The organism is Methylocella sp. CPCC 101449, from assembly GCF_031921685.1.
Lineage (GTDB): Bacteria > Pseudomonadota > Alphaproteobacteria > Rhizobiales > Beijerinckiaceae > Terripilifer.
Genome location: NZ_JAPDHU010000001.1, coordinates 920,800 through 1,032,385 on the forward strand (window position 1 = coordinate 920,800; position 111,586 = coordinate 1,032,385).

At 61.9% G+C, this 111,586-nt stretch carries 110 protein-coding genes and 1 tRNA gene (2 of these 111 running past the window's edge); 44 read left to right on the forward strand and 67 right to left on the reverse strand.

Annotated features, from left to right (window positions below; all coding sequences use genetic code 11):
* The 4 genes in view from OIM99_RS04075 to OIM99_RS04090 are tightly spaced (at most 2 nt apart) and all read right to left on the reverse strand, a layout consistent with a single transcriptional unit that may run on beyond the window.
* Window positions 1-780, reverse strand: the 5' portion of a protein-coding gene (locus OIM99_RS04075) for an ABC transporter permease (protein ID WP_311849051.1). 204 nt of this gene lie to the left of the window's left edge; the window shows 780 of its 984 coding nt (coding positions 1-780); the start codon lies at window positions 778-780; its stop codon lies beyond the left edge, outside the window.
* Window positions 777-1,754, reverse strand: a complete 978-nt coding sequence (locus OIM99_RS04080; protein ID WP_311849052.1) for an ABC transporter permease — start codon at window positions 1,752-1,754, stop codon at window positions 777-779. Before OIM99_RS04080 ends, OIM99_RS04075 begins: the two co-directional genes overlap by 4 nt.
* Entirely contained in the window at window positions 1,751-3,265 is a 1,515-nt protein-coding gene (locus OIM99_RS04085) for a sugar ABC transporter ATP-binding protein (RefSeq protein ID WP_311849053.1), read from the reverse strand. Before OIM99_RS04085 ends, OIM99_RS04080 begins: the two co-directional genes overlap by 4 nt.
* 2 nt (window positions 3,266-3,267) lie before the next feature.
* Entirely contained in the window at window positions 3,268-3,732 is a 465-nt protein-coding gene (locus OIM99_RS04090; RefSeq protein ID WP_311849054.1) for a RidA family protein, read from the reverse strand.
* Between the two features lie 247 nt (window positions 3,733-3,979).
* Here OIM99_RS04090 and OIM99_RS04095 point away from each other — a divergent pair, with 247 nt between their 5' ends.
* The 3 genes from OIM99_RS04095 (at window position 3,980) to OIM99_RS04105 (ending at window position 7,289) form a co-directional block, all read left to right on the forward strand.
* A complete protein-coding gene (locus OIM99_RS04095) occupies window positions 3,980-4,519 on the forward strand; it encodes a MarR family winged helix-turn-helix transcriptional regulator (RefSeq protein ID WP_311849055.1) in 540 nt (179 codons plus the stop codon).
* A gap of 168 nt (window positions 4,520-4,687) precedes the next feature.
* A complete protein-coding gene (locus OIM99_RS04100; protein WP_409371466.1) occupies window positions 4,688-6,226 on the forward strand; it encodes an acyl--CoA ligase in 1,539 nt (512 codons plus the stop codon).
* Between the two features lie 16 nt (window positions 6,227-6,242).
* Complete coding sequence (locus OIM99_RS04105) at window positions 6,243-7,289, forward strand: 2-dehydropantoate 2-reductase (protein ID WP_311849057.1); 1,047 nt, start codon at window positions 6,243-6,245, stop codon at window positions 7,287-7,289.
* Between the two features lie 68 nt (window positions 7,290-7,357).
* Here OIM99_RS04105 and msrA read toward each other — a convergent pair whose 3' ends face one another.
* Both msrA and OIM99_RS04115 read right to left on the reverse strand, forming a co-directional pair.
* Window positions 7,358-8,014 (reverse strand): peptide-methionine (S)-S-oxide reductase MsrA, encoded by a 657-nt coding sequence (gene msrA / locus OIM99_RS04110; RefSeq protein ID WP_311849058.1) that lies wholly within the window; start codon window positions 8,012-8,014, stop codon window positions 7,358-7,360.
* Window positions 8,015-8,115: 101 nt separating this feature from the next.
* A complete protein-coding gene (locus OIM99_RS04115; RefSeq protein ID WP_311849059.1) occupies window positions 8,116-8,439 on the reverse strand; it encodes a hypothetical protein in 324 nt (107 codons plus the stop codon).
* Window positions 8,440-8,683: 244 nt separating this feature from the next.
* Here OIM99_RS04115 and OIM99_RS04120 point away from each other — a divergent pair.
* Window positions 8,684-8,773 (forward strand) — tRNA-Ser (locus tag OIM99_RS04120).
* A gap of 284 nt (window positions 8,774-9,057) precedes the next feature.
* Here the strand turns inward: OIM99_RS04120 and OIM99_RS04125 are convergent.
* Window positions 9,058-9,642: a TetR/AcrR family transcriptional regulator gene (locus OIM99_RS04125; RefSeq protein WP_311849060.1), complete on the reverse strand. Its 585-nt coding sequence runs from the start codon at window positions 9,640-9,642 to the stop codon at window positions 9,058-9,060.
* A gap of 84 nt (window positions 9,643-9,726) precedes the next feature.
* On the opposite strand from OIM99_RS04125, the gene OIM99_RS04130 reads away from it, so the two are divergent.
* Window positions 9,727-10,794 carry an aldo/keto reductase gene (locus OIM99_RS04130; RefSeq protein WP_311849061.1) on the forward strand — a complete coding sequence of 356 codons (1,068 nt, stop codon included), beginning with the start codon at window positions 9,727-9,729 and terminating at the stop codon, window positions 10,792-10,794.
* A gap of 165 nt (window positions 10,795-10,959) precedes the next feature.
* Here OIM99_RS04130 and OIM99_RS04135 read toward each other — a convergent pair whose 3' ends face one another.
* The gene (locus tag OIM99_RS04135) at window positions 10,960-11,796 is read right to left on the reverse strand and encodes an alpha/beta hydrolase (RefSeq protein WP_311849062.1); all 837 of its coding nucleotides are present in this window, start codon (window positions 11,794-11,796) and stop codon (window positions 10,960-10,962) included.
* A 179-nt stretch (window positions 11,797-11,975) separates the two neighbouring features.
* Entirely contained in the window at window positions 11,976-12,620 is a 645-nt protein-coding gene (locus tag OIM99_RS04140; RefSeq protein ID WP_311849063.1) for a hydrolase, read from the reverse strand.
* 156 nt (window positions 12,621-12,776) lie between these two features.
* Here OIM99_RS04140 and OIM99_RS04145 point away from each other — a divergent pair, with 156 nt between their 5' ends.
* Entirely contained in the window at window positions 12,777-13,700 is a 924-nt protein-coding gene (locus OIM99_RS04145; protein WP_311849064.1) for a LysR family transcriptional regulator, read from the forward strand.
* Window positions 13,701-13,791: 91 nt separating this feature from the next.
* The gene (gene arr, locus OIM99_RS04150) at window positions 13,792-14,214 is read left to right on the forward strand and encodes an NAD(+)--rifampin ADP-ribosyltransferase (protein WP_311849065.1); all 423 of its coding nucleotides are present in this window, start codon (window positions 13,792-13,794) and stop codon (window positions 14,212-14,214) included.
* Between the two features lie 45 nt (window positions 14,215-14,259).
* Here arr and OIM99_RS04155 read toward each other — a convergent pair whose 3' ends face one another.
* Entirely contained in the window at window positions 14,260-14,730 is a 471-nt protein-coding gene (locus OIM99_RS04155; RefSeq protein WP_311849066.1) for a DUF6636 domain-containing protein, read from the reverse strand.
* A gap of 175 nt (window positions 14,731-14,905) precedes the next feature.
* On the opposite strand from OIM99_RS04155, the gene OIM99_RS04160 reads away from it, so the two are divergent.
* A complete protein-coding gene (locus tag OIM99_RS04160) occupies window positions 14,906-15,196 on the forward strand; it encodes a hypothetical protein (RefSeq protein ID WP_311849067.1) in 291 nt (96 codons plus the stop codon).
* Window positions 15,197-15,232: 36 nt separating this feature from the next.
* Here OIM99_RS04160 and OIM99_RS04165 read toward each other — a convergent pair whose 3' ends face one another.
* The 8 genes from OIM99_RS04165 to OIM99_RS04200 all read right to left on the reverse strand — a co-directional run bounded on the left by OIM99_RS04165 (window position 15,233) and on the right by OIM99_RS04200 (window position 21,971).
* Window positions 15,233-15,763: a dihydrofolate reductase family protein gene (locus tag OIM99_RS04165; protein ID WP_311849068.1), complete on the reverse strand. Its 531-nt coding sequence runs from the start codon at window positions 15,761-15,763 to the stop codon at window positions 15,233-15,235.
* 89 nt (window positions 15,764-15,852) lie between these two features.
* Window positions 15,853-16,824, reverse strand: a complete 972-nt coding sequence (locus OIM99_RS04170; RefSeq protein WP_311849069.1) for a tripartite tricarboxylate transporter substrate binding protein — start codon at window positions 16,822-16,824, stop codon at window positions 15,853-15,855.
* Between the two features lie 41 nt (window positions 16,825-16,865).
* Window positions 16,866-17,306, reverse strand: coding sequence for a rhodanese-like domain-containing protein (locus tag OIM99_RS04175; protein ID WP_311849070.1), 441 nt, complete (start codon window positions 17,304-17,306; stop codon window positions 16,866-16,868).
* A gap of 16 nt (window positions 17,307-17,322) precedes the next feature.
* Window positions 17,323-17,829 carry an aromatic-ring-hydroxylating dioxygenase subunit beta gene (locus tag OIM99_RS04180; RefSeq protein ID WP_311849071.1) on the reverse strand — a complete coding sequence of 169 codons (507 nt, stop codon included), beginning with the start codon at window positions 17,827-17,829 and terminating at the stop codon, window positions 17,323-17,325.
* Between the two features lie 11 nt (window positions 17,830-17,840).
* Entirely contained in the window at window positions 17,841-19,112 is a 1,272-nt protein-coding gene (locus tag OIM99_RS04185) for a Rieske 2Fe-2S domain-containing protein (protein ID WP_311849072.1), read from the reverse strand.
* Window positions 19,113-19,232: 120 nt separating this feature from the next.
* A complete protein-coding gene (locus OIM99_RS04190; protein ID WP_311849073.1) occupies window positions 19,233-20,129 on the reverse strand; it encodes a LysR substrate-binding domain-containing protein in 897 nt (298 codons plus the stop codon).
* An 82-nt stretch (window positions 20,130-20,211) separates the two neighbouring features.
* Window positions 20,212-20,982, reverse strand: coding sequence for an alpha/beta hydrolase (locus OIM99_RS04195; protein ID WP_311849074.1), 771 nt, complete (start codon window positions 20,980-20,982; stop codon window positions 20,212-20,214).
* 17 nt (window positions 20,983-20,999) lie between these two features.
* Window positions 21,000-21,971 (reverse strand): tripartite tricarboxylate transporter substrate-binding protein, encoded by a 972-nt coding sequence (locus OIM99_RS04200; RefSeq protein WP_311849075.1) that lies wholly within the window; start codon window positions 21,969-21,971, stop codon window positions 21,000-21,002.
* Window positions 21,972-22,233: 262 nt separating this feature from the next.
* On the opposite strand from OIM99_RS04200, the gene OIM99_RS04205 reads away from it, so the two are divergent.
* Entirely contained in the window at window positions 22,234-23,358 is a 1,125-nt protein-coding gene (locus tag OIM99_RS04205; protein ID WP_311849076.1) for a hypothetical protein, read from the forward strand.
* Between the two features lie 7 nt (window positions 23,359-23,365).
* On the opposite strand, the gene OIM99_RS04210 is transcribed toward OIM99_RS04205, so the two are convergent.
* From OIM99_RS04210 to OIM99_RS04245, 8 genes are all read right to left on the reverse strand, one after another.
* A complete protein-coding gene (locus OIM99_RS04210) occupies window positions 23,366-24,004 on the reverse strand; it encodes an alpha/beta family hydrolase (RefSeq protein ID WP_311849077.1) in 639 nt (212 codons plus the stop codon).
* A gap of 133 nt (window positions 24,005-24,137) precedes the next feature.
* Complete coding sequence (locus OIM99_RS04215) at window positions 24,138-24,407, reverse strand: hypothetical protein (protein WP_311849078.1); 270 nt, start codon at window positions 24,405-24,407, stop codon at window positions 24,138-24,140.
* A 19-nt stretch (window positions 24,408-24,426) separates the two neighbouring features.
* Window positions 24,427-24,726 (reverse strand): hypothetical protein, encoded by a 300-nt coding sequence (locus tag OIM99_RS04220; protein ID WP_311849079.1) that lies wholly within the window; start codon window positions 24,724-24,726, stop codon window positions 24,427-24,429.
* Window positions 24,727-24,869: 143 nt separating this feature from the next.
* Entirely contained in the window at window positions 24,870-25,847 is a 978-nt protein-coding gene (locus tag OIM99_RS04225; protein WP_311849080.1) for a tripartite tricarboxylate transporter substrate binding protein, read from the reverse strand.
* A 114-nt stretch (window positions 25,848-25,961) separates the two neighbouring features.
* Entirely contained in the window at window positions 25,962-26,801 is an 840-nt protein-coding gene (locus OIM99_RS04230) for an amidohydrolase family protein (protein ID WP_311849081.1), read from the reverse strand.
* A 151-nt stretch (window positions 26,802-26,952) separates the two neighbouring features.
* Window positions 26,953-27,939, reverse strand: coding sequence for a D-2-hydroxyacid dehydrogenase (locus OIM99_RS04235; RefSeq protein ID WP_311849082.1), 987 nt, complete (start codon window positions 27,937-27,939; stop codon window positions 26,953-26,955).
* Window positions 27,940-27,944: 5 nt separating this feature from the next.
* Entirely contained in the window at window positions 27,945-28,970 is a 1,026-nt protein-coding gene (locus OIM99_RS04240; protein WP_311849083.1) for a tripartite tricarboxylate transporter substrate binding protein, read from the reverse strand.
* Between the two features lie 56 nt (window positions 28,971-29,026).
* Complete coding sequence (locus tag OIM99_RS04245) at window positions 29,027-29,164, reverse strand: hypothetical protein (protein ID WP_311849084.1); 138 nt, start codon at window positions 29,162-29,164, stop codon at window positions 29,027-29,029.
* A gap of 30 nt (window positions 29,165-29,194) precedes the next feature.
* On the opposite strand from OIM99_RS04245, the gene OIM99_RS04250 reads away from it, so the two are divergent.
* Complete coding sequence (locus OIM99_RS04250; RefSeq protein WP_311849085.1) at window positions 29,195-30,217, forward strand: NAD(P)-dependent oxidoreductase; 1,023 nt, start codon at window positions 29,195-29,197, stop codon at window positions 30,215-30,217.
* Between the two features lie 16 nt (window positions 30,218-30,233).
* On the opposite strand, the gene OIM99_RS04255 is transcribed toward OIM99_RS04250, so the two are convergent.
* The 5 genes from OIM99_RS04255 to OIM99_RS04275 form a co-directional block, all read right to left on the reverse strand.
* Window positions 30,234-31,082 (reverse strand): DNA-binding transcriptional regulator, encoded by an 849-nt coding sequence (locus OIM99_RS04255; protein ID WP_311849086.1) that lies wholly within the window; start codon window positions 31,080-31,082, stop codon window positions 30,234-30,236.
* A 109-nt stretch (window positions 31,083-31,191) separates the two neighbouring features.
* Window positions 31,192-32,028: a hypothetical protein gene (locus tag OIM99_RS04260; RefSeq protein WP_311849087.1), complete on the reverse strand. Its 837-nt coding sequence runs from the start codon at window positions 32,026-32,028 to the stop codon at window positions 31,192-31,194.
* Window positions 32,025-32,672, reverse strand: coding sequence for a flavin reductase family protein (locus tag OIM99_RS04265; protein WP_311849088.1), 648 nt, complete (start codon window positions 32,670-32,672; stop codon window positions 32,025-32,027). The genes OIM99_RS04260 and OIM99_RS04265 overlap by 4 nt, the downstream gene beginning before the upstream one ends.
* A 29-nt stretch (window positions 32,673-32,701) precedes the next feature.
* On the reverse strand, window positions 32,702-33,142 hold the full coding sequence (locus OIM99_RS04270) for a nuclear transport factor 2 family protein (protein ID WP_311849089.1): 441 nt from the start codon (window positions 33,140-33,142) through the stop codon (window positions 32,702-32,704).
* A 190-nt stretch (window positions 33,143-33,332) separates the two neighbouring features.
* The gene (locus tag OIM99_RS04275; RefSeq protein ID WP_311849090.1) at window positions 33,333-34,193 is read right to left on the reverse strand and encodes a 3-hydroxybutyryl-CoA dehydrogenase; all 861 of its coding nucleotides are present in this window, start codon (window positions 34,191-34,193) and stop codon (window positions 33,333-33,335) included.
* Window positions 34,194-34,447: 254 nt separating this feature from the next.
* On the opposite strand from OIM99_RS04275, the gene OIM99_RS04280 reads away from it, so the two are divergent.
* From OIM99_RS04280 to ppk2, 4 genes are read left to right on the forward strand one after another with little or no spacing between them, the layout of a single operon-like run.
* A complete protein-coding gene (locus tag OIM99_RS04280; protein ID WP_311849091.1) occupies window positions 34,448-36,721 on the forward strand; it encodes a DUF3141 domain-containing protein in 2,274 nt (757 codons plus the stop codon).
* A 29-nt stretch (window positions 36,722-36,750) separates the two neighbouring features.
* Window positions 36,751-38,175 (forward strand): bifunctional enoyl-CoA hydratase/phosphate acetyltransferase, encoded by a 1,425-nt coding sequence (locus OIM99_RS04285; RefSeq protein ID WP_311849092.1) that lies wholly within the window; start codon window positions 36,751-36,753, stop codon window positions 38,173-38,175.
* 7 nt (window positions 38,176-38,182) lie between these two features.
* The gene (locus OIM99_RS04290) at window positions 38,183-39,397 is read left to right on the forward strand and encodes an acetate kinase (RefSeq protein WP_311849093.1); all 1,215 of its coding nucleotides are present in this window, start codon (window positions 38,183-38,185) and stop codon (window positions 39,395-39,397) included.
* 34 nt (window positions 39,398-39,431) lie between these two features.
* Window positions 39,432-40,337, forward strand: coding sequence for a polyphosphate kinase 2 (gene ppk2 / locus OIM99_RS04295; protein WP_311849094.1), 906 nt, complete (start codon window positions 39,432-39,434; stop codon window positions 40,335-40,337).
* A gap of 12 nt (window positions 40,338-40,349) precedes the next feature.
* On the opposite strand, the gene OIM99_RS04300 is transcribed toward ppk2, so the two are convergent.
* A complete protein-coding gene (locus tag OIM99_RS04300; protein ID WP_311849095.1) occupies window positions 40,350-41,099 on the reverse strand; it encodes a sulfite exporter TauE/SafE family protein in 750 nt (249 codons plus the stop codon).
* A gap of 97 nt (window positions 41,100-41,196) precedes the next feature.
* On the opposite strand from OIM99_RS04300, the gene OIM99_RS04305 reads away from it, so the two are divergent.
* Window positions 41,197-42,081 carry a LysR family transcriptional regulator gene (locus tag OIM99_RS04305; RefSeq protein ID WP_311849096.1) on the forward strand — a complete coding sequence of 295 codons (885 nt, stop codon included), beginning with the start codon at window positions 41,197-41,199 and terminating at the stop codon, window positions 42,079-42,081.
* Between the two features lie 26 nt (window positions 42,082-42,107).
* Here the strand turns inward: OIM99_RS04305 and OIM99_RS04310 are convergent, their stop codons facing one another.
* From OIM99_RS04310 to OIM99_RS04320, 3 genes are all read right to left on the reverse strand, one after another.
* Window positions 42,108-43,148: a DUF1176 domain-containing protein gene (locus tag OIM99_RS04310; protein WP_311849097.1), complete on the reverse strand. Its 1,041-nt coding sequence runs from the start codon at window positions 43,146-43,148 to the stop codon at window positions 42,108-42,110.
* Between the two features lie 71 nt (window positions 43,149-43,219).
* Window positions 43,220-43,852 carry a glutathione S-transferase N-terminal domain-containing protein gene (locus tag OIM99_RS04315; protein ID WP_311849098.1) on the reverse strand — a complete coding sequence of 211 codons (633 nt, stop codon included), beginning with the start codon at window positions 43,850-43,852 and terminating at the stop codon, window positions 43,220-43,222.
* On the reverse strand, window positions 43,853-44,218 hold the full coding sequence (locus OIM99_RS04320; RefSeq protein WP_311849099.1) for a metalloregulator ArsR/SmtB family transcription factor: 366 nt from the start codon (window positions 44,216-44,218) through the stop codon (window positions 43,853-43,855).
* A gap of 232 nt (window positions 44,219-44,450) precedes the next feature.
* Between OIM99_RS04320 and OIM99_RS04325 the strand changes: the two genes are divergently transcribed.
* The 4 genes from OIM99_RS04325 (at window position 44,451) to OIM99_RS04340 (ending at window position 49,338) form a co-directional block, all read left to right on the forward strand.
* Window positions 44,451-45,293 (forward strand): ABC transporter substrate-binding protein, encoded by an 843-nt coding sequence (locus OIM99_RS04325; RefSeq protein WP_311849100.1) that lies wholly within the window; start codon window positions 44,451-44,453, stop codon window positions 45,291-45,293.
* A 14-nt stretch (window positions 45,294-45,307) separates the two neighbouring features.
* Window positions 45,308-46,465, forward strand: a complete 1,158-nt coding sequence (locus OIM99_RS04330) for an LLM class flavin-dependent oxidoreductase (RefSeq protein ID WP_311849101.1) — start codon at window positions 45,308-45,310, stop codon at window positions 46,463-46,465.
* A 148-nt stretch (window positions 46,466-46,613) separates the two neighbouring features.
* On the forward strand, window positions 46,614-48,326 hold the full coding sequence (locus OIM99_RS04335) for a TRAP transporter large permease subunit (RefSeq protein WP_311850344.1): 1,713 nt from the start codon (window positions 46,614-46,616) through the stop codon (window positions 48,324-48,326).
* 16 nt (window positions 48,327-48,342) lie between these two features.
* Window positions 48,343-49,338 carry a TRAP transporter substrate-binding protein gene (locus tag OIM99_RS04340; RefSeq protein WP_409371467.1) on the forward strand — a complete coding sequence of 332 codons (996 nt, stop codon included), beginning with the start codon at window positions 48,343-48,345 and terminating at the stop codon, window positions 49,336-49,338.
* A 52-nt stretch (window positions 49,339-49,390) separates the two neighbouring features.
* Here OIM99_RS04340 and OIM99_RS04345 read toward each other — a convergent pair whose 3' ends face one another.
* The 5 genes from OIM99_RS04345 to OIM99_RS04365 form a co-directional block, all read right to left on the reverse strand.
* On the reverse strand, window positions 49,391-50,101 hold the full coding sequence (locus OIM99_RS04345) for a cysteine hydrolase (RefSeq protein WP_311849102.1): 711 nt from the start codon (window positions 50,099-50,101) through the stop codon (window positions 49,391-49,393).
* Between the two features lie 48 nt (window positions 50,102-50,149).
* Window positions 50,150-51,166, reverse strand: coding sequence for an ABC transporter ATP-binding protein (locus OIM99_RS04350; RefSeq protein ID WP_311849103.1), 1,017 nt, complete (start codon window positions 51,164-51,166; stop codon window positions 50,150-50,152).
* Window positions 51,167-51,177: 11 nt separating this feature from the next.
* Window positions 51,178-52,164 (reverse strand): ABC transporter ATP-binding protein, encoded by a 987-nt coding sequence (locus tag OIM99_RS04355; RefSeq protein ID WP_311850346.1) that lies wholly within the window; start codon window positions 52,162-52,164, stop codon window positions 51,178-51,180.
* Between the two features lie 95 nt (window positions 52,165-52,259).
* On the reverse strand, window positions 52,260-53,159 hold the full coding sequence (locus tag OIM99_RS04360) for an ABC transporter permease (RefSeq protein WP_311849104.1): 900 nt from the start codon (window positions 53,157-53,159) through the stop codon (window positions 52,260-52,262).
* A 24-nt stretch (window positions 53,160-53,183) separates the two neighbouring features.
* Window positions 53,184-54,140, reverse strand: a complete 957-nt coding sequence (locus tag OIM99_RS04365) for an ABC transporter permease (RefSeq protein WP_311849105.1) — start codon at window positions 54,138-54,140, stop codon at window positions 53,184-53,186.
* A 331-nt stretch (window positions 54,141-54,471) separates the two neighbouring features.
* On the opposite strand from OIM99_RS04365, the gene OIM99_RS04370 reads away from it, so the two are divergent.
* Complete coding sequence (locus tag OIM99_RS04370; protein ID WP_311849106.1) at window positions 54,472-55,203, forward strand: GntR family transcriptional regulator; 732 nt, start codon at window positions 54,472-54,474, stop codon at window positions 55,201-55,203.
* A 97-nt stretch (window positions 55,204-55,300) separates the two neighbouring features.
* Here OIM99_RS04370 and OIM99_RS04375 read toward each other — a convergent pair whose 3' ends face one another.
* From OIM99_RS04375 to OIM99_RS04385, 3 genes are read right to left on the reverse strand one after another with little or no spacing between them, the layout of a single operon-like run.
* Complete coding sequence (locus tag OIM99_RS04375) at window positions 55,301-56,710, reverse strand: amidase (protein ID WP_311849107.1); 1,410 nt, start codon at window positions 56,708-56,710, stop codon at window positions 55,301-55,303.
* Entirely contained in the window at window positions 56,707-56,910 is a 204-nt protein-coding gene (locus tag OIM99_RS04380) for a hypothetical protein (protein ID WP_311849108.1), read from the reverse strand. The genes OIM99_RS04375 and OIM99_RS04380 overlap by 4 nt, the downstream gene beginning before the upstream one ends.
* 50 nt (window positions 56,911-56,960) lie before the next feature.
* On the reverse strand, window positions 56,961-58,538 hold the full coding sequence (locus tag OIM99_RS04385) for an ABC transporter substrate-binding protein (protein ID WP_311849109.1): 1,578 nt from the start codon (window positions 58,536-58,538) through the stop codon (window positions 56,961-56,963).
* A gap of 402 nt (window positions 58,539-58,940) precedes the next feature.
* Here OIM99_RS04385 and OIM99_RS04390 point away from each other — a divergent pair, with 402 nt between their 5' ends.
* Window positions 58,941-59,900, forward strand: coding sequence for an acetamidase/formamidase family protein (locus OIM99_RS04390; protein ID WP_311849110.1), 960 nt, complete (start codon window positions 58,941-58,943; stop codon window positions 59,898-59,900).
* Window positions 59,901-59,916: 16 nt separating this feature from the next.
* On the forward strand, window positions 59,917-61,605 hold the full coding sequence (locus tag OIM99_RS04395) for an asparaginase domain-containing protein (protein WP_311849111.1): 1,689 nt from the start codon (window positions 59,917-59,919) through the stop codon (window positions 61,603-61,605).
* Window positions 61,606-61,622: 17 nt separating this feature from the next.
* Here the strand turns inward: OIM99_RS04395 and OIM99_RS04400 are convergent, their stop codons facing one another.
* From OIM99_RS04400 to OIM99_RS04415, 4 genes are all read right to left on the reverse strand, one after another.
* Window positions 61,623-63,176: an indolepyruvate oxidoreductase subunit beta family protein gene (locus OIM99_RS04400; RefSeq protein ID WP_311849112.1), complete on the reverse strand. Its 1,554-nt coding sequence runs from the start codon at window positions 63,174-63,176 to the stop codon at window positions 61,623-61,625.
* A gap of 37 nt (window positions 63,177-63,213) precedes the next feature.
* Window positions 63,214-65,364 (reverse strand): indolepyruvate ferredoxin oxidoreductase subunit alpha, encoded by a 2,151-nt coding sequence (locus tag OIM99_RS04405; protein ID WP_311849113.1) that lies wholly within the window; start codon window positions 65,362-65,364, stop codon window positions 63,214-63,216.
* A gap of 183 nt (window positions 65,365-65,547) precedes the next feature.
* Window positions 65,548-66,711: an ABC transporter substrate-binding protein gene (locus OIM99_RS04410; RefSeq protein ID WP_311849114.1), complete on the reverse strand. Its 1,164-nt coding sequence runs from the start codon at window positions 66,709-66,711 to the stop codon at window positions 65,548-65,550.
* 51 nt (window positions 66,712-66,762) lie between these two features.
* The gene (locus OIM99_RS04415) at window positions 66,763-67,251 is read right to left on the reverse strand and encodes a thioesterase family protein (protein WP_311849115.1); all 489 of its coding nucleotides are present in this window, start codon (window positions 67,249-67,251) and stop codon (window positions 66,763-66,765) included.
* 332 nt (window positions 67,252-67,583) lie between these two features.
* On the opposite strand from OIM99_RS04415, the gene OIM99_RS04420 reads away from it, so the two are divergent.
* On the forward strand, window positions 67,584-68,099 hold the full coding sequence (locus tag OIM99_RS04420; RefSeq protein WP_311849116.1) for a MarR family transcriptional regulator: 516 nt from the start codon (window positions 67,584-67,586) through the stop codon (window positions 68,097-68,099).
* A 12-nt stretch (window positions 68,100-68,111) separates the two neighbouring features.
* Here the strand turns inward: OIM99_RS04420 and OIM99_RS04425 are convergent, their stop codons facing one another.
* Window positions 68,112-69,749: an ATP-dependent acyl-CoA ligase gene (locus OIM99_RS04425; protein WP_311849117.1), complete on the reverse strand. Its 1,638-nt coding sequence runs from the start codon at window positions 69,747-69,749 to the stop codon at window positions 68,112-68,114.
* Between the two features lie 111 nt (window positions 69,750-69,860).
* Here OIM99_RS04425 and OIM99_RS04430 point away from each other — a divergent pair, with 111 nt between their 5' ends.
* A complete protein-coding gene (locus OIM99_RS04430; protein ID WP_311849118.1) occupies window positions 69,861-71,510 on the forward strand; it encodes an AMP-binding protein in 1,650 nt (549 codons plus the stop codon).
* Window positions 71,511-71,796: 286 nt separating this feature from the next.
* Here OIM99_RS04430 and OIM99_RS04435 read toward each other — a convergent pair whose 3' ends face one another.
* The 7 genes from OIM99_RS04435 to OIM99_RS04465 form a co-directional block, all read right to left on the reverse strand.
* Window positions 71,797-72,576 (reverse strand): cyclase family protein, encoded by a 780-nt coding sequence (locus tag OIM99_RS04435; protein WP_311849119.1) that lies wholly within the window; start codon window positions 72,574-72,576, stop codon window positions 71,797-71,799.
* 28 nt (window positions 72,577-72,604) lie between these two features.
* Entirely contained in the window at window positions 72,605-73,846 is a 1,242-nt protein-coding gene (locus OIM99_RS04440) for an SDR family NAD(P)-dependent oxidoreductase (RefSeq protein WP_311849120.1), read from the reverse strand.
* A complete protein-coding gene (locus tag OIM99_RS04445) occupies window positions 73,843-75,021 on the reverse strand; it encodes a thiolase family protein (RefSeq protein ID WP_311849121.1) in 1,179 nt (392 codons plus the stop codon). Before OIM99_RS04445 ends, OIM99_RS04440 begins: the two co-directional genes overlap by 4 nt.
* A 26-nt stretch (window positions 75,022-75,047) precedes the next feature.
* Window positions 75,048-75,779 (reverse strand): SDR family oxidoreductase, encoded by a 732-nt coding sequence (locus OIM99_RS04450; protein WP_311849122.1) that lies wholly within the window; start codon window positions 75,777-75,779, stop codon window positions 75,048-75,050.
* 10 nt (window positions 75,780-75,789) lie between these two features.
* Window positions 75,790-76,272, reverse strand: coding sequence for an aromatic-ring-hydroxylating dioxygenase subunit beta (locus OIM99_RS04455; protein WP_311849123.1), 483 nt, complete (start codon window positions 76,270-76,272; stop codon window positions 75,790-75,792).
* 17 nt (window positions 76,273-76,289) lie between these two features.
* Entirely contained in the window at window positions 76,290-77,603 is a 1,314-nt protein-coding gene (locus tag OIM99_RS04460; RefSeq protein ID WP_311849124.1) for an aromatic ring-hydroxylating dioxygenase subunit alpha, read from the reverse strand.
* A 743-nt stretch (window positions 77,604-78,346) separates the two neighbouring features.
* Window positions 78,347-79,102, reverse strand: a complete 756-nt coding sequence (locus tag OIM99_RS04465; protein ID WP_311849125.1) for an alpha/beta hydrolase — start codon at window positions 79,100-79,102, stop codon at window positions 78,347-78,349.
* A 203-nt stretch (window positions 79,103-79,305) separates the two neighbouring features.
* Between OIM99_RS04465 and OIM99_RS04470 the strand changes: the two genes are divergently transcribed.
* From OIM99_RS04470 to OIM99_RS04485, 4 genes are read left to right on the forward strand one after another with little or no spacing between them, the layout of a single operon-like run.
* Window positions 79,306-80,451: an ABC transporter substrate-binding protein gene (locus OIM99_RS04470; RefSeq protein ID WP_311849126.1), complete on the forward strand. Its 1,146-nt coding sequence runs from the start codon at window positions 79,306-79,308 to the stop codon at window positions 80,449-80,451.
* 56 nt (window positions 80,452-80,507) lie between these two features.
* A complete protein-coding gene (locus tag OIM99_RS04475; protein WP_311849127.1) occupies window positions 80,508-81,551 on the forward strand; it encodes a branched-chain amino acid ABC transporter permease in 1,044 nt (347 codons plus the stop codon).
* Window positions 81,548-83,317 carry a branched-chain amino acid ABC transporter ATP-binding protein/permease gene (locus OIM99_RS04480; protein ID WP_311849128.1) on the forward strand — a complete coding sequence of 590 codons (1,770 nt, stop codon included), beginning with the start codon at window positions 81,548-81,550 and terminating at the stop codon, window positions 83,315-83,317. The genes OIM99_RS04475 and OIM99_RS04480 overlap by 4 nt, the downstream gene beginning before the upstream one ends.
* Window positions 83,317-84,027 carry an ABC transporter ATP-binding protein gene (locus OIM99_RS04485; RefSeq protein WP_409371468.1) on the forward strand — a complete coding sequence of 237 codons (711 nt, stop codon included), beginning with the start codon at window positions 83,317-83,319 and terminating at the stop codon, window positions 84,025-84,027. The genes OIM99_RS04480 and OIM99_RS04485 overlap by 1 nt, the downstream gene beginning before the upstream one ends.
* 12 nt (window positions 84,028-84,039) lie before the next feature.
* Here the strand turns inward: OIM99_RS04485 and OIM99_RS04490 are convergent, their stop codons facing one another.
* The 3 genes from OIM99_RS04490 to OIM99_RS04500 form a co-directional block, all read right to left on the reverse strand.
* Window positions 84,040-84,252: a DUF4287 domain-containing protein gene (locus tag OIM99_RS04490; RefSeq protein ID WP_311849129.1), complete on the reverse strand. Its 213-nt coding sequence runs from the start codon at window positions 84,250-84,252 to the stop codon at window positions 84,040-84,042.
* 64 nt (window positions 84,253-84,316) lie between these two features.
* Window positions 84,317-85,756, reverse strand: coding sequence for a sulfatase-like hydrolase/transferase (locus tag OIM99_RS04495; protein WP_311849130.1), 1,440 nt, complete (start codon window positions 85,754-85,756; stop codon window positions 84,317-84,319).
* 1 nt (window position 85,757) lies between these two features.
* The gene (locus tag OIM99_RS04500) at window positions 85,758-86,729 is read right to left on the reverse strand and encodes a tripartite tricarboxylate transporter substrate-binding protein (RefSeq protein ID WP_311849131.1); all 972 of its coding nucleotides are present in this window, start codon (window positions 86,727-86,729) and stop codon (window positions 85,758-85,760) included.
* Window positions 86,730-86,840: 111 nt separating this feature from the next.
* Between OIM99_RS04500 and OIM99_RS04505 the strand changes: the two genes are divergently transcribed.
* From OIM99_RS04505 to OIM99_RS04535, 7 genes are all read left to right on the forward strand, one after another.
* Window positions 86,841-87,782, forward strand: coding sequence for a LysR family transcriptional regulator (locus OIM99_RS04505; protein WP_311849132.1), 942 nt, complete (start codon window positions 86,841-86,843; stop codon window positions 87,780-87,782).
* A gap of 95 nt (window positions 87,783-87,877) precedes the next feature.
* Window positions 87,878-88,060, forward strand: a complete 183-nt coding sequence (locus OIM99_RS04510) for a hypothetical protein (protein WP_311849133.1) — start codon at window positions 87,878-87,880, stop codon at window positions 88,058-88,060.
* Window positions 88,061-88,071: 11 nt separating this feature from the next.
* Window positions 88,072-89,700 carry a DUF4173 domain-containing protein gene (locus OIM99_RS04515; RefSeq protein ID WP_311849134.1) on the forward strand — a complete coding sequence of 543 codons (1,629 nt, stop codon included), beginning with the start codon at window positions 88,072-88,074 and terminating at the stop codon, window positions 89,698-89,700.
* A 2-nt stretch (window positions 89,701-89,702) separates the two neighbouring features.
* Window positions 89,703-90,401 carry a response regulator transcription factor gene (locus OIM99_RS04520; protein ID WP_311849135.1) on the forward strand — a complete coding sequence of 233 codons (699 nt, stop codon included), beginning with the start codon at window positions 89,703-89,705 and terminating at the stop codon, window positions 90,399-90,401.
* Entirely contained in the window at window positions 90,398-92,008 is a 1,611-nt protein-coding gene (locus tag OIM99_RS04525; protein WP_311849136.1) for a HAMP domain-containing sensor histidine kinase, read from the forward strand. Before OIM99_RS04520 ends, OIM99_RS04525 begins: the two co-directional genes overlap by 4 nt.
* Before the next feature lie 143 nt (window positions 92,009-92,151).
* The gene (locus tag OIM99_RS04530) at window positions 92,152-92,391 is read left to right on the forward strand and encodes a hypothetical protein (protein ID WP_311849137.1); all 240 of its coding nucleotides are present in this window, start codon (window positions 92,152-92,154) and stop codon (window positions 92,389-92,391) included.
* A gap of 2 nt (window positions 92,392-92,393) precedes the next feature.
* Window positions 92,394-92,696, forward strand: coding sequence for a hypothetical protein (locus OIM99_RS04535; RefSeq protein WP_311849138.1), 303 nt, complete (start codon window positions 92,394-92,396; stop codon window positions 92,694-92,696).
* A gap of 65 nt (window positions 92,697-92,761) precedes the next feature.
* Here OIM99_RS04535 and OIM99_RS04540 read toward each other — a convergent pair whose 3' ends face one another.
* The 4 genes from OIM99_RS04540 to OIM99_RS04555 all read right to left on the reverse strand — a co-directional run bounded on the left by OIM99_RS04540 (window position 92,762) and on the right by OIM99_RS04555 (window position 96,525).
* On the reverse strand, window positions 92,762-93,397 hold the full coding sequence (locus OIM99_RS04540) for a hypothetical protein (RefSeq protein ID WP_311849139.1): 636 nt from the start codon (window positions 93,395-93,397) through the stop codon (window positions 92,762-92,764).
* A gap of 34 nt (window positions 93,398-93,431) precedes the next feature.
* A complete protein-coding gene (locus OIM99_RS04545; protein WP_311849140.1) occupies window positions 93,432-94,079 on the reverse strand; it encodes a LysE family translocator in 648 nt (215 codons plus the stop codon).
* A 72-nt stretch (window positions 94,080-94,151) separates the two neighbouring features.
* On the reverse strand, window positions 94,152-94,616 hold the full coding sequence (locus OIM99_RS04550) for a cupin domain-containing protein (RefSeq protein ID WP_311849141.1): 465 nt from the start codon (window positions 94,614-94,616) through the stop codon (window positions 94,152-94,154).
* Window positions 94,617-94,902: 286 nt separating this feature from the next.
* On the reverse strand, window positions 94,903-96,525 hold the full coding sequence (locus OIM99_RS04555) for an ABC-F family ATP-binding cassette domain-containing protein (RefSeq protein ID WP_311849142.1): 1,623 nt from the start codon (window positions 96,523-96,525) through the stop codon (window positions 94,903-94,905).
* A gap of 217 nt (window positions 96,526-96,742) precedes the next feature.
* Between OIM99_RS04555 and OIM99_RS04560 the strand changes: the two genes are divergently transcribed.
* Window positions 96,743-97,966 (forward strand): tlde1 domain-containing protein, encoded by a 1,224-nt coding sequence (locus OIM99_RS04560; protein WP_311849143.1) that lies wholly within the window; start codon window positions 96,743-96,745, stop codon window positions 97,964-97,966.
* On the opposite strand, the gene OIM99_RS04565 is transcribed toward OIM99_RS04560, so the two are convergent.
* The 3 genes from OIM99_RS04565 to OIM99_RS04575 all read right to left on the reverse strand — a co-directional run bounded on the left by OIM99_RS04565 (window position 97,967) and on the right by OIM99_RS04575 (window position 99,865).
* Window positions 97,967-98,863 (reverse strand): NAD(P)/FAD-dependent oxidoreductase, encoded by an 897-nt coding sequence (locus tag OIM99_RS04565; protein ID WP_311849144.1) that lies wholly within the window; start codon window positions 98,861-98,863, stop codon window positions 97,967-97,969.
* Window positions 98,853-99,314 carry an Rrf2 family transcriptional regulator gene (locus OIM99_RS04570; protein WP_311849145.1) on the reverse strand — a complete coding sequence of 154 codons (462 nt, stop codon included), beginning with the start codon at window positions 99,312-99,314 and terminating at the stop codon, window positions 98,853-98,855. Before OIM99_RS04570 ends, OIM99_RS04565 begins: the two co-directional genes overlap by 11 nt.
* A gap of 107 nt (window positions 99,315-99,421) precedes the next feature.
* Window positions 99,422-99,865 carry a hypothetical protein gene (locus tag OIM99_RS04575; protein ID WP_311849146.1) on the reverse strand — a complete coding sequence of 148 codons (444 nt, stop codon included), beginning with the start codon at window positions 99,863-99,865 and terminating at the stop codon, window positions 99,422-99,424.
* A gap of 228 nt (window positions 99,866-100,093) precedes the next feature.
* Here OIM99_RS04575 and OIM99_RS04580 point away from each other — a divergent pair, with 228 nt between their 5' ends.
* The 6 genes from OIM99_RS04580 to OIM99_RS04605 all read left to right on the forward strand — a co-directional run bounded on the left by OIM99_RS04580 (window position 100,094) and on the right by OIM99_RS04605 (window position 107,809).
* Window positions 100,094-100,981 carry an oxaloacetate decarboxylase gene (locus OIM99_RS04580; protein WP_409371469.1) on the forward strand — a complete coding sequence of 296 codons (888 nt, stop codon included), beginning with the start codon at window positions 100,094-100,096 and terminating at the stop codon, window positions 100,979-100,981.
* A 276-nt stretch (window positions 100,982-101,257) separates the two neighbouring features.
* On the forward strand, window positions 101,258-102,136 hold the full coding sequence (locus tag OIM99_RS04585; protein WP_311849147.1) for an alpha/beta hydrolase: 879 nt from the start codon (window positions 101,258-101,260) through the stop codon (window positions 102,134-102,136).
* An 18-nt stretch (window positions 102,137-102,154) separates the two neighbouring features.
* Window positions 102,155-102,574: a RidA family protein gene (locus tag OIM99_RS04590; protein ID WP_311849148.1), complete on the forward strand. Its 420-nt coding sequence runs from the start codon at window positions 102,155-102,157 to the stop codon at window positions 102,572-102,574.
* Window positions 102,575-102,684: 110 nt separating this feature from the next.
* Window positions 102,685-104,775, forward strand: a complete 2,091-nt coding sequence (locus OIM99_RS04595) for a hydantoinase/oxoprolinase family protein (RefSeq protein WP_311849149.1) — start codon at window positions 102,685-102,687, stop codon at window positions 104,773-104,775.
* 4 nt (window positions 104,776-104,779) lie between these two features.
* Entirely contained in the window at window positions 104,780-106,999 is a 2,220-nt protein-coding gene (locus OIM99_RS04600; protein WP_311849150.1) for a hydantoinase B/oxoprolinase family protein, read from the forward strand.
* Between the two features lie 9 nt (window positions 107,000-107,008).
* The gene (locus tag OIM99_RS04605) at window positions 107,009-107,809 is read left to right on the forward strand and encodes a dienelactone hydrolase family protein (protein ID WP_311849151.1); all 801 of its coding nucleotides are present in this window, start codon (window positions 107,009-107,011) and stop codon (window positions 107,807-107,809) included.
* A gap of 162 nt (window positions 107,810-107,971) precedes the next feature.
* Here the strand turns inward: OIM99_RS04605 and OIM99_RS04610 are convergent, their stop codons facing one another.
* Both OIM99_RS04610 and OIM99_RS04615 read right to left on the reverse strand, forming a co-directional pair.
* Window positions 107,972-109,285 carry a TRAP transporter large permease gene (locus tag OIM99_RS04610; RefSeq protein ID WP_311849152.1) on the reverse strand — a complete coding sequence of 438 codons (1,314 nt, stop codon included), beginning with the start codon at window positions 109,283-109,285 and terminating at the stop codon, window positions 107,972-107,974.
* A gap of 13 nt (window positions 109,286-109,298) precedes the next feature.
* Window positions 109,299-109,808 (reverse strand): TRAP transporter small permease, encoded by a 510-nt coding sequence (locus tag OIM99_RS04615; protein WP_311849153.1) that lies wholly within the window; start codon window positions 109,806-109,808, stop codon window positions 109,299-109,301.
* Between the two features lie 158 nt (window positions 109,809-109,966).
* On the opposite strand from OIM99_RS04615, the gene OIM99_RS04620 reads away from it, so the two are divergent.
* Window positions 109,967-110,743 carry a GntR family transcriptional regulator gene (locus OIM99_RS04620; RefSeq protein WP_311849154.1) on the forward strand — a complete coding sequence of 259 codons (777 nt, stop codon included), beginning with the start codon at window positions 109,967-109,969 and terminating at the stop codon, window positions 110,741-110,743.
* A gap of 179 nt (window positions 110,744-110,922) precedes the next feature.
* Window positions 110,923-111,586 carry the 5' portion of a TRAP transporter substrate-binding protein DctP gene (dctP, locus tag OIM99_RS04625; protein ID WP_311849155.1) on the forward strand. The gene runs 443 nt beyond the window's last position, so only the first 664 of its 1,107 coding nucleotides appear in the window; the start codon lies at window positions 110,923-110,925; its stop codon lies off the right edge, out of view.

Below are 111,586 nucleotides of genomic sequence, written 5' to 3' on the forward strand. Positions count from 1 at the left end.
GGCGATGGCCGGCAGCAAGAGAGGTTCGCCGATGCCGGGCTCGGCTGCATTGAGGCGCGCGATATAGACGAGCGCCGACAGGCCGGCCATGGCGCCGCTCAGCGCATAGAGGAGCGTGCGGCGCCGTCCGACCGGAATGCCCGACAGCACTGCCGCCGTCTCGTTGGCGCCCATGAAATAGACTTCACGGCCGAGCGTGCTGCGCGCCAGGAAGATCAGACCACAGAGGCCAACCGCCAGCGCGATCCAGATCGGCACCGGCACGCCAAGGAAAAAGCCAATGCCCCAAGTGCGGAAGCCCGGTGGAAAACCATAGATGGTCTGGCCGGCCATGAAGCGATAGGCCAGCCCCTGCGCCACCCACAGCATGCCGAAGGTGGCAAGAAACGCCGGCAGTTTGAGACGATTGATCAACACGCCATTGGTCAGGCCGACCAAGGTGCCGCAGCCAAGCGCCACGGCAGCGCCTGCCATCGGCTGGCCTGTCGCCTTGATCGTCGCCGCGGCGAGACAGGCGCAGAGCGTGAGATTGGCGCCGATCGACAGATCGAGACCGCCGCCGATGATCACCAGGGTCAGGCCCGAGGCGATGAGAAACAACAGGCTCGCCTGACGCAGAATGTTGAGGAGATTGTCGGTGGTGGCGAAGCCTTCGCTGACGAAGGTGAGAAAGATGCAGATCGCGGCAATCAATCCGAGCCGCACCAAGAGGCCGATGCTGTCAGGACTGAGAGCGCGGCTCACGGCTGCGGTGGGCGAATGATGTGTCACGCTGGTCATCCGGCCGCCCCCGCCATCTCGCCCTTGCGGCCACGATCGATCAACAAAGCGACGATCAGCATCAAGCCGACGCAGAGCACCTGCAACGACGGTTCGACCGAGAGCACATTGAGACCATTGCGCAGCACCGTGATGGCGAGCACACCAAGAACTGTGCCGAGCAGCCAGCCCTGCCCCTTCTCGAACGACGTCCCGCCCAGCACGACGGCGGCGATCGCCTCGAATTCCATGCCGACGGCCACCGAGGGATGGGCGGAATTGGTGCGGCCGAGCAGCAGCAGGGCCGAGAGCGCGACCGACAGGCTGCACAGGACGTAGACGGCCATGTGAACCAGATTGGCTTTCACGCCCGCCAGATGCAGCGCTTCCTTGTTGCCGCCGATGGCGAAGATGTAATTGCCGAAGCGCGTGCGATAGAGAATGAGCCAGAGCAGGCCGCAGAACAAAGCCGCCGCGATGACCGGTGTCGGCACGCCCCCGACGGTCGAGCGATAGAAGGCTTCGATCGACGGCGTGAAACCACCGATCGGATCGCCGTGGCTGATAGCCAGCGCCAGCCCCTCGCTGATGCCCAAAGTGCCCAAGGTAACGACGAAGGCCGGCAGCGACAGATAGCTGACGAGATAGCCATTGATCAGGCCGATGATGAGCCCGACCGCCAAAGCGGCACCGACGGCAACAATCAGGCTCCAGCCGGCGACGAGCAGCGCGGCGATGACGACACCGCAAAGGCCGAGCAGCGCACCAACCGACAAATCGAGACCGGCGGTGAGAATGATCAGGGTCATCGGCAAAGCCAGCATCAGGAGAAGCGAGGCCTGCAAACCGAGATTGGCGAGATTGTCGCCCGACAGAAAACGTGGATTGCCGATGGCGAACCAGGCGACCATCGCGATGAGGATCAAGACGACGCCGGGAATACGCCGCCAGAGGGCTTCGTGCCGTAAGGCATTGTCGGCGGTGTGATCGGTCATGGATGCACCGCCAGATCGAGGATGGCCTTTTCCGACAGAGTGCCGTGGTCGAGATGGCCGACGATGGCGTAATCGCGCATCACGTAAGCGCGGTCGCAGAGATGAACGAGTTCCGGGAATTCGGAACTGATCACCAGAACGGCGGCACCGTCCTTCGCCAGACCGTCGATCAAGCGATAGATCTCGGCTTTGGCGCCGACATCGACGCCACGCGTCGGCTCATCGAGCAGGAAGAGGCGTGCGCCGGCCGCGAGCCATTTGCCGAGCACGATCTTTTGCTGATTGCCGCCACTGAGATCATGTACCTGCTGGCCCGGTCCGCGCGTCGCGATATTCAGCCTTGCGATCAGGTCGTCGCAAACCTGCCGCGCGGTTGTCGGGATGAAGCGGAAATAGCGAAACAGGCGCCAGAGCGAGGCGGCGACCGTATTGTCGCCGACCGTCAGCGGCAGCGCGAGGCCCTGGCGCTTGCGATCTTCCGGCAACAACGCAATGCCGGCGCGGATGCTCGCATCGGGACGCAAGGTGAAAGGCGCGCCATCCAGATGGATATTTCCGCCTGTCAGCGGATCGACGCCGAAGATCGCCCGCACCACTTCGGTGCGGCCGGAGCCGACCAAGCCCGCGAGGCCAACGACCTCGCCGGCGCGAACGTCGAGGGAAATGTCCTGGAGTTTTGCCGTGCGCAGTCTGTCGGCGGACAGAACGCAATGGCCGGCGCCGACCGGCGCGCGACGCGTCATACCGTCCAGCGAGCGGCCGATCATCAGGCGAACCAATTCTCCGGCGGCCGCTTCACCGCGCAGGAAACTGCCGACCACGGCGCCGTCGCGCATCACGGTGATGCGATCGCCCAGCGCCATGATCTCCTTCATGCGATGGGAAATATAGACGATCGCCACGCCACGCTGCTTCAGCCGGTCGATGACCTCGAACAGGCGGTCGGATTCGCGCTCGGAAATCGCCGCCGTCGGCTCGTCCATCACCAGAATACGCGCGTTCTGGGACAAAGCCTTGGCGATTTCGACCATCTGCTGATGGGCGACGCCAAGATCGTGGACATAAGTATGCGTGTCATAGGTCAGGCCGAGTTGCTGCAACACCTGACGCGCCGCCGCATGCATCGCCGCCTTGTCGATCAAGCCGGCCTTGGCGAAAGCGCCTTCGCGGCCGAGAAAAATATTCTGGGCAATGTCGAGATAGGGAACGAGCGAGAATTCCTGATAGATGACGGCAATGCCCAAGGCATTGGCATCGGCTGGGCCGCGGATCGCAACGGGCCGTCCGTCCACCTCCATCTCGCCGCCATCGGCGAGATAGGCGCCGCACAACACTTTGATGAGCGAGGATTTGCCGGCGCCATTCTGGCCGAGAATGACGTGAACTTCCCCCGCGCTGATTTCGAACGACACGCTTTTCAGCGCGTCGACGCCGGGAAAGGATTTCTTGATATTGCTCAGCCGCAGCAAAGGTGCTGCCTGCCGACCATCGATGGCCGGTGCCGGGCCCATGGTCATTTGCCGACGGGGAAGGCGGCGATCATATCGAGTTCGATCCGCGCCCCTTGCGTAGAAAGCTGATTGACGCAGACCGTGGTGCTGGCCGGCGTCCAGTCGCCGAAATATTCCTTCAGCACGCTCACCATGCCGTCCTGATCGCGAATGTCGGTGAGATATTTCGTGACCTTGACGATGTCGGTCCAGGTCAGCCCCTCATGTTCGAGGATGGATTTGATCGTCTCCATCGCGCGGCGCGTCTGGTCCTCGATCGCATTGGGATGGACGTGTTCGGAAATGTCGTGCGGGTGCTTGTGATAGAGCGGCGACGGCGTCGCGCCAGAAATGAACAGGAGACCGCAAGGGCTTTCGATGCGCATGGCCGGCGCATAGGGCATGTCAGGCTTGCGCTTGGGTTCCGTTTGAATCTCCTTGAGAGCCGGATTGGACGGCGAAACGGCAAACGCGGGCTTGCGTGTCATCGTAATGCTCCCTGTCCACGCGGCGAAGTCTTCAACGGAAGCCGGCCGGTCAGAACCCCATGAGCGAAGCCGAGATCCCGCGCCCGCCTCCCGGACGCGCTCCCTCACCCTCGCTTGGCCATCCGCTCTTTTAATGCAGCAGATTAACCCTGGTACAGAGGATCATCTCGATTTATCTTTGTGTCAAGATAAATGCTCGATGAAAATTTTTGCACTTCCTGCCTCGCGAAGTGCCAGGAATAAGCTTATGAATAGGCATATGACCGACGTGAAGAATGATCTGAGAGATTCCATCGACGAGATCGTTGCCGGCTGGGAAGTGTGCCGGCCCGATCTTGATGCCCATCATCTGGAAACGGTCGGACGCATCGTCCGGCTGTCGCTGTTGATGCGCGATCGCATCGAGAAATCCTTGGCGGACCATGGCCTCGCCTGGGACATGTTCGATCTTCTGCTCACCGTCTATCGCTGGGAGGGCACGGGCGCGCCCGGCGTACGGCCGACCGATCTTTACAGCGAGTGCCTTTTATCATCAGGCGGCCTGACGGCGCGCCTGCGCCGCGCCGAAGAGGAAGGCTATATTTTGCGCCGCCGCGATCCGAGCGACGGGCGCGGCGCGCGGATCACCTTGACGGCCAAAGGCCGCAATACGGTGAAGAAAGTGGTGCCGGGCCATTTCGCCACCTCGCATCAGCTCGTCGGCGCGCTGGGCGCCAGCGACAGAGACCGGCTGGCCGATCTGCTGCAACGCCTCGTCATCTCGCTCGAAGGTCCGCGCGCGGATTAGTCGGGTTCCGCCAAGGCAACCGGTGCGCAAGCCAGCCGGTGCGCCCGCACCTATCCTTCCAGCGCATAACCGATCCGCTCGAAAATCCCGCCGTCCCGGCGTTGCGGCCTCTGCCCATCTGCTGCATCCTGCAAGCGTGGGCATGGCACGCGAGGGATGAGGCTGACCATGCCGCACACGCCAGGGAGGGTTTTTGAGTTGAACACGACTGTTTTGACTCTGCTGCAAGCGGCGCCGGATACCGCAACCGCACTGACGGCGCCCGGACGTCCGCCGATGACCTATGGCGCCTTGCGCGCCTTCATCAGGCAAATTCATCGGCAATTGGCGGCAAAAGGCATCGGCCCTGGCGACCGCGTCGCCATCGTGCTGCCCAACGGCCCGGAAATGGCCTCGTCCTTCCTGGCGGTGGCCTCCGCGCTATCGGCCGCGCCGCTCAACCCGGCTTATAAGCAGGCCGAATATGAGTTCTATCTTTCCGATCTGACGCCGAAACTGGTTCTGGTGGAACCGGGGTCCGACAATCCGGTTCGGGCGGCTGCCGCCGGTCTCAACATTCCCGTGGCTGAACTACAGATCGCTGCTGACGTGCCGGCCGGCGCCTTCACGCTCTGGGCCGAAGAGGCCGACAGCACGCCGCCGACGGCCAACCATGAAGCGCTCGTACTGCACACATCGGGCACCACGTCGCGACCCAAGGTCGTGCCGTTGTCGCAGGCCAATCTGTTTGCATCCGCCAACAATATCGCCAAGACCCTGCGGCTTTCAGCGCAGGATCATTGCCTCAACGTCATGCCGCTCTTTCACATCCACGGATTGATGGCGGTCGTGCTGGCGTCGATGACATCAGGCGCATCGGTGTGCTGCACGCCGGGCTTCAATGCCCTGCGCTTCTTCGGCTGGGCGACGGAAGAAAAGCCGACTTGGTATTCGGCCGTGCCGACCATGCATCAGGCGATCCTGCAACGGGCCGAGCGCAACAGCGAAGCGGTGAATGCGATGAAGCTGCGCTTCGTGCGTTCGTCCTCTGCCTCGCTGCCGCCGCCGGTGTTCAAGGAATTGCAGGAGACGTTCCGCTGCCCGGTCATCGAAGCCTATGGCATGACGGAAGCGGCGCATCAGATGGCCTCCAATCCGCTGCCGCCGGGCGAACAGAAGCCGGGCTTCGTCGGCATGGCGGCTGGCCCCGAGATCTGCATTCTCGACGCGCAGGGCACCACCCAGCCCTCGGGCACGGAAGGCGAGGTGTGCATTCGCGGCGCCAATGTGACACTCGGCTATGAGAACAATCCGTCGGCCAATGCGTCGAGTTTCACCAGCGGCTGGTTCCGCACCGGCGACCAGGGCTATCTCGATGCGTCCGGCTATCTGAAGATCACCGGGCGCATCAAGGAGATCATCAATCGCGGCGGCGAAAAGGTGTCGCCGCTCGAAGTCGACGACGTGCTGCTCGAACATCCGGCCGTCGGCCAATGCGTCACCTTCGGCATGCCACATAAAGCGCTGGGCGAGGAAGTCGCCGCCGCCATCGTTTTGGTTGAAGGCGCCAGCCTGACCCAATCGGAACTGCAGGCCTTTGCCGGACAGACCTTGGCGCCCTACAAGGTGCCGAAGAAAATCATCATCCTCGACGAAGTGCCAAAGGGCGCCACCGGCAAGGTGCAGCGCATCGGCCTGGCGAAACTGCTGGGCTTGGGCGAGGCGTGATTGGGAGACGCATGACATGGTAAAAATCTGCGTATTCGGCGCCGGCGCCATCGGTGGCTATATGGCGGCGGCGCTGGCGGAAGCGGGCGCGGATATTTCGCTCGTCGCGCGCGGCCCGCATCTCAACGCCATCAAGGCTTCGGGCCTGAAGCTGCATAAGGATGGCGAAGAGAAAACCTATCGCATCAAGGCTTCCGACGACCCGCGTGATCTCGGCGAACAGGATTATGTGATCGTCGGCATGAAGGCGCATTCGGTGCCGCCGGTGGTCGAGCGTTTCGCGCCTTTGCTTAACGCCAAGACGGCGATCGTGCCCGCCGTCAACGGCCTGCCCTGGTGGTATTTCCATGGCATCAAGACCGGCACGGCGCTCGATGGCACATGGCTTGAGAGCGTTGACCCCGGCGGCGCGCAATGGAAGTTCTTCGGGCCGGAACGGGCCATCGGCTGCGTCGTCTATCCGGCCTGCGATGTGCCTGAGCCCGGCGTCATCCATCATACGAGCGGCGATCGCTTCACCCTCGGCGAGCCGGATGGTTCCGACAGCGAGCGCCTGCGCGTCCTATCGGAACTGCTGATCGCCGGTGGTCTGCGCGCGCCGCGCAAGTCGCGGTTGCGCGACGAGATCTGGATCAAGCTGTGGGGCAATTGCTCGTTCAATCCGGTTTCGGCTTTGACCGGCGCGAGCCTCGACGTGATCGGCGCCGATCAGGCCAGCTATCGGCTGATCCACGCCATGATGGCCGAATGCAAGACGGTGGGCGAAGCGATCGGCGCGCGTTTCTCGGTGAGCATCGAACAGCGCATCAAGGGCGGCACCGATATCGTCGGCCATAAACCCTCGACCCGGCACGATGTCGAACTTGGCCGGCCGATGGAAATCGATCCCCTGGTGTCATCGGTACTGGAGCTGGCGCGGCGCTTGAACATCGCCACGCCGATGCTCGACTCCGTAGCGACCTTGGTGCGCTTGCAGGGCCAGGTGCTCCATCTCTACGAGCGCCGGCCGGCGCTGGAAGCGGCGATCCTGCCGGCGATCAAGGAGAACGAGGCCGCCGCTTAAGGCTCGCCCCAATCTGGCTGAAAGCAGTGAAGGCAAAAATCGCGTTTCTCCCGAAACGCGATTTTCTGTTAAGCCGCGACGCCCGTGCCGATCTGGCAGGCGACGCCCGTACCACCAAGGCCGCAATAGCCGCCGGGATTCTTCGCCAGATATTGCTGGTGGTAGTCCTCGGCGTAATAGAACGGCCCGGCGTCTAATATCTCGGTGGTGATCGCACCATAGCCGCCGCCGGCCAGCGCCTTGGCATAGGCATTCTTGCTCGCCTCAGCCGCCGCGCGCTGCGCGGGATCGGTGAGATAGATGCCGGAGCGATATTGCGTCCCGATATCATTGCCCTGGCGCATGCCCTGGGTCGGGTCGTGATTTTCCCAGAATGCCTTGAGCAGCGCGTCATAGGAAATCTTCGCCGGATCATAGGCGACCAGAACCACTTCGTTATGGCCGGTCATGCCGGAGCAAACCTCTTCATAGGTCGGATTGGGCGTCGAGCCGCCGAGATAGCCGACCGCCGTGGCGTAGACGCCATCGCCCAACTGCCAGAACTTGCGTTCGGCGCCCCAGAAACAGCCCATGCCGAAAATCGCCGTCTTGATGCCCTCCGGCCACGGCCCTTTCAGCGGATGGCCGTTGACGAAATGGGTGGTAGCCGTCGGGATCGGCGTCGGCCGGCCGGGCAGCGCCTGGTCCTTGGTGGGGATGGTGAGAGGTTTGCGGGAAAAGAGCATCGGCGACCTCCTTTGCATAGGGTTTCTGCATGGCGTTTCGCAGTTTGGCTTCGCCAAACGCCACGAAGACGCGTCAAACTGTTGGTTCGCAGCTTATATAGTTACGGCCGGCTCGAAAACCCAATGGCCTCAGCGCGACGGCGCGCCACCCAGAAGAACAATAGGCCGAATAGGCTGAGCGCCAGCCAGGTCGGCATCAGAAAAAAGCCCAGAAGGAACGGGTCCCAGACCAGGGGATGGATATTGCGCTCCACCGCCGGCTGCAGCAGCGGAAAGATGGTCGGAAACAGCTTGAAACAGGTTTCTCCCAGCGGCGTCATCTTGAGCTGCGAGGCGGCGATCGACTGGGTGCCGTCGATGATGAGCATGGCGCAGCCGCCAGCCAGCAACAGGACGCCGATCGTGCGCAGGAAGAAGCGAAACATGGCCGGACCAACAGTTTTCGTTGCTACCGTGATTAACCACGCCAGCCGGCCTTGTCCATGACAGGGACTGCGGCGGAAAGCCCGAGGGCGTCTTTCCCCGCCAGAGCCCTGATTTTGAGGCAAAAAAGCCACTGGCCGTGGCCGCCCGGGCGACTTTTCCCGGCCGGCTGGGCAAAGCCCAGGATTTTTTGTCATTTGGGGTTGTCCCGCCGCCCGACTGGCCATATGCAGGCGCCACAGTTCCGGAGGGGTGGCCGAGTGGTTGAAGGCGCACGCCTGGAAAGTGTGTATACGGGAAACCGTATCGCGGGTTCGAATCCCGCTCCCTCCGCCACCCTACGCCTTCGGCTTCGGGTGGCATGCCATCCAAAGCCGAAGGCGTAGGGTGATCTTCCGAAGCTGCGAAGCAGCTTAGGGAGACCGCCTATTTGCCCTCCGTGGCGCGATATCGCCGCCGATCACCGCATTGCCACCAAGCGACGCTGGCTTCTGCCGTTAGTCACCTAAACGAAGGCGTGAAAGCAGGCACTATGGACCCGCACCACAACTTTACGCTCGCGACATGCGGACCCCGACGAACCGGTCACTCCCGATAAGAGCCCAACACAAAAACGAGCTTCATGATCCTGCAAGGCCGCCTCGCTCGTCTTTGGCTCCCAACCCCCTGAAGATGAGCGCGATTATCCTCGCCGCCTGAGCATCCCTCCCGGGGTGGGATGGAATTTGCCACAGTACGCCGAGAAGCATCAAAACATCGTCGGCATTTGCGCCGCGATCAATCGCCCCCGCGGCCTGACATGCAGCGATGAGTGAACGCACCGCCAACACCATTTGCTGATAGGCCTCGCGCTCGTCATCCTCGGAAGTGGCCCCTTGCAGAAGTTTTGCCACGCCGCGTTTCATCGCACTGGATTCTGCCAACTGGGCACACCATAGACGAAACGCCTCAAGCGGAGGATGCGCTTTCAAAAGTGTGGATGCGAGAGCCGCAACGGCGCTGATCTCCTTGCGATAAATGGCCAAGGCCAGAGCTTCCCGCGTCGGGAAGTGGCGATAGAGCGTGCCTTGCCCAACGCCGGCTGCCTTGCTGATCGCGCTGAGCGGCGTTTCGGGATCGGCGGTTAGCGCAGCCCGTGCCACCTCAAGTATGCGATCACGGTTGGCGCGGGCGTCCGCTCGCAATCCATCCTCTTCCACAGCCATATCGCCTCTTGACTAAACGGACAATTGTCCGCTACGTAACGCTAAACGGACAGTTGTCCGAATTTAGCGTAGGTGGAGATGGATATGCAATATGCCAAGCTCGGCCGGACGGGCCTCGATATTTCGCCTCTCTGTATTGGTTGTATGGGGTTCGGGGACCCGGCGCGAGGTTACCCTTCTTGGTCACGTGATGAGGAAGCAAGTCGACGCCTCATTCGCCACGCACTTGAAGCGGGCATCAATTTCTTTGACACCGCCAATCTGTATTCAAATGGCTCCAGCGAGGAGATCCTCGGGCGGTCACTGAAGGACTTTGCACACCGCGAAAACGTTGTGATCGCCACCAAAATCAGCGCACCAATGCGCGACGGACCTAACAGCATAGGGCTATCGCGCAAGGCAATCATGACCGAAGTCGATATGAGCCTCAAGCGCCTAGGCACGGACTATATCGACCTCTACCAAATCCATCGTCGTGACCGGACCACCCCTTGGGAAGAAACGCTCGAAGCCCTGAACGATGTCGTCAAGGCCGGCAAGGTCCGGTACCTCGGTGCATCGTCGATGATGGCTTGGGAATTCGGCAAAGCGCTACACCTGCAGAAATCCAACGGCTGGGCCCGCTTCGTGTCGATGCAGGATACCTACAATCTCCTCGACCGCGAGGAAGAACGCGAGATGCATGCGCTTTGCATCGATGAAGGGGTGCAGACCATTGTCTATAGCCCTCTCAACCGTGGTCGGCTGGCCCGACCGTGGGGAGCGATCACGGCAAGAGCGGAAACTGAAGCGGTCTACAAACTGGGTGCAGCTACTGCCGGCAGCGACAAGCTGATTATCGATGCGGTGGGGGCCATTGCGGAAGAACGGGGCGTCGGCCGGTCCATGATCGCGCTTGCCTGGTTGCGTCGCAATCCAGTGGTGGCGGCTCCGATCGTGGGTGCGCTGAAAGCAGAGCATATCGACGACGCCGTGGCCTCCCTATCGATCAGCCTCACCGGCGACGAGGCAGCACGGCTGGAGGCAGCATATACGCCGCGGCGCGACCATCAGGGCGTGTCAGACCCGGCCATGCTGCGCCGCGCAGCCGAAGCCGCCACGGGACACAGCATCAGCCGCCTCCCCGTCCGTGAACTGAGCAAGGTGACATGAACTTTCGAGGACTGATCTGCTTTCTGCATTTCACGCGCTGGCTGGAAAGCCGCCCGCAACCGCTTTATAGCGTTTTGCAGTTTGACGGAATCGTCAAACGTCACAAAGACGCGTCCAAACAAAGATCCTAGGCAAAATTGCGTTTCTGTCGAAACGCAATTTGCTCTAGTTCGTGACAAAATCCAGAAGGTCGGCGTTTAGCACATCGGCATTCACAGTCAGCATCCCGTGCGAGAAACCGGGATAGGTTTTCAGCGTGCGCCTCGACAGCAGATCGACCGCCTTCAAAGCCGAGGCGGCGATCGGAACGACTTGGTCGTCCTCGCCGTGCAGCACCAGCGTCGGCACGGTGATCGCCTTGAGGTCATCCGTCTGGTCGGTTTCCGAGAAGGCCTTGATGCCGTCGTAGTGCGCCTTGGCGCTCCCCATCATGCCCTGCCGCCACCAGTTCTGGATCACGCCTTCATGGATCGTCGCGCCCGCTCGGTTGAAGCCATAGAACGGGCCCGACGGAACGTCGCGGAAGAACTGGGCACGGTTGCCGGCCAGCGCCGTCCGAAAGCCGTCGAAGACCTCCATCGGCGTGCCTTCGGGGTTGTCGCTGGTCTTCAGCATCAGCGGCGGAATGGCGGCGACGAGAACGGCCTTGGCCACCCGGCCCGCAGGTTCGCCATGTCGCGCGACATAGCGCGCGACTTCGCCGCCACCGGTGGAATGGCCAATATGGACTGCGTTCTTCAGGTCCAGCGCCTTGACGACGGCAAATGCGTCGGCGGCGTAATGATCGATGTCGTGGCCGTCGGCGACCTGCTCCGAGCGCCCGTGGCCGCGCCGGTCATGGGCGACGACGCGATAACCTTTCGACAGGAAGAAAAGCATCTGCGCGTCCCAGTCGTCGGAGCTGAGCGGCCAGCCATGATGAAAGACGATCGGCTGGGCGTCCTTGGGACCCCAGTCCTTGTAGAAAATCTGTACGCCGTCGTCGGTCGTGACAAAACCCATGTGCATTCTCCTTCTGGAGTCTCGCGGGTGGCAAGCCCCGCGGCATGCGCAGTACCCAATGGAAAGGCGAAACGTACGGTAGACGTCAAGACCGAGATCAGGACATCGCGGCGGTTGAGCGAGGGTCGGCAGACGAATTGCTTCCAACCCTCGCCGAAATGCTCGCGATGCGGCTGGGATCAGCCGGCTACTGGCGTGTTGAGAAGCTGCTGCTCCCAAAGATACGCGATGCCGCTGCCGCCGAAGTGCTGGATGAGAATCTCGGTCAGTTCCTCGACATGTTCGGTGCGCGCCCAATCGCGTTGCCATTCGCCAGCGAGCGCCATCACGGTCATCACGTTGGCCCCGGCCGCGATCATGCGCTGGATGGCAACTTCGTGAGATTCTTTCGAAATGCCGCCCGACGCGTCGGTAATCACGGTCACGTCCCAGCCTTCGCCGGCGGCCTGGATGACAGGCATTGCGACGCAGACCTCGGTCCACAGGCCGGCGATGATCAACTGTTTGCGGCCGGTCGCCTTGACGACGTTGACCACATTCTCGTCCTGCCAGGTGTTCACCCAGGTGCGATCGATGACGTCCTGGCCCGGAAATACGTCGGTGATCTGCTTAAAGAGAAATCCACCGCGCGCCGCGATCACGCTGGTAAGAATGGTCGGAACATTGAAGGCTTTTGCCAGCTTCGCCAGCGCGGTCGTGTTGTTGACCACCATGTGGGGATCGTGGCTGTTCAGGTTTGCGAGCTGATAAGGTTGGTGATCGATCAGAACGAGGACCGAGTTTTCAGGACTAAGAAGCGAATCGAGACCGTTGCGAGGAGTCATCAAGACTTCCTTTCTCTGCCGCCATGGACGGCGATGGGTTCAAGAGAGAGGCACGCGTCAGCAGGCGACGTTGCCGGAACGCAATTTGCCGTTCCTTTGGATACTGCAATAGTGTCAAAGACTGACAAGCTGTGTCGCGGATCGAGGAACGCCGGAATGGACATCGAAGACCTGCAGACATTCGTCGCAGTGGCCGATGCAGGGGGCGTATCGGCGGCCGCGCGCCGGCTCGGCGTCTCCAAGTCAATCGTCAGCCGTCGGCTCTTCAGGATCGAAGCCGAGCTTGGCGTCCAGCTCCTTGCGCGGACGACGCGCGGCGCCGCGCTCACGGAAGCAGGAATCACGTTCCGGGACCATGCGGCCCGGGCCAGCGCCGAGATCGATACCGCCAGGGAAACGATCCTCCCCACCGGCGAGCTACGCGGTCGTTTGAGGGTCGCAATGCCGCTTACTTTCGGGGCGACCCACTTCGCCCCCGTGCTTGCGGAAATGGCGCGTCTGCACCCAAAACTTCACATCCATACCTCCTACAGCGATCGCTTCGTCGATCTCATCACGGAGGGTTTCGATTGTGCGATCCGCAGCGCCTATCTTCAGGACTCCAACCTGATCGCGAAACGCGTCGGGCCGATCCATGGAAAGCTTGTCGCAAGCCCGGACTACATCGAGGCGCACGGGTCACCCGAGACCCCGGATGAACTCATCGCCCATCAAGCCCTCATGCAAGGAACGGAGGCCTGGCAGTTCATGGATGGCGGCAAGATCGTCGCGGTTCAACCGCAGGGCAGGTTCAAGGCCGACAGCGCCACGGCGCTTGCCGCCGCGGCGGCGGCAGGTCTCGGCATCGCCTGGCTCCCCGATTGCATCACATACGACTATGTGGCCTCGGGCGCGCTGGTCCCGATCATGACGCGCTATCCGATACCTCCGGGGGCCGTCTATGTCGTGCGCCCGCCGGGTCAGCATTCGACGCGGAAAGTGCGGGTGCTCACCGAAATGCTGACCGAGTATTTCAAACGAAACCCGGATCTTTGGGGGTTCGACGACCATAGCGTTTCACAGCAAGACACATCCAAATAAGAGGATCTCGGCAACATCACGTTTCCACCGAAACGTGATGTTGTTCCAGCTCACTGACTCAAAGCCGACACACAAGATAAGGACGATGACGATGACCGAAGTGCTGGACGAGGGACCGTTCTTTCACGGCACGATCGCGGATTTGCGCGTCGGTGATTTCCTCACCGCAGGTTATCGGTCGAACTATCGTCCTGAAGTGGTGATGAACCACATCTACTTCACTGCCATTGTGGACGGTGCCGGGCTTGCCGCTGAAATCGCGGCGGAACTCGCCAAAGGCGGCGCAGTCCCGCGTGTTTATGCCGTGGAGCCGACCGGGACATTCGAGAACGACCCGAACGTGACCGACAAGAAATTTCCCGGCAACCCCACTCGGTCGTATCGCAGCAGCGCACCGCTCAAGGTCACCGGCGAAATCACGCATTGGACCAGATTGACGCCCGACGCACTACAGATGTGGAGGGAGCGACTGACCGCACTGCGCTCAGACAAGCGCGGCGAAATCATCAACTGAAGCGCGGCGACACGCAGCCCCGTTTCTTCGGCTCGCCAGACCATCTCAATATCGCTTTATCCCGGCACGGCTTACGGAAAATCCGTGACCGTCGTCGCGCCGGCATGTGAGCCCCGTTTTCTCCGAAGTGCAGGAGAAGGGTGCGACGCGCCAGGTCTCTCCATAGTTGAGGACTGGCCCGACGCTGCAGCAAGGCTGGTCGCCGGGATTCGGGATTTGCTGCACGGCGCCCCGCGCACTCATCTGGACGCGCACATAGTTCGGCGTGGCACGATCGCAGGACAGCTCGGCCATATTGCCCGGCGGCTTGTAGACCGGCGATCCCCCCGCCGGGACATAAATGCATTCGATGTTGTTCGAAGGTGTCGTGAACTGAACGACGCCATTTTGGTCAGCCTTGATGGCCGTGGCCTGCGATTGGGCACCCGCTGAAACCGACGCGCCGACAGTGAGGTTCAAAACGAGGACCGCTACGCCATATCGGGCGCACGGTGTCTTTGGCAGGAACGTCATCATTCGTTATCCGATATAGTTGCGATGGCGATCGTCGCTGGAACCTACGACGACGCGCCGCGCGCTGGAAAGCACCCAGCGTCGACTTTCGCCCATCCTTGAACATTGTCCTGTGCGGCTTGGCACAGTCCCCTCGCCGTTTATGAGGCAATCAGGTCCTCATCGCTTGGAGGCCAAGATGCAGATCGCCACACTGACAAAGCTCTCGCTTTTGACACTCGTCGTTTCAACCGCGATCGCGGAGGCGGCGCCCGCCGGCCTCTGTCAAAAATACGCGAATGACGCGGCTTATCAGTACCACAAGATGATGGCGACCCCCGCGTGCAAACGCCCGCCGAGCAACCTGTGGCACAACGATAAGGGCTTGCACTATTCCTGGTGCTTAACTGCACCCATAGGCGCGGTTAAATCGCAGGTGACCTTGAGAGATCATCTGCTCGCAAAATGCGATCCAAGCTATGGTGATTGAGCCGCAGCTCCGACGACAGGCGAACCCGGCACACGATCAAGCTGGAACGTAGGTCAGCCTCAGCGTGTCCTCGTCCATCAAATCGCTGCTTACAAGGCGAAGCCGCGGCCTTGGGCCGGCAAAGAAGGGCTTGCCACGGCCGAGCACAACGGGGTGCAGATAGATTTGATATTCATCGATCAGACCGAGATCGGTCAGGCTTTTCGCCAGGTCCGGTCCACAAACGGCCACTTCGCCCGCAAGCCTCGCCTTCAGCTCGCGTATCGCCGTCTCGACATCATCCCCGACAAGCGTCGCATTGGGACCGACCGCTTTCAGCGAGCGCGACACGACCCACTTCGGCTGGCTCCGCCAGGCCACCGCGAAGTCGCGCTCGTCGGCGCTCCATTCCGGATGGTCTTCGTCCCAATAACGCATGATCTCGTAGATGCGGCGACCGTACAGGCTGCCGCTCAAACCGCGCACCTGCGCGATGAAGTGGCGAAAGAGCACGGGGCCCGGGGCGAATCCATCGTGGTCGACATAGCCGTCCAAGGACTGGTTCATTCCGAAGACGAATTTCGCCATGCTGCAAAACCTCCCTCGCAGGTTTTGCAGAATAGCTCGCCATCCGGCGTAAGTGAAACGGGGTAAGGCGCGCGCCGCTTACACCACCGTCACTCGGCCACACTCGCCCCTGATATCCTGACGACTTCCGCCCATTTCTCGGCTTCCTTCTTCACAAAGCTCGCGAAGGCCGCGTCGGTGAGCGTGCCGACGCGTTCGCCCATGTCCTCGAAAGTCTTGCGGACGTCGGGACGCGCCAATGTCTTTTGCACGTCGGCCGTGACTTTGGCGACGATATCGGCCGGCGTTCCCGACGGCGCGAAGAGACCGAACCAGGATGAGGCTTCGAAATCCGGCATGCCGGCTTCGGCGAACGTGGGGATGCCGGGAAGAGACGGCAGCCGCTCCGGGCTGGCGACCGCAATGGCGCGGGCCGTTCCCGATTGCACATGCGGAATGACGGTCGGCAGATTGTCGAACAGGATCGGCACGTGGCCGGCGATCAAATCGTTCATGGCCGGCGCGGCGCCGCGATAAGGCACATGCTGAAGACGGATGTTCGCCATTTTGCTGAACAGCACCGCCGCCAGATGATGGGTCGATCCGACGCCGGATGAGGCGAAGTTCATCGCGCCATTCTGCTCTCTCGCCAAAGCCACCAACTCCCGCAGGTTCGACGCCGGCACTTTGGGATTGATGATCAGCACGATCGGCACCGTGGCCAGCAAAGCGATGGGCACGAAATCCTTCTGCGGATCGAAAGACAATTTCTTATGCAGGGACGGATTGATGGTCATCGGCCCAGGCGGCGTGAGAAGATAGGTGTAGCCATCCGGTGTCGCTGTAGCAGCGGCTTGGGTGCCGATATTGCCGCCGGCTCCCCCTCGATTGTCGATGACGATGCCGTGCGGCCAGATTTCCGAGAGCGCCTGTGCCAAGGCTCGCGCTGTAGCATCGTTGGAGCCGCCGGGCGGATTGGGCACGATGAAGCGGACCGGCCGCTCCGGAAAAGTCTGCGCCGCCGCGCCTCCCGCCACCAGCGCGCAGGCAAGCGTACACCATCTGAGAATTGTCCCGATCATCGTCCCCTCCCTCGTCTCGTTACGTCTTATCGTTGAACGCTCTAAGGCTGCCTCCAGGGTAGGCCGGCAAATTTCCAGCCTTCGCGCGTTCCCCGATGCCCTTGATCGTCGGCCAGCCCCTCGAACCCGCCGGCAATCGAATAGGCCTGTTGAAATCCGATCGAAGCGGCGGCGCGCGCGGCTTCCAAACTGCGGCCACCGCTCCGGCACAGAAAGTAGAGGCTGTCATCGCGGGAAACCTGCGCACGCAACTGATCGAGAAAGCTTTCGCTGATCGCCATCGCCGGAAACAGACGCCACGAAAGCTTGAGAAGCGGCTTGCCGGCGCGGGCAAGATCGGGCTCGCCGACATAGAGCCATTCCGGCTCGGTGCGGACGTCCACCAGCCGCGCCGTCGGCTGCGCGAGCAAAGCCTGCCAGGCTTGCACGGGCGTCACCTCCAAAGACGTCAATTCAACGGGCGTCGCTTCAACGACCTGCATGTCACCGCTCCGCCAGCTAGATCGGCATCACCACCAGGATATCCACCTGCCGGGAATCCAGGACGACGATGCGCTCCTGAAACCGGGCCGCGTCTTTCTCGATGACCATGCTGTCGAGATATTTGCCCGTTGCGAACAGTTCCGTTCTGCCGTCCTGCATGGTGCGGATGACCTGGAAATTGCTGCGCGCGACATAGCTATCCTGACGCGGGCCGCGCCCGATCAGCGGCCGGCTCACCATGTGGCTGTAGCTGTGCGGCTCAAAGATATTGGCGGTGTGAAAGGCCTTCACCCGATCCGACATCATGCCACGGCCGATGCAGCGGATGATACCGATGGGCAGTCCGGCGTCGTGATTTTCCTTGGTGGTCAGGACATAGACGCCCGACTCCGTGAAGAAGTACGGCCAGCGGTCGATATCCTCGTCGTCGAGCGCAAAAGCATATGCGCAGATGAGGTCTTCCACCATGTCCCGAACACTCGGGTCCAGGCGCTCTTGGCTGAAATGCGCGATCTCGTTCATATGCCACCCCATCAAAAGCCCATGATCTCGCGATAGCCATGCCAGAATCCGCGAACCGCGGTTTCGGTGGCACGCGACTGCTTTTCCGAGGCCACCTGGCGACCGCCCATTTCCATGAACGAGGCGTGTTGCGGGCTCGTGCGGGTGCCGCGCTGGACGAATTCGTTGATGCAGCCGTCTTCAAGCGAAACGAGACCCGCGGCGCCGGTGAGATTGCTCTGCATGACACGCATGTCGGCTTGTTCCGGCGTGTCGCGTTCGTAACCGAGATAGATCCAGAACAGTTCGGTCTTATCGACGCCGCGCGGCGCGAAGAAGCGGATGGCCAGAGAATTGAGCGTGAATTGTACGCAGAGATTCGGGAAGACGGTCTGAATGCTGTGCGTGATGCCGTCGTCGAATTCATCCCAGGCTTCCAACAGACCCGGCCCCGCCAGGGCCGAATCGTAATTCGCCGAATGGACGTTCGATGTCGTGTATTCCTCCGCCTCGGTCATCTTGGCGCGGCGCGCGAAGCTGATGTGGTGCCATTTGCGGTCCGACAGAATGATGCCGCCGTCCATGTCGAGACGGTTGACCTTGAACGTCGTGTAAAAGGTATGCAGCAAGGTCGCGTGATAGGAATCGCGCAGATTTTCCGCATAGAGCTTCCAGTTGTTGTGAATGATCTGGCTGTGCGTGCCGAGAATACGCAAGGGACGACCGAGATTGCGCTTGAGAAATGTCGACATGTCCGCGCCGAGATAATGTTCGACGCTGTCGATCTCATCGGCGAAGGTGCCGAACACCATGCCGCAGAAGCTTTCCACCTTCAGCGGTTGCAACCGGTGATCCTCGGTCTTGAAATCGGCGGGCATGCCGCCGTGGCCGCGAATGCCGTTGCGGAAAGCCACGCCTTTCAGACGGCCGTCGAGTTCATAGTTCCAGGCGTGATAGACGCAGGTAAGACTGGCGACATTGTCCTTCTTCTTCAGACAGACCAAGGCGCCCTTGTGCGCGCAGCGATTGACCAGAGCATGTATCTGGCCCTCGCGGTCCCGCGTCACGACAACAGGCGTTTCGCCGACAGTCGTGGTCCGGTAATCGCCGGGCTTGGGAATCTCGACCTCGAGACAGAGAAAGCTCCACACCGGGCCACGGAAAATCCGCTTCTGCTCCAAAGCGTAGATGTCCGCATCGGAGAACAGCCGATAGGGCGCGCGCGTCACCCCTTCGGATGGCCATTCAAACGGCTCCGATGTGGGGCTTTCCAGAACATCGGAGGGCATCGAGGCGCCAGTCATAGCGTTTCCTTCCCATAGGCAGCGAGGCATGCTCGCTCATTCGCCGGAAACGCTAACAACGGTGAAACGATCGCGCCAATAATGGCTTAGGGCGAATAAATAAGTAAAACTTATTACAATTCAGCGGCTGCGCAGCGTGCGCCGGACTTTCTCGATAAAGAAGGCGACGGCCGGTGCCGGCTCGGACTTGCGGAAGACGAGCGCGAGGCTGGAAATCTCCCGCACATTCGTCAGCGGGCGATAGACGACGCCGGCGATTTGCAGTTTGACGAGCGATTTCGGCACGAAGGCGACACCCAACCCCGCGCCGACGAGGCTCGCCAGCGCCGCCAATTGCTGCGCATGCTGGGTGATGCGGGGCACGAATTGATGCGCCCGGCAGATATCGGCGATCTGCGCATGGAAGCCGACGCCCTCCATATAACGCATGGCGATGAACGATTCATCGGCCAGGGCCTCGATGGGTATGGCGCGCCGATTGGCCAAAGGGTGCCCGGTCGGCAGCGCGATGATGATGGGTTCGCTCAATAGCGTCAGCGACGTCAGGCCCACGGGCCAATGCCTGACCGGCAGCCGTAAAAAAGCGACGTCGAGATGGCCATTCTGCAAATCGTCGAGCTGCTGGCGAATGCCCAGCTCGTGCAGGTTCAGTTCCACATCGGGATAGGTCTTGCGATAGGCGGAGATCATCCGGCTCAGAATGCCGGAAAATGCGGCCGAACCGACATAGCCGATTTCAATCAACCCCTTTTCGCCCCGGCCGGCCTGGCGCGCGACCAAGGCGGTACGTTCCGCCTGCTGCAGGGTGCGCAAGGCTTGTTCCAGGGTCAGACTGCCGGCGACCGTGAGTTCGACGGAACGCTTGGTACGGTGGAACAGTTTGACGCCGAGTTCGCGCTCCAAGGTTTGGATATGCTGCGTCAAGGCCGGCTGGGCAATGCCAAGGCGTTCAGCCGCTCGGCCGAAATGCAGTTCTTCGGCCAGAACGGCCAGACATTTGAGGTGACGCAGTTCCACGATGGCGACCGGAAAACGAGAACGGTGGCCGCATCATGACAGCAACGCCGCATCGATGAGAAGCCCCGGGGCGAGCGCTTTCCTAAGCCCCGGCCGCTTCGCCCAAGAACCTCTCGATCCGCGTCGTCAGATAGACGGGGATTTCGTCCATCGGATAGTGGCCGCTGTTGGCGAGCACTTCGATCGTCAGCGCGGCTTTCGGAAAGATCTGCGGGAAGACCGCCTGCACGACTTCGGCGCGCACGCCGTTGTCGTGTTCGCCGGCTAGAGCCAGGATCGGGATCGTGACCTTGTCGGCACCGGCCGAGAGATCGTCGCGTATGAAGGATTGCATATAACCGCGAAAGGCTTCCGGCTTCGCCGTCGCGCGGGCGCCGGCGAGAAGATGTTTCATCCAGACCTTGGACAGGCGATCACCGACCGAGCCGCCGATCAAAGCCAATGCGGTTTCATCGCTGTCGCAGACGCCCGAGAAGAAGCCGAAGGTGGCATCGTCGACCGGCATGGCGGGTGCTGGAACCGGCGTGATCGCGATCAGGGATTTGACGCGCGAGCCACCGTCGATCGCGACTTTCTGCGCCGCCTTGCCGCCCATCGAATGACCGATGACGTGGAACCTGTTCCAACCCAGCGACTCGGCGAGCGCCAGCGCGTCCTGCGCCACCTCGCCGATCGTGTAGAGGCCCGCGAGATCGCGGGAATGGCCATAGCCGCGATAGTCGACGAAGGCGTAGGTGAAACGTTGCCTATCCAGCATGTCGAAGAGGCCGGCATAGGCGCGATGATCGCCGAACCAGCCGTGCAGAGCGATCACCCGTTCGGGACCCTCACCGATCGTCTTGTGCCAGAGCATGGATGCGTGTTTCCCCGTTATTGCTTTGGACTCGCGGCGAGGATCGCCCGCCACTTCTCGATATCGGCCACGATGAACGCGCTGAACTCGGCAGGCGACGCTCCGATCGGATCGATGCCCTGCGTCTTGAGCGCGGTCTCCACAGCTTCCGTCTTCAAGGCGCCATTGGCACCCTGCGCCAGCTTATCGACAATCGCGGCCGGCGTCCCGGCCGGCGCGAGCAGACCGATCCAGATGCCGACATCGAAGCCGGGAATACCCTGTTCTTCCATGGTCGGCACATCAGGCAGAATGGTCGCCCGTTTCGGCTGTCCGACAGCCAGCGCAACCAGCGCGCCCGAGGCCACATGGGGCGCCAGCGCGACGCCGACGTTGAACATGACGTTGATGCGACCGGTGAGCAGATCGGACATGCCCTGGTTGGCGCCGCCCTGGTAGGGAACGGACACCACGTTCGAGCCGGCCTTGATGTTGAACAGGCGCGTCGCCAGATCGCTTGCCGTGCCGGCGCCGGAGGTGCCGAAGGTCAGCGTATCGGGCTTGTTCTTGGCGATCGCCATCAGATCCTTGACGGTGCGGGCTTGGACCGAAGGATGCACGACCAAAACATTGGGGCTGATGCCGAGCAGAGCCACGGGCGCCATGTCCTTGCCCAGGTTGAACGGCGAGCCGGCCTGCACCGGATTCAGCGTATTGGCGACCGTGGCCATGAACAGGGTTTGCCCGTCCTTGGGCGCGCGGGCCACCGTTTCGGCGGCAACCATGCTGCTATTGCCCGGGCGATTTTCGACGATGACCGGCTGCCCCAGCACGGTTTCCATATGGCGGCCGACCAGCCGCGCCAGAATGTCGGCGGTCGAACCGGCGCCAAAGCCGACGATGATGCGAACCGGGCCCGAGGGGAAGGTTTCCGCCAGCAGCGGTGCGGTCGAGACGAACAAGGCACAGGCGGCCAGAAGCGCGCGGACCTTGGGCACGGCAATGATCATGGCGCTGGCTCCCTCTCTCAGCTTGTCGCCTGCGGACGCTGCCCGTTCGACGGACATTTTTTACCGATCCATGGGATGTCCCATGTGCGATTTCTTGGCGCCCCCTTGGCCTGAGTAAGCGATCACGCGAGAAAGCACAGTCACATGAAGAGGTGACAGCCTTCCCGCCTTTCGCATCGTAAAGGCCGAGGGCATGTCAGAGAAATGTATCGAGAAATCAGTCCGGCCTGAAGGCCGGCCAACAAGATGAGGAAACGAACCTATGGCCATTTGCAAGGGCGTGCGGGAAGTCGGGCATCTGGAGTGTTCCGGCGGCGGCCAGATCGTCGTCGACGGCAACTATGGCTATATCGGCCACATGGCCGCCCCCAGCGGCACCTCGATCGTCGATCTGAGCGATCCCAGCCGGCCGAAGGTGGTCGCGCATCTCACCGTGCCGTGGGGCGTGCATTCCCACAAGGTGCAGGTGGCCAACGGCCTCATGCTGGTCAATCACGAGATCGTTTCACCAGAGATCGCCGCGCGAGACGGCATCAAGGGCGGTCTCGGCATTTATGACGTGAGCAATCCGCAAACGCCGCGCGAGATCACCCGCTGGACCTGCGGCGGCACGGGCGTGCATCGCTTCACCTTCGATGGACGCTACGCCTACATTTCCCCCGAGCTCGATGGCTATATCGGCAATATCGTCATGATCCTCGATCTGGCCGATCCGGCGCGGCCGCGCGAGGTGGGGCGCTGGTGGATGCCGGGACAATGGACGGCCGGCGGCGAAGTGCCGTCCTGGCCGGGACGCCAGCATCGCTGCCATCATGCGATCCGCCGCGACGACAGATTATACGTGAGCTATTGGCATGGTGGTGGCGTGCTGCTCGACATCAGTGACATGAGCCGGCCGAAGCAAATCTCCGGCTTCGATTGGAGCCCACCTTTTCCCTGGCCGACCCATTCGCTGGTGCCCGTGCCCTTCGCGATCAATGGGCGCCGCTATCTGATCGTCGCCGACGAGGACGTGAATCCGCTCGATCCGGCGATGGCGCCCGAACTTGCCGCCTTCATCTGGGTGGTCGACGCCACCGATGAAACACGACCGGTGCCCGTGGCGACGTTTCAGGTGGAAGGCATCCATGGCAAGTCCAATCCGTCGATGACCGGCTGCCACCAGCCGGTCGAACATATTCGCGGCACGGAGATTCCCGTCGCCTGGTTCGCGCAAGGATTGCGCTTCCTCGACATTTCGAACCCGATGCAACCGCGTGAAACCGCCCATTACATTCCCGACGCACCGGGACGGCGCGTTTCCAGCAATGACGTGTTCATGGATGATCGCGGTCTGGTCTATCTGCTGGACCGCGTCTCGGGTCTGTCCATCGTCGAACGGGTGTAGTCGACGGCTAGTGTTGCAGTTCTTTCGACCAAGCTGCAACACGGTCGGCCATGGTGCGCAGATGATCGGCTGCGCTAAAGCCAGAGATGGCTTTGCGCGGTTTCAGATCGTGATCGCCATCTTCGAGCCACAGGATCTCGATGGACTTTGAAAGCCGATAGGTCGCGACCTCTTCGCGGGTGCCGAAGGGGTCGCGCGTGCCCTGGACGATCAGGGCCGGCGTATTGAGATCGGCAAGATGGGCGGTTCGCAATTGCTGCGGCTTGCCGGTCGGATGAAACGGATAGCCGAGGCACAGCAGGCCCGCTATGCGCTGCGAGGCATGGAGAGGATCGGCGATCATACTGGCGACGCGGCCGCCCATCGACTTGCCGCCAATGATCAACGGTCCGCGTGCGGCCAGCGCATCGATGGCCGCGATATATTCGGGCATCAAGGTTTCGGCGCGCGGCGGCGGACGCCTTTCGCCCGAGGTGCGGCGCGCGGCCATATAGCCAAACTCAAAACGTGCCACACGCAAGCCCGCCGTTGCCAGCACAGCCGCTATTGCGTTGAGGGCGGCGGAATCCATCGGAGCCCCAGCGCCATGGGCGAGAAGAAGCGTCACCGGCGCATTTTCAGGACCGTCGAACAGAAACTGCGTCATCGCTCTATCCTTCGGGCCAAGCCCTGCAACGGGCTTGTGCCGGGAACTTTCGGTATCCCAGCTTATGGCGCGAGACAGATGTCAGTGCAATTGCGCAGCGCGAAGACGGAAAGGCCCAGTATCAATCGAAAATTCAAGCCGTTGCCGGAACTTGCCCGCTGAGGCAGGCGCAAGCGGTGGCGACGAGATGGCCTTCCGTTGCGCAGTCTTTCGTCAACCATTCGGCGAAGGGTTCGAGATATTCGCCGAGGGAACGATCCTCGATACCCGCTTCCAGCTCGTCCGCTGCCTTCTGCACGAAGTGGGCATAATGTTTTTCGTAAGTTCCACCGCCCAACAATGCGAGAGACAACTCACGCAGCTCAGTGACAAGGAGGGGCATCGACGTCCTCTTCTGGAGCATGATCCGTGCTCCTACCGGGCTAATGTGTCAGTTCTGTTGCGCCCTTCTTCTCTTGGCCAAACGCTTGACCAAACACTTGGTGCAGCGTTCTGAAATTGACCGAGAAAATGGAAAGCAAACGATCTGCGCACAGCCAGCCGATCCTGGAAAGCCCGTCAGCCTGTGACACAAACTGACGGGAAAAGTTGGAACGGGAAGACTTTCCTGGGGTGTTGAAAGCTTCCACCGTAAGAATGCCGCGTTGCGACATTGGTTCCGTCTCGTCGCGATATTTTTGGTGGTCGATGGTGAGCGGCTGTTCATCTCGTTGATGGAACAACGACGCATGCGCGTTCGAACGTGCTCATGCGCCTGAAGCTTATGCAAAGCCACGATATAAATTGTTACTTTCGTATCACTTTGAACGGTCCATAGCCAATGTGCGAAAGAAGCGAGCGAAGGATCACAGGCGCAACGGCGCGCTCAGTTCCCCAAAGAAATATTGGCGGCTTTCACCACAGGCGCCCATTTCTCGATCTCGGCGCGAACCCGCTCCTTCAACATCGCCGGCGTGCCGCTGAGCGCGCGCAAGGTCTGTGCTTCCAAAGCCTTCTTGGCGCCGTCGGTCTTAAGCCATGCGTCGGCTGCCGCGTTCAGCTTCGTGACGATGCCTTCAGGCAGATTGGCCGGCCCCATCAAGGCAATGAAAGAAGAGGCTTCATAACCGGCGATCCCCTGCTCATGGACCGTCGGTATCTGCGGAAGTTCCGGCATCCGGCGCGAGGTCGTTACCGCTATGGCGCGCAGCGTTCCCTGCTCGATAAACGGCATGTAGGTGGGCGCCAGATCGACCGCCACATCGACCACGCCTGCGACGATATCGTTGGTGACGGGTGTCGAGCCCTGATAAGCCACATTGGTGAACTTACGGCCCGCCGTCATGGCCAGCAGTTCGCTTGCCATATGCCCCATGCCGCCTGTTCCCGCATGGCCGAAATTCAATTTCCCCGGATTGGCTTTGTCATAGTCGAGAAGCTCTTGCAGGGAGCGGATGGGCAGTTTGGCATTGACCACGATGATCAACGGCACTTCAGCCAGAATGGCGATGGGCGTCAGATCGGTCAGTGGATTGACCGGAAGCTTCTTGAACAACAGCACATTGGTGGCGATGGGTCCCGATGTGGAGAGCAGCAAGGTGTAACCATCGGGCTCGGCTTTGGCCGCGGCGGCGACACCGATGTTGCCGGTGGCGCCGGGCCGGTTCTCTACGACGAACGAGCCTTTGAAGGTCATCCGGAACTGTTCCGCCAACAGCCGCGCCACGATGTCGGTGCTGCCGCCGGCGGCGAAGGGGACGACGATGGTGACGGGACGCGACGGCCAGTCGCTGGCGCGCGCGGGCATCAGCCCACCGATCATCATCAAAGCGATCCAGAGCGCCACATGGAAGGGGCGAGACATCCTGTTTCCTCCGCTCGTCATCATTGTCGCGACGCAGCTTAATCAGCGGCCGACTACCTTCGAGACATCAGTTGCGAAATTTCGCCGGGCGAAAAACCGATGGCCCGACGATCGCTATTGGAATCCGAAAAGGCGCGCCGGATTGCTCCAGAGAATGCGCTGTTGATCGGCCGCGTTCGGCACAAGCCGGCGGAAATAGGCGAGCAACGGCCCGTAATCGACGCGATATTTCGGTCTGACGAAGGGCCAATCCGAGCCCCAGATGCAGCGGTCGAGACCGAACGCCTCGATCAAGGCCTGCATATAGGGATCGCAATCCTCGAACGGCCAGCCAGTGCGGGACATGCGGAACGCCCCCGATAGTTTGATAATGCCCCGCCCTTCCCGTCCGAACGCAAGAAGCGCGCGGAAGCTCGGCTGATCCAATCCGGCCGCGATCGACGGCCGGCCGGAGTGATCGATGATCACCGGGCAGCCACTGCGGCGCAGCACGGGCAGCGCCTCGAGAATCGTATCGCCCTCATAATGGACCAGCACGACCCAGCCGTTTTCGCGGGCGATGGCCAGGGCGCGCTCACCGGCCGGTCCGTACAAAGATGGACTCGACGGAAAATTGAGGTTGAAGCGCAAGCCGACGATCCCGCCATCGACCATGGCTTTCACCTGGGCGTCGGTCACATCCTCGGCCAAGAGCACAATGCCCTTGAACCGCCCCTGGCTGCCGGCGATCGCTTCGAGCAGATAACGATTGTCCGTCCCGTACCCGCCGAGGGGATTGATGAGGACCGCGTGGCTGACGCCATGAGCATCGAGAACGCCTTGATACTGGCGGGAGCTGCCGATGGCATTGGCCTCCAGCGCGAACCCCGATGTCTCGCTGAAGTGATAGCGATCCAGATCATAGCAATGGGCATGACAGTCGATCAGGCCGGTGACTTGCTCTGCTTGATTCATGGAAAGACCTGAAGCCTATCGACGCGAAATATGATTGGAAATCATCGTAAGAGGCTTACCCATGGCCCGCAGCCAGCCTCTTTTTGTGTTTCGCTGTACGAAAAGTCGCCCTTCGCCCATGGGGCGGGCGCCCTGCGCTCGCGTCAGCACCTCAATACCAAAGCGCTTTGTTCACCACATTGAGCAACGGACGACCATCGAGAAAGCGGCGGCAGTTTTCTTCCAATATCTGGTAGCGCCGCTCGTTGTAATAAGGCCCCCAGAGCGCCACGTGAGGGGTGATGAAGACGCCCGGCTGCACCCATAGAGGATGTTCCGGCGGTAACGGCTCCTGCTCGAAGACATCGAGCCCGGCGCCGCCGAGCTGGCCTTCTCGGAGTGCCACCAGCAAGTCATCCAGGCTCGTGGTGGCGCCACGGCCAATATTGATGAAGAAGGCGCCGCGCTTCATGCGACCGAAACGCTCCCGATTGAACATGCGCTCGGTCTGCGGCGTATGGGGCACGGTGACGATGACGAAATCGGCACGCGGCAGCAGCTCGTCGAGCGCATCCACCGAATGGATTTGCTTCATGCCCTCCGGCGGCTCGGTGCGCTGCGGATCGACGCCGATGCATTCGACGCTAAAAGCGCTGAGCAAGCGCGCCGTTTCGGCGCCGATGCCGCCGACACCGACGATCAGGGCGACCGCCTCGGGCAGATGCACCGTTCCCTCGTAACGGGGAAGCTGCTGCCATACCCGCTGCTGCTGTAGCGGGACATAGTGATGAAGCGCGCGAGCGAAAGCGAGCACGAAGGAGAGGATGTGGGCGCTGATGTGATCGTTGAAAATGCCGCGCACATTCGTCACCGTCAGCGGGTGTGCGATCAGCTCCGGCGAGAAATATCCAGCTGGCGGCGCCGCCAACGGCGAATGCAGCCACCGCAGTCGATCAGCCTGCGCCAGCAGTTCGGGTGTCAATGTCCCGCAGGCCGCGTCGGCCGTGCTCATGAGGCTTTGGACCTCATGATCGGTTTCGACCTCGATGACATCCAGCTCATGCGGGAATTTATCGCGCAAGCGCCGGGCCCATTCGCGATGCACCGGCAGGAGCGCCGGCAGCATCAGCAAACGCTTCGTGCTGGATTGGCTATTCATGGGTTTCAATCCAGTTTGATGCCGGCTTGCTGCACCACCTTGTCCCACTTGGCCGTTTCGGCTTGCAGGAATTTGGCGTAGTCATCGACCGAACCGCCTTGAGGCGTCGCGCCGCCGAGAGCGAACTTTTCCCTCAATTCCACGCTCTGCAAGGCTTTGTTCATCGCTCCATTGATCACTTCGATCCGATCTCTCGGTGTTCCCTTGGAGGCATGCAGGCCGATTTGCGTCGTCGCATCGAAGCCCGGATAGCCCGACTCGGCGATGGTGGGAATATTGGCATTGTTGGGCCAGCGGCTCGGGCCTGTCAGGGCCAGAACTTGCAGCTCGCCGGCGCGCGAGTAGGGCTCGGCGAACGACATGGATGCGACCATATAATCGAGCTGGCCGCTGAGCAGATCGAGTACGGCCGCGGACTCGCCGCGATAATGCACAGCGCGGACATCGATCTTCGCGGCGATCTTCAGCAATTCGCCGGCGAGATGATTGGACGTGCCGAGGCCCGGCGTTGCGTAGAACATCGCGCCCGGATTGGCCCTCGCTTTGGCGACCAGCCCCGCCAGATCGTTCGGACCCTTCTTGGTATTCACGATGATGGTCTGTTCGATACGCAGGACATGCCCCACGGGCGGCAGATCCTCGGGAATTTTATAGGAGACTTTCGAATCCATCAGCGGCAGCAGCATCGTGCTGCCGGAGGCGCAGAAACAAAGTGAATAACCGTCCGGTGCGGCGCGCGACACGTTGGTGGTGCCGATCACACCGCCAGCGCCGGGGATGTTTTCGACGACGACGCTTTGGCCGAGGGACTTACCCATCTCGGTGGCGACCAGGCGCGCGAACAGATCGACCGTACCGCCCGCCGCGAACGGCACCACGAGACGAATATTCCGCGACGGAAAGACCTCCGCCCGGGCAGCCAGGGTGGCGGATGCCAAGGCTGCCGCCACGGCTAAGCCGCGCAGCCCATATTTCGCCCATCGTTCGGAAAGTCTTGGCAGCCCGCGCTGCGCTTTTTCGGATATGTTCATGTCTGTCTCCCCCATACCTTCATGGGGATGCTAACGGCAGGGAAATGCCCTGTCGGTCAACGCCACAGCCCGGCCTTTCCACCCTTCGGAATTTCGTCTGACGGAATGAACAGGGAGGGCCGTTGCACGAAGCCGAGCGTCCGGGCGAGGTGGATCGTCAGATTCCGGCCGGGAATCGGCGCTTCGACCATCATGTTATTGGGCTTACATCCTTTTTAGATGCCATGAACGATACACATCATTCAAAGCCGATCGCCGTTCTCTGGGAGCGCGTCGTCGCTGGCGATACATCGGCCGCTTTCCTGGAAGCCCAAGGCATCGAGGTTCGCCTTGGCCGTCCCAATCTGGATCCGGCCTATCGTACCCATCGCGCCCAGGACTTTATCGAGGATCTGCAAGGCGCGCACGGCGTCTTGATCTCGGGCGGAATCCGCGTGAGTGCCGACGTCATCCACGCCCTGCCCGATCTGCGCGTGATCAGCAAGATCGGCATCGGTGTCGACACCGTCGATATCGATGCGGCGACGGCGGCGGATATCGCGGTCTGCAATACGCCGCATGGCAATGACACGGTTTACGTGGCAGAGCATGCGATGACGCTGCTCCTCGCCCTCATGAAACAGCTCCACGTTTGGACGCGCCCCTATATGACGGGCGGTGGATGGCGCAGCCCCGCGACATTCGCGAGCAGTCTCGACGAGCGCACGGTCGGCATCGTCGGCTTTGGCCGCATAGGGCGCGAATTCGCCCGGCGCCTGTCGGGCTGGAACGTTCGGATTCTCGTTCACGATCCCTATGCCGATGACGTGCCTGCGGGCGTGGAGCGCGTGAGCTTGGAAGAGCTGCTGGCTTCGAGCGATGCCATCAGTCTACATTGTCCGCCGCTGCCCGACGGTAGCCCCTTATTGGACGCGAGCGCCTTGGCGCGCCTGCGGAAAGGCGCTCTGTTGGTCAATACCGCCCGCGCCGCTCTCGTCGACCGCCAGGCGCTTCTCGCCGCCCTTGACGCAGGACAGATCGCCGGCGCGGCGATCGACGTCTTCGACCCGGAGCCGCCGGCATCGAACGATCCGCTGCTGACACATCCGAAAATCCTGAGCACGCCTCATGTCGCGTCATGGACGCACGAAGCTTTCTTCGGCCGGAGGCGACAGGCGGCCGAGAATCTCGCGCATGTCCTGCTGGGACGAACCGGCGCTTCCGTGGTCAATGCCAATCGATTGAAGATGCACGACCGAAAGGCGTGAGCCAAGAGGTCCGCGTCTAGTGCCGCAGACCGCTCGCCGATTGCGCCTGCGCCAGGCCGGCTGACGCCGCACCTTCGGTGATCTGTTTCAATCGCTCCGATATCTCGTCGCCGATCTCTTTGACCTGGCCCAGATAATCCTTCACCGCTTGCTCGGGCCGCAAGGCCGAGGAAATGAAGGTCAGACCGACACTCGCCACGACGCGACCATTCTCATAGACCGGAACGGCAATCGTGTTGGACACGGGGCGCACCCTGGGATCGCGCATGGCAAAGCCGCAGGCGCGGATATCCGACAAGAGGCGGCGGATATCGGAAACGTTCTTGGCCGAGGCGTCTTCCGGCTCCGTGGACACGCTGAGAGCCTGCAAAATGTGATCCTGCTCATCCTCGTCGCAAAAGGCGAGGACGGCGCGGCCGAGCGCCCGCGTCACCAGGCTCAGCCGCATATTGATCGACGAATGCAGCAGCGCCAGCGGCGAATGGGGCACCGTGCTATAGCGAATGATCGCCGCATTGTTTTCGGGAACGGCGATGGCCAGTGGCCATTTGACCCGGCTCGTCATGGCATCGAGCAAAGGCGCCGCCGCCTCGACGATCTTGGGTACGCTGTGATAACCAACCGACAATGACTGCACCTGGGACGTCAGGTAATAGGCGCCATGTTTGGGCGCGTGGCACACGAGCCCTTTCGCCGCCAAGGTCCGCAAAAGCCGCACGATCGTGGGCTTTGGAATGCCTGTCTGGCCATGCAGCATGTCCACCGTCGAGATGGGTTGCCGGTTCAGCGCCTGCAACAAGTCGATGGCGCGGCTCACCGCACGAATAGATGATGCTTCCGCTGACGTTTCAGATGACGTTCCCATAACCCCTCGCAGGAGCGCCCTGCTTTACCGTCCCGCGCTCCTACTTCGCAGATTAGCGTGGAATAATGGCCGTGGCCAGCAAGCTCGGCCGTTACGCGAACGCGGCCGATCACGGCTGCGCCGGAGGCGCCTCATATTCGGCCGAATTGGCAACCCAGTTCTTGGCGATGAAATCCGCCCGTGGCGGCGAAAAAATATCGATCAACAGATGGCGCTCGTCATTGACGCCTTCGGTCGTGTGGATGATCTGCGGCGGAATGACGAGCAAGGACGGCGACGGCGCCACCACATGCCGATCCTCCTGCCAGACCTCGGCATTCTTGCCCCATTCGACCCGCAAATGATGGCGGAATTCCCCGGCCAGCGCCAAGGATCCCTGTTCGAAACTCTTGTGCGCATGCGGGCTCAGCGCTTTGCGATCACGCGGGCCGGCATATTCGACCCAGTTGATGCTCAGCGTCGCACTCTGAAACATTTTCAAACGCGGATTGTCGTGCGGCGCGTCGATCGCGTCGATCTCGAGAACACGGATCGCATCGGGCGCGGATCGCCGTTGATACGTGCCGAAAGCGACGACGCGCTCGTCACGCGTGGCATAGGTCGCGGCGTTCTCGACTTTGCCGCTCACCGGCTCGCCGGCATTGGACGTCAATATGCAGCAGGTTCCAGCACCCGCCAATTGAACGGATGCTTTGCCTGCCGGCAGAATGACGAGTGAGCGGGCTTTGACGGCGACCGTTTCGTTCGCACCGACGATCTGCGCGCCGACGTCCGGCAACAGCACCATGGCCTCGTAGGCGCTTTCAATTGCAAACGCAGCGGAAGCGGCATCCGCTTTGATGAACTCGACGATGAAGTTCTGGCCACGTGCCTGGCTGCGATGCAGTCCGTCCTTGGCCGCCGTCTCGACGGTTTGGAAATCGATCAATTCGCCGTTGCGGATCATGAGGCCTCCCGTTTCGTTTCAGCGGCGCGCTTGAAGGGCTGCGGCATTTCGACAATGGGTCCGGGCGGCGCATATTGAATACCGCCCAACCGCGTCAGAGGTTGCGCCTTCACCGTATCGAAGCGGCCGGCGCCATCAAAAAATTGATCCTGGACATGAAGGCCGACGACGCGGCCAAACACGACATTGCTTGGCGTATCGCCTTTCACCACCGGCGCGATCTCGACGATCTGCAACAGGCGGCATTCGAGATTGGCCGGCGAAGCGGCAACACGCGGCGGACGCACCTTAACGCAAGCGGCTTTCTCGAGTTTGGCCAGTTCGAATTCGTCGACGCCATGGGGTGCCGCCGTCGAGGTCAGATTCATCGCCTCGCGCAGATCGTAGCTGACGAGATTGAAGACGAACTCTCCCGTCGCCCTGACATTCACCAGCGTGTCCTTCTCGGGCCGATCTTCCGGCGAATTGCAGGAGAAGATGAGCACGGGCGGCGAGGTCGAGACGATATTGAAATGGGAAAATGGCGCCAGGTTCACCTGGCCGGCGGCGCTCATCGTGCTGATCCATCCGATCGGGCGCGGCGCGACGATCGCATTGAAGATCGAACGCTTGAGATCGACGGATGTTTCTGGATCTATGAACATGCAAGGCTTTCAAAATGAGAGGCAGTGGATCAGCCGGTCGTCGGCGTATCGTCGCGGAACAGCGGCGTGATCGTGCGGGAGCGATATTTCCAGGCGCCATCGCTTTCCCGCACCAGTTCGTCGACCACATCGGCGATCATGATGGCGGGCTTCGAGGGCAGAACCGGCGCGCCATCGGCCGCGAACAGACTGAGAATCCAGATCGCGGTGGCGGTATTGGCGTCGTGAACGGTCACGTGGAGATTGTTGACGAGATGGCGCGCGACGCGCTCACCACGATCATGACGGTCGGCATAGAACGCCTTGATCGCTTCGACGCCGGTGCGCTTGCGCAGGCTCGTCGCGTAAGAGCCATCAGCCGTGTAGTCGAGATGCGCATTGCGGCCCCAGTTTCGGTCGACGTCATGCCAATGACGCGCCAACATCTGGGTGATGTCCTGGATAATGAATTGTCGTTCGTCCGCCGTCATTGCCGCCGTCTGCCCACCGTCATGTGGCAGCACACTACAATTGCGACCGGCAAACCCGGACAGCCGGTTTCAGAGATTTCGCGGTACGAAATTTTTGCGCCGTCGTCAGGCGGCACCCTTACCAGCCTGTTGTTTTTCTTAAGCAATAGGCCTGCGGCAAGCTTCCCGATCCCCGCCGCAGGCCTTGGCGCTATTTGGCGTAAGTGAAGAAGCCACGGCCGGTCTTGCGGCCGAGATAGCCGGCATCGCACATCTGCTTCAGCAAGGGGCTGGCGCGGAATTTCGGATCGTCGAAGCCATTGTACAACGTGTCCATGATGTTGCGTACGACATCGAGGCCGATGAGATCGGCCAGCGCCAGCGGACCCATGGGCTGGTTCGTGCCCAGTTTCATCATCACATCCACATCCTCCGGAGAGGCCACGCCTTCATGGACGCAGTTGATGGCTTCGTTGATCATCGGCACGAGCACGCGGTTGACCACGAAACCATAGCTGTCCTTGGAGACGCGCGCGGTTTTGCCAAGCGACTCGGTGAGGGTGACGATGGCCTGGCTGGTTTCATCGCTGGTCTGCAAGGCGCGGATGATCTCGACCAATTGCATCAGCGGCACCGGATTGAAGAAGTGCATGCCGATGACCCGGCCCGGATTTTTCGAGGCCGCGGCCAGCCGCGTCACCGAGATCGAAGAGGTATTGGTGGCGAAAATCGTCTCCTCGCCGCAGATCGCGTCGAGTTCGCGGATCAGGCCGGCCTTGATGTCGTAGTTTTCGACGACGGCTTCGACCACGACGGCGCAGCCGGCGAGCTCAGCCGCGTCGGTGGTCGGTTTGATCCGGGCCAAAACGGCGTCGCGATCCGCAGCGCTCATTTTCTCCTTGGCCACCAAGCGGCCGAGGCTGTCGCCGACGGCGGCCAGGCCGCGATCGAGGAATTCCGGCTTCAGGTCCCGCAAGGTGACCGGATGGCCCGCGGCGGCGAAAAGTTGCGCAATGCCATTGCCCATGGTGCCGGCGCCGACGACGCCGATGCGAGATTTGCCTGTCGACATGAAAATCCTCTTTGAAAACGGCTCAACGCCCCAGCACGCGGCGCGAGGCCTATCTCAATGATCCATTTTTCATGCCGATGACAGGCGGCTATGAAAGCCACCCACAGCCCACCTCTGCGGCAGCCGCCTTCATCGCCGTGTCATTTGGCCCTTCGATATTGCGCCGCAGTGCAGGGCCGCCTGGGCATCCCCCTCCCGCGCCGGCGGCCGACCAGCAGCGACAACGCCTGGGCTGAACCATGATTGGAAAGCCGATGAACTTCAAAGTCGTGAACGACGCCATCGCCATCAATCTCGAAAACGCCAATATCCTCTCGCGTCTGTGGTTCGACTACGGACAGCGGATCGCTCAGGAACAGATCAAGCTGTTTCAGGCGCGCGCCAGCCAAGCGGCGGACTTGCTGAAGCCGACGCAGAACCTCAACATCTGGACTGCCTGGGCCCATTACGTGACCGACGCGACGCAGCGCTCAATCCTGGTGCTCGATACCTTGCGCCAGCGCGGCAATGCCTTCAACGCGCATAGCGACGGCAACATTCCGCCGGTCCTGGATTTCGACTATGACCTCGTCATCGATGGGCGCTCCCTGCCACGGCCGGTCAATTATTCGCTGGTGGTGATCACGCCGCCTGCTGGCGTCACCATAGATCCGAAGCGCCGTCCCTTCATGATCGTCGATCCGCGCGCCGGCCATGGCGCCGGCATCGGCGGCTTCAAGCCGGAAAGCCAGGTGGGTGACGCTTTTGCCGATGGTCACGCGGTTTATTTCGTCATCTTCCGACAATGGCCGGAACCCGGCCAGACCCTGGCCGATGTGCGCGAAGCGGAAGCCGCCTTCCTCGACGAAATCCATCGCCGCCATCCCGATGTCGAAAAGCCTGTTGTCATCGGCAATTGCCAGGGCGGCTGGGGCTGCATGCTGCTGGCGGCCGCGCATCCCGAAAAAGTCGGCCCGATCGCCATCAACGGCGCGCCGATGGCTTATTGGGGTGGTACGGCGGGCAAGAATCCGATGCGCTACACGGGTGGGCGCGTCGGCGGCGTCTGGCCGGCGATGCTGATGGCTGATCTCGGCAATGGCGTGTTCGACGGTTCGCTGCTGGTGCAGAATTTCGAAGAGCTCAACCCGGCCAACAGCTATTGGAAGAAGCTCTACAATCTCTACGCCAAGGTCGACACCGAGGCCGAACGTTTCCTGGAGTTCGAACGCTGGTGGGGCGGCTTCTTCATGATGAATGAGGAAGAAATCCGCTGGATCGTCGAAAATCTCTTCGTCGGCAATCGATTGGCCTTCGGCCAGGCGTATTTCGGCGACGAACGAATCGATCTGAAAAACATCCGCTCGCCGATCATCGTCTTCGCCTCGCATGGTGACAACATCACGCCGCCGCAACAGGCGTTGAACTGGATCGCTGATACCTTCCACAACGTCAATGAGATCAAGGCGCGCGGCCAGCGCATCGTCTATCTGCTGCACGATTCGATCGGCCACCTCGGCATTTTCGTCTCGGCGAAAGTGGCCGGGCGCGAACATGAGGCGATCACCGATACGATGCGGGCGATCGAAGCCCTGCCGCCCGGCCTCTATGAAATGGAACTGGAACAGGGCGAAGACCGGCTACACATCAAATTCGCGCCGCGCTCCGTCGACGATATTCTAAAACTCGACGATGGTCGCAAAGATGAAGAAATGTTCGCCGCCGTGGCGCGCGTTTCCGAAACCGGCGCCACCGTTTACGAGAATCTCGTGCGACCCTTCGTGCGCGCCATGGTCAATGAAGACACGGCGAAACAGTTCTTCCGCACACGTCCGCTGCGGCTTGAACGTTCGCTGCTCTCCGATCGCAACCCGCTGCTGGCGCCGATGGGCGCGATGGCCGAGCAGGTGCGCGCCCATCGCCAGCCTGTCGAGGCCAACAATCCGTTCCTGGCAGCCGAACATCTGATGTCGGACTTGATCGAGCAGAACCTGGATCTCTATCGCGACATCCGCGATGCTTTCCATGAGCTGTCATTCCATGCGGTTTATGGCTCGGCGCCGATGCAATGGGTCGGCCGGCAGGAAATGGTCGGGCGCGAACAGACGAGCGGCGAGAACCTGCTGATGCTGCCGGACGTGCGCAACGCGCTCGCCAATATCGAGACCGGCGGCGAAGCCGAAGGCACGGTTCGCATGCTCGAATTGCTGTCGGAAGCGCGCGGCTATGTCCGCCGCTCGCGGCTGGAACGCGAGCTGCAGATCTTCGCGACGGAACAGCCTTTCGCCGCGATGGGCGAGGATCAGCGCGCCAAGCTCATCTATGAGCAATCGCTGATCGTCCGCTTCGCCACCGAGCGCGCCAAGGCCAGCCTGCCGAAACTGCTCGATACGCCAGCGGAACGGGAACGGGCGCTAGACCTGGTCATGCGTGTCGCCGGGCCTGTTGAAACCATGCATCCGCAAGCGCTGGCGCTTTACCGCGAATTCGAGGCGATGCTCGGCCGCGCACCCGCGGCAAGCATCAGTAACGCCGAACAGGCCGCGTAAGCATCAACTTTGAACCCGGAGCACTGACGATGAGCGCCCTCTCGCACCGGAACACCACTTTCGATGAACTCGTCGTCGGCCAGACGGCGAGCATTGAGCGGCCCGTCACGGCCAACGATCTCTATGTCTTCGCCCATGCCTCGGGCAACACCAACCCGATGCACATGCCCGGCGCCGACATCAATCACGACGGCAAGAGCGATACGGTCGCGCCGTCGCTATGGGTCGGCTCGCTGGTATCCTCCGTGCTCGGCACCGTCCTGCCGGGCTCGGGCACGCTCTACAACAGCCAGACCTTCCGCTTTCCGGGGCGCGCCCATCTGGGCGACCGGCTGAAAATCTCGGTGCGCTGCCTGGAAAAGCGCAAGAAACCGCATGCTCTCTTCGAAACCCGCGTCGAGAAGAGCGACGGCACGCTCATTCTGGAAGGCGTCGCCGAAGTCGAAGCGCCCAACATCACGATCATCGAGGAAAAGCGCAATCTGCCGCTGCTCCTCCTGGACCAGCACGATCATTTCAGCGCTTTGGTCGAACGCTGCAAGCGGCTGCCGGCCATGCCGACCGCCATCGTTATTCCCGACGATGCCAATTCGCTTGGCGGCGCCCTGCTCTCCATGCGCGAGGGTCTGATCGAACCGATCCTGATCGGTTCGCGTTCGCGCATCCAGCGCGCCGCTGACAGTCTCGAAGCCGATATTTCGGCGCTGCAACTGATCGACATCGAGGATCATGCAGCGGCGGCGAAACAGGCGGTCGCCATGGTCAATGCGCGCGAAGCCCGCGCGGTGATGAAAGGCAATGTCCATTCCGACGAATTGCTTGGCCAAGTGGTCAAGAAGGACGGCCTGCGGGGGTCGCGGCGCATCAGCCATGTCTTCGTCATGGATGCCCCGACGCGCAACAATCTGTTCTTCATCTCCGATGCGGCAATCAATATCGCGCCCGATCTCGTCACCAAGATCGACATCGTGCAGAACGCCATCGATCTGGCACTGGCCTGCGGGTTGAAGACGCCGAAGGTCGGTATTCTCGCCGCCGTCGAGACCGTCAACGTCAACATGCCCTCGACGCTCGAAGCCGCCGCGCTCGCCAAAATGGCCGATCGCGGCCAAATCACCGGCGCCTTGGTCGATGGCCCACTCGCCATGGACAATGCGGTCGATACGGAAGCGGCGCGCACCAAAGGCATCGTCTCCTCGGTCGCCGGCCATGCCGACGTGCTGATCGTGCCCAATCTCGAAGCCGGCAACATGCTGGCCAAACAGTTGACCTTCGTCGCGCGAGCCGAGGCGGCCGGCCTCGTCGTCGGCGCGAAAGCGCCCGTCATTCTCACATCGCGCGCCGACAACGACAAAGCCCGCCTTGCCTCCTGCGCGGTGGCGCAGCTTTACGACTACTGGCGTCAGCATGGCGAAGCGCTCGGCGACGACGTCCTGGCGCAGGCGGCAGAATAGGTTGCGCATGGGCGAACATATCCTCACCATTAACGCCGGCTCGTCGTCGCTCAAATTCGCGCTCTTCACCGCCGGCGCGCTTGATAGCGTGGCCGTCGGCATGATCGACGGGCTGGGCACCAATCCGCATTTCGTGCTGAAGGATGGCAGCGGCCAGAAGATCATCTCCGATCCGCTAGAGGGCGAGCGCGCGATTGACGATCACGCAGGCGCCATGCGCCTCGTGCTCGATGCAGTCGCCCATCACTATCCTCAGGCTGAGATCGCTGCGGTCGGCCACCGCATCGTGCATGGCGGCATGGCCCATTCGGCGCCGGTGCTGGTCGACGAACCGATCCTGTCGCAACTGAGCGAACTCGTGCCGCTGGCGCCGCTGCATCAGCCGCACAATCTGTCGGGCATCCGCGCCGCGCAAACGGCGTTTCCAAACGTGCCGCAGGTCGCCTGTTTCGACACCGCCTTCCACCGCGCCCATCCCTTCGTCAACGACACGTTCGCTTTGCCGCGCTCCTTCTATGAGGAAGGCGTGCGCCGTTATGGCTTTCATGGCCTGTCCTACGAATACGTCACCGGCAAGCTCGCCGAGATCGCGCCGTTCCATGCCAAGGGACGGGTGATCATCTGCCATCTCGGCTCCGGCGCCTCCATGTGCGCCATCCGCAATGGCTATTCGGTGGCCTCCACCATGGGTTTTTCGGCGCTCGATGGTCTGCCGATGGGCACGCGGCCAGGACAGATCGATCCTGGTGTCCTGCTCTATCTGATGGATCAAAAGGGCATGAATGCCCAAGAGATTTCCGACCTGCTCTACAAATCGTCGGGGCTCAAGGGCCTGTCCGGTATTTCCAACGACATGCGCGATCTGGAAGCCTCCGACCATCCGCATGCCAAACAGGCGATCGATTATTTCGTCTTCCGCGTCCGCCGCGAAATCGGCGCCATGGCCGCTGTGCTCGGTGGGCTCGATGCGGTGGTGTTTTGTGGCGGGATCGGGGAGAATTCGCGGCTTATCCGCGAATGCGCGCTCGAAGCCATGGAATGGATCGGAATTGAGCTGGATCTTGATCGCAACCGTGAAAATACCGAAGTTATTTCCTCGGATCGCTCCCGCGTGCGGGCCTTTATCATCCGCACCAATGAAGAACTGATGATCGCGCGACACACGGCCTGGCAGCTTCGGGCTCAACAAGCCTCGACACGCCGCAGCGACGTTTACGCCTGATCTTCCCTTTCAACTCACTGCATAGGACGACGACATGAGCATCGATGACCTGGACCGTATCAAAGCCGAGATCGCCGACAGTTTCGACGAAGAGCTGGAGATGCAACTCGATGAAGACCGGCTGGACGAACTGGTTGCGCAAGGCGTGTCGGGTTCCGATGCCGATACGCTCGACCGCAAGATTTATTTCCGTGAATTGTTCCGCCTCCAGCACGAACTGGTGCGCCTGCAAGACTGGATTCAATACAAGAAGCTGAAAGTGGTCGTGCTGTTCGAAGGTCGCGATTCCGCCGGCAAGGGCGGCGCGATCAAACGCGTCACGCAACGTCTCAACCCGCGCATCTGCCGCGTCGTGGCGCTGCCGGCGCCGACCGAACGCGAGCGCCATCAATGGTATTTCCAGCGCTATATCCAGCACCTGCCGACGGCGGGCGAAATGGTTCTGTTCGACCGCAGCTGGTACAACCGCGCCGGCGTCGAGCGCGTCATGGGCTTCTGCACACCGGAAGAATTGGAAGAATTCTTCCGCTCCGTGCCGGAATTCGAGCATATGCTGGTGCGCTCGGGCATCATCCTGCTCAAATACTGGTTCTCGATCACCGACGAGGAGCAGGAATTCCGCTTCCGCATGCGGATCGAGGATCCGCTGAAGCAATGGAAGCTCTCGCCGATGGATTTGGAGAGCCGCGTCCACTGGGAAGACTATACGCACGCCAAGGAAGACATGCTTGAGCGCACCCATACGCCGCATGCGCCTTGGTGGGTGGTGCAGGCCATCGACAAGAAGCGGGCTCGACTCAACTGCATCTCGCATCTGCTGGCGCAGGTTCCTTACGAAGACGTGCCGAAGGCCGATATCGAGCTGCCGCGGCGCGTCCGCCACGCGGATTATCACCGCAAGCCCGTACCGCCGGAACTCTATGTGCCTGAGCTCTATTGAGCGGAGGCATAATTACAGCAGCGGCCTGACGATCATTTTGGCGCCCAGAAGCAGCAGGCAAAGCAGGAACCAGCGTCGAAAGGTCGCCGGGCTGATGCGATTGCGCGCGATCTGCCCGACCCACATTCCCAAAAGCGCTGGCGCGATCGCCAGCGTCGACAGAACGAGATTGTCGATCTGAAGCGCGCCCCGCGAGGCCAGCCCCGCCCCCAGCGCGATCGTCGACACCGTAAACGACAGGCCGAGCGCCTGGACCAGATCGTCCTTTTCGAGACCGAGCGATTGCAGATAGGGCACAGCCGGAATGACGAAAACGCCGGTGCCCCCGGTGACGAGACCTGTGATCGCGCCAACCAACGGCGACAGCCATGGCTCGACTCTCTCGGGGACATGGAGCTGACGCGCCAGGAGCGTATAGGCGGCATAGACGATGAGCGCGGCGCCCAACGCCGCCGTCGTGAGCAGCGTATTGCCGCTGGTCAGCAACGAGGCGCCGGCCACCGTCCCAACGATGATCGCCAGCATCATCGGCCAGAGCCGGAAAACGAGCCGGTACACGCTTGGCCCGGCGAAAAGCTGCCAGACATTGGTGACGAAGGACGGGACGATCAGCAGGCTCGCGGCCGCCAGAGGCGAAATCAACGCACCGAGCACGCCCATGGCGACGGTCGGCAAGCCCATGCCGGTGACACCTTTGACGATGCCGGCGGCAAAGAATGTCACGGTAGCCACGACGAGAAGTTCGATCGACATGTTCATCATGGATCGGGCTTACGGCATCGACCAAAATCGACAATGCGGATGATCCGCAGGCAGGCTTCGGCTGGTCCGAAGGCAGGCCATCGGATAATCTCGCCCCATGCGCTTCGACCTCACCGACCTGCGCCTGTTTCTTGCCGTGGTGGATGCCGGCAGCATCACCCATGGTGCGGAGCGTGTCGGCCTGTCCTTGCCGGCGGCGAGCGAACGGCTGCGCGACATGGAGGCGAGCGGCGCCGTCAAACTGCTGGAACGCGGCCGTCGTGGCGTCACCCCGACGGAGGCCGGCGAAGCGCTGGCCCATCATGCGCGACGGATCGAACGGCAGATGGCCGAGATGCGCGGCGAATTGGACGAACATGCCAGGGGCCTGCGCACGACCATCCGGCTAGCCGCCAATACGGCGGCCATGACGGAATTTCTGCCGGAACGGCTTGGCGCCTGGATGGCGGCGCATGCTCAGGTCAACATCGAGATCAAGGAACGCCAGAGCATCGAGATCGCCAAGGCCGTCGCGGCCGGACTGGTGGAGATCGGCATTCTATCCGATGCGGTCGATACCAGCGGCCTGGTGCTGCGCCCCTTCACCATCGATCAATTGCTGCTGGTCGCGCCGCGCGATCACGATATCGCCACGCGCAGGCAGATCGCTTTCGCCGATATCCTGCATGAACAGTTCATCGGACTGGCAGGCGGCGCATTGCAGGATCATATCGAGGCGCATGCGGCGCGAACGGGCGCGCGGCTGAGGATGCGGGTGCGGCTGAGGACATTCGAAGGAATCTGCCGCTTGGTGGCCGACAAAGTCGGGCTCGGCATCGTACCTGAAACGGTGGCGCGACGGTGCGCACGCGCACTGCCGATCACTACCCTTCGCCTGACCGATCCTTGGGCCAGGCGACAGTTGTCGGTCTGCGTGCGCGATGAAAAGGAACTGACCGCGCCGGCGCAGGATCTGTTCACGCATCTGGCGACGAACGATTAAGTCGCCGTGCCTTTATTGGCGCGTCTTTATTGGATCGAGCGAAACAGCGTCGGCCAGTCGCCGGGCGCCAGTCCACCGCAAGCCGCCTGATATGATAGCGACGCCATGCGAAACGCCTGGCCGTCCCAAATCCAGCTCGCCGACATGCCGCAATCGGCCATGCCACGGCCGCGGGCCGCCATGGCGAGCGTGCCGGTATCGGGATCGAAATCGGATTCGGTGAACATGGTGACGCCGCTGCGATCAGGCTTGTTGCCGGCATAGGCTAGGGGCGCGATCACTTGCGTGGCCAGCCCGCCATCACGCGGTGCCAAAAAGGCCAGCGAAGAGCCCTGATAGGCGCCCATGATGCAAGGCAGCAGCACCAAAGCCAGTTTGTCATCCAGCGCATAGGCCTCGGGCTTCATCACCGAAACATCCGCTTCGCAATCCTGCTTCTCGAAGACCGCTTTTTGCGCGGCGCGCACGTCGGTGATCAGCTTCTGCGCTTCGTCAGATGCGAGTTTTGCCGTGATGGGGTGATTGGGAATGCGCGGGAGAGCCGGTGCTGACGGCACTTGCGCGGCCGCCGTCGTGCCCGATTTGGCCAGCGCGGTAACATTATCCAAACGGCCCTGGCGTTCGTCGACACGCAACATCGCGGCGGCGAAGCCATCGAGCGGCACCTGGGGACCATCGGCCAGAGTGAGTTTCGAGCCGTTGCGCAAGCGCGCGACAAACGCCTGAATGGCCGGCAGACGATCGGACGACAGGGAAAATTCGCTGTCACCGCCATCGAGCTTCCAATCCTGCGGATTGAGTTCGACGGATTTGCCATCCAGCCTTACATCCGCGAGCGTGAATTTGTTGGCGGCGCTGATGGTGGCGGTGATCGTGCCGGCCGGCCCGGCCGCTCGCTCGATACTGATTTGAGCGCGCTTCTCATCTTCGGAAAAGCCTTTCGCGACGCAGGTGAGGCCATTGTCGCAGGCCACGAGCCACGACTTATAGCTGTCGTAGGATTGAATCGGTTCCGATGATGCAGCGGCCACCGGCACCAGCAGCGCCAGGATCTTCATCCAATGCATCGCAATTCCTCATTCTCGTGACGGCCGTATTTTAGCGCGCACGCCCAAACGAAGCCAGCGCCACCGGTGCCCTATCTGGGCATGGGCACCGCTGTCGTGACGAAGGGCACTTCGTAACCGCGCTGCACCTGCGGGCGCGCCGCCAGCGCCAGATACCAGCGCTTCACATCGGGGAAGTGATCGAGATTGATCTTGTGCCGCTCAAATCGTGACACCCATGGCCAGACAGCCATGTCGGCAATCGAATAATCATCGACGATATAATCCCGCCCGATGAGACGTGCATTCAGCGTTTCATAAAGGCGGCGCGTGTCGCCGGCGAAAATGCTTTCGGCGAAAGGCGCTTTGCCGGCGTTATAGGTGAGAAACTGGTGCGCATAGCCCAGCGTCGGGCCAAGGCCACCTGTTTGCCACATCAACCATTCGAGCGTGCGCAAACGCGCCAGGCCATCGCTCGGCAAGAAGCGGCCGGTCTTCTCGGCAAGATAGATGAGGATGGCGCCGGATTCGGTGAGCGTGATGCCCGTGTCGTGATCGACGATGGCTGGAATTTTCGCGGCCGGATTGAGCTTCACATAGTCGGGCGCGAATTGCTCGCCCTTGGTGATGTCGATCGTATGGGCTTTGTAAGCCAGCCCGAACTCCTCCAAAGCGATCGAGATTTTGAGGCCGTTCGGCGTGATCCAAGTGTAGAAATCGATCATCTAGTCGAACATCATCTCGTCGACCGGCACTTTACGCATCGTGTTGGTGTTGGTCACGTCGTCGAGGCCGGCGAAGAAGCCGCGCAACAGATGAACGATCTCCTCCACTCTTGGATCGCCGACCTGATAGACGATGCTCTTGCCCTCGCGGCGGCCAATGATCACGCCGGCTTCGCGCAGTTCGGCGAGCTGCTGGGACAAGGTCGGCTGCACGATGCCGAGCTGGGTTTCCAAGGTGGCAACCGACGCTTCGGTCTCCAGCAGAAAGCAGACGATCGCCAGGCGATTGGCATTGGCGATGAGTTTCAACAGGTCGCTCGCCTCACCGACGCTGTGACAGATGCGACTGGAGATGGGCTTCGTCACGGGCGTCCTCTCATCCGATCTACAAAAAAGTAAATTGTAGGCTCTTCCTATTTTTAAAACCCCGCAGACTCAAGGGGTTCGTCGGATGCAATCGGCCCTTTGCCTCGAAGTCATTCAAATTGCCGCATTTTTCCTCTCGCTGCATCGCACAATATATTCTATAAAAATGTAGATTGACACGATAAATAATGTATATAGAAAAACTAGACTTATGGCAAACGCAGGGCCAAGCATGAAAATCGGGGTTCATTCGAACAATCTTCATCTCAGGCTGGCCCGGCTCTGGCCGGGAGCTTTCGCCGACTTCGCGCCGGAATTCGTCTTCTATGGCGAGGGGCGCGACACGGGCGCCCTGCTCGACAAGGGCGCCATCCATTTCGGCGGCACCGGCTCGACGCCACCGATCGAAGCCGATGCCCAGGGCCTTGGCGTCGTCTATATCGCAGGTTCCGCGCCGCGCCCGGCGAACGGCGCCATCCTGGTGCGCAAGGACAGCCCGATCCGTTCCGTCGCCGCTCTCGCCGGCCAGCGCGTCGCACTCATCGACGGCTCGTTCCATACCTATCTACTCGCCCGCAGCCTGGAGACCGAGGGCCTTGGCCTCAGCGATGTCATCCGCATCGAAAGCGCGACACGCGATGCCCAGCAGGATCTGCTTGACGGCGAGGTCGACGCCTGGGTGACTATGTCACCGCGCCTGGAAAAGGCGCTCGATCGCGACGATCTGCATCTGCTCGTGCGGTGCGGCTCGACCATTCCCAATCGCTCGCTGTTCTGGACGCTGGAGCGCTACGCGCTGTCGCCCGACACCTGCCTTGCGATCGCCCGTGAGCTTGATCGGGTCGGCCGCGCCGTGATGGCCGATATAGACAAGGCGGCGGCGCTGCTGGCCGCTCAGCACGGCAGCGAAGGCGATGCCGGTTCCTGGGCGCGCGTCTTGCGCTCGCGCGATTTCACCGTCGTTCCTGCCGATCAGGAGATTCTCGCCGAACAGCAGGACGAAGCGGACACGCTGTTTCGGCACGGACATTTCCCGAAGCCGGTGACCACCGGACAGGCCGGCATCGCTGCATAGAAAGGAGATTCGACATGAACGTTCTCTGGTACATGTGCGCGCCCGATGGCGCCTATCCCTGGCAGCCGGAAGGTTCGCGCAAGGTCGATCTCGGCTACTACAAGCAATTGGCGCTGGCCTATGATCAGTTGGGTTACACAGGCGCATTGTTTGCTACGGGCGCCCATGATGTATGGGTGCTGGCCGGTGCGCTACTCTCCTATACCGAACGGTTGAAATTCCTCGTCGCCATTCATCCGGGCCTCGTCGCGCCGACGCTCCTGGCGAAGATGGCTGCGACCTTGCAGGATTTTTCGCGCGGACGCCTGCTCATCAATGTCGTCTCGGGCGATGCCAAAATGCTCGGCGCCTATGGCATGACCATGCCGCATGACGATCGTTACGCCATGGCGGATGAATATCTGCAGATCTGGCATAGGCTGTTCGCCGGCGAGACCGTCAATTTCAAAGGCCAGTATTTCAATACGGATGGCGCCAAACTGGCCTTGCCTGTCGGCGACAGCATCGCGCCGCCGCCGCTGTGGTTCGGCGGCTCTTCCGACAAAGCGCTCGATGTCGCGGCCAAGCACGTACAGACCTATCTCTCCTGGGGCGAGACGCCGGAGCAGATCGGCGAGAAGGTCAAAGCGGTGAAGGCGCGCGCCGAGCACTATGGCCGCGAACTCGAATATGGCATCCGTCTCTATGTCATCGTCCGCGATACCGATGCGCAAGCCTGGGATGCGGCCGCCGATCTCTACGCGCGCATGGATGACGCGGCCATCGCCGCCAATCAGCGTTTCGTCGGCAAGAGCGATTCCGTCGGCCAGCAGCGCATGACCGCCATGCATGGCGGCCAGAAGCCGGACAATCTGCGCGATCTCGAAATCGCGCCTGATCTGTGGGCCGGCATCGGCCTCGTGCGCCCCGGCCCCGGCACCGCCATCGTCGGCTCACCCGATACGGTGATCCGCACGCTGGAGGCCTATCGTAAGGCCGGCGTCGAGACCTTCATTCTCTCGGGCATGCCGCTGCTCGAGGAAGCATGGCGCTTCGGCGAGAAAGTGCTGCCGCGCCTCGATGTCTCGCGTCAGGTTTCGCAGGCGCGCCACTTCACCTGGTCGACCCTGTTCGATCGCGATCTGTCGACGGTGATGGCGACGGATGCCCCGCCGAAAGTCTTGGCGCGTTAAGTTTCGGCTCTGCCATAAGGATCAAGCGGTGAGCGCCACTTCCTCTCCCACACTCACGCAACCGGCGGTCTCCGCCCGTGGCCTCGCGGCGCGAGCGCTCAAAATCATTGAGGCAAGCCTCGGCTATGCGGCTGCGGCGCTGTTGGCCATGCTGCTCGCCGTGGTTCTGACCAATGTCACCTTGCGTTATGTCTTCGCCACCGGCTTCATCGGCGCTGAAGATCTTGGCATCTGGCTGCATGTCGCCTTGATCTCCGTCGGCGCGCCGCTCAGCCTGAAGAGCGCGCTCGCCATGCGGCTCGATGTCTTCGTGCGGCTGCTGCCGGAACGGCTGCATCCCATCGCCGAAGGACTGGCCGACATTTTTTCCGTGCTCGCCGCTTTCATTCTGCTTTTCGGCGGCAGCGAGATCATCAGCCTGCTCGGCGGCATTTCGCCGACGCTCGGCCTGCCGGAGTGGGTGCGCTTCGCTTTCCTGGGCATCGGCGGCGGATTGATCCTTCTGGTCCTCACCCTACAGCGGATCGTCGAAGGCAAAGCGATCGCGATCCTCCTGTCGATCGGCGTGGGTGCGGCGCTTTACTTCGGCCTGCCGCAGCTCTTCATCGAAACGCGTCTGCCACCGAGCCTGTTCCTGGCACTGATCGCCGGCCTCGGTCTCGTGCTGGCCGCACCTCTGGCCCATGCCTTTCTGGCGGCCGCCTATGTGGCGATCGCCTTCGGCAGCACATTGCCGGAACCGGCCATCGTCTCGTCGACCGTCACCGGCATGTCGAAATTCCTGCTGCTCGCCATTCCGTTCTTTCTGCTGGCGGGCGGCCTGCTCACCACGTCGGGCGTCGCCAACCAGCTCGTGCGCTTCGCCGCCGCCATGGTCGGCCATCGCCGCGCCGGCCTGGCACAGACGACTCTCCTGACCAGCGTGCTCTTTTCCGGGGCGTCGGGCTCCTCCGTCGCCAATGCCGCCTTTGGCGCTTCGACGTTTCAGCCTGAACTGGTCAAGCACGGCTATCCGCCGGCCCAGGCCGGCGCGATCATCGCCGCCACTTCGGTGCTCGACAACATCATCCCGCCCTCGATCGCCTTTCTCATTCTGGCCACCGCCACCAACCTTTCCGTCGGCTCACTGCTGGTCGGCGGCTTCTTCGCCGGCGGGTTGATGGCGATCTGCCTGGCGGTGGCCATTCACTACACCGTGCGCGATGTCGAAACGCGGCCGCGCGCGCCAGCTCGTGAGCGCTGGCAGGCGGCGATCGCCGCTATCCCCGCCTTCGGTCTTGGCGTGATCGTCGTCGTCGGTATCCGCATCGGCATTGTCACCACGACGGAAGCGGCGGCATTGGCCGCGCTCTATACGCTGCTGCTCGCCTTCGGCATGCGGCTTGGCGGCGGCCGCATTCTGGCGAGCTTCACCCAGGCGGCGACGGAGGCGGCGGCCATCGGCCTCTTGATCGGCACCGCCGGCCCCTTCGCCTTCCTGCTCGCCGTCGACAATGTGTCGGGCCTCGTTTCCAATTTCGTCACGGTGCTCGGCGGCAGCGCCTTTGCCGTCATCATGCTGGCGAACGTCATCCTCTTCGCCGTCGGCCTGGTGCTCGACATCGGCGCGGCGATCCTGCTGTTTGGACCGATCTTGCTGCCGGCCGCCGTCGCCGCCGGCATCGATCCAATCCATTTCGGCGTCATCCTTGTGGTCAATCTGATGATCCACGGGCTGACGCCGCCACTTGGCATGCTGATCTTCGTCGTTAGCGGCGTCACGCGCGTGCCGGCCACCGCTTTGTTCCGTGCGGTCGTTCCCTATCTGCTGTCGCTGCTCGTTTCCTTGGGCGTTCTGTGCGCCTGGGCCATCATTTTCTAATCAAGGACCAAGGATCATGAATCTCAATCGCCGCACGCTCCTCAAACTCTCCGCCGCCAGCGCCACGCTGGCTGCGCCCGGCTTCATCGGCACGGCCAGCGCCCGCACGCGCACCGTCACTGTCGCTTCGCTCTTCGGCGATGACAAACCCGAGACGAAGATCTGGGTGAAGATCGGTGAATTGGTCGAAGCGAAACTGCCCGGCCGCTTCAAGTTCAACATCGTCAAGAGCGGCGCGCTCGGCGGCGAGAAGGAAGTGGCCGAAGGCGTGCGCCTGGGCTCGGTGCAAGCGAGCCTCTCGACGGTCTCTTCCCTGACCGGCTGGGTGCCGGAATTGCAGATCCTCGATCTGCCTTTCCTGTTCCGCGACGCCGACCACGTGCGCAAAGTGGTGAGCGGCGACACCGGCGCCGGCTTGAAGGACAAGCTCGCCGCCCAGCAATTCGTCGTCGGCGACTTCATCAATTATGGCGCGCGCCATCTCCTCACCAAGGAGCCCGTCACCCGGCCGGATCAGTTGAAGGGCAAGAAGATCCGCGTCATCCAAAGCCCGCTGCACACCAAGCTGTGGAGCGCCTTCGGCACGATCCCGGTGGGCATTCCGATTACCGAGACCTACAACGCGCTGGCGACCGGCGTCGCCGATGCGATGGATCTGACGAAATCCGCTTATACCGGCTTCAAGCTCTATGAAGTCGTGCCCAACATGACGGAAACCGGCCATATCTGGGCCTCCGGCGTGATCTATTATGCGCGCGGCTTCTGGAACCAGCTCGATGCCGACGAAAAGGCGGCACTGAGCGAAGCCTCCCGCGAAGGCGCGCTCTATTTCAACCAGCTTATCGTCGAAGACGAGACCGCCTCTGTGCAAACGGCGCTGGCCAAGGGCGGCAAGCTGTTGAAGCCGGAGGCCTTCGAAGACTGGCAGAAGGGCGCCCAGGGCGTGTGGCAGGATTTCGCCGGCATTGTCGGCGGCGCCGACAAGATCAACGCCGTGCGCAACGTGGCGTGATCGAACATCGACCGCCGGATATCACCGGCGGTCGATTCACCTTCAGGAACCGTTATTCCGCCGCGATCGGCAGAGCACCCGCATTCCGCTCCAGCAGCATGCAGACTTCGTCGGTCTCCATCACATCGCCGAAGATGGAATAGAAGGCCGCCAGGGTCGCGGTGTGCTCGTGGTCGCTGAAGGCGGAATTGCCGTCGCTGACCATGATCGTCTTGAAGTTCATCATCATCGCGTCGCGTGCCGAGGATTCGCAGCAGACATTGGTGACGGTGCCGACGATCAGCACCGTGTCGAACCCCTGCGCGCGCAGACGCTCGGCGATGTCGGAGGATTCCGGCAGGAAGGCGCTGAAGCGGAATTTCTTGACGATCTCGTCCTCCGGCTTCACTTCCAAATCCGGATAGATGTCATGGCCCGGCGCACCGTCCTTGAAAGTTTCGACGCGCTGCGCCTTCATGGCCGGCTTGCCCATGGCGAACCAGTTCGACCAGCTCTCCAGATTGCTCTCGTCGATGGTGTTCTTGATCCAGAATACTTTGCCGCCGGTCTTGCGCAGCGTCGCCGCCAGTTGATTGACTTTCGGCACCGTGCCGATCGCCGTCGCCACGGGCATCGGCGTATGCTCCGGCACCATGAAGCCGTTTTGCAGGTCGACGACGACGAGCGCCGTTCGGCTCGGCACCATGTCGTCGAAGACGTGGATTTTCTCGCGGCGTTGCTTGACGCGATCAATGGCCCATTGCGGCATCGTGAATTCATGCATCACATGGTCTCCTTTCGTTTGGCGCCCCTGTCGCGGCCGGGATTTCAGCTATTCGGCATGGAAACAGGCCGCATATTGTCCATTGCCGAAGCTCTTTGTGGGTGGAGAATTGGTCTGGCAGACGGCCGACACCACCTTGCAGCGCGGCGCGAAGCTGCAACCGACGATCGGCTTTCTGAGATCGGGCGGGCTGCCGGGAATGGCATCGATGTCATGACCCCGCATATGGCCATGCACGGTGGAGGCCAGCATGCCGACCGTATAGGGATGGCGCGGCTTCATCATCACATCGGCCACCGCGCCATATTCGACGATGCGACCGGCATACATCACCGCCACTTTGTCGGCGATCTGCGCCGCGACACCAAGATCGTGCGTCACGAAGATGACGGCCATGCCCATTTCCTGCTGCAGGCGGCGCAGCAGAACGAGGACCTGAATCTGTACCGTGGCATCGAGCGCCGTCGTCGGCTCGTCGGCCAAGAGAAGCTGCGGATTGCACGAGAGCGCCACGGCGATCATGGCGCGCTGGCGCAGGCCGCCGGACAGTTCATGCGGATAGGCTTTCAGCCGCCGCTCGGGCGAGGGCACGCGCACCAGTTTCAAGAGTTCGAGCGCCCGCTCCATCGCGGCGGCGCGGCCGATCTTCTGGTGCCGCATCACGGTTTCGGCGATCTGGTCGCCGATCGTGTAGACCGGATCGAGCGCGGTCATCGGCTCCTGAAAGATCATCGAAATGGCGGAGCCGCGCACCGCCCGCATGTCGGCTTCGCGCATCTTGACGATGTCATGGGGCCCGACGCGCATGTCGCCATCAATGACGGTACGTTTGGGCGGCAGCAGTTTCATCAGCGCTCGCATGGTCACGGATTTACCGGAACCGGACTCGCCGATGATGCAGAGCACTTCGCTGGGTGCCAGGGAGAAGCTGACGCCATTGACGGCGCTGTTGGTCGCTTCGCGGCTGACGAATTTCACCGAGAGATCGCGCACTTCGACCAGGGGTTCCGATACCTCCGGAAACGTGACCGATTTTCGGTCTTCCACGGCAAGATCGAGTTGCATCGGCATCTCCATCAGCTCAACAGCCGGCTATGGCCGGAACCCCGGCGCACCATGTGACACGCGACGAAATGATCGGGACCGGCCTGCGACAGCGACGGCGCCTCCGCCGCACAGACCGTTTCGGCGAAAGCACAGCGGGTGCGGAACCGACACCCCGACGGCGGATTCACCGGATTGGGCGGATCGCCGCTGATCGGCGGCTCGGTCATCCGGTCATCGGGATCCATCGACAGGCGCGAATCGAGCAGCGCCCTGGAATAGGGATGCAAGGGCGTATCGTAGATCGCATCGACCGAGCCGATCTCCACGACCTGGCCGAGATACATTACCAGCACGCGGTCCGAGATATATTGGACGACGTTGAGATCGTGCGAAATGAACACGTAAGTCAGATTGAATTCGCGTTTGAGATGGCCGAGCAGGTTGAGCACCTGCGCTTCGACCGATTTATCCAGCGCCGATACCGCTTCATCGAGGATGATCATGCGTGGATTGAGCGCCAGAGCGCGGGCGATATTGACGCGCTGTTTTTGGCCACCCGACAGTTCATGCGGATAACGGGCGCCGAACATGGAAGCGCGCAGGCCGACCTTGTCGAGCAGATCGCACGCCAGATCCATGGCATCGGTGCGGTTCATGCCATGGACGCGCGGGCCGTAAGCAACGGAATCTTGCACCGGCAGGCGTGGATTCAGCGACGAATAGCTGTCCTGGAAGACCATCTGCATGTTGCGGCGCAGATCGCGCAGGGGCAGGCCGCGCATGCCGCCAACCGGATCGCCGTCGAAAATCATTTCGCCGCTGTCGCTGGGGATGAGATGCATCAGCAGGCGCGCGAGGGTCGACTTGCCGCAGCCGGATTCTCCGACAATCCCCAAGGTCTCGCCCTTGAGCACCGAGAAGGAGACATCGTCGACGGCTTTCACGTCACCGACGTGGCGTTGCAGAATGCCGCTGCGGATCGGGAAATATTTGCGCAGGCCGTTGACGATCAGCATCGGCTGCTGCTTGCCGCCGCGATCGCGTTCGTCGAGGCTCGCCGCCTGCGGCTCCTCCTGCGGGATCAGATCGACACCGATGAAATCGAAAGCGCTCATGCTTTGACATCCATGGCCTGACGTAATCCGTCGCTGACCAGATTGAACGACAACGACGTGATGAAGATGGCGACGCCGGGCAGCGCGCAAACCAGGGGCTGCACATAGATGCCGGCGCGCAGGGTGGAGAGCATCAAGCCCCAATCCGGCGTCGGCGGTTCGACGCCAAGTCCCAGGAACGACAGGCCTGAGCCAAGCAGAATGGAGACCGAGATCAGGCTCGAAGCAAAGATGAAGACCGGCCCCAGCACATTGCCGAGAATGTGATGCCAGATGATCGACATGGTCGACGCACCGCTGGCACGCGCGGCTTCGACGAAATCGAGACCGCGCACCTGGGTGGTGGCGGATTCGGCGACACGGCAGATCGAGGGAATGAACACCAAGGTCAAGGCGATCATGCCGTTCTTGCTGCCGCCGCCCAAAGTACCCGAGATCGCCACCGCCAGCAGAACGGACGGAAAGGCGTAGAAGACATCCATCGTGCGCATGATGGCGCTGTTGACCCAGCCGCCGCGAAAGCCGGCGATGACCCCGAGCAGGCCGCCGATGACCATGGCGGCGGCCACCGGCACCAGCCCCATCATCAGTGACGTGCGACCGCCCCACAGCAGGCGCGAAAGCATGTCGCGCCCCAGTTCGTCGGTGCCGAGGATGAAATTGCGGAAGCCCACCGGTTTCATCCGATAGGCCATGCTGGTTTTCGTCGGATCGAACGGCGCCAGCAGCGGCGCGAAGATCGCGAGCAGGATGATGGCCAGAATAATCGTCAGGAAGAACAGCGTGACATAATCGTAGCGCAGGCGGTTGACGACCGAAGCCCAGTAGCCGCGCACCTCCCGCGCTTCGCGTTTTCGCCGGAAGAGAGGGAGGCGGAAGGCACTGACGTCGGTCATTCTACGTCCTTGTTCGCCTGAAATTCAGGCGCGTTTGATGCGCGGGTCGACCGCCGTCTGCAGCAGGTCGACCATGAGATTGATGGTGACGAAGGTGAGGGAGAGAACCAGGATCGCGCCCTGCAACACCGGCACGTCGCGGGTGAGAATGGCCTTGCTCATCAAGAAGCCGGTGCCGGGCCAGGTGAAAATGGTCTCGACCAGGATGGAGCCACCGACGAGATAGCCGAGCTGCAAGCCCATCACGGTCAAGACCTGCGGCAGCGCGTTCCAGATCGCATGCCGGAGCACGGCGAGCGGCCCCAGGCCCTTGGCGCGCAGCATTTGCACGAAATCATTGTTGAGCACTTCGGCCACGGCGGAACGCGTCGTGCGCATGATGATGCCCAGCGGCACCAGCGACATGGTCAGAATCGGCAGAACCGCATATTTGGCTTGGTTCCAATCGAAAATGCTGAAACTGGCCGAACCGCTCGTGCCCATGCCGGTGGCGGGCAATACGCCGAGCTTCACGGCGAAGACGATGACGAGAACGATGCCGAGCCAGTAGTTCGGCACGCTGACGCCGACCACGGCGACGCCGGTGGCGATGCGGTCGGCCGGCTTGCCGATGTGATAGGCGGCGATCGTGCCGAGGATGAAGGCCAGCGAAAAGGCGAGCAGCACCGCGCCGACGGAAATGACGAAGGTGTTGGACAGCGCGTTCAACACTTCCAGCATGACCGGGCGGTTGGTCTGCAATGAAATGCCGAGATCGCCCGACAGCGCCCGCTGCAACCACAGGAGATATTGAATCGGGATCGGCTTATCGAAGCCATAGACCTTGCGCAGATAGGCCGCGTCTTCTGGCGAGGCATCGGGCGGCAGCAGCGACTGGATCGGATCGCCCGGCGCCAGGAGCACGAGGGCGTAACAGACGACCGTCACGCCGAGCGCGATCGGAATGCTCATCAGGATGCGTCGGGCGGCGTAGTACCACATGACATCTCCGGCGGCTGACCACGGGCCAGATCGCCAGGAGTGCAATGCAACATGGGTGCCAGTTCGGGCCGCCCGAGCCCCTCGATAATACAATCGTCAGGAAGCCGGTCGCAGAGGTAGAGATTTCAGCTTCGTTTGGTGTTAAACTGGCCGGAAATCCGCCGCAGAGCTGAACGACCAGAATGGGTCTTGCGACCGTGTATACATTACACTGCTCGCGGGGCGATCATTTGTCATTTCTGGTGGCACTTCGCCCGGCGGGGGAGCAGGTTACAGCGATGGCGCCGCGGGGAAGACCGGGCGGTGCCAAAGTGAAAAGGACGGGAAGGCGATGTCGACGCGCGCGGAACGGGTTTGCACGCAATTACGCGACAGCATCATTCGGGGCGATCATGTCGCCGGCAGCCGGTTGAACGAAGTGGATCTGGCGGCCGAGTTCGGTGTGTCGCGCACGCCGATCCGCGCGGCCCTGTCGGAACTCGCTTCCGAAGGCCTGCTCGATTACATGCCGAACGCCGGCTATTCGGTACGCACCTATTCGGCGCAGCAGATGCTGGGCATTTTCGAGGCGCGTGCGGCGCTGGAAGGGCTCGCGACGCGACAAGCCGTCGAGAACGGCATCACCGAAGCGCAACGCGCCCTGATGCAGCGGGCCATCGACGAGACCGAGGCGGTGTTGAGCCGGCGGCGCTGGGAAGCCGATGTCACCGTTTTCTGGAGCCATATCAACACCTGGTTCCACGGCGCCATTCTCGAAGCCGCGCATAACGACCATCTCGCCTGGCTGTTGCGCAAGTCGCGCAGCATTCCGCTGGTCTATTCCTCCATGTTTCGGCGCTTCGATCTCAATCGCATCGCCAAGGCGCATGAGGAGCACGTCACCATTCTGGAGGCGATCAGCCAACGGCAGGCGGTGCGCGCGGAATCCTTGGCGCGCGAACACATCTACAAGGCTGGCCTGTTCGTCGTCGAACGGATGCGCGAACATGAAATGCAGGCGGCTCACGCCGCCGCGATGGCACGTGCCGATGGCAGTACGCCAGCGCAGCCGGTAGCGTCATAGCGTTTCACAGCTCGACTTCGTCGAGCGCCATGAAGACGCGTCCAAATAAGAGAATCTAAGCAGAATCACGTTTCCACCGAAACGTGATTTGCTCTCATTACTGCGCTGCCTCGGACAGCGGCACGGGATCTTGCGGGCGGCGGTGACGCCATTGCGTGGCCTGTTCGAAGGCATGACCGGCGCGCAAGACGAGATGATCCTCGAACGGGCGCCCGACAATCTGCATGGCGAGCGGCAGGCCGGCGGCGCTGAAACCGCTGCAGACGGAGAGCGCCGGCGATCCGGTGACGTTGAACGGACGCATGAATGAGGGGCGCGTCCGCGACATCGGTGCGCCTTTCCCAAGCGGATGCGCCGCCGACACCCAGCTCGGCGTGACGATCAGATCCACGCTCTTCATCACATCGGCAATCCCCGCGATCAAACGCGTGCGCTCGCGCATGGCGTTGACGTAATCGCAGGCCCGGATGAAGGCGCCGGGCACGATGCGCTGGCGAAAACTCTGGCCGAACTTTTCCGGTGTATGGGTCAAAGCGTATTCGTGGATGGCATAGCCCTCGGAGCGCGAGATCGTCGTGCCCACGTCGGCATATTCGAGCGACGACGCCAAGGAGACATCGACGACTTCGGCGCCGAGATCGCCGAACACTTTCAGAGCGTCGTCAAGCGCGGCGCGCACGTCGGGCTCGACTCCAGCTTCCTCGGTCATGCCCTTGGCGAAGCCGATCTTGAGGCCACGCACCGGCATCGCGATGCCTGAGAAATCAGGCTTCGCCGCATTAGCGCTGGCATTATCCAGCGGATCGTGGCGCGCCAAGACATCGAGCATCAAGGCGCAATCCTCAGCGGTCCAGCACATCGGGCCGGCATGATCGAGGCTGAAAGAAAGCGGGAAGATGCCGCGCCGGCTGACGAGACCATAGGTCGGTTTGATGCCGGCGATGCCGCACAAGGCCGCCGGGCCACGGATCGATCCGCCCGTATCCGTGCCCATGGCCGCCATGGCGAGGCCCGACGCAACCGCCGCCGCCGACCCCGACGACGAACCACCGGGATCATGCGCGATGTTCCAGGGATTGCGGGCGGGCGGCCAGGGCAGATCGAAACTGGTGCCGCCGATGGCGAATTCCCAGGTCGCCGTCTTGCCGAGCAGGATCGCGCCGGCTTGCGCCAATGTCGCGGCGGTGAACGCATCCTCTTGCGGCACGTGGTCTTTCAGCAAAGCGGAATGGCCGGTCGTGCGGATGCCTTTGGTGGCGTAAATATCCTTCAGCGCGATGGGAATGCCGTGCAACGGCCCCTTGTAGCGACCGGTGGCGATTTCGGCTTCCGCCGCACGCGCGCCCGCCAAGGCTTCCTCGCGCAACACCAATAGATAAGCATTAAGCAGCGGATCGAGCCGCGCGATGCGATCGAGAAAAGCGCTCGTCAATTCGACGGGAGAGAGTTTGCGCTGGGCCATCAGTTTCGAAGCTTCAGCGATGGTGAGATGGCAGAGATCGCTCATGCGTTTTTCTCCGCCTTGGCGAGACGCAAGGCAAAAGCCGGCTCCAGCGAGAATGGACGATCACGCCGCAGCGCCACCGATCCCGCTTCAATCTCAAGGATGGCCGCCTTCAATCCTTCGAGATCGCCCGCCGGCAGATGCAGGCCCTGGCTTGCCAGCCGCTCTTTCAGTTCGGCAATCGCATCCCCGTCGTCTTGCATGGCGCGCCTCCTGCTAGATTGCCGGCGAAAGGCTTACCTCACCGGCCCGATTATTTAGGATCGACTGTAATCGGTGTGATGTCCTGAAACCAGCTCTGGGCCTGGACGAAGCCCTTCACCCGGGGTGACATGGCGCGCGGATTGAGATCGCTGACGATGAACAGATTGCGCGCTTCATTGACCAGGATTTCGTGGATCTGGGTGACGATCGGCTCCCACACGGCCGGATCGAAACTGTTCAGTGCCGTTTCCGCCAGTTCGTCCACTTTCGGATTGCTGTACCAGCCCCAATTGGTGCCGACGGGGCCTTTATATTTGGTCATCGAGCCTTTCAGGAAGTTCAGCGGATCGGTCGCGCCGCTGCTGAAATTGACCCCATCATAGGGAAACTTCTCCTGCCCTTTGAAATAGACGTCGAGCAAGGTGTTCCAATCGACCGTATCGAACTTCACCTTGAAGCCGACGGCTTCGAGCTGTTCCTTAATAAGCTCGTTCATCGGCAGCGGCTGCATCTGGCCTGAACCCGACGTGGAAATGCCGATCATGATTTCGCAGGGGTAGCAGCCAGCTTCCTTGAGCAGCGCCGTCGCCTTCTTCTGATCGAAGCCATATTCGACTGGTTTGCCGTAGTATTTCTGCTGCGGCACGTAGATGCCGGAACTGGGCTGCGCCAGGCCGGAGAGCAGATCGACCATCTCCTGCCGGTTGACCGCCCAATTGGCAGCCTGGCGGACACGGATATCCTTGAACGGCCCGCGCGCCACATTGAGAATGTAAGGCCAGGTGTGCGGATAGATATTGGTGACGATCTGCATTTTCGCCGCTTTCAATGCCGGAATGGCATCGGGCGGCGGCGCTTCGATGAAATCGACCTGGCCTGACAGCAGCGCGGCGACACGGGTGGTCGCCTCCGGCATCGGCAGAAGCACGAGCCGATCGTGTTTGGGAATGCGGTTCTTGTCCCAATAGTCATCGTTCTTGGCGAGTTCGAGCCGTTCGCGCGGCACGGCGCTGACGAATTTGTAGGGCCCCGTGCCGGATGGCGCTTTGGCAAAGACATCAAGATTGTTACCGGCCTTCTCCACCGCGCAGGGCGACAGCATGAAGAGGAACGGCATGTTGAAGTGAAAAAGCGATTCCGGCGTCTTGGTGTAGAAAGCGACCTGATAATCGCCGGTCTTCTCGACGCGATCGATGTTGTTGGTGCGCGAACGGGCGCGGCCAAAATTATAGGGCGTGAAGGCCGGATGTTTATCGGAGGTCAGCCGCTCGAAATTCCAGACGGCGGCGGCGGCATTCCAATCGCAGCCATCATGAAATTTGACGCCTTCGCGGAGATTGAAAATCCATTTCTTGTGATCGGCAGGATCGATCGACCAGGACGTCGCCAGCCCGGGGCGCAAGCCCACTTCCTTTTCGCGGCTCGACAAATCCCATTCGATCAAGGTGTCGTAGAGAGAGAAGCCGACGAAGCGATTGCCTTCAAACCCCTGGTCGGGCTGGCCGCGCCAATCGGGAATGTCGGCGGCCGTCATGGCGATACGCAACACGCTCTGCGACGCCGCGGCGCTTTGGCCTGCCGTCATCGCGGCCAAGCCGAGCGCCATGCCAAACGTTATGCCCAGCATTGCGGATCTGAAGCGGATCGACCGGAGAACAGACATGCCCGAACGGTTCATGCGCCACCTCTCATCATGTCCAAGTCATCATGGCCAAGCGTCAGCGAGACTGAGGGGCATGAGTGCAAGGCAGGTGCCATGCGCATCGGCGGACGATTATTCGTTAGGAAAGCAACGAAATCAGCAGGATGAGGGTTTAATAATACAATCTACTCCATCTGACGCTTTAAACAGCTAACCGCCCGCGCCAGAGGCAAACTGATTTATTGCAGTGCATATAAACATAAATGCTTATATTACATATAAATAAGCACACACCTTCTGCTTGACAGCATTTTCCTACGGTTGTTAGCCTGCGGCTAGATTGTATACATTAAAGCCTCTTTCAGGCTGCTTTTGTGGGGGAAGTCGATGGCCGAACATCACGTCAAAGCCGGTCCGTCCACCTGCCAATGGGGCTATCTAGACCCACTGTCGAAGCCCGTGGCGACCATCAAAAGCGGCGACCGCATCACCATCGACACCATGTCCGGCAACAAGGCGCATCTGCCGCCGGCCGACCGGTTTTTCATTCCGCCGGAACTAACCGCCATTCATGCGGAGGTCACGCAGGGTCCGGGGCCGCATATCCTCACCGGTCCGGTTTATGTCGAGGGCGCCAAGCCCGGCTCCGTTCTCGAAGTGAAGATCGAAGCGGTGAACCTGATGCAGGACTGGGGTATCAACATGATCCGCCCGCTGGCCGGCACGCTGCCTTATGATTTCGAAGAGACGCGCGCCACCGTCATCCCGCTCGATCACCAGAAGATGGTCGGCGTAATGCCGTGGGGACTGGAGCTGGCGCTCAACCCGTTCTTCGGCATCATGTCGGTGGCACCGCCGCTCAACTGGGGCAAGGTGACCTCGATCATTCCGCGCGCCTTCGGCGGCAATCTCGACAACAAGGAACTTGTCGCCGGCACGACGCTCTATCTGCCGATTTTCGTCGAAGGCGCTCTGTTCACCTGCGGCGATGGCCATGGCGCGCAAGGCGATGGCGAAGTCAACGTGACCGCCATCGAAACCTCCCTGCAAGGGACGTTCACGCTCACCGTGCGCGACGATCTGAAATTCACCTATCCGCGCGCCGAGACGCCGACCCATTACATCACCATGGGCATGGACCCGGATCTCGACCAATGCGCCGTGATGGCACTGCGCGACATGATCGTCCTGCTCGGCGAAAAGGCCAATCTGTCGCGCGAGGACGCTTACATGCTTTGCAGCCTCGCCTGCGATCTCAGAGTAACGCAGACGGTCAACGGCTCGAAGGGCATTCACGCCATGATCGCCAAGACGATCGTGCATCCCACGTTGACGCAGGTGGCCTGATTTCCAAGGAGATCGCATGACCAAAGCCAGGATCGCCCATCTCGCCGGCCCGACGGCGACCATTCAAAACACGCCGCCTCTGGTGACGTCCAACAAGGCCCGCGCCAAATATGGCTTGCCGCTGCTGCCCAATCCCGATGGCAGCGCGATGAAATACGACGCGCTGCGTGCGCAACGTCTCGCGGCGCCCGTGAAGATCTATGTGGAGCAATTCTCCGCTCATCCCCTTGAAGCCGATGTCGCCGAGCTTTACGGGCCGCCCGATGGCTATATGGGACCGGACGGCGTGTTCAAGACGGCGAAGTCTGGCGACGACGATAAGCCCGTCTACGAGATCGAACTGAAGCCGGAGGACGGTCTCTACCCCTTGCCCTATATGGCGCGACAGGCGAACGGAACGGCATGGGAGGAAGAATGCGTGGCGCCTGGCGCGCCGCAGGGACGGCAAGGGTTCTTCCCCGATGGTTCGCGCAGTTTCGAGGAGATCGATCGGCTCTCCATCGGCACCGAAGGCGTGGCCAGCCAATTGTCTTCCATCGCCGAGATCGATTTCTATCGCGGCGCGCCGCCGGGCGGTTTCACCAAGGGCAAGCCGGCGCATCTGCGCGCCGACAAAGGTGAGGGTGACATCGCGCCGGAACGGCGCGGGCATAATTTCTTTGGCTACAAGCCTTATCATCTGGCGACTGCACCGCCGCGCCCGATGCTGGCTAAGGTCACCAACGACATGCAGGCCCTGGTCGACAGCCCCGACTATGACGGCGTGATCTGGACGCAGGGCAGTCCGCAGGTAGAAGAATCCGCCTATTGGTTCAATCTGCTGATCGACACGGCAAAACCGATCTGCGGCAACGCGGCACAACGCCCGCAAGGCCAGATCAGCAATGACGGGCCGAAGAACATCGTCGACAGCGCCAGCTATATCCAATCGAAAATCTGGGCCGACGATCAGGGACGGGATCGTTGCGGTGTCGTCGTCATCCAGGAGCAGCAGATTTTCGCGGCCCGCGAAGTCGCCAAAGTGGATGCCCGCCCCGGTGGCTATGTGGCGACCGGCGGCCATGGTGGCATCATCGGCCAGATCAGCCATACGGGCCGGCTGGCGCTGACCTATCTGCCGGTGTTCAAACATACGTTTCGGTCGGAGCTGCGTCTCAGCCAATTGCCCGCCAGCGTCAGCGCGGTGAAACGCGGTGCCGCCGGATTGGAACAGGTGAACGTCGCCGTGAAGGACGCCGCCGGCAAACTGCTGGCAAGCGCCATTCCGGTGGTCTCGATCATCAAGGACGGCAGCTATTCGACATTGGAATTTGGCGACGACCCGGCGCTCGAAGCCGATCTCATCGCCTCCATCGAACATAAGCTGTCGCTTGGCATGCTGACCGGCATCGTCATCGAAGGGCTCGTGCCTTACGGCTCCCTGCCCTCGACCGCGCGGCATAAGCTGATGTTGAAAGCGGCTTTCAGCGGCCTTCCCGTCGCCAAGGTCGGCCGCAATGCACCGGAAGGTTTCGCCGATCCGCATGATTTCCAGATTGCCGCCACCAATCTCACAGCGACGAAGGCACGGCTGCTGCTCATGGCGTGCCTGCTGAAATTCGGCAGCCTGCCCGCGGCCAAGGACCCCGACAAGCCGACCTCAACGGAACTGGACGCGATCCGCAAAGCCGTGGCGCGTTATCAGGACGTGTTTTCGACTCATTGAGAAGACGGGCGCCGCGATTATGCGACGCGCGGCTGCTCCGCTTCGAAAGCGGTTTCGAGCGTCTTCTGAGCGCCCGTCAGTTTGGTGCCGTCCTCATCGGCGAGCGCGGCGGTGGTGAGGCGGCGCAGCCAGCCGGCGCTGTCGGGCTTGCCGATCAGTTGCGGCACGTTCGACAAGACGCGCTCGAAGCGAGAATTGCCGCGCGCCGCCGTATCCGAATAGCCTTTGACCAGACGGCGGCATTTCAGGATTTCCACGGCAAGAGGATAATCTTTCGGCGCGGTCTCGGTGACGAGCTTCAGCCAGCCGTTGAGATGCGACAGTTCCCTCTCGTGGCGCAACAGGCCGCGACGGAAGCGCCGCATGCCGGCGACCATGTAGAGCGAAAAGAACCAGAAGACCGTGCGCGTCTGCACGCGCCGGCCGCGATTGACCAGTTTGTCGAGCCGATTGAACACGGCGGGATGATTTTCGAGCCAGCGGCCGAGGCCGGCCGGCATCGTTCCCGCCACTTCCTCCATGCGCGGATGCATGAATTCGGTCATGTAAAGCAGTTGGTCCTGCTTCTTGCCGACTTCCGCATCGACCCGCGCGAAACGGCTTGATCGCGTCTTCAGATCGGCGACGCGAATGACATCGTCATAGGCCATGGCGACGGCGACATATTTAGCCGCTTCGCGGGTTAGCGCGAAATCGTGCCTCTCGCCCGACAGGCTCGTGTCGAGGCGATGGATCGCCGCGATGCGATCGAGATAGTCCTGCGCGTAGGCCGGATCCTGGTAATCGACCAGACGGGTGATGGCGGTATAGAGCAGCGGCGTCAAAGCCGCCGGATAGTTCTGCCGGATCTGCTGCAACAGCTTGTCGAGACGCGGATCCTTCAGAGATTGTGGCGGCTCCAGAAATTCCTTGCCGCTCGTCTTCTCCACCGTCTCGACGACCGGCGTGACAGTGCGCTCGAAGCCCGCACCGAAGGCTTTCAAGCTTTGGGTGACGCCCTTACCGCCGGCGCGAATGGCGCCTTCGAAGGCTTCGCGATCGAACGGCAACACTTTGGCGCCGGCCAGAGCGCCGAACATAACCGCGGAAATGACGCTGCCATTCTTCTCGGCCATCGTCTGCATGTCGAAGACGACGGAGCGCTTGGCGGCCACGGGAGTGGCTTCCACCACCACGCCGGAATCGGCGATGCCGTCGCCCGCCTGTTCCTTTTCGCTGACCGCCAAGGAGCGATGGCTCGACGCGATCAACGTCGTGCGCTCGGGCGTGACAAGCCCGCGCATCATCGAACGGCCGGCTTCCATATATTCGGCCGCCATCACCACATCGACATCACCCGGCGTCGGCATGAGCGACAGCACAGGCATGCGATCGCCCTGGGGCGGCATCATCTCGACATAATAGATGGTGGCACCGGTGCGTTGCGCGACACCCGGCACGGAGGTGGACTGGGCGGCCCAGTTCTGGCTTTCCGCCAGCGCAACGATCCAGTCGCTGAGAACGCCGCCGCCCTGGCCACCCATGGCGAGGATGGCGAGAGCGATCGGCTTATCAGGATGTGTCCGGTCCACAGTCGTATCTTTCGTTTTCGTCGTTGGTTACGACCGATCAGATGAACACAGGCCGGCGGGCCTCGCGCCGGCGCTGCAGGAAGCCGATGACGGCCTCGCGCACCCGCGCCACGCTGCGATCCCAGCGCGTCGGATTGTTGATGACATCGGCGCGATAGAAGGAGGGGCACAGCACGGCGGCCTCGGCGACCTCGCCGCAATTGCCGCAGCCGACGCAGGTCTGATCGATCGCGGCGACCGGGTCGTCTTTCAACGGATCGTTGGTATGTTTCACCGACAGCGAGGGACAGCCGGACAGGCGCATGCAGGCGTGATCGCCGGTGCAGACATCCTCATCGACGCCGAAACGCTGCTTGATCGCGCGCTCGCCGTTCTTGACGGCCTTGTCGAACAGCGGCTTCACGCGACGCTGCTTGTTCAGCATGCACTCCGACGAAGCGACGATGATCTTCGGACCGGGTTCGTTGCTGGTGAGCGCTTCCTTCAAGGTGTCGCGCATCTTGCCGACATCATAGGTGCGATCGATTTGGCGCACCCATTTGGCGCCGATGCCCTTCACCGCCGTGACGATGGAATTGTTGGTCGACCGCCGCTCGTTCTCGGCCCGCGAGGAGAGAATGTCCTGACCGCCGGTCGCCGAAGAATAATAATTGTCGACGACGACGATCACCTGGTCCTGCTTGTTGAAGACCGCATTGCCGACACTGGACGACAGGCCGTTATGCCAGAAGCCGCCATCGCCCAGGAAGGACACCGCCTTCTTCTTCGAAGCGACATTGAAGGCCGAGGCCGAGGCCGGCCCCAGGCCATAGCCCATGGTCGTGCCGCCGAGATTGAAGGGCGGCAGAATGGAGAAGAGATGACAGCCGATATCGGAGGAAATCTGATGCGGCCCCAGCTCCTGCTCGACCAGTTTCATCGCCGCGAAGATCGGCCGTTCCGGACAGCCGGTGCAGAAGCCGGCCGGGCGCTGCGGCACCACATCGGCAAGCGCCTTGACCTTCGGATTGCTCAGCACACCGGCGGCGGTCGGCATCGGCGAGCGGTTGCCGAGCAGCGGCTTGGCATGGGCTTCGAGGAAGGTTTCGACGCCCTTAGTCAGAACGTCCGCCGTATAGTCTCCGCCGAGCGGCAGCATGCCCTTGCCTTCGAGCCGCGCATTGATGTCGCGGCGGCGCAGGATCGTGTTGACGGCCTGTTCGAGATATTCGGGATGGCCTTCCTCGACCATCAGAACCGCGCGCTTGCCGGCGCAGAACTTCGCCACCTCATCGTCGATCAGAGGGTAGGTGACGTTCATCACATAGAGCGGAATTTTCGAATCGCCATAGACGTCGGCGAGGCCGAGATATTGCAGAGCGCGAATCAGCGAATTGTACATTCCGCCTTGCAGAATGATGCCGACCTCGCCCTCTTCCGGCCCGAACCATTCGTTCAGGCGCCGTTCCTTGATGAATTTGACGGCGGCCGGCCAACGTTCGTTGAGTTTCTGCTTGTCTTGCAGATAGGAGGCCGGCGGTAGGACGATGCGGTTGAGATCGCGCTGCGGGTTCTGCAACGCCTCCTGCATCGTATAGCGCGGCGGGCGATTGGCCTTGGTCGTGAACTGGCCATGCACGTGACAGGCGCGGATGCGCACCTGCAGGATCACCGGCGTGTTGGAAGCTTCCGATAGTTCGAAGCCGGTTTCCACCGCGTCGACCATGGAGGGCAGATTGGGGCGCGGATCGAGCATCCACATCTGCGACTTCATCGCAAAGGCATGGGTGCGTTCCTGCGGGATCGACGACCCCTCGCCGAAATCCTCGCCGACGATGATCAACGCGCCGCCATTGACACCGCTCGACGACAGATTGGTCAGCGCATCGGAGGCGACATTGGTGCCGGCGGTGGATTTCCAGGTCACCGCACCGCGCAACGGATACATGACCGAGGCCGACAGCATGGCGGCAGCGGCGGCTTCCGATGCGGAGGATTCGAAATGGACGCCAAGTTCGTCGAGCACGTCCTTGGCGTCGGCCAGTACGTCCATCAGATGCGAGATCGGCGAACCTTGATAGCCGCCGACATAGGCGACGCCCGATTGCAGCAAAGCCTTGGTGATGGCGAGAATGCCCTCGCCGCGAAAGACCTCGCCTTCACCCAGACGGAGATCCTCGACTTCACTGGCGAATGAACGCTCTGCCATGTTCCGCTCCTTCGCGGCCCTGCGCCACCTGTTATGGCGCGCTGTTTCGTACCGATCGCAATAAGATGCGCCGACGAAGTGAAACTATTTTATGTCTAAAATAGTTTGCGTCAAGGCGCTTTCACCCCGCCGCCGCATCCACTTCTTCATGCCTATTGAAGCGTCATTTCAAACGCTTCCTGCTTAGGGCGTAGCCGCCGGCAACAGTTTCCAGGCACCATTGTCGATTTTCACCAGGGTCACCGAACGTTCGTCGACACCATAGGTGCTGGCCGGCGTAAAATTATAAACGCCATAGGCGCCGGCGAGTTCTTTCGTCGAATAAAGCGCCGCACGGATCGCAGCCCGGAATTCCGGCGTCCCCGACTTCGCGCCGGTTGCTTTGGCGCGCTTGATCGCATCGGTCAAAATCACCCAGCCGTCGAAGGCATAGGGCGAGAACCCATCGATCGCCGGCGCATTATTGGCCTTCTGATAGGTCTCGCGATAGGCGAGCGAGACCTTCTTGGTTGGGTTGGAATCGGGCAGCTGTTCGGCGACGATGACCGGCCCCGTCGGGCAGATGATGCCATTGGCAGCCTTGCCGGCGACGCGCAGGAAATCGGCGCTGATCATGCCGTTGTTGCCGTAGACCAATCCCTTGTAGCCGCGCTCGGCGAGAGCAAGGGCGGGCAACGCGGCCGGCGTGGCGGTACCGCCGATGACGATGGCATCCGGCCGCTGCGACACGATCTTCAAGATCTGGCCGGTGACGGATGTTTCGGTGCGCGCATAACGCTCGTTGGCGACGATGTTGATGCCGGCTTCCTTAGCGCTCTCGACCAACGAGCTGTACATCAGATCGCCCAGCGCATCGTTGAAGCCGATGAACGCCACCGTCTTCACCTTGTTCGCCTTCATGTGGCCGACAATGCCTTGGAACAACAGCAGCTGCGGTTGCAGGGACTGCACCACCCACGGGCCGCCTTCGCCTGTCGGCGGTGGCGTGATGGGGGAGACCGCGACCATCGGCACCTTCAGTTCAACCGCAATCGTCGCCATGGCCACGGTTTGCGGCGCGCCCGACGTGCCGATCAGGGCGTCGACCTTTTCCTGCTCGACGAGCTTGCGGGTGTTGCGCGCCGCCATGGATGGATCGGACGCATCGTCGAGTTCAATGACGCGAATGGGCTCGCCGTCGATCTCGCCGCGATAGACCTGGCCGGCGGCAATGCCTTTGCCAATGGGAATGCCGATGGAGGAGACGGCGCCGCTCAGGCCCGTGACGAAACCAACAACGATTTCGGCGGAGGCGGCGCCCGGCCATATCAGACCGATCGCGAGGGCAGATACCAGCATGCGTTTCATCGAAGCACCTCCATTGGGACACTCTCGCGAAAATCTCGCAAAAATTCCGATCTATTGCACCACGCTCTCTGAAAGCTCCGGCACATTACAGCCCTGCCGATAGGTTTCGAAGGCCTGACGCAGATCGTCGGGAATTGCTATCACCGAATGATCGCGCAAAGATGTGGTCACAGTCACGAAATTGGCCCGTACACATTCGACGCCAGCCTTGAAGGCATGCACGGACAGGGCCACCGAAGACCGGCCGATGCTCTTGACGATGATTGCGGCCTCAAGCACTTCGCCCATCGAGCTGGGCTGGGAGAAGTCGGCGGAGACATGGGCATAGCCCAGACCCATGCGCCGCTGGCCAATCAACATGGGATAGGGCAGCCCCAGGCATTGGCCATACCAATCTTCGATTACCCCATTGAAAATATTGAAATATTCTGGCGTATAGACGATGCCGGCGGGATCGCAGTCGCCGAACCGGATCAGAAAGCTCCTGCGCCAGACGCTGCCGGGCAAGGACGAGAGCGACAGGGGAGCAAAGCGCGGCATCAGGCCCTTCAATTTAGTTTGTGCATGAAGTTATTTAATACGTACCTGAGCATTTGGCGCGAGTCTACCGGGATGATGGACCGGCGAAGCCGGACGGGCCGGACACGAGCGACATGCCGAAAAATGCGGCTGAATGCTGCTTTCCCGTGTGGAGAACTGCCTGCCGAACGTCCAAACTCGACATCCCCATCGCGCCCCGGTAATGATTGAGATATAAAAGAGTTGGCGGATTGCCGAAATCCGGGAGCGGCAGGATGGTCGCACCAATCCGATTTCGGGCTGGACAACGCCGCATCGCATCTGAGATCAGAGGAAAATCCCAGGAGACTATTTTGGCGAGCAACGTGGAAAGCGATGATCTGTCTCTGGCCTCAAAGCCGGAAGAGGCAAGCGAATATCGCGCCGAGATACGGCTCTGGCTGCGGCTGCTCGCCTGCACCACTCTGATCAGTGGCAAACTGCGGCGCAATTTCCGCGAACAGTTCGATTTTACCCTGCCGCGTTTCGAGCTGTTGGCGCAGCTCGACTTCGAGCCGGGCGGCCTCGTGCTCGGCGAATTGTCCAAACGCCTGATGGTCTCGGCCGGCAATATCACGCCGATTCTCACGCGCCTGATCGAGGAAGGCTACATCACGCGCGCGCCGTCGAATCTCGATCGCAGGGTGCAAATCGTTTGCCTCACCGTCGAAGGCCGCAAGAAATTCCGCCGCATGGCGAAGAAACACGGCCAATGGCTGAACGACATGTTCCAGGACGTCGATAGCGAAGACATCGAGGCGATGGTTCAGCAGCTCTCGCGGCTGAAGAAAGTGCTGAAGGACAGCGAGCCAGACGGCGCTGGCAAATAACTCTGCTCGTTCTTATCGGCGCAGCTTGTAACCCGATTTTTCGCGATCCCACATATCGGCGGTGATGCCGGCCTCGCGCAGGCTCACCTTCTTGATCTTGCCATTCTCGGTCAACGGCATGGTATCGACAAAGCGAATGAAGCGCGGCACGGCGAAATAGGCCATCCGCCCTTCGCAATAGGTAATGAGATCGAGCGGCGGCAGATCCACGCCATCCTTGCGCTGAATGGCAACGGCCACTTCATCCTCGCCCAATTCGGACGGCACCGGATAGACCGCGCAAGCAGCGACGGCGGGATGGGCCTGGATGACGTCTTCGACCTCCCACGACGAGACATTTTCGCCGCGCCGCCGGATCGCATCCTTCATCCGATCGATGAAATAATAATGACCGCTGGCGTGTCTGACGACACGATCGCCCGAGTGAAACCACAGATTGCGCCAGGCTTCGACGGTTTTCTCGGGCATGCCGAAATAGCCGGTGGCAAAAGCGAAAGGCTCGCGGGCGCGCAGGATCAGTTCGCCCGCCTCGCCCTCAGCAAGCGGCGCATCGTTCGCATCGACAATTCGCGCCTCGACGCCATCGGCCAGATAGCCCATGGAGCCCGGCCGATCGGAGGGAATGGGGCTCGCGAAAACGAAATTGGTTTCCGTCGATCCATAGCCATCGACCAAAGGCACGCCGAAACGTTCGCGGAAGAGATCGTGAAACCGCCCCGGCACGCCGCCGTCCAAAGCGACGCGGACGGAATGGTCCTTATCGTCAGCGCTCTCCGGCTGTGCCAGCAGGATCGCCGCCATGGCGCCAAGCAGATAAGTGACATTGGCTTTGTGCTTGCGCACCGTCGCCCAGAATCCGGACGCCGAGAATTTCGGCTCCAGCACATAGGTACAGCCGTTGAGCAGCGCCTGATAGAAAGCATTCAACGCATTGGTGTGAAAGATCGGCAATGTCGTCAGCAGGACGTCGCCTTCGCGGATGCCAAGAGCTCTCGCCGAATAGATGCCCCACCAGAACATCTGCGCCTGCGGACAGCACACACCTTTCGCCGGCCCCGTGGTGCCCGACGTGTAGAGAACGGCGACCGTATCGCCGGGACGCGGCACGGGCAGATCTTCGTCCTGCGGCACCTGGGAGGCCGCGCCGCGCGTGATGCCGGAGGCGTCGATGGTCCATGTCAGAGCCGGCAGCAGACCGGCTTCGATGACCGTGTCGAGATTGGAGCGATAAATCTCTTCCACGACCAACAGCTTCGGGCCGGAATTGCGGAAAATATGCTGCAATTGCGGGCCGCGCAGCGCCGGATTGACCGGCACGGCGATGGCGCCGAGCCAGGCGCAGCCCAGATAAATCTCCAAGAATTCCGCGCGGTTGGAGACCAGAATGGCGACGCGGTCGCCGGGCTTGATGCCGGCCGCCGCCAGCGCGCGCGCCGATACGGCCGCCTGCGACGCGGCCTGCGTATAGGTCCAGCTCACGTCGCCGGCGATCAGCAGGATGCGGTCGCCGTAGCGCGCCGCCTGGCGCTGCAAAATGGTCGGCAGAACGCGGTCGGAGGAGGCGAAGGTCGCCGCGATGTCCTGAAAGCGATCGCTGATCCCAGGAGCCTCGCTTCTTGCCCCGGAGGCCTGCCGCACATCCGCCGTCACGCTCGATCTCCTGGAAACCACGCTGACGGCAACTATGGCATAGAGGACTATGGATTACGAGATATTTTATGCCTAAAGTGATTTCGAAAGACCGTCTCTCCTGGTGAACTCATGTCGCATCTCGATGTCCTGAAGCAGTTCCGTTCTCCATACGAAGCTTTCGCAAAAGCGGCAGCGCGGCGGCCGGATGCACCCTTCCTCATCGCGCCGGCCAGCGCCGAACTGTCCTATGCGCGCGATGGCTTTCGCATCAGCTATGGCGACCTTCTGAAACAGGTCGAGGCTCTGAAAGCGGAATTTTCCGCCGCCGGCTATGGCTGCGGCGCGCGGGTGGCGCTGCTGCTGGACAATCGCCCGGAATTTTTCGTCCATTGGCTGGCGCTCAATGCGCTGGGCGTTTCGATCGCGCCGATCAATCCGGATCTGCGGCCGGATGAACTGACCTATCAGTTGCGCAAATCGAAAGCCGATCTCCTCATTGCCGCCGATGAACGCATGGCGCTGGCGCGGCAGGCGGATTTGGGAACGACGCGCCTTATAGAGCCGGGCGCGACCATTCCCGCGTGCCAAAGCACGGTGAGCGGGCAGAACGATGCCTCGGGCAATGAATGCGCTCTGCTCTTCACATCGGGCAGCACGGCCTTGCCGAAAGGCTGTGTGCTGTCGAACCGCTATTTCATCGGCGTCGCCGATTGGTACGTCAATCAGGGCGGCACGGCAGCGGTGAGGATCGAGGGCGAAATCAATCTGACGCCGCTGCCGATGTTCCATATGAACGCGCTCGGTGCCAGCGCCGTCGGCATGATGGCGATCGGCGGCGCCGTCGTGCCGCTCGACCGTTTCAGCGCGACGCGCTGGTGGGCCTGCGTCGCCGACAGTGAAGCCACGATCGTGCATTGCCTAGGCGTCATTCCCGCCATTCTGCTGCAACTGCCGGTGAGCGAAGCCGAGCGGCGGCACAAGGCGCGGTTCGCCTTTGCACCGGCTGTGGATGTGCGCCATCGCGCGACCTTCGAGGAGCGCTACGGCCTTCCCATCGTCGATGCCTGGGCGATGACAGAGACTGGCGGCGCGGCCGCGACGACGACGGCGCAGGAGCCGAGCGGCTTCCCGTCGCGCTGCATTGGCCGCCCGGCGCAAAGCATGGACTATCGACTGGTCAATGAGGAAGGCGAGGACGTGAAGACGGGCGAGCCCGGCGAATTGCTGGTGCGCGCCAAAGGCGATGATCCGAAAGCCGGTTTCTTCACCGCTTATCTCGACGATCCGCAGAGTACGGCGGAAGCCTGGGCCGGCGGCTGGTTCCACACCGGCGATTATGTTTCCGCCGGGCCCGACGGCCTGCTGACCTTCTTCGACCGCAAGAAGAGCATCGTGCGGCGCAGCGGCGAGAATATCGCCGTGCTGGAAGTCGAATCGGCTTTGCACAAACTGCCGGACGTGGAGGCGACGGCGGTGACGCCGGTGCACGACGATATCAGAGGCGAAGAGGTGTTCGCCTTCGTGGTCAAGGCCGATCCAGCAGCCAAAGCGGACGCGGCGCTGGCCGAAGCCATCGTTCAAGGCGCGGCGGCGTCCTTGGCCTATCACAAGGTGCCGGCCTACATCGCCTTCGTCGATGCCTTGCCTTTGTCATCGACGAAGAAGATCGCGCGCGGCGAGGTCAAGACCTTGGCGAACGCTGCGCTGCGCGATCAAGCTGTCTTCGACTTCAGGGCGCTGAAGGCACAATTGCGCAAGGCACCGGCCGGCAAGGCCTGAGGGCCTTGTAATGGCCCTTGCATGGGGTTGTTCCTCAGAATCGTCCAGCACCCCCTCCCCTGGCACCGCATCGCGGTGAAATCAGGATTCAAGATACGAGGAGAGGACGGCGGAATTATGCTGCTGGTTTGCTAAAGGTGAAGCGACACCTCTGTGTCATCCCCGACAGCCGCATAGCGGCCGAGCGGGGATCCAGGGGCAAACGCTTACACGACCACACGCCCTGGTTCCCGGATCACGCTGTGCGTGTCCGGGATGACACCAAGGTGTCGCGTCACGTCCGGCGCTAATGCGACACCAAAGCCAACACGCGCAGCGGGCTGCCCGAGCCGTTTTCGATCTTCAACGGCGCCGAGACGATCATCGCGCCGGTCGGCGGCAATTGATCGAGATTGCACAGGCATTGCAGGCCATAGCGGCCGGCGCCGTGCAGATAATGATGCGCCGGCAGCGGCGGATCGAGATGGAAGGCCTGGCCCCAGTCGGTGCCGATGGTCTCGGTGCCGAAACCGATGATGCCACGCTCATGCACCAGCCAGCGCATGACTTCGGCATTCGGCCCCGGCGTGTGAGCGCCATCTTCCTTCAGATTGGCATAGTCGCGAAAATTCTTTTTCGACCAATCGGTACGCAGCAGCACCCAATGGCGTTCGGGGATACGGCCGTGCTTGGCCTCCCAGGCTTCGACGATAGGCACGGTGAGCAGAAAATCCGCATCCTTGCCCGCCTCAACAGAACAATCGATGACGCAGGCCGGCGCGATCATGTCCTGCGGCGGCAGAGTGTCGACCGCGTTGTTCGGCAGATCCTTGCCAGTGTGCCAATGGATCGGCGCGTCAAAATGCGTGCCGGTGTGTTCGCAGAGCGTGATGTTGTTCCAATACCAGCCCGGGCCGGCATCGTCGTAGCGCGAGATGCGCTGAATGCGCATCGGCATCGCCTGCCCCACTTCCGGCGGCAGAACGATGACCGGGAAATCCGGGCTCAAAGTGAAAGTCAGATCGACGATCCTGACCTTGCCGGATGCAATCGCCGCGGCGAAATCCTGAAGGGGCGATTTATCCATTCCCGTCTCCAACTGTGTTTCTTGAAAACTACTGGCCGAGTTCGCGTTCGAGCGCCTTCGGATTGGCGGCGAAGCGCTGGTGCACTTCCTCGGCGACATCGCCGACGAAGACATCCTCGAGCCCATTCTTCAGGCCACGCACGAGGCCGGTGGCGAGCACGCGCGGCGCCAGCTTCGGCGGCGGCACGGTCTGGAACCATTCGGTGTCGAGCGGGCCGGTGAACACGTTCATGACGCGCACGCCACCTGGCCGCAGTTCCGCGCGCAGGCATTGCGACAATGACAGGCAAGCGGCCTGCACGGCTGAATACTGACCGAACTGTGGCCAGTTGGCGAAAGCATAGACCGACAGAATATTCACCCAGGCGACCGCGCTGTTGACGCCATCGGCGCCGCGCATGCGCATCACCGGGCCAAAGGCCTGAGCCAGATGCAGGAAAGCCATATAGCTCCGTTCGATCTCGTCGACCGACGTGCTGGTGCCATGACGATCGAGCAGCCCGCCGCCGCGAATATGCTCGGACGTGTTGACGAGAATGTCGACCTTGGCCCCTATGTCGGCGGCGAGATCGAAGGTCGATTTTTCATCCGCCGTGTTCAGCGGCACGATGGTGACGCCGTCCATGGCACGCAATGCCATCTCGCCCGGGAAGGGCTTCCAGGCATCGGCGATGCCGACGAAGATGATGGAGGCGCCCGCCTCCTTCATCGCGCGCACCACTTCCTGGCCGATCACCGTGCGGCCATTGGTGACGAGCACGCGGCGGAATTTCGGATCGGCGGTCATTTCCCGCCATTGCTTGTCATCGCTCATGTGCGGCGTCTCTGTCTGAGGTTGGGCGAAGGCCACCGGCTGGCCGGCCTTATCGATCTGCAAGCTCATGCGAACCGTATCGCCTTCCTTGCTGTCGCCATGCAGGTGCGCGACCATGGTCGGGCCGGCGTCGAGCTTGACGAGGCCGATGCGCCAGGGCGCACGTTCGCGGAAATAGACGTCGGCCGGAATGTGCAGCGTCGTCTCGGAGAGAACCGTGCCGCCGCGCGGTGCATCCTTGAACACCAGTTCATCCGACAGACACACCGGGCAGGCATCGCGCGCCGGATAGGTAAAATGGCCGCAGGCTACGCAGCATTGCAGGGCGAAGCGCCCTTCCGCGGCGGCCCGCGTCAGCTCGTGTGACGTGCGGCTGCGCCATTGCGGCGGCAAGGTCGGCAGGCGGGTGCGAGCGAGCGGATTTTTGCGGCGCGGGCGGACAAGCGGCTCGGTCATGACGCAGCTCCCGCGAGGATCGCCGCGCCCGAGGAGAGGCCGCGATCATAGTTGATCATGCCGAAGCCCGACGCGAGGCCGATCTTGGCGTTCTTGACCTGGGTGGGGCCGGCGGTGCCCAGAACCTGCCGCAGCGCTTCAGTGACGCCGATATAGGCGCCGGCCGCGCCAGCCTGGCCGGCCGAAAGCTGGCCGCCGCTGGTGTTATGAGGGAAATCGCCGTCGATGGTCAGATCGTGCCCGCGCACGAAATCCGCGCCCTCGCCTTTCTTGCAAAAGCCGAGATCCTCGAACTGCATCATGGAGATCACCGGATAGTCGTCATAGGTCTGGACGAAGTCCATGTCGTCGGGTTTGACGCCGGCCATGCCATAGAGATCGTCAATATCCATGGCCCAGCCACCGCGCACCTGCATCGGATCGTTGCCGAACGCATTATGGCGTTCGATGGTGCCGAGCAGTTTCGCACCCGTGATGCCGAGCGCCTTCGCCGTTTCCTCGCGCATCACCAGAAAAGCTTCGGCGCCGGCGCAGGGCATGACGCAATCGAACAGATGGATCGGATCGGCGATCGGCCGGGCCGCCATATATTGCTCCAAGGTGAGTGGCGTCTTCATCAGCGCGTGCGGATTGCGCAAGGCATTCGCGCGCTGCGCCACGGCGATACGGCCCAAATCCTCACGCTTGACGCCATAGGTGCGCATATAGTTGCGGGCGATCAAGGCGAAACTGCCGTTGGCGCCGCCGGCGCCATGGGGATAGACCGCATCGGACGAGAAGCGCGAGAAATTCTCGAGCGTCCGGCGGAAGGAATCGGTGTGATTGGTGTCGCCGGCGACGCAGGCGATGATGTCGGCATCATGCGCCTCCACGGCGCGGGCGGCGCGGCGCAGCGCCGCGATGGCGCTGGCGCCGCCCAGCGGGATGTGATCGAGCCAGCGCACGCACAGGCCAAAATGCTGGGTGAGGCCGATGCCCGTATCCATGCCGAGCGTGAAGCTCGACACGCAGAAGCCGTCGATATCCCGGACGGTGATACCGGCCGCCTCGGTCAGCGCTTTTAGCGCGCGGCCGATCCACCAATGGGCACTTTTGATCGAATAACGCGCATAAGGAATCGTGACGGGCGCGGCTACGACGATCCGATCATAGGGCCTGCGCAAGGAACCGGGCATGAGAGACTTTCAGAACGAATAGAATTTTAGACTGGGGAGACGCCAACACTGGCGCCGCCACACACATAAAGCACCTGGCCTGTCACGAAGCTGGATTGCGGCTGCGCGAAGAACACGACCGCATTGGCGACATCCTCGGGTGCACCGAGGCGGCCAACGGGAATGGACTTGGCAATAGCGCCTTCCACATCGCTGCCAACCGGCACCAGCTCCTGAAACATCTGCGTCGTGCCGATCGGCCCCGGCGCAATCATGTTCACGGTGATGCCGTGCGGCGCCAGTTCCAGCGCCCAGGTGCGGCCCATGCCGATGATACCGGCCTTGGTCGCCGAATAGGCCGTGCGGGTGACGACGCCGAGAGCCGCGCGCGACGAAATGAGGATCACGCGGCCCGCGCGCCGCGCCTTGAAGCCAGGCAGGAAGGCTTTCAGGAGAACGAGCGGGGCGGCCAGATGCAATCGCGTCAGCGCGACGAGATCGTCAGGCTGCGCCTTCTCGACGAAGTTTGGCAGAATGATGCCGGCATTGTGAACGAAATGGCTGACCGGCGCGGTCTTCGCCAGTTCGGTGGCTGCCTGCTCAGTGGCGGCCGCGTCCATCAAATCGACGTCGACGCTTTTCAAGCGCGCATGCGACCAGGTGGGTTTTTGCCGATCGAGCGAGGCCACATCATAATCGGCGGCGAGAAGCGCCTGGCAGATGGCGGCGCCAATGCCCGCGCTGCCGCCCGTCACCACCGCGAATTTGCGTTCCGTCATCCCCGCAACCTTACATGAAGAGCTGAATATTGCCGAAGGCGGCGTCGCAATTGACGATGTCGACGCGCTTCATCTTGATCCGCAGCACGCCATCGACCAGCGCCAAAGTGTGCGTCGCCCAGGCGGCATAGAGTTTCTGATCGTCGAGACGCGTTTCGACATAATGCATCGGCGTCCACAGCACATAGGTGCCGGTAGCATCGTCGCGCTGATCGACCTGCGGCACCTGCAGCACGTGGTGGCAGCGGCTCTTCGGCTTCTGGCTGAAGGTGCGTGCGCCTTTCAGCCGTTCGACGCGGATTTTCAGCAGCAGCTTGTCTTCATACATCAGGGATGTGGTGAGGCGTGGATCGGTCTGGCCCCATTCGAGCGGCATCCAGTAGATGCCGTCCTCGGCGAAGAGGTCGAGCCATTCCTCGAAACGATGCTGGTCGATCAGCCGGGCCTCGCGCACGACAAAGTCGATGAGGTCCTGATTGGAAGGCACTGTCATCTGTTCCGCTGCCCCACTCACATCGACAAAGTCATGAACTTGTTCCAGGCGCGGAACTGATTGCGCATCTGCCATTCGCTCGTGCCGTTGGTAACCGCCTCGTCGCCCTGCTCTTCGCCGGGCACATAGAGCCGTTGCAGATTGACCCATTGATTGCCGTCGACGTGCAGGCCTTCCTGGGCGCGCTCATACATTTCCAGATCGTCATGGCCGACGATCGACGTCGGTGCATTGATCAGGCGGTTGTACATCACCGTGCGTTGCAGAAGCATGTCGGGCGCCTCGACAAGACGGAACGTCCAGGATTCGACCAAGGTGCGATCGGCGGCCAAGGGCTTGAACACGCGCAGAAGCTGGATCGGTCCCTTCATCATCACATTGGGAAAATAGACCGTGTTGTGACGGTTCTCGTTGAGAATGGCATGGGCACGCTCGGCGCCATAGGCCTTCTCCATCATTTCCGTATAGCCGGGCACGCTGGAATAATCGGAGTGGATCGACTTGGTCACGCCGGTGTGGCCATGGCCATTCGGCCAGACGCGAATGCCCATGCCTTCATAGAATTCATAGGGCGACATGAACGGCGCATAGATTTCCACCGCCATCGGCTTGGGCGTGCCCGGAGGCGCGCTCTTCCACACTTCCACCGTGGTGCCGGCGGAGGATTCATGCGCCACCATGGGATGACAGGTGTCGGTCTGGTTCTCGACCAGCATCTTCCAGTTGCAATTGTGCATATAGCGCAGCACGCCGCCGGCCACTTCGAGCCGGCCGACGGGCGAGCGATCGACCATATTGTCGATGCTCGACAGGCTGCCGCCGAAGAATTCCTCGAAATCGGGGCCGTGGTCGCTGATCTTGGCGAAGACGAAGCCGCGATAGTTGCGCACATGCTTGACCTGGCTCAGGCCCTGCTTGGCTACGCTGGTGTCGAAGCCCGCATGTTCGTAGCCTTTGCGCAGGGGCACGCCGAGCAGCGAGCCATCGGTGCGGAAGCTCCAGGCGTGATAGGGGCAGCGGAACATTTTTCCGGTGTTGCCGCAAGTTTCCGTGGTGATGCGCGTGCCTTTGTGCGGGCAGCGGTTGTGCAGCACATAGACCTGGCCGTCGCTGTGGCGGACCATCAGCACCGGCTGCGTGCCGATGCTGGTGCCGAAATAATCGCCGGCATTCGGCACCTGGCTGTCGTGGCCGACATAAACCCAGGTGTTGCGGAACAGATGTTCCATCTCGAGCTGAAAGATTTCGTCGTCGATATAGACGTCGCGATGCACTTCGGCGTCACGAACCAGCGCGCGGACGGCATCGATATTGTTTCGATAGGTGTCCATGGCTTCCTCGCTGCTTTCGGCTGTTGGAAATCAAGAATGAACGGATACTGATGCACTGCCCGGATCATAATCCGCGTGCTCACGCTGCCGATAGGCTTTCAAATATGTGAGAAGGGTGAGGCCTGTAAGCCACTCGCCCATCGGCGGAAAGAATCCGCCAGGGCGGCGCCAAGGATGACGCATTGCACGAAGGCCTGTCTCGATCCATCCACTCATGATTGAATGAAGACCCTCCCGTCGGTCGCGAAACCGGGGCGGCGCGTGTGTCGGATCGAGATCCGACGGACCGCGAAGAGCACGCTCCGAATTCAATGAACTTCAATCATAAAGTAGTTTTGCCGTCAATCGCTCGGAGCGACGATCAAGCCGCCATGAGCCACGATGCAAGGCCCGCTTGCACAGAGCTTGATCAAAACGCATCGCAAAACATCAATATTCATCGCTTTTTTCATCAGTCGCGATCGGCATAATCAAACAAGCGGATCGTTCGAAGACGAAGTACGCGCGATAATTTTGCGACGACAACCGCCAGAAAGGAGGTCGGCATGTTGACGATCGGTGATTTATCATTTTATGTATAAAGGAATTACCGTCGGGATATCGGCAATGGAAGGGGACCGATATGACGCCTTGGAGCAGACTGTCGTGAGGCAGTCGGTAGGGGGCTTCTTGGGCTTGGCATTGCTCGCTCTCTGGCGCCGCGCTGGAGACGCCTGAGCATGGCCTGCATAGTCGCTTCCGGTTCAGGCTCCCACCCGCTGCGCGATGAAGTCGCGCACGAGAGCGGCGAAAGTCTCGGGCATCTGATCGGGAAACGGCACCATCGCTCCTTCGACCTCACGCAAAACGCTGCCGGCAATGGCCTGAGCAACACGCGGCGCCGCCGGAAAAGCGTGCGGATCCGCGCGGGGCGCCAGCACCAAGGTCGGGCAGCGCACCAGACCGATGCGCTCTTCCATCACATAGCGATTGACGGCGCGATGGCCTTCGGCGGCGAGCGGGCCGGCGCGCAGGGCGTCGATCATGAAACGGGTCAGAAGCTCTGTATCGCCAGCGGGATAGAGCGGCTGGCGGCGGCGCCAAAGCTCCGTCAGATGGGCGCCATCGGCTGTGATTTCGACATCGTCGACGACTTGAGCCTTGCCATGCTTTTCACGGCGCGCCGCATCGACATAAGGACAGGCGGAGAGGACCAGAGCGCTGACGCGCCGCGGCGCCGCGGCCGCCACTTCCAAAGCAATGGCGGCACCGGTGTGATGACCGACGACGGCGGCCTCGCTCAGACCCAACGCGTCGAGAACGCCCAACGCCGTCTGCGCCCAGGCTTCGATCGAGACCTGTCCACCGGGCAGACCATCGGACGCACCGAAGCCCGGCGTATCCATCGCGATGGCGCGGAACGATTGTCCCAACATCGGCAGGACGTCGCGGTATTCGTCCCACGAACGCGGCGTTTGGTGCAGCAGCAGAACCGGATAACCTTCTCCCGCGCAGGCCACGTGAATGCGCCCGGACTTTGTTTCAACGAAGGAGGTCTGAATTCGAGGCGCTTTCTTCTGGCTCGGCACTTGCTTGCCTTTCGAATGGCGAAACGTGTCTTGAACGGAAGCTAGAACACTCGATGCTGAACCGGCAAATCTTAAAGACGGCACATCTTAAAGACGAATGTGAAGCGAAAGGCTTCAGGCGAGGGAGATTCAATATGCGCGCGTTCAAACTTCTGCTTTCTCTATCGACGGCTTTGGCGTTGACAACAGCCGCCTCCGCCGAAATTCGCGTCGGCTTCGTCACATCGCTCAGCGGCGCCGGTTCATCGATCGGCATTCCTTATGGCCGTGGCGCGGCGGCGGCTTATGAATATCGCAGCGAAGTCGGCGGCGAGAAAATTCGCCTGATCCAGCTCGATGACGGTTCCGATCCCTCGTCGGCGACGCGCAACACACGCAAGCTCGTCGAGGAAGAGAAAGTCGACATTCTGATCGGCACGGCAACGGCGCCCTCGACCATCGCCATGGCCGCCGTCGCCGGTGAGCTGAAGACACCGATGATCGCGGTATCGCCGATCAACCTCACCGCGACCGGTGAGCAATGGGCGATTGCCGTGCCGCAGCCCGCCACCCTGCTCGTCAAGGTCGTCGCCGACCGCATGGTGCGCGATGGCGTCAAGAATGTCGGTTTCATCGGCTTTTCCGACGCCTGGGGCGATCTCGTCTACACCGGCGCGAAAGCCGCCGAACAGGCCGGCCTGATCAAAGTGCTGACCAACGAGCGCTATGCGCGCGCCGACACATCGGTGACCGGCCAGATTCTCAAAGTGATGGCGGCGCGCCCCGACGGTGTGCTCAACGGCGGCTCGGGCACGCAAGGCGCATTGCCGCTGCTGTCGCTCGCCGAGCGCGGCTACAAGGGCAAGAACTACGGCACCGTGGCTTTGATCAATCCTGACTTCGTGCGCGTCGGCGGCAAGGCAGCGGAAGGCATTCAGGTGTCGGCCGGCCCGGTGATCGTCGCCGAACAGCTTCCCGACAATCACTTCTCCAAGAAGATTTCGCTTGCGTTCCGCGAGGCCTATCAAAAAGCCAACAACATGCCGACGACCGACGTGTTCTCGGCCTATGCCTTCGACGGCTGGCTCATCTTCCTGGGCGCGGCGGAGCGCGCGCTGAAAGTGGCCAAGCCCGGCACGCCGGAATTCCGTACCGCCTTGAAGGATGAAATCTTCAAGACGAAGGAATTGGCTGGGACCCACGCGGTCTATAATTTCAAGCCGGGCGAAACCTATGGCGTCGACGATCGCGCGCTGGTGATCGTCAAGCTCGAAAACGGCGCTTGGAAATATGCGCCTTAATCGGAAATACGCGCCTTAATCGGCGAACGGCCCGTAAGGGAGAAGGTTTCTCACACATGACGCCTGATATTGCGGCGATCCTAGGCGTAGATGGCATTGCGACTGGTGCCATCTACGTTCTGGTTGCGATCGGTACGGTTCTCATCTTCACGGTTACGCGCGTGATCTTCATTCCGTTTGGAGACATCGCCGCTTTCACCGCTTTGACATTGGCCGCGTTGGACACCGGGCAGGTTCCCGGGACGATCGGCCTGCTGGTGGCGCTCGCATGCCTCGCGACCCTGGTCGAGGTGACCTCGCTGGTGCGCAAGCAGGATTATCGCGAGATCCCTTACGCGCTCTTCTATTATCTCGCCCTGCCGGCGGCGATCGCGCTTGCGGTGTGGCTGCTCATTCCGCTGAAGCCGCCACTGCCGGTGCGCCTCGCCATGGCGCTGTTGCTCATTCTGCCAATCGCGCCGCTGCTCGATCGCATCGTCTTCCGTCCCATCGCCGATGGCACGGTGCTGCTGCTCCTGATCGTCTCCGTCGCGCTGCACTTTGCTCTGGTTGGCCTGGGGCTTCTGTTCTTCGGGCCGGAAGGCGTGCGCACGGAACCGCTCTCCTCCTTCCATATGGAGATCGCCGGCATCATGCTGTCCGGTCAGACGATCCTGATCGTCGTGGCGGCCATCGTGTTCAGCGTGCTGCTCTATCTCTTCTTCGACTTCACACTCGTCGGAAAGTCCCTGCGCGCCACCGCGATCAATCGCACCGGCGCGCGGCTGATGGGCATCCGGCCGGCGCGCGCCGGCACGGTCGCCTATCTGCTCGGATCGCTGATGGCCGGCGTGTCGGGCATTCTCATCGCGCCGGTCAACACCATCTTCTATGACTCAGGCTTCCTCATCGGCCTCAAGGCCTTCGTGGGTGCCATCATCGGCGGCTTGGCCAGTTACCCGGGAACCGCCATCGGCGCGGTCTTCGTCGGCATTCTGGAAAGCTTCGCCTCGTTCCAAAGCAGCGCCTTTAAGGACGTGATCGTTTTCTCGATGCTCATTCCCATCCTCATCTGGCGGTCGCTCGCCGCGCTCCACTCCGAAGAGGAAGTCGACGAATGAGACGCTCCCAGATCCATCTCATCGGCCTCATCGCCGTCGTCTGCCTCGGCATTGCCCCCTATGTGCTCGGCTCGTTCAGCATCACGCTGCTCAATTACATCGGCATCTATGCGCTGGTGGCGATCGGCCTGGCGCTACTCACCGGCGTCGGCGGCATCGTCTCCTTCGGCCAGGCGGCCTTCGTCGGCGTTTCCGCCTATGCCTCCGCCTGGCTGTCGACGACGGGCGGTTATTCGCCCTGGCTCGGCCTCATCCTGGGCGCGGTGCTGACGTGCAGCATCGCGGCTTTCCTGGGGTTCGTCACCCTGCGCCTCAAGGGCCACTTTCTCTCACTGAGCACCATCGCCTGGGGCCTGGCGATCGCTTATATGTTCGGCAATATCGAAGGGCTGGGCAATTACAACGGCATCGCCTCGATCCCGCCGATTTCGTTCGGCTCGATCGAACTGATCCGCAGTACGCAGATCTATTATCTGATCTGGGCCATCGTCATCATCGCCGTGCTTCTCGCCTACAATCTGCTCAACTCGCGTGTCGGGCGCGCCATGCGCACCTTGCGTGGCGGCGACACCTTGGTCGAGAGCCTGGGCATCAATGCCTTCTGGATCAAGCTGGCGAGCTTCATCATCGCGGCGCTGCTCGCCGCCGTGTCGGGCTGGCTCTATGCGCATATGAGCCGTTTCGTCAGCCCGACGCCATTCGAAGCCGGCATGGGCATCGAATATCTGATGATGGCGATGATCGGCGGTGCCGGCAGCATCATCGGTGGCATCGTCGGCGCGGCCATCGTCACGGTCTTGAAGAACAGCATTCAGGACTATCTGCCTTTAATCGCCAAGGGCGCCTCCGGCCAGTTGGAAATCGTCGCCTTCTCGGCTTTGTTCATCCTGTTCCTGCAACGCGCTCGGCAGGGCATCGTGCCCTATGTCGCGAAATTCCTGCCGGAACCGGCACATGAGCCACCGCCACCGGCCGAACCGCTGCCGCGCCGCACGCAGCCGCCGCCCGGCCAGACGATCCTCAAGGTCGATTCCGCCGTGCGCCGCTTCGGCGGCCTGATCGCGGTGAACGAAGTCAGTTTCGAAGTGCGCTCCGGCGAAATTCTCGGCCTCATCGGCCCGAACGGCGCCGGCAAGAGCACGATGTTCAACCTCATCACCGGCGCGTTGAAGCTGAGCGGTGGCGGCGTCGCCTTTGAGGGCGCATCGGTCGCCGATAAAAGGCAGTATCAGATCGCCCGCGCTGGCATCGCCCGCACCTTCCAGCATGTGAAGCTGCGGCCGCGCATGACCTTGATCGACAATGTCCTGCTCGGCACCTATCCGCGCACCAAGACCGGCTTCTGGCGCGGCGCGCTGCGGCTGAACAAGGACGAGGAGGCGAGCGCCTATCAGGAAGCGCTCGCTCAGCTCAAGCGCGTCGGGCTCGGCGACAAACCTTATGAGCTGGCCGGCAATCTGCCGCTCGGCAGCCAGCGCGTGTTGGAAATCGCCCGCGCGCTCGCCGCCGATCCCGTGCTGCTGGTGCTCGACGAGCCGGCCGCCGGCCTGCGCCGGCAGGAGAAACTGCAACTCGCCGAACTGTTGCGATCCTTGCGCTCGGACCATCTGACCATTCTGCTGGTCGAGCACGACATGGATTTCGTCATGGGGTTGGTCGACCGCATCGTCGTGATGGATTTCGGCTCGAAGCTTTGCGAAGGCGAGCCGAAGGAAATCCGCAGCGATGCGCGCGTTCAGGAAGCTTATCTCGGGGCTGTCGCATAATGGCTTTGCTGTCGATCGAAAATGTCTGCGTGTCCTACGATAAGGTCGAGGCGGTTCATAACGTCTCGTTGTCCATCGAGGCCGGCCAGATCGTCACCGTCATCGGCCCCAATGGCGCCGGCAAGACAACCTTGATGATGGCGATCATCGGGCTGCTGAAATCCACGGGCCGGATGGAATATCTCGGCCAGGATTTGTCGCGGCTCGAGGTCGAAAGCCGCGTCGGCCAAGGCCTGTGCCTGGTGCCGGAAAAGCGCGAGCTGTTCCACGACATGTCCGTCTACGACAACCTGATCCTTGGCTCCTACAGCCGGCAGGATCGCTCGCAGGTGCCGCAGGATCTCGACGGCGTCTTCGATCGCTTTCCGCGTTTGAAGGAGCGGCGCAGCCAGATGGCGGGCACGCTATCGGGCGGTGAGCGGCAGATGCTGGCGCTCGGCCGCGCGCTGATGAGCCGGCCGAAACTGCTGATGCTGGACGAACCGAGCCTGGGTCTGGCGCCGCTGATCGTGCGCGAAATTTTCCGCACCATTGCCTCGCTGCGCGAGACCGGCGTGTCGATCCTGCTGGTCGAACAGAACGCCCGCGCCGCGCTGGAAACGGCGGACTATGGCTATGTCATCGAGACCGGCGAGATCGTGCAATCGGGACCGGCCAATACGCTGATCCACGACGAGAAGCTGATCGCCGCTTATCTGGGCGGGCATTGACGGCCGCAAAGACTATTTGCCGTCCTTGGCCCGATGATAGGCCACCAGGGCATTGGCGTGCCCGTGGCCCAGCCCGTGATCGGTCTTGAGCGCGGACACCATCTCGCCGTGTTTCTTGTCCTTCAGCTTGTCGAGGACCGAGAACCAGTGGCTCACCGGCTTGCCGTAGGTCTTCTCGATGGACGGAAAATAGGAAGCGGGCCCCTTCACCTTCTCGGCGGACATGTGTTCTCTCCTGCGGCACATCGAGCGGGACACTGGATACGCGAGGAGTTGTACGGCTGGCAACTCACGCCGCCGTCGTCGGCACCGGCGTCGCGCCGCGCGTGCCGGTCTTGAGCGCTTGCTCGCGGCCGCCGAAGCGCGCGACGAGCGCCGACTGATCGGCCTTGGCGCGACGGTCCACCGCGGTGGGATCGATGAGATCGCGCAGGCGCTGTTCGAAACGCGCCACGATATCTCGATGTTCGGGCTTTGCCGCGAGATTGTCCGTCTCGCCGCGATCGGTTGCAAGATCGAAGAGTTCCGGTTCGAAACCCTCGTAGTGGTGGAATTTATAGCGGCCGCCGGCGAGCATGAACGCCGCACCCGCCGAGCCCACCGCATGATATTCGCTGAACGCCAGCCGCGCGGCATCGTCGGGCTGGTTCGCAAGATCGCGCAGCGAGCCGCGCGGCAATGATCCTTGCATCTCGTCGCCGGCGACGCCCGCGGCCTGCAGGATCGTCGGATAGAGATCGATCAGCGAGACATTGGTGCTGCGCGTCTGATTTTGCGGCACACCAGGCCCCGAGACAATCACCGGAATGGCCGTGGCCTCGCGATAGAGCGTGCTCTTGTTCCACATGCCGCGCACGCCAAGATTGTCGCCGTGATCGCTGGCATAGACCACCGTGGTGGAACGATCGAGCTGCAAGCGCTGCAAGGTCGTCAGCACGCGACCGACCTGCTCGTCCATGAAACGGGTGAGGCCGAGATAGCTCGCAAGCGCCAGGCGGCGGCGCGCATCGGTGCCGATCTCCTCGTCGTGGCCGCCGTAACGGGCCTGGATGTCCGCCCAGGGGTGGCGCCGATAGCCGTTCTGCGGATGCAGCCGCGGCAGCGGCATGGCATCGACGGGAAACTGGTCGAGATAGGCTGATGGCACGACCAGCGGGAAATGCGGCGCGACGAAGCCGACGAACAGAACCCAAGGTTGCCTCGCCTCGACATGATCTTCCAGCCATTGCACGGCCAGCGTCGCGACATCGCGATCGAAGCGATTGTAGTCGGTCTCGCCGGCACCCAGTTTTGCGAACATGCCGCCGGCGGGCGCCTGATCGGGCAAGGGATCGCGCACCGATCCCCACACCTGGCCGATGCCGTCATGGATGTGCATGGGCACGTGCTGCGCATCAAAGCCCGTATCCTTGGCGGCATCGACATAATGCAGCTTGCCGATGGATTCGACGCGAATGCCGGCTTCTTGCAGGCGATGGCCCCAACTCTTGTCGCGACCTTCGTAAGCGATGGCATTGTCCCAACAGCGATGCTGATGGACCGGAAGCCCGGTCGCCAGACTGGCGCGCGCCGGCACGCAGATCGGCGAAGGCGTATAGGCATTGGTGAAACGCGTGCCGCGCGCCGCCAAGGCATCGAGATGCGGCGTGCGCGCCAGCGGATGGCCGGCGACGCCCATCAGATCGGCGCAATGTTCATCCGACAGGAGAACGAGAACGTTAGACGACATTTCAGTCATTGGAAGTAAAGCCTGCTGTTTTGACGATCTCGGCCCAGCGGTCGTAATCGACCTTCAAAGCGGCGGCGAGCGCGGGGCCTGGCTGTGGCGTTGCCTTGAAGCCGAGATAAGCGAAACGCTGGCGTACCTGTTCGTCGGCCAGAGCCTGTCGCAATACCGTGTCGAGAGTCTCAGCCATGGACTTCGGTAAGCCGGGCGGCGCGAAGATCCCGCACCATTCTTCCATCACCAGATTGCCGAAACCCAGTTCGGCGAAGGTCGGCACATCGGGCAGAGCGCTGTCGCGCTGCGCATCGGAGATGGCAAGGATGCGCAACTGTCCCCGTTCATGCAGAGCCGTCAGGGATGGCGTCGTCGAAATCACCGCCGGGATTTGTCCCGAGACCGCATCCTCGATCGCGGGCGCGGCGCCCCTATAGGGAACATGCACGAGATTGATGCCGGCGCCGCGCGCAAAAATCAGCCCCAGGAAATGTGTCGTCAGCCGCGCCCCAGCCGTGCCGAACGACGCCATGGCCGGCTCACGTTTCACCAAGGCCACATATTCGGCGAGCGTGCGCGCCGGCGTCTTGGCGGCGACCGCCAGCGCATAGGTGAACGTCGCCACGCGGCCAATGGGCATGAGATCGAGCGAAGGATCGAAGCCGATATTGTTCGTTGTGTGCGGTGAGAGCACCAGGGGCGACGAAGGCGTCAGCAGAAGCGTGCGGCCATCGGCGGCCGCGGCTTTGACCGCGCGAATGGCGATCACGCCGCCCGCGCCAGCCTGATTTTCGACGATCACCGTGTCGAGCGCCGAGCGCAACCGTTCAGCCAGAACGCGCGCCAGACTGTCCATGCCAGCGCCAGCCTGGAAGCCGACGATCAGCCGTGTCGTTTGCGCCTGGCTCTGAGCGCGGACCGATGCGCTTGTCGCGCCGGCCGCAAGGGCGAGCGTTGCTTTCAATACCGCTCTGCGATCCATCGTCCCCTCCGGCGATCCCTTTAGGGCCTCACCCTAGACCATCGTGGCATCACCCAATATTGACTTTTTGGGTTCAAATATTACTTAGAGGTAATGCCAGGGAGGCGGCCGATGACAGCAAGCCCGCAATCCATCGCCATCGAACGCTTCTTTCGCTTGGGGCTGCGCCTCAATCATCTGCGCCTGCTCGTCAGCCTGGCGCGGCTCGGCCAGGTCAAGAAAGTCGCGGCGGCTTTGAACGTGACGCAACCGGCCGTCTCCAAACAGATCGCCGAAATGGAAGCGGCCTTGCAGATGCCGCTCGTCATGCGCAACGGCCGCCAGCTTGCCTTCACCGAGGCCGGCGAAATCCTCGTCAAACGCGGCATGGAAATTCTCCTCCAGATCGAACATGGCCGCGCCGAACTCGATGGCCTCGTCACAGGCGCCGCCGGGCGCGTGGCGATCGGCGCGGTGCCGACCGTCACGCATTCGCTGCCGAAAGCGATCGCCTTGTTTCAAGCACAAACGCCTGACGTCACCCTCACGCTCGTCGAAGGCACGACCGACAAATTGTTTCCGCTCCTGGCGGATGGCACGTTCGATCTCGTCATCAGCCGCACACCGCCCGCGCTCGACACCTCGATGTTTCGCGAAATGCTGCTCGGCAGCGATCCCTACGTGGTCGTCTGCGGCCGCCAGCATCCGTTGGCGCAGCGGCAACGCGTGCGCTGGCGCGATCTCGCTGGCTTCAAATGGGTGCTGCCCCCGGCTTTCTCCGCCATCCATGGCACTTTGATGGACATGCTCTCGGCCCACGGGATCGCGCTGCCGCCGGGCTGTATGATCTGGTCGGCAATGCATGCACTGCCGGAATTCCTGCCGCGCACGCAGACCCTGGCGCTGATGCCGGGCTCGATCGCCCGCAATCCGATCTACGGCGGCACGTTGACGGTGCTGCCGCTTGAACTGCCCGGCCCTGGTGCCACGGTCCGCGCCGTCTCGCGACAAGCCGATCCCCCGGAAGCGACGGCGCTGATGCTGAACTGCCTGAAACAGGCCTTTGCCGGCTAAGCCAACACCTGTCTGCAGAAAATCTGCACAAAACACCTGACGGCCTGCGCAACCGCGCCGCCTGACATGCACAGGCGCGCTCTAAACCGTGGCGCATGACGAAATCCGCCGCGCCACCGCCCCTTTCTCCACGCCGCCACCATCAGCGCAAACCTGACAACCGGTTGCCCTCCAGCCTGCTGAACGACGGCTGGTGGCTGGCTGAGCCGCCGGCGCGCGAAGACACGCCGCGCCCCTCAGCCCGCATTCTGCCCTTCATGAAAGTGCTTCATCAATGACCGATCTTGCCATGTCCTCCCAGCCTTCGTTTCGCTTGTCGCGCCTGCGCCGCGCGGTCCTCGCCTGCCTGATCCTCGTTGCTCTTGGCGACTGGCTGTTCTTCGAACGGGATCTCGGCATTTCCATCGCGCTTTTCCTGGCCGCCACCGCGCTCTTGAGTGCCATGACGCAAAGACGTGCCAATGAGCGGACCAATGGACGGATGCGGATGGGCCTCGTCCTCCTACTGATCGCCGCGCTTCTGCCCCTGGTCAATGACAAGAATCTGCTGGCGCTTGGCTTCGGCCTTGCCGGGCTCGGCGCCTTCGTGCTCATCATCACGCGACATTGGAGCGGCGTGCGGCTGGCGACGGCGTTACAGATCGCCGGGCTTTATGTCGGACCATGGCGACTGGCAGCCCGCACGATGCAGGCCATGAAGATCGCGCGACGGCGCGATCCGCGCCGTCCTTATGCGACCCTGTTCTTCACCTGGTGCGTGCCACTGATTCTCGGCGCGATCTTTCTGCTGCTGTTTGCATCAGCCAATCCGCTCATTCGCCAGGTGTTCGAGAATTTTGACATTCGCACCTGGCTTGACCCGCTGTTTTCCTCGCGCTCACTGCTGTGGATTCTGCTCGCAATCTTCACACTGCCGCTGCTCTGTGTCACGGCAAAGATCAAAGGCCGTCGCCGTAAACCGATCATTGCGACGCCACACACACTCCCGGCCAGCCTCGGCAACACGTCGCTGCTTCTGACGACGGGCACCATTCTGCGCGCGCTCATTCTGTTCAATCTGTTGTTCGCGCTGCAAAGCGTGATGGACATCATCTATCTGTGGGGCGGCGTGCGCCTGCCCAACGGCATGACCTATGCCACTTATGCCCATCAGGGCGCCTATCCCTTGATGATGACGGCGCTGCTCGCCGCCGCCTTCGTTCTGGTGGCCTTGCGGCCGGGCTCGGAAGCCGAACGCTCTCCGCGGATCCGCTGGCTTGTGACGCTCTGGGTCGGGCAGAACGTGCTACTCGTCATCTCCTCGATCCTGCGGCTTGATCTTTATGTCGCCATCTATTCGCTGACGACCTTGCGTCTCTCCGCCTTCATCTGGATGGGGCTCGTCGCCTTCGGTCTGCTCTTCATCCTGTTGCGCATCTTGCGGCGACGCTCGAACCATTGGCTGATCAGGATCAATCTCATCGCCGCCGTCGCCGTGCTCTATGGCTGCTGTTTCATCAATTTCGAGTCTCTCGTGGCGGACTATAACGTCGATCATGCCCGCGAATTCACCGGCCGCGGCGTCGCGCTCGATATGCGCTACATGGCGGAGCTGGGACCGCACGCGTTGCCGGCTCTCGACCGTTATCTGGCCCGGCAAGCCGAGATGACCAGCCCGCCGGATGCGCGAACGTTGGCCTGCGCCAAACAGCTGCGGATAAACTTCGCCTGGCGCATCGTCCGACCGAGCAAGCATCGTGACTGGCGCGCCTGGACCTTGCAGAAAGCCCGGCTGTGGCATTATCTCGACACGGCGCAGCCGCAAACAGCCTCGACCAGCGAACCTGCCGCCATAAAGGCTCCAGAGAGTGGGGTTACAGACGCAACGGCTCCTCTCCGGGAAGCCCCTGATACAACCGCCCCAGGCGACGGAAACTGATCATGGCGCATCGCATTCTCGTCGCCGACGATGACCCGCACATCCGCGATGTCATCTGCTTTGCTCTGGAACAGGCCGGCATGACGACCGACATCGCCCGCGACGGCCTGGAAGCGCTGAAGCAAGTGGAGCGGCGGCCACCGGATCTCATCGTGCTCGACATCGGCATGCCCGAACTCGACGGATTGGAAGTGTCACGCCGGCTGCGCAAAATCTCAGACGTGCCGATCCTGTTTCTTTCGGCCCGTTCCGATGAAATCGATCGCGTGCTGGGCTTGGAGCTTGGCGGCGACGACTATGTCACCAAACCGTTCAGCCCACGCGAACTGGTCGCGCGCATCAATGTCATCCTGCGACGCGCGCGACCGGCACCGCGCGAAGACGTGCAACTGCTCCTGCACGGCACGCTCAGCCTTGACCCGCAGCGCCACGCCGCCGCCCTCGCCGGCCACGACCTCGATCTGACGCCGTTGGAATTCGCCATTCTGCAAACGCTGGCGCGCCGTCCTCGTATCGTCTTCGATCGCGAGCAACTGATGCAGGCCGCCTATGACGGCAAAGTGCATGTTTCGGACCGCACCATCGACAGCCATATCCGCAACATTCGCGCCAAATGCGCGGCGCTGGGCGCGACCACGATCGTCGAGACGGTGCATGGTGTCGGCTTTCGCCTCGGCCCGTGTACGATGCCGTCACCATGACCGCATCTTTGCCGCGCAAATGGCGGCCCAGCCTGAGCATGATCGTCTTTGTCGTCTTGGCGACGGTGGCCGCTCTCCCCCTTCTCGGCCTGTTCTTCTTCCGTCTCTATGAGAACCAGTTCATTCGCCAGACCGAAGCGGAACTGATCGGACAGACCACGGTGCTGGCCGCCACCTTCGCGATGCTCGTCAAGGACAACCCAGCCCTGCAAGCGCAAGTGCGTCCGACAGAGCTGCGTCCACTGACGCCCGATATACCGCCCGCCGTCGGCCCCTATCATCCCATCGAACCACGCCTTGATCTGGCCAGTGACGACATCCTGCCGCGCCGGCCCGAGGCCCAGGCGACGACAGTGCCCGTCGATCCAGCCTTTCTGGCTTTAGGGGCAAAACTCTCCGATATCGCCGCGTCGACCCAGGATCGAACGCTTGCCGGCTTCCGCCTGCTCGATCCCAACGGCCTCGTCATCGGCGGCAGCCGCGACGAGCAGGGACGCTCACTGGCCAACGTGCAGGAAGTCGCCGCGGCGCTGAGCGGACGCTATGCGAGCGTCTTGCGCACCCGCCTGTCGCGCTCGCCGACGCCGCCGATCTATTCGGTCAGCCGCGGCACGGCCTTGCGCATTTTCGTCGCCATGCCGGTGATCGTCGATCAAGGTGTTGCCGGCGTGGTCTATGCGTCGCGCACGCCCAACAATGTCGTGCGGCACCTTTACGGCGAACGGCGCAAACTGATCCTGGCCGGTCTCGCCTTGGTCGTTGTCGTCTCGCTGATCGGCTTTCTGTTCTCACGCACCATCACCCGGCCGATCCATGGATTGATCGCACAGACCGCCACGGTCGGGCGCGACGGGCGCGCGGCGGAAGCATCGCTCTCGCATTACGGCACGCGCGAGGTGGCGGCGCTCGCCGACAGTTTTCATGCCATGGCTCAGCGTCTCTCGGAGCGCTCGGCCTATCTCAGCACATTCGCCGCCCATGTTTCGCACGAATTGAAATCGCCTCTCACCGCGATCCAAGGGGCGGCCGAGCTGATGCGGGACGCGGCCAACAGCCCCCGGCCGATGGAGCCGGCGCAGCAGCGGCGCTTTCTCGACAATATGATCGCCGACACCACCCGCCTTGCCCATCTGCTCGAGCGGCTGCGCGAACTGGCGCGCGCCGACAATCCGCAGGGCGCCGGCAGCACGAGGCTTGGCCCCGTTCTCGCGGACGTGCGCGCCGCCTATCCGGCACTGTCGGTCGTTTGGACCGAGCCGCACGAAGGCACGGCTTCCGACATCCGGCTCGGGCTGTCAGCGGAAGATGCCGGTATCGTCTTCGGCCATCTCGCCGACAATGCCCTCCGCCATGGGGCGCGGCACCTGACGATCGGTGTGGCAGCGACAGCACCCAACCTCGTCCTCACCGTGGCCGACGATGGCGAAGGCATTTCGCCTAACAACCGCGACAAGGTGTTCGACACGTTTTTCACCACGCGGCGCGAAAGCGGCGGCACCGGCATGGGTCTCGGCATCGTCCGCTCCATGCTGGCCTCCCATGGCGGCACGATCAGCCTCGATCCCGCAGGGCCGGGCGCCACCTTCCGTTTAACCTTGCCTGGCTGAATTTGCCTTGGCTGGCGGGCCTGTTGCGCAAGGCGCTTGACTTTTTGTTCCTCTTTTGTTCTCATACGGACAGCCTGCTCCGGCGGGCATTGCCGATCCTGTTCTGCGTGTCCGCTGCGTGAGCGGCGCGCGGGAGGTGCGTGATGAGCGATGTGACCTATTACGTGGCTTTGCCCTTCGTCGCCAATGAAGAGGGCGACCTGGTGGCCGGCGAGGCCCGCGACTATCAGAACAGCCAGGCAGCCCTGCGCGGCGCCCGGTCGATGGCGGCGGTCAGTGCCGGCGCCATTGCTTTCTCGCGCACGGGCGACCCCTCCGCCGGCGATTTCGCCCCGGCGGTGATCCTCGCCCGCTTTGGCGAAACCCCCAACGAGGTTGAGTGACCATGCGTGCTGCAGCCCAACAGATTGCCCGTCCGTTCACCCGGCAAGATGCCATTCGACATGCCGTGCGCCGCGAGCTCGTCGCCGATGTCCGGCGCGAACTCATCCGCATGCCGAGCCGCCATCGCGAGATTTCCATCGAGAGCGACGACGGCCATGTGGCGCTGACGCTGCATGGCAATGCGCCCGAGCGCGTACTGTTTTCGCCGAGCGAAGCGCGCAAACTTATCGCCGAGATCGAACAGGCGCTGAATCGTGGCTTTGGGCGCGATATGGATGCGATCAGGCGCAGTGTGTCGACATAGTCGACGACGATCCGCTGTCCGTGGCAGCGTACTGGCACGGCAACTCCATCAGCGGCATCTGAAGACTATTTCTTGCCACTAGGCTGTCGGCTCCACCAATGGCAATTGGTCCCCCATTTTTCGAACATTGAATGCCGCGCAATGCCAAACTGCAATTCTGAGAAGGCCATCTGCCGATAACTCCAGCCATAAACTTTGCAGTCCTTGAGAACCGCCGCATGAATAAAATGCGTATCGTCAAGATGCTTACCTTTACTAAGAATATAATTTATCTCTAGCCAAAATAGATGCTGAATGGATTCAGCGAAAGAATGAGAGACAACGGCCTCGGGCTCTAGTTGCGCGATGGCCCGCTCTTTCACTTTGTCGAGAATAAACATGCTGAGTGGCACGATCACCAGCCCAAAGATCGCGGCGGAAATAAACGCCGCCCAGCGCGATTTAATCCATATCGAAACCGTAACGGTTGCGATCACACCCACCAGTATAGGTATGAGCACATACCAGTTTGGCAAAGCAAAGATGCCAAACAAAGTTGTCGGAGAACCGAAGTAAACGAGGCTGCAAGCGATCAGCGTCAGAATCGCAATCGCGAAGCGCCAAGCGCAGCCGCTAAAAGGTTCGCAACCTCTGTCGGCAAAGGCCTGAGGTTCGCCATTCTCGTGCGATGACCCGTGCTGGTCAGGCTGATCAGAAGGCATGGGCACCGACCAAGGATGGCAACATCCCGCCCCGCTACTTCTTCTGATTGCCGGCGAAAGCCGCCGTCACGCCGAGACCGATGAAGAGCGCGCCGGTGACATAGCGTTCGCTCTTCAAGAACGTGGCGTTGTTTTTCAGCCAGTGACGGGCGCTGCCGGCGGCGAGCGCATAGCAACTGTCGGTGATCAGGCCGAGCAGGACGAAGATGAAGCCAAGGATGGCCATCTGCATGGCGACATGGCCACGTTCCGGCTCGACGAATTGCGGCAGGAAAGCCAGGAAGAACAGCGCCGTCTTCGGATTCAGAAGATTGACGATGAAGCCGTCGCGCAGCAGACGTTTGTGGTCATGCGAGGGCATGTCGCCCAAGGCCATGGGCTCGGCTGGCCCAAAAATCTTGCGCAGGCCGAGCCAGATCAGATAGGCGGCACCGGCATATTTGACGAGGCCGAAGGCCAGCGCCGAAGCCGCCAGGACGGCGGACAATCCAAGCGCCGCCGCGGCGATGTGGACGAGCGTCGCCGTGTGAATACCGATGATGGACACCAGGCCCGCGCCGCGCCCCTGTGCCAGCGAGCGGCCGACCACATAGAGAACGGCCGGGCCCGGAATGAGCAGCAGCGCCAAAGCGGCGCTGGCGAAGAGACCGAGATTGGCGGCGCCGGGGGTGACGATATCCATGATGGTTTCGCGTTCTGACGATGAAAGAAGGACGGCCATCAAGCCCGATCCAACTCCGGTGCGTCAACAGCCCTATTGGGCCAGGGTCACATTGTTTTCGACATTGGCCGGCGTCACGTCGAAGACGATGAGGCGCACGGGCTCGTCGCCTTTGTTGCGGCCGAGATGGCGCTGCCCGATCATTTCCACCACCACTTCGCCCGGCTTGTAGTGATAGATCTGATTGGTGTCGCGGTTCTCCACTTCGAGTTCGCCCTGCAGCACATAGGCGAAGCGCGGATAGGGATGCTGGTGCAGCGGCAGAACAGCGCCGGGCGCGATGATATATTCGCCAGCGATCACCCGGCCCGGCTCCTTCGGAAAGAGCAGCACCTGGCCAGACGCGGTGATCGTCGTCGAGATGATCGGTTTGACGCGCACGGGCGCCGGCACGAAAGGCGGCTGCGTCGCCTGCGGGGCCTGCAAGGTCACCGGACCTTCGGCGAAAGCGGCGCCACACAGCAGAACCGCAAGACAGACCAGACCGACACGCCGCATGACATCCTCCCCATCGGAAAGGCAGCAGCATAGCGCCGATCCTTTCAGAAAAGATCAATGCGGCAAAATATTTGGCAGGTTGTTGAAAGCCTTGGTGTCATCAAGTCGCTTGAATACATCGCAGCCTTCGTGTCATCCCGGACACGCGCAGCGTGATCCGGGATCCAGGTGCCACCACTTCCATGTCGGCGATAACTCGCCTGATACGGAGCATTTCGTCGGATGTTACCACGCGCCCCTGGTTCCCGGATCGCCTGCGGCGTCCGGGATGACATGGAGAGCCGGTTCAGTGCCGCAGGCCCGGCGCTTCCTGGCCGGTGCGGGCGACATAATCGACATAGCCGCCGCCATATTGATGGACGCCGTCCGGCGTCAGTTCCAGCACGCGGTTCGACAGCGCCGCCAGGAAATGGCGATCATGCGAGACGAACAGCATGGTGCCTTCGTAATTGGCGAGCGCCTGGATCAACATCTCCTTGGTGCCCATGTCGAGATGGTTGGTTGGCTCGTCGAGCACCAGAAAATTCGGCGGATCGTAGAGCATTTTCGCCATCACGAGCCGCGCCTTCTCGCCGCCCGAGAGCACGCGGCATTTCTTCTCGACATCGTCGCCCGAGAAACCGAAACAGCCGGCGAGCGCGCGCAGCGAGCCCTGCCCGGCCTGCGGAAAGGAATCTTCCAGCGATTGAAACACCGTGCGATCGCCATCCAGAAGATCCATGGCGTGCTGGGCGAAATAGCCCATCTTGACGCTGCCGCCGAGCGCCACCGTGCCATCGTCGGGCTCGGTCGAGCCGGCGATCAGCTTCAGCAAAGTCGATTTGCCGGCGCCATTGATGCCCATCACACACCAGCGCTCCTTGCGGCGCACGGTGAAATCGAAGCCTTCGTAAATGGCGCGATTGCCGTAGCGCTTGTACACGTTCTTGAGCGCCACCACGTCGTCGCCGGAGCGCGGCGCCGGCGGGAATTCGAACATCACGCTCTGGCGGCGGCGCGGCGGCTCGACGCGATCGATCTTCTCCAGTTTCTTGACGCGGCTTTGCACTTGCGCCGCATGGGAGGCGCGCGCCTTGAAACGCTCGATGAACTTGATCTCCTTGGCGAGCATGGCCTGCTGGCGCTCGAACTGCGCCTGCTGCTGCTTCTCGTTCATCGCGCGCTGCTGTTCGTAGAACTCATAATCGCCGGAAAAAGTCGTCAGCGTGCCGCCATCGATCTCGATGATCTTGCCGACGATGCGGTTCATGAAAGCGCGATCATGCGAGGTCATCAGCAGCGCGCCGTCATAACCTTTCAGAAAGTCCTCGAGCCAGATCAGGCTTTCGAGATCGAGATGGTTGCTCGGCTCATCCAGCAGCATGGCATCGGGACGCATCAAGAGGATGCGGGCCAAAGCTACGCGCATTTTCCAGCCGCCCGAGAGCGCGCCGACATCGCCGTCCATCATCTCCTGGGTGAAGCTGAGGCCGGCTAGAACTTCGCGCGCCCGCCCGTCGAGCGCATAGCCGTCGAGCTCCTCGAACCGCGCCTGCACCTCGCCATAGCGCTCGATCAGGCTTTCCATCTCGTCGGCCCGGTCGGGGTCGACCATGGCGGTCTCCAATTCCTTCAGCTCGGCCGCGACGACGGAGACCGGGCCGGCGCCATCCATCACTTCGGCGACGGCGCTGCGGCCGGACATTTCGCCAACATCCTGGCTGAAATAGCCGATGGTGGTGCCGCGATCGACGCCAACCTGGCCTTCGTCGGGCAGTTCCTGGCCGGTTATCATCCGGAACAAAGTGGTCTTGCCGGCGCCGTTCGGCCCGACGAGGCCGACTTTTTCGCCCTTGAGGAGCCCGGCCGAAGCCTCGATGAAGAGAATCTGGTGGCCGTTCTGTTTGCTGATGTTGTCGAGGCGGATCATGGAACCAAAGGCAGTTTTGCGAGGATTTGGCGCGCTCTATGGCACGGACGGGTGACAGCCAGAATGTGACGAAGGGTCCACCGGCCGGTTTTCGGGGGCTGCGTCCCTCATCGGAACAGCAAAAAGCCCGAGATAAGCCTGGACTTTATCGAAGATTAACCAAACGGGCGCTGAATGAGCTGCGATTAAAGTTTGTGTCTCTGTTGAGTCAAATCCTATGCAGCCCAGCCCAGTCTCAGGCGGCCCGGTTCCGCACCGCCATCGCCTGACCCGTCGCGGCACGTTTCTCTCAGCAGTCGGCTTCTCCGCGCTCCTGATCGCCTCGATCGGGATCGGCGGCCATCTGGCAACCCAGAACGGCGTTTTCGGCCTGACTGGCGCCAGTTCGCCCACCCCCGGGGTCTCCTTTGAGGTGACCGGCAGCATTCCGCCGGACCAGCCGATCGATCCGACACTGACGGCTGCGCCGGTCCGCCGGGCGATCGCGGCCACCGCCGAAGACTATGCCTTGATGATGCAGCCGGCGCCGACCCTGCCGGCGGGGATCATGGCCTTCCGCCAGGACGCGCCTGTCGCGTCGGGCTTCCGCATCGCCCGCGCCATTCCCGAAGCGCCGGTCGAGCTACCGACCGAGACCCAGACCGTTGAAGTCGCGCCGGCCGAACCGGCACCGCAAGCCGTGGCGGCCCTGGAGCCAGCGACGCTCGATCCAGAACCGCTGCCGAACGTGCCCATGCCGGTGCCGCGTCCGCCGGAGCTGCGTTTCCCCGAGCCGCAGACGCGCGCCAGCAGGCAGACGCAACGGGCGCAGACGACGGTCGTGCCGGCGACGCCGCCGACGCAGGCCGCCGACAATCGCTCCTTCTTCGAAAAACTGTTCAACCCGCAACCGGCGACGGCGCCGGGACCGGCGCTCGCCTATGCCTCGCCGGAAGCCGACATCAATCTGCGCCCGAGCGTCCGCGTCAATCCGGCACCCAATCCGACGGTCGCGGCCGGCACCGCCGTCTACAATATTGTCGCGCGTACGGTAACGATGCCGAACGGCGACGTGCTCGAAGCCCATTCCGGCCTTGGCGACAAGATGGACGATCCGCGCTTCGTACATGTGCGCATGCAGGGCCCGACGCCGGTCGGCACCTATAATCTGGTCGAACGCGAAGCGCTGTTCCACGGCGTGCGCGCCATCCGCATGAACCCAGTCGGCGGCAGCGGCGCCATTCACGGCCGCGCCGGCATTCTGGCGCACACCTATATGCTGGGACCGCGCGGCGATTCCAACGGCTGCATCTCCTTCAAGGACTACAACCGTTTCCTGCAGGCCTTCCTGCGCGGCGAGGTGAACCGCATCGTTGTCGTCAGCGGCCTCGCGCAAGATCCGGTGCCGAGCTATGCGTCGCGCCGCAACGGCCGCCGCGTGGCGACCAACGACGGCGTATAGCTATCCAAAGATCAATGCGTGGTGCACGCCAGCACCGGCCATCACGCCATCGGCTGAGGCGAAAGTGGCATTGTGCATCGGCCTGGCGATATCACCCGCCGCATAGACGCCGGGCACGCTCGTCTGTTTCGTCGCATCGGTCTGAATGACGCGGCCCAAAGGACCGTCATCGAGCGCGCAGCCCAATTGTTCGGCGATCGGACATTGGAAGGATGTGCGCGGCGCGACGAAGAGCGAGGCCAGTTCGACAAGACGGCCGTCGGCAAGACGCACGCCCGTCAGATCAGGACTTTCGCCTTCAAGCGCGACGACTTTCTCCGGTTCGATCGTGACATTGCGGGCGGCCAGACGCGCCGATGTCTCATCATCGGGCCTGGCACCGCCATTGAGAAAGAACGTCGTCGGCCCCCAATCGGCGATGAGCTGTGCCTGAAAGGCGGAATGCCCATGCAGATTGAGCACGCCGAGCGGGCGATGCAGAAACTCATAGCCGTGACAATAGGGACAATGATTGACGGTCGCGCCCCAACGTTCGCGCAAGCCCGGCAGATCGGGCAGATCATCCCTGAGACCGAAAGCCAGCACGAGCTTGCGACCGATCAACGACGGGCCGCCATCGACTTTGACGGCGAAGCCATCACCTTCCGCACTGGCTTCACGCGCCAGCCCGTCGACGAAGCGGACGCTCGGATAAGCGGCGAGCTTGCCTCGCGCCTGCGCCAACATCTCACCTGGCGGCATGCCATCCTGGCCGAAGAAGCCGTGCGAGGCAGCCGCGAAGCGATTGCGCGGTTCGCCGCCGTCGACGACGCAAACGGCGCGATTGGCGCGGGCGAGCTGCATGGCGGCGGACAGGCCGGCAAAACTGCCGCCGATGATCAACGCATCATAACGCATGGGTCTGGCTTTCCTTGGTGAGGCCGCGCGCCGCGAGGCGGCGATTGAAGTCTTTCGACAGATCGGCCAGCGTCACCGCCTTCAGATGTTTGACGAAGACGTCTTCGACTTCGCGAAAGGTGTCATTGAGCGCGCGATTGACTGCCTGTTCGACGAGACAGCCTGGCGCTTCGCTCCGATGGCCCATGGCAATGACCGGGGGCTCGCCGACGGCGGCGTAAATATCCGCCAGAGTGACGGTTGCCGGATCGCAGGCGATGAGCCAGCCGCCGCCATGGCCCTTGGCCGAGGTGACGAACCCCTGTTCGCGCAACCCAGCCATGACACGACGGACGACCACCGGATTGGTGCCCATCATCAAGGCCAGATGTTCCGATGTCGCTGGCGTCTTGCTGCCGAGCATGTGCAGGAGGACGTGCAGGACGCCCGAGAGTTTGCTGTCTCGCTTCATGCAACTTTATATGTTACATGATGAGGCGAAAGTCAAGCACCCGCCGAAGCGGGTGCTGAAAACGATTGGTGTGATGCTATTCGGGCAAAATCGCTTCGCGATTTGCTTTAACGCAGCGAGATCGACAGGCCGCTGAGATCGACATTGGCCATCAGGCCAACCTGCCGACCTTCCAGACGCAGGACCGCGCCCTTGTTGTTTTGCAGCACGATGGCACCGGCACCGACGCCGACCGCGCCACCGGCACCCACGGCGCCATAAACACCCGAGACATCGGAGGGGCGACGGATATTGGTGACCCGGCCGCGCAAGGTGGCTTGCGAGGCACCGAAGACCAGGCCGGCGCTCAGGCCACCGACCGACAAGGGATAGCTGCGGCCGCGGAAGCGCAGCACACCATCGCCGCCAGAAGCGCCGACGAAGAAGCCGCCCTTGACGACGTTGAGGCGAACGGAGCCGCTATCGGCCAAGGCACTCGAAGTGCCTGCGACGGAAGCGACGGCGACAGCGGCGCTGAAAGCGACCGCACCAACAAAAGCTGAAATCCGCATGATGTGCTCCGTTCAAATTTAACCGATAGGTCCTGCTCGGACCGGGTGAGAAGGAAATCATTATCGCCTGATAAAAGTTCCATCCGGGCGGCCTTCCGGGCAAGGGCGGAAAGTCACGTTTTATCCAAGCGGTCTGGATATTATCACTTTTCCGGCCTGTGTTTTTCATTCGCCGGAGTGACGTGCTACAGCACTGTCATGAAGACCGGCTGCGCCGGCAGCCCAAAAATGACGATAGGAACGATGATGCAGGCGACTTCAGGATTGCCGGAACAATTGCGCGGTACGGACATTGTCGTTGCACCGGGTATCTATGATGCCTTCACGGCTTTCGTCGCCGAACGCGCCGGCTTCTCCTGCCTCTATCTCTCCGGCGCGAACGTCGCCTATACGCGGCTCGGGCGGCCAGACATCGGCCTCGTCACCGCGACGGAAATGGCCGAAACTCTGTCGCTGATCACCGCGCGTGTCGCCTGCCCCATCATCGTCGACGGCGATACCGGCTATGGCAATGCGCTCAATACGCAGCGCACCGTGCGCCTGTTCGAACGCGCCGGCGCGGCGGCAATTCAGATCGAGGATCAGACCTTTCCCAAGCGCTGCGGCCATCTGCGCAACAAGAGCGTCATTACGTCTGGCGAGATGGTCGGCAAGATCAAGGCGGCCGTCGACGCACGCGCCTCCGAGCGCATGCTGGTGATCGCGCGCACCGATGCGGTGGCCGTGGAGGGATTGGAGCCTGCGCTCGAGCGCGCCGCGCGTTATGCTGAGGCCGGCGCCGATATTCTGTTCGTGGAAGCGCCGCCGTCGCGCGACGATCTCGCCGCGATCCGCACGCGCTTCGGCGACCAGCGGCCTTTGATGGCCAATATGGTGGAGGGCGGGCGCACGCCGACGCTCAGCGCCAACGAACTCGCCCAGATCGGCTTCAAACTGGTGATTTTCCCCGGCGGCATCGTGCGCGCGCTCGGCCGCCTGACACAAGACTATTACGGCAATCTGCGCCAGCAAGGCAGCAACGCGGCGATGAAAGACCGCATGCTGGATTTCGACGGCCTCAACGACTTGCTCGGCACCGACGCCTTGCTCGCCGACGCGGCGCAATACGAAGGCTGACCTATCCCGGCTGTTGGCGGTACGCTGCCAACAGCCGGCTCCCGCCGCCCAAATGTGCTAGCCAGCTATCACAATAGGCCCGCAAAGGCGTCGTCCGACCTCCTTCTGACACATCGCAAATTTCCGACTTTCCGCTGAACCGCAGCACTTTCAAGCGCTTCGCTCGCCGCAAAGGGATAATCTTATAGTCTTTTGTAAATTTAGGTTGCCAAGCCGCCCGGCTTCCCCTACGACGGTCGCCTCAGAAATGATGCCTGCAACGACGCGGAGGATGCGATGGGCAAGGGAGGCACAGGTGGCGGACTGCGTTCGCGCTGGGTGAAAGTGAACGGCATCAAGACGCATTACATGGAAGCCGGCGGCGACGGCCCGGTGATCGTCATGCTGCATGGCGGCGGCCATGGCTCTTCCGGTCAATCGGGCATGGGCGCGCTGATGGAAGCGCTCTCCCCGCATTTCCGCGTCATCGCGCCGGATTCTATCGGCGGTTATGGCGAAACCGACGTTTCGGCGCCGACGCCCCACGGCCTGCTCAACCGCATCGACCAGGCGCGGGATTTCGTCGATACGCTTTGTCTCGACAGGTTCACCATTCTCGGCAATTCGCAGGGCGCTTTCGCCGCCGCGCGCTATGCGCTGGAAAACCCCGAGCGGGTTGAGAAAATGGTGCTGATCTCCTCACTCACCATCGGCCAATGCATGGGCATCGAACAGGCGCCGACCGATGCGATGCGCGCCTTGATGGGCTATGACGGCACGCCGCAGGCGATGCGCAAAATGCTCGAAGGCCTCGTCGTCGACCGCTCCAAGATCACCGACGAACTGATCGACCGCCGGCAGGCGAGCGCGACGCGGCCGGGCGCCATGGAAGCCATGGATCGCTTCCTGAAAGCCACTGGCGGCCTCAACAAACACCCGATTCTGTCGATGCACATGAACCTGCGCGACAGCCTGCCGAAATTGACGAAAGTGCTGCCGACGATCTTCGTCTGGGGCAACGAAGATCCGTTCGCTTTGCCGGAAACCGGCCGCAAGCTCGAGCCGCTGCTGCCGGACGTGAAATTCCACTGGATCGCCGATGCCGGCCATCAGGTGCAGACCGATAAGCCCGACGTCGTCGGCGACATCATCCGTCAGTTCGTTCTCGGAAAATAGACAACGCGGGAGGGACGTTTGGGGGCACAGCTCGATCGCCAATCCATGGCGCAATCACCGCAAGCACCCGAACGCATGGCCGGCATGGTGCCGGGCGTGCGCGCGGGCGGCTTCCTGTTTCTATCGGCCATTCGTGGCCGCGAGCCGCAAAGTGGCGACAAAGCCGGCGGCATGAGTGACGATCCTCTGACCCAGGCGCGCCAGGCGCTGAAGAACCTCGAAGCGGTGCTCGCCGCTTCGGGCGCGACTTTGGCGCATGTGGTGAAAGTGACGCTCTACCTGCACGATCTGGAGAAGCGCACGCCCTTCCATCAGGCGTGGATGGAGTTCTTTCCTCAGGATCCGCCGGCACGCATCGCCATCTGCGTCGCCGATGCCAATGCCGCCCCCGGCGGCAAGGCCCATTTCGCCCTGGACGTCATCGCGCTGGCGCCATGAGTGCCGCCGAAGGACCAAGAATTAGGGCATGTATTGCGACCGTAAGGTCGGACATTTGTAACACTGCAACATTGGTTCTGGCTGTCGTCAGGCCATGAGAGGGAAACGCAATGGCGTATTACGTAGGTACGGATATTGGCGGCACGTTCACCGATCTGGTGATGCTGGATGACACGGGCGATGTCACCATCGTCAAAGCGCCGACCACCCCCGACGACCGCACGCGCGGCGTGCTCGATGCCTTCACGCTGGCGGCCGAGGCCAAGGGCCTCACCCGCGACAAGCTGATTTCGCAACTCGCCTATTTCGCCCACGGCACGACGGCGGCGACCAATGCCTTCATCGAACGCAAGGGCGTCAAGACCGGCCTGCTGACGACGCGCGGCTTTCGCGACACTTTACGCATCCAGCGCTGCATGGCGAGCTGGGCCGGCCTGTCCGATCACGAAATCGCGCATTTCTCCGAACGTTCGACACCGCAGCCCTTGGTCGACATCGATCTGATCGAGCCGATCATCGAACGTATCGACTACAAAGGCGCGGTGGTCGTGCCGTTGGACGAAGAAGCGGCGCGCGCCAGCATCAAGCGCCTGGTCGACGCCGGCGTGGAGGCCATCGCCGTCACTTTGCTCTGGTCGTTCCGCAATCCTGCGCATGAGCGCCGGCTCGCCGAACTGGTGAACGAGATCGCGCCTGGTGTGTTCGTCACCATTTCGTCGTCGCTCATTCCCGTGCTCGGCGAATATGAGCGGACATCGACCACCTGCATCAATTCCTATCTCGGCCCGGTCATCAACCGCTATATCAACGGGCTCGAAAATTCGATCCGCACCGCCGGCTTCGATGGTCCGATCTCGATCATGGAATCGGGCGGCGGCGTGCTGCCGGCGAATGAAGCGGCGTTCCAGGCCGCCAATCTGCTCACCTCAGGTCCGGCCGGCGGCGTGCTCGCCTCGCTGAAACTCGGCGAACAGCTCGGCTACGATAACATTCTCACCACCGACATGGGCGGCACGAGCTTCGATGTCGGCGTCATCGTCAATGGCCGGCCGCTGTTGGAAAACATCCGCGAGGTCGGTCGCTTTCACGTGGCCCTGCCCTCGATCAAGGTGACGGCCATCGGCGCCGGCGGCGGTTCGATCGCGCGCATCCATGCCGGCCATCTGATGGTTGGCCCGGAAAGTGCCGGCGCCGTGCCCGGCCCCGCCTGCTATCGCCGCGGCGGCACCGAGCCGACGATCACCGATGCCGACGTCGTGCTCGGCATGATCGATCCGGCGTATTTTCTGGGCGGCAAGATGGATCTCGATATCGCCGCCTCCGAGCGGGCGATCAACGATCACATCGCCAAGCCGCTCGGCCTCTCCCTGCATGAAGCGGCGGCCGGCATTCGCGAAGTCGCCAACAATCAGATGGCCGACCTGTTGCGCCGAGTCACCACGCGCTCGGGCTACGATCCCAGAAACTTCGTCGTCTTCGCCTATGGCGGCGCCGGACCGACCCATGCCTATCACTACAGTTCGGTGGCCGGCATTTCGACCGTCGTGGTGCCCAAGACCGCCTCGGGCCACTCTGCCTTCGGCACGGTGACGGCCGACCGGCATCGCTCGTTCTCGCTTGCTTTCGGCCAGCATGCGCCAGCCCGGTTCAAGCGGGCGTCCGATCATATCGATGCCGGCAAGCTCAACGCCGGTTTCGATCAGCTCGTCGCCCAATGCCGCAAGGCGCTTGGCGACAAGACGCAGATCAAGCGGCTCATCGGCATGCGCTTCCGCCAGCAGGTGCATCAGATCGAAGTCGACGTGCCATCGACCCCGCTCGATGCGGCGGCGATCGATCAGCTCGTCGACAGTTTCGAACAGCGCTACGAGCAGATCTATGGCAAGGGCACCGCGTTGCGCATGTCGGGCGTCGAATTCATCACTCTGCGCGTCGAAGGTCTGACGCCGGTGCAGCGGCCCGATCCGCGCGCCCGCGAAGGCGGCGGTGCGGCGCCAAAGATCGCCGGTACGCGCAAGGTCTATTTCTACGGCGAGGGTTTCAAGGAAACTCCGGTTTATCGCTGGGAGGATCTGAGCCCCGGCCATCCCGTTAAAGGCCCCGCCATCGTCGAGCGCCCCGACACGACCATCGTCGTTGGTGTCGGCCACCGCGCCGAGATCGAACCGTTTGGCAATCTGCTCATTCATTTGAAGGGTTGAGACAATGAGCACCGATACTTTGATTCCGCCCCGCTCCGACGTTTACGACTATGATCGCGTTAAAGTCGATCCGATCACCTTCCAGGTCATCCATCATCGTCTGACCTCGATCACCGACGAACAGGGCGCCACTTTGCAGGCGATTTCCGGTTCGCCTTTGGTCAACGAAGCGACCGATTTCAACACCGGCATCTTCCGCGCCCATGGCGAGATCGTCACCATGGGCAAGACGGTGCTGCTGCACGCCGCTTCCGTGGCGGAAATGGTCAAGAGCATCATCGCCGATTGTTCGGCGAAGCCCGGCATTCGCGCCGGCGACATGTTCCTCGTCAACCATCCCTATAAGGGCTCGCTGCATGCCCCCGACTTCGGTCTGGTGGCGCCGGTGTTCCATGGCGACCAGCGCATCGGCTGGATCGGCGTGTGCTGCCATCAGCTCGATGTCGGCGGCATGGCGCCGGGCGGCTCCTTCCCAGAAGCCACCGACGTGTTGCAGGAAGGCATGCTGATCCCGCCGCTGCGCATCGTCGAGAACGGCGAGTTCCGCGAAGACATTCTGGCGATGATCACCGGCATGTCGCGCCTCTCGACCAATATGAGCCTCGACTTCCGCGGCATGATGGCCGCCAACAAGGTGGCGCTGCGCCGCTTGCAGGAAACCATCGACCAATATGGCATCGACACGGTGCTGTCGGTGATGGACGAAGCCATCGACATGTCGGAACGGGCCGTGCGCGAGCGCCTGGCCAAACTGCCCGATGGGGTCTATCGCGCCCAGACCTTCCTCGACCACGACGGCAAGGAGAACAAGCTCTACCGCATTCACGTGGAGCTGACGAAGACCGGCGACGAGATCACGCTCGATTTCTCTAAATCGGCCGATCAGGCGCCGCGCTTCATGAACTGCACGGAGGGCGGCCTGCTCGCCGGCGTGCGGGCCGCCATGCTGCCGATCCTCGCTTACGATCTGCCGTGGAACGAGGGCGTGTTCAAGCCGATGAAACTGGTGAGCCGGCCGGGCTCGATCGTTTCAGCGCGTTTTCCCGCCCCCGTCAGCCAAGGACCGCTTGGCGCCATGTGGCTGGTCGAGACCGTGGCGACGGCGGCGCTATCGCGCTTGGCCGCCACCGACAAGGACTACATCCATGAGGCGCAGGCTTCGCCGAATGGCGGGCCTGATCTCTATGCTTTCTTCGGCCACAACCAATATGGCGAGCATTTCCACGGCGCGTTGCTCGACATGATCTATGTCGGCGGCGGTGCTTACTCGCACCGCGACGGCCTGACGCCGCAGGGCCATCGCCATATTCCGGCACTGCGCCTGCAGAACGTCGAAGCCAACGAGCAGATCGGACCGATCCTCTATCTCTATCGCAAGTTCACCGCCGATTCTGCCGGCCCCGGCCGCAATCGCGGCGGCGCCAGCGTCGGCGTCGGCTATGTGCTGCATGACATCGACCATATGGATCTGCGGCTTGCCTGCCACTGCTATGAATCGCCGACCTCCTTCGGTCTGTTCGGCGGCTATCCGAGCGGCTGCAACCGTCGCCGCTTTCTCAAGGATGCCCATGCGGACGAGATGATCGCCGCCGGACAACTGCCCTTCGATACGTCTGGCATCCCCGGCGAAGTGCTGACCCTGCCGGCGAAAGTGACTGGCTCGATCCCGATCAACGCCAGCGACATCTATGAATGTGGGCCGAGCGCCGGCGCCGGCTGGGGCGATCCGATCGAACGTGTCGCCAAACAGGTCGCCGAGGACGTGCATTACGGCTTTGTCTCACCTGATATGGCGCGCGTCATTTATGGCGTGGTGCTGCGCGACAATGGCGCGGTGAACGAGGCCGAAACGCAGAATCTGCGTGAGGCCATGCGCGCCGAGCGCCGTGCCTGGCCGGCGCCCAAGACATTGGCCAACAAGCCGGCGCGTGATGCGGCGGGCGATCTCATCGGCCGGTTTGGCGATGCCGCCTCGTTCCAACGCATCAAGGGCCAGAGCTACTTCCGCTGCGATTGCGGCGAAGCGATCGCGCCCGCTGGCGAAAACTGGAAGGACTATGCGCATCAAGCCAGCACGAGCGAAGCCGAGCTTGGTCCGCGCATCACCCTGCATCACCAAATCGAGGCCATGCGGTTTGCCTGCCCGCATTGCGCGCGCTTGCTCGATGTCGAAATCAAGTTGAAGGGCGAAGCGCCGCTCGTCGACGTGGAAATCAAGAACTGAGAGGACGCAATGGCACCGATATTTCCTCTACCGCCGCGGTGGGACCGCAAGGTCGACTGCGGCTGGGTGGAGTTCAAAAGCGGCAATGACGATATCCGTGGGTTTTTCGCGAAGCCCAAGGGCGATGCCAAAGGTCTGCCGGCGATCGTCATGGTGCATGAAAACCTGGGCGTGATCGAACACCGTCAAGACGTGACCAAGCGGTTAGCCGATCTCGGCTATGTCACCCTCACAGTCGACCTGTTCAGCCGCGTCGGCGGGCGTCCGCCGCAGGATTTCGTTGATGTGGAGGATCGGCGCCGCAAGGCCTTCGTGGCCGCGCGCGACGAACAGGCCGTGCCCGATCTCGAAGCCGGCTGCGATTATCTCGCTTCGCTCGGCTGCGTCGACATGAAACGTGTCGGCGCGCTCGGCTATTGCATGGGCGGCGGCACGATGCTCGACTGGATCTGCGGCCAGACCGACCGCGTCAAAGCGGCCGTAGCCTTCTATCCGACAGCGATCGTGCCGCCGCAATGGCGGCTCGACAATCAGGCGCGCTCGCGCATCGCCGTGGCGCCCAATCTCTCCTGCCCGCTCGACGTGCATTTCGGCGAGAAGGACAATGCCGTGCCGCCACAGGAACAGGTGGAGCTGGAACTGGCCCTCGCCCAGGCGAAACAGCCGGTCAATTTCTACCGCCACGCTGGCGCCAACCACGCCTATCACGACGACACCCATCCGAACTATCACGCGGAGGCGTCGAAAGTGAGCTGGGCTCAGACATTGGCCTTCTTCGAGAAGCACCTCGGCAAGCCAATGCCGGCGTAAGATTGACAGGCATTCCAAATGAAAAGGCCGGGCATCTCGCCCGGCCTTTTTATTTGTCCCCCACCACCTAACCGTCATTGCGAGAAGCGAAGCGACGAAGCAATCCAGGAACGCATGGATTGCTTCGCTGCGCTCGCAATGACGCGGGGTGCGTGCCGCGCTTCAATGATGCCCAAACTGGCGCGGCAACCACAAGGTGATGTCGGGGAAGACGATCATCAGGCCGACGATCACCACTTCGGCGGCCAGGAACCAGAGCAGGCCGCGGAAGATCGTCATCAACGGCACCGTGTCGCCGACCACGCTTTTGACGACGAAGGCCTGTAAGCCGATGGGCGGGTGCAGCAGGCCGACCATGATCAGCTTGATCACCAGCATGCCGATCCATACCAGATCGATGTTGAGCTGTTTGCAGATCGGCAGGATGATCGGCACCACGATCAACAGAATGCCGATGCCCTCCAGGAACATGCCGAGCAGAATGATGATGGCGCTGATGATCAGCACGAAGGCCATCGGCGAGGGCGAATATTCGGTGACGATATTGCCGAGGTAGGACGGCACGCCCGACATCGACATGAAGCGGGCAAAGAGCGCCGCGCCGATGAAGATGAAGAAGATCGAGGCGGAGGCCGAGGCCGATTCGACGAGGCTGCGCCACAAAACCGGCAGGCTCATCTGCCGTCGCACCATGGCAATGATGAAAGCGAGCGCGGCGCTGGCGGCGCCAGCTTCCGTCGGCGTCATCACGCCGCTGTAGATGCCGATGAAAATACCGGCGAACAGAACCGGCAGCGGCCAGGAATCGCGCGTCGCCTCGCGCCGCTCCGCCACGGTGAAATCGCGCTCGCCGACCGGCGCCAGCGCCGGATTGAGCTTGCAGCGCACGACGATCATGATGCTGTAGATGAGCGCGGTGAGCAGGCCCGGAATGATGCCGGCGAGGAACAGCGCCGTGATCGAGGCTTCCGTCTCGATGCCGTAGATAATGATGATGATGCTGGGCGGAATCAGCGCGTCGATCGTGCCCGATGCGGCGACGACGGCGGTGGCGAGTGCCTTGTCATAGCGCCGCTGCAGCATTTCCGGGATGGCGATCTTGGCCATGACGGCGGTGACCGCGACGCTCGAACCGGAAATCACGCCAAATGCCGTGCCGGCCATGTTGGTGGCGATGGCAAGGCCGCCCGGCACCCACCAGAACCACATGCGCAGCACCCGGTAGACGGAGATCGTCATCCCTGAATTGAAGGCGAAGGCGCCCATGAGGAAGAACATCGGCACGGCCGACAACGTCCAGCTCGCCGAGAGATCGAACGGCATGCTGCCGATGGAGCCGAAAGCCGCATCCCAGCCGCGAATGAAGAAGATGCCGCCGACGGACACGACGAAAAGCGCCACGGCGATGGGCATGCCAAGGCCGATGAAGGTCAGGAGCACCGCGATGCCGGCGAGACCGATCTGATAATTTGTCACGAGGAATTCCGATTCAATGATGAGCGGGTGCGGCGGCGCGGCGGCCGCCCGAGCACAGGCGCAGAAGCACGGTCAGGAACATGCCGGCACTGCCGATGGGCACGAACCAACGGCTGAGCCAAACGGGAATGAGGAATTCACCGGAGCGCCACATCTCGCCATCGAGCGTGCGCAGATAAGCTTCACGGGCGCTGAACCAGACGAGCGCGGCCATGCAGATGAGGATGATGACGTCGACGAACATCAGCGACAGCCAACGCACGCGCCGCGACATGAGATTCGTGAACACGTCGGCGGAGATATGGCCAGTGCTGCGATCGATGGCGGCGAGCGGGAAGAACACCAGGCTCACCATGTAATAGGCCGAGACGATCTCGATCGTTCCCTCGATCTGTGTGCCGAGGATGAAACGGCTGGCGAGATCGGTACTGACATGGAGCATCATCAACAGCGAAGAAATAGCTGCAATAGCAATAAGATAACTGCTGATGCGGGCGACTTGAACGTCCAGCCACGGCTTCACTTGGGACCCTCCCGTTCCAAGATTATTAAAACAATAGTATAGCCATATATCACAATTTGTCGGCGCCGCCAGTCGCCTCGCAAGATTTGCTCTTCAACATTTGCAGGACGCGGATGATTGGGCGATAAGCAACACAGGACTTCTGGGACTTCTCCGTAATGTCAAAAGCAGCCATCAAGCGTCGTGCGAAGTCAGCCGCTCCTTCGCGTCAGATCGAAGCGCTGACGCGCATCGCAACGCCGATCTATATTCAGCTCGTCACGCTGTTCCGTCGTCGCATCGAAACCGGCGAATGGGCGTTAAATCAACAGATCCCCACCTTGGACGAGCTCGCCGAAGAACTCGGCGTCGCGCGCGCCACGGTGCGCCACGCGGTCGGCTTTCTTGAGAACGAGGGTTTGATCGGCCGCTATCGTGGCCGCGGCACGTTCGTCCTGCGCAAGCCCGAATCAGAAGTGTGGCTGGATATCCCCACCGAATGGGAAGAACTGACGGAATCGCGGCCCGGCATCGCTATGGAATGGCTCGATTGCGTCGTCGCCAAGGCGCCGCCCGCCCCTTCGCACAGTGGCGGCCATGTCGCCGACGAATATCAATTCCTGCGCCGCATTCACCGGCGCGGCAACGTGCCCTATCTCATCGCCAACAGTTATGTCGAACGCAGCATTTTCAAGACAGTGGGCAAGAAGGGTTTTACGACAACGACACCGCTGCGCATTCTCAACGATCATCTTGGCAACCGGTTGGGCCGCGCCGAACAGACCGTCACCGTCGGTTCTGCCGATGTGGAAGTGGCCGATCTTCTGAATGTCTCGATCAATTCCCCGATCGTGATCCTCAAGCGTTCGATTTTCGATCAGGACGAATGCCTGGTCTATGAATCGGAAGGTCTGCATCGCGGCGATTTCGTCCGCATGCGCGTGCGGCTGCGCTGACGCGAACAATCGGACGCTGATTTAAATCGATATTTTTCAAATGTTTGTGATCAAGATCGCACAGTCACGCTTTGTCCATAAGAGATAAAAGTATAGTCTTCTATAATTTTGTTGCATTGAAGCCCGGCGACGCTACACTGCGCGCCCATCACGATGACAATGATGGGTGGGAGGGGTCCATGAGGTTTCGCGGGTTGATGGCGCTGGCTTTCGCCGCGCTTTGCGCGACAGGCGCAAATGGCACGGCGAAGGAACTGGTGTTCGGCTCTTGGGCACCGACCAATCACGGCAGCAATTATGCACTGGAGCCGTTGTTCAAGACCATTCAGGAGAAAACAAACGGCGCGCTGACATGGAAATTCGTGTCGGGCGGTCAGATCGTCAATCCGCGTAGCACGGGCCAGGCCCTGCGCGACAATCTCATCGATGCCGGCATCATCCTGCCCACGGTCTACACCAAGGAACTGGCAGCCAATAACGCCATCTACAATCTGCTTGGTTTCGGCACCGACACGGCGGCGATCGCCGGCGCGACGGTCGAGACCATCATGCTCAACTGTCCGCAATGTCTCGATGAATATCGTCGCATGGGCGCGACCTATCTCGCCGGCTACGGCCCGACGCCGTATCGCCTGCTGTGCTCCAAGCCGGTGAAGGGACCGGAAGACGTGAAGGGCGAGAAGGTGCAATCGCTCGGCACGGCCGCACGCATCATCAAGGCGATGGGCGCGACGCCAGTGACTTTGTCGCCTTCCGACAGCATTCCCGGCCTGCAACGCGGCGCACTCGGCTGCGTGCACGGTCCTTACGTCTGGGTGCGCATTTACGGGCTCGACGTCATCA

What these genes read in the sequence shown, in the direction of transcription:
- OIM99_RS04080 (WP_311849052.1), bottom strand. Translation starts at nt 1,754, where the DNA reads ATGACCGATCACACCGCCGACAATGCCTTACGGCACGAAGCCCTCTGG.
- OIM99_RS04085 (WP_311849053.1), bottom strand. Translation starts at nt 3,265, where the DNA reads ATGGGCCCGGCACCGGCCATCGATGGTCGGCAGGCAGCACCTTTGCTG.
- OIM99_RS04090 (WP_311849054.1), bottom strand. Translation starts at nt 3,732, where the DNA reads ATGACACGCAAGCCCGCGTTTGCCGTTTCGCCGTCCAATCCGGCTCTC.
- OIM99_RS04095 (WP_311849055.1), top strand. Translation starts at nt 3,980, where the DNA reads ATGAATAGGCATATGACCGACGTGAAGAATGATCTGAGAGATTCCATC.
- OIM99_RS04100 (WP_409371466.1), top strand. Translation starts at nt 4,688, where the DNA reads ATGCCGCACACGCCAGGGAGGGTTTTTGAGTTGAACACGACTGTTTTG.
- OIM99_RS04105 (WP_311849057.1), top strand. Translation starts at nt 6,243, where the DNA reads ATGGTAAAAATCTGCGTATTCGGCGCCGGCGCCATCGGTGGCTATATG.
- msrA (WP_311849058.1), bottom strand. Translation starts at nt 8,014, where the DNA reads ATGCTCTTTTCCCGCAAACCTCTCACCATCCCCACCAAGGACCAGGCG.
- OIM99_RS04115 (WP_311849059.1), bottom strand. Translation starts at nt 8,439, where the DNA reads ATGTTTCGCTTCTTCCTGCGCACGATCGGCGTCCTGTTGCTGGCTGGC.
- OIM99_RS04125 (WP_311849060.1), bottom strand. Translation starts at nt 9,642, where the DNA reads ATGGCTGTGGAAGAGGATGGATTGCGAGCGGACGCCCGCGCCAACCGT.
- OIM99_RS04130 (WP_311849061.1), top strand. Translation starts at nt 9,727, where the DNA reads ATGCAATATGCCAAGCTCGGCCGGACGGGCCTCGATATTTCGCCTCTC.
- OIM99_RS04135 (WP_311849062.1), bottom strand. Translation starts at nt 11,796, where the DNA reads ATGGGTTTTGTCACGACCGACGACGGCGTACAGATTTTCTACAAGGAC.
- OIM99_RS04140 (WP_311849063.1), bottom strand. Translation starts at nt 12,620, where the DNA reads ATGACTCCTCGCAACGGTCTCGATTCGCTTCTTAGTCCTGAAAACTCG.
- OIM99_RS04145 (WP_311849064.1), top strand. Translation starts at nt 12,777, where the DNA reads ATGGACATCGAAGACCTGCAGACATTCGTCGCAGTGGCCGATGCAGGG.
- arr (WP_311849065.1), top strand. Translation starts at nt 13,792, where the DNA reads ATGACCGAAGTGCTGGACGAGGGACCGTTCTTTCACGGCACGATCGCG.
- OIM99_RS04155 (WP_311849066.1), bottom strand. Translation starts at nt 14,730, where the DNA reads ATGATGACGTTCCTGCCAAAGACACCGTGCGCCCGATATGGCGTAGCG.
- OIM99_RS04160 (WP_311849067.1), top strand. Translation starts at nt 14,906, where the DNA reads ATGCAGATCGCCACACTGACAAAGCTCTCGCTTTTGACACTCGTCGTT.
- OIM99_RS04165 (WP_311849068.1), bottom strand. Translation starts at nt 15,763, where the DNA reads ATGGCGAAATTCGTCTTCGGAATGAACCAGTCCTTGGACGGCTATGTC.
- OIM99_RS04170 (WP_311849069.1), bottom strand. Translation starts at nt 16,824, where the DNA reads ATGATCGGGACAATTCTCAGATGGTGTACGCTTGCCTGCGCGCTGGTG.
- OIM99_RS04175 (WP_311849070.1), bottom strand. Translation starts at nt 17,306, where the DNA reads ATGCAGGTCGTTGAAGCGACGCCCGTTGAATTGACGTCTTTGGAGGTG.
- OIM99_RS04180 (WP_311849071.1), bottom strand. Translation starts at nt 17,829, where the DNA reads ATGAACGAGATCGCGCATTTCAGCCAAGAGCGCCTGGACCCGAGTGTT.
- OIM99_RS04185 (WP_311849072.1), bottom strand. Translation starts at nt 19,112, where the DNA reads ATGACTGGCGCCTCGATGCCCTCCGATGTTCTGGAAAGCCCCACATCG.
- OIM99_RS04195 (WP_311849074.1), bottom strand. Translation starts at nt 20,982, where the DNA reads ATGCTCTGGCACAAGACGATCGGTGAGGGTCCCGAACGGGTGATCGCT.
- OIM99_RS04200 (WP_311849075.1), bottom strand. Translation starts at nt 21,971, where the DNA reads ATGATCATTGCCGTGCCCAAGGTCCGCGCGCTTCTGGCCGCCTGTGCC.
- OIM99_RS04205 (WP_311849076.1), top strand. Translation starts at nt 22,234, where the DNA reads ATGGCCATTTGCAAGGGCGTGCGGGAAGTCGGGCATCTGGAGTGTTCC.
- OIM99_RS04210 (WP_311849077.1), bottom strand. Translation starts at nt 24,004, where the DNA reads ATGACGCAGTTTCTGTTCGACGGTCCTGAAAATGCGCCGGTGACGCTT.
- OIM99_RS04215 (WP_311849078.1), bottom strand. Translation starts at nt 24,407, where the DNA reads ATGCTCCAGAAGAGGACGTCGATGCCCCTCCTTGTCACTGAGCTGCGT.
- OIM99_RS04225 (WP_311849080.1), bottom strand. Translation starts at nt 25,847, where the DNA reads ATGTCTCGCCCCTTCCATGTGGCGCTCTGGATCGCTTTGATGATGATC.
- OIM99_RS04230 (WP_311849081.1), bottom strand. Translation starts at nt 26,801, where the DNA reads ATGAATCAAGCAGAGCAAGTCACCGGCCTGATCGACTGTCATGCCCAT.
- OIM99_RS04235 (WP_311849082.1), bottom strand. Translation starts at nt 27,939, where the DNA reads ATGAATAGCCAATCCAGCACGAAGCGTTTGCTGATGCTGCCGGCGCTC.
- OIM99_RS04240 (WP_311849083.1), bottom strand. Translation starts at nt 28,970, where the DNA reads ATGAACATATCCGAAAAAGCGCAGCGCGGGCTGCCAAGACTTTCCGAA.
- OIM99_RS04245 (WP_311849084.1), bottom strand. Translation starts at nt 29,164, where the DNA reads ATGATGGTCGAAGCGCCGATTCCCGGCCGGAATCTGACGATCCACCTC.
- OIM99_RS04250 (WP_311849085.1), top strand. Translation starts at nt 29,195, where the DNA reads ATGAACGATACACATCATTCAAAGCCGATCGCCGTTCTCTGGGAGCGC.
- OIM99_RS04255 (WP_311849086.1), bottom strand. Translation starts at nt 31,082, where the DNA reads ATGGGAACGTCATCTGAAACGTCAGCGGAAGCATCATCTATTCGTGCG.
- OIM99_RS04260 (WP_311849087.1), bottom strand. Translation starts at nt 32,028, where the DNA reads ATGATCCGCAACGGCGAATTGATCGATTTCCAAACCGTCGAGACGGCG.
- OIM99_RS04265 (WP_311849088.1), bottom strand. Translation starts at nt 32,672, where the DNA reads ATGTTCATAGATCCAGAAACATCCGTCGATCTCAAGCGTTCGATCTTC.
- OIM99_RS04270 (WP_311849089.1), bottom strand. Translation starts at nt 33,142, where the DNA reads ATGACGGCGGACGAACGACAATTCATTATCCAGGACATCACCCAGATG.
- OIM99_RS04275 (WP_311849090.1), bottom strand. Translation starts at nt 34,193, where the DNA reads ATGTCGACAGGCAAATCTCGCATCGGCGTCGTCGGCGCCGGCACCATG.
- OIM99_RS04280 (WP_311849091.1), top strand. Translation starts at nt 34,448, where the DNA reads ATGAACTTCAAAGTCGTGAACGACGCCATCGCCATCAATCTCGAAAAC.
- OIM99_RS04285 (WP_311849092.1), top strand. Translation starts at nt 36,751, where the DNA reads ATGAGCGCCCTCTCGCACCGGAACACCACTTTCGATGAACTCGTCGTC.
- OIM99_RS04290 (WP_311849093.1), top strand. Translation starts at nt 38,183, where the DNA reads ATGGGCGAACATATCCTCACCATTAACGCCGGCTCGTCGTCGCTCAAA.
- ppk2 (WP_311849094.1), top strand. Translation starts at nt 39,432, where the DNA reads ATGAGCATCGATGACCTGGACCGTATCAAAGCCGAGATCGCCGACAGT.
- OIM99_RS04300 (WP_311849095.1), bottom strand. Translation starts at nt 41,099, where the DNA reads ATGATGAACATGTCGATCGAACTTCTCGTCGTGGCTACCGTGACATTC.
- OIM99_RS04305 (WP_311849096.1), top strand. Translation starts at nt 41,197, where the DNA reads ATGCGCTTCGACCTCACCGACCTGCGCCTGTTTCTTGCCGTGGTGGAT.
- OIM99_RS04310 (WP_311849097.1), bottom strand. Translation starts at nt 43,148, where the DNA reads ATGCATTGGATGAAGATCCTGGCGCTGCTGGTGCCGGTGGCCGCTGCA.
- OIM99_RS04315 (WP_311849098.1), bottom strand. Translation starts at nt 43,852, where the DNA reads ATGATCGATTTCTACACTTGGATCACGCCGAACGGCCTCAAAATCTCG.
- OIM99_RS04325 (WP_311849100.1), top strand. Translation starts at nt 44,451, where the DNA reads ATGAAAATCGGGGTTCATTCGAACAATCTTCATCTCAGGCTGGCCCGG.
- OIM99_RS04330 (WP_311849101.1), top strand. Translation starts at nt 45,308, where the DNA reads ATGAACGTTCTCTGGTACATGTGCGCGCCCGATGGCGCCTATCCCTGG.
- OIM99_RS04335 (WP_311850344.1), top strand. Translation starts at nt 46,614, where the DNA reads ATGCTGCTCGCCGTGGTTCTGACCAATGTCACCTTGCGTTATGTCTTC.
- OIM99_RS04340 (WP_409371467.1), top strand. Translation starts at nt 48,343, where the DNA reads ATGAATCTCAATCGCCGCACGCTCCTCAAACTCTCCGCCGCCAGCGCC.
- OIM99_RS04345 (WP_311849102.1), bottom strand. Translation starts at nt 50,101, where the DNA reads ATGCATGAATTCACGATGCCGCAATGGGCCATTGATCGCGTCAAGCAA.
- OIM99_RS04350 (WP_311849103.1), bottom strand. Translation starts at nt 51,166, where the DNA reads ATGCAACTCGATCTTGCCGTGGAAGACCGAAAATCGGTCACGTTTCCG.
- OIM99_RS04355 (WP_311850346.1), bottom strand. Translation starts at nt 52,164, where the DNA reads ATGCTGATCGTCAACGGCCTGCGCAAATATTTCCCGATCCGCAGCGGC.
- OIM99_RS04360 (WP_311849104.1), bottom strand. Translation starts at nt 53,159, where the DNA reads ATGACCGACGTCAGTGCCTTCCGCCTCCCTCTCTTCCGGCGAAAACGC.
- OIM99_RS04365 (WP_311849105.1), bottom strand. Translation starts at nt 54,140, where the DNA reads ATGTGGTACTACGCCGCCCGACGCATCCTGATGAGCATTCCGATCGCG.
- OIM99_RS04370 (WP_311849106.1), top strand. Translation starts at nt 54,472, where the DNA reads ATGTCGACGCGCGCGGAACGGGTTTGCACGCAATTACGCGACAGCATC.
- OIM99_RS04375 (WP_311849107.1), bottom strand. Translation starts at nt 56,710, where the DNA reads ATGAGCGATCTCTGCCATCTCACCATCGCTGAAGCTTCGAAACTGATG.
- OIM99_RS04380 (WP_311849108.1), bottom strand. Translation starts at nt 56,910, where the DNA reads ATGCAAGACGACGGGGATGCGATTGCCGAACTGAAAGAGCGGCTGGCA.
- OIM99_RS04385 (WP_311849109.1), bottom strand. Translation starts at nt 58,538, where the DNA reads ATGCTGGGCATAACGTTTGGCATGGCGCTCGGCTTGGCCGCGATGACG.
- OIM99_RS04390 (WP_311849110.1), top strand. Translation starts at nt 58,941, where the DNA reads ATGGCCGAACATCACGTCAAAGCCGGTCCGTCCACCTGCCAATGGGGC.
- OIM99_RS04395 (WP_311849111.1), top strand. Translation starts at nt 59,917, where the DNA reads ATGACCAAAGCCAGGATCGCCCATCTCGCCGGCCCGACGGCGACCATT.
- OIM99_RS04405 (WP_311849113.1), bottom strand. Translation starts at nt 65,364, where the DNA reads ATGGCAGAGCGTTCATTCGCCAGTGAAGTCGAGGATCTCCGTCTGGGT.
- OIM99_RS04410 (WP_311849114.1), bottom strand. Translation starts at nt 66,711, where the DNA reads ATGAAACGCATGCTGGTATCTGCCCTCGCGATCGGTCTGATATGGCCG.
- OIM99_RS04415 (WP_311849115.1), bottom strand. Translation starts at nt 67,251, where the DNA reads ATGCCGCGCTTTGCTCCCCTGTCGCTCTCGTCCTTGCCCGGCAGCGTC.
- OIM99_RS04430 (WP_311849118.1), top strand. Translation starts at nt 69,861, where the DNA reads ATGTCGCATCTCGATGTCCTGAAGCAGTTCCGTTCTCCATACGAAGCT.
- OIM99_RS04435 (WP_311849119.1), bottom strand. Translation starts at nt 72,576, where the DNA reads ATGGATAAATCGCCCCTTCAGGATTTCGCCGCGGCGATTGCATCCGGC.
- OIM99_RS04440 (WP_311849120.1), bottom strand. Translation starts at nt 73,846, where the DNA reads ATGACCGAGCCGCTTGTCCGCCCGCGCCGCAAAAATCCGCTCGCTCGC.
- OIM99_RS04445 (WP_311849121.1), bottom strand. Translation starts at nt 75,021, where the DNA reads ATGCCCGGTTCCTTGCGCAGGCCCTATGATCGGATCGTCGTAGCCGCG.
- OIM99_RS04450 (WP_311849122.1), bottom strand. Translation starts at nt 75,779, where the DNA reads ATGACGGAACGCAAATTCGCGGTGGTGACGGGCGGCAGCGCGGGCATT.
- OIM99_RS04455 (WP_311849123.1), bottom strand. Translation starts at nt 76,272, where the DNA reads ATGACAGTGCCTTCCAATCAGGACCTCATCGACTTTGTCGTGCGCGAG.
- OIM99_RS04460 (WP_311849124.1), bottom strand. Translation starts at nt 77,603, where the DNA reads ATGGACACCTATCGAAACAATATCGATGCCGTCCGCGCGCTGGTTCGT.
- OIM99_RS04470 (WP_311849126.1), top strand. Translation starts at nt 79,306, where the DNA reads ATGCGCGCGTTCAAACTTCTGCTTTCTCTATCGACGGCTTTGGCGTTG.
- OIM99_RS04475 (WP_311849127.1), top strand. Translation starts at nt 80,508, where the DNA reads ATGACGCCTGATATTGCGGCGATCCTAGGCGTAGATGGCATTGCGACT.
- OIM99_RS04480 (WP_311849128.1), top strand. Translation starts at nt 81,548, where the DNA reads ATGAGACGCTCCCAGATCCATCTCATCGGCCTCATCGCCGTCGTCTGC.
- OIM99_RS04485 (WP_409371468.1), top strand. Translation starts at nt 83,317, where the DNA reads ATGGCTTTGCTGTCGATCGAAAATGTCTGCGTGTCCTACGATAAGGTC.
- OIM99_RS04490 (WP_311849129.1), bottom strand. Translation starts at nt 84,252, where the DNA reads ATGTCCGCCGAGAAGGTGAAGGGGCCCGCTTCCTATTTTCCGTCCATC.
- OIM99_RS04495 (WP_311849130.1), bottom strand. Translation starts at nt 85,756, where the DNA reads ATGTCGTCTAACGTTCTCGTTCTCCTGTCGGATGAACATTGCGCCGAT.
- OIM99_RS04500 (WP_311849131.1), bottom strand. Translation starts at nt 86,729, where the DNA reads ATGGATCGCAGAGCGGTATTGAAAGCAACGCTCGCCCTTGCGGCCGGC.
- OIM99_RS04505 (WP_311849132.1), top strand. Translation starts at nt 86,841, where the DNA reads ATGACAGCAAGCCCGCAATCCATCGCCATCGAACGCTTCTTTCGCTTG.
- OIM99_RS04510 (WP_311849133.1), top strand. Translation starts at nt 87,878, where the DNA reads ATGACGAAATCCGCCGCGCCACCGCCCCTTTCTCCACGCCGCCACCAT.
- OIM99_RS04515 (WP_311849134.1), top strand. Translation starts at nt 88,072, where the DNA reads ATGTCCTCCCAGCCTTCGTTTCGCTTGTCGCGCCTGCGCCGCGCGGTC.
- OIM99_RS04520 (WP_311849135.1), top strand. Translation starts at nt 89,703, where the DNA reads ATGGCGCATCGCATTCTCGTCGCCGACGATGACCCGCACATCCGCGAT.
- OIM99_RS04525 (WP_311849136.1), top strand. Translation starts at nt 90,398, where the DNA reads ATGACCGCATCTTTGCCGCGCAAATGGCGGCCCAGCCTGAGCATGATC.
- OIM99_RS04530 (WP_311849137.1), top strand. Translation starts at nt 92,152, where the DNA reads ATGAGCGATGTGACCTATTACGTGGCTTTGCCCTTCGTCGCCAATGAA.
- OIM99_RS04535 (WP_311849138.1), top strand. Translation starts at nt 92,394, where the DNA reads ATGCGTGCTGCAGCCCAACAGATTGCCCGTCCGTTCACCCGGCAAGAT.
- OIM99_RS04540 (WP_311849139.1), bottom strand. Translation starts at nt 93,397, where the DNA reads ATGCCTTCTGATCAGCCTGACCAGCACGGGTCATCGCACGAGAATGGC.
- OIM99_RS04545 (WP_311849140.1), bottom strand. Translation starts at nt 94,079, where the DNA reads ATGGATATCGTCACCCCCGGCGCCGCCAATCTCGGTCTCTTCGCCAGC.
- OIM99_RS04550 (WP_311849141.1), bottom strand. Translation starts at nt 94,616, where the DNA reads ATGCGGCGTGTCGGTCTGGTCTGTCTTGCGGTTCTGCTGTGTGGCGCC.
- OIM99_RS04555 (WP_311849142.1), bottom strand. Translation starts at nt 96,525, where the DNA reads ATGATCCGCCTCGACAACATCAGCAAACAGAACGGCCACCAGATTCTC.
- OIM99_RS04560 (WP_311849143.1), top strand. Translation starts at nt 96,743, where the DNA reads ATGCAGCCCAGCCCAGTCTCAGGCGGCCCGGTTCCGCACCGCCATCGC.
- OIM99_RS04565 (WP_311849144.1), bottom strand. Translation starts at nt 98,863, where the DNA reads ATGCGTTATGATGCGTTGATCATCGGCGGCAGTTTTGCCGGCCTGTCC.
- OIM99_RS04570 (WP_311849145.1), bottom strand. Translation starts at nt 99,314, where the DNA reads ATGAAGCGAGACAGCAAACTCTCGGGCGTCCTGCACGTCCTCCTGCAC.
- OIM99_RS04575 (WP_311849146.1), bottom strand. Translation starts at nt 99,865, where the DNA reads ATGCGGATTTCAGCTTTTGTTGGTGCGGTCGCTTTCAGCGCCGCTGTC.
- OIM99_RS04580 (WP_409371469.1), top strand. Translation starts at nt 100,094, where the DNA reads ATGACGATAGGAACGATGATGCAGGCGACTTCAGGATTGCCGGAACAA.
- OIM99_RS04585 (WP_311849147.1), top strand. Translation starts at nt 101,258, where the DNA reads ATGGGCAAGGGAGGCACAGGTGGCGGACTGCGTTCGCGCTGGGTGAAA.
- OIM99_RS04595 (WP_311849149.1), top strand. Translation starts at nt 102,685, where the DNA reads ATGGCGTATTACGTAGGTACGGATATTGGCGGCACGTTCACCGATCTG.
- OIM99_RS04600 (WP_311849150.1), top strand. Translation starts at nt 104,780, where the DNA reads ATGAGCACCGATACTTTGATTCCGCCCCGCTCCGACGTTTACGACTAT.
- OIM99_RS04605 (WP_311849151.1), top strand. Translation starts at nt 107,009, where the DNA reads ATGGCACCGATATTTCCTCTACCGCCGCGGTGGGACCGCAAGGTCGAC.
- OIM99_RS04620 (WP_311849154.1), top strand. Translation starts at nt 109,967, where the DNA reads ATGTCAAAAGCAGCCATCAAGCGTCGTGCGAAGTCAGCCGCTCCTTCG.